Source organism: Arcanobacterium haemolyticum DSM 20595 (assembly GCF_000092365.1).
Lineage (GTDB): Bacteria > Actinomycetota > Actinomycetes > Actinomycetales > Actinomycetaceae > Arcanobacterium > Arcanobacterium haemolyticum.
The window spans coordinates 173,015-288,357 of the sequence record NC_014218.1 but is presented as its reverse complement, the minus strand read 5'-3'; the positions used below and the strand labels follow the sequence as shown (position 1 = coordinate 288,357).

105 protein-coding genes, 5 tRNA genes and 1 riboswitch (2 of these 111 running past the window's edge) are annotated in these 115,343 nt (G+C 53.8%); of the genes, 37 read left to right on the top strand and 73 right to left on the bottom strand.

The features are described from left to right. Nucleotides 1-2,460, bottom strand: partial view of a bifunctional metallophosphatase/5'-nucleotidase gene (locus ARCH_RS01230; protein WP_013169495.1) — the 5' portion only. It extends 288 nt beyond the left edge of the window; only the first 2,460 of its 2,748 coding nucleotides appear in the window; it begins with the start codon at nt 2,458-2,460; the stop codon falls past the left edge of the window. A 255-nt stretch (nt 2,461-2,715) separates the two neighbouring features. On the opposite strand from ARCH_RS01230, the gene ARCH_RS01225 reads away from it, so the two are divergent. After that, on the top strand, nt 2,716-4,047 hold the full coding sequence (locus ARCH_RS01225; RefSeq protein WP_013169494.1) for a Na+/H+ antiporter family protein: 1,332 nt from the start codon (nt 2,716-2,718) through the stop codon (nt 4,045-4,047). A 340-nt stretch (nt 4,048-4,387) separates the two neighbouring features. Here the strand turns inward: ARCH_RS01225 and ARCH_RS01220 are convergent, their stop codons facing one another. Beyond that, nucleotides 4,388-4,630, bottom strand: a complete 243-nt coding sequence (locus tag ARCH_RS01220; protein ID WP_041640293.1) for a hypothetical protein — start codon at nt 4,628-4,630, stop codon at nt 4,388-4,390. Nucleotides 4,631-4,671: 41 nt separating this feature from the next. Between ARCH_RS01220 and ARCH_RS10255 the strand changes: the two genes are divergently transcribed. Next, complete coding sequence (locus ARCH_RS10255) at nt 4,672-5,205, top strand: hypothetical protein (protein ID WP_389400905.1); 534 nt, start codon at nt 4,672-4,674, stop codon at nt 5,203-5,205. Between the two features lie 90 nt (nt 5,206-5,295). Here the strand turns inward: ARCH_RS10255 and ARCH_RS10050 are convergent, their stop codons facing one another. From ARCH_RS10050 to ARCH_RS09195, 12 genes are all read right to left on the bottom strand, one after another. After that, nucleotides 5,296-5,529: a hypothetical protein gene (locus tag ARCH_RS10050; protein ID WP_013169493.1), complete on the bottom strand. Its 234-nt coding sequence runs from the start codon at nt 5,527-5,529 to the stop codon at nt 5,296-5,298. Then, nucleotides 5,526-6,194 (bottom strand): hypothetical protein, encoded by a 669-nt coding sequence (locus ARCH_RS01205; protein WP_013169492.1) that lies wholly within the window; start codon nt 6,192-6,194, stop codon nt 5,526-5,528. Before ARCH_RS01205 ends, ARCH_RS10050 begins: the two co-directional genes overlap by 4 nt. Nucleotides 6,195-6,730: 536 nt before the next feature. Next, entirely contained in the window at nt 6,731-7,930 is a 1,200-nt protein-coding gene (locus tag ARCH_RS01200) for an IS110 family RNA-guided transposase (protein ID WP_013169491.1), read from the bottom strand. A gap of 341 nt (nt 7,931-8,271) precedes the next feature. Then, complete coding sequence (locus ARCH_RS01195) at nt 8,272-12,351, bottom strand: DUF6923 family protein (RefSeq protein ID WP_013169490.1); 4,080 nt, start codon at nt 12,349-12,351, stop codon at nt 8,272-8,274. Nucleotide 12,352: 1 nt separating this feature from the next. Beyond that, the gene (locus ARCH_RS01190; protein ID WP_013169489.1) at nt 12,353-13,072 is read right to left on the bottom strand and encodes an isopeptide-forming domain-containing protein; all 720 of its coding nucleotides are present in this window, start codon (nt 13,070-13,072) and stop codon (nt 12,353-12,355) included. Continuing rightward, nucleotides 13,069-14,046, bottom strand: a complete 978-nt coding sequence (locus ARCH_RS01185) for a class C sortase (RefSeq protein ID WP_197712421.1) — start codon at nt 14,044-14,046, stop codon at nt 13,069-13,071. The genes ARCH_RS01190 and ARCH_RS01185 overlap by 4 nt, the downstream gene beginning before the upstream one ends. A gap of 217 nt (nt 14,047-14,263) precedes the next feature. Next, complete coding sequence (locus tag ARCH_RS01180) at nt 14,264-15,913, bottom strand: SpaH/EbpB family LPXTG-anchored major pilin (RefSeq protein ID WP_138974965.1); 1,650 nt, start codon at nt 15,911-15,913, stop codon at nt 14,264-14,266. Between the two features lie 610 nt (nt 15,914-16,523). Then, nucleotides 16,524-19,145, bottom strand: a complete 2,622-nt coding sequence (locus tag ARCH_RS01175; RefSeq protein ID WP_013169486.1) for an ATP-dependent Clp protease ATP-binding subunit — start codon at nt 19,143-19,145, stop codon at nt 16,524-16,526. Between the two features lie 87 nt (nt 19,146-19,232). Further along, nucleotides 19,233-19,697 (bottom strand): D-aminoacyl-tRNA deacylase, encoded by a 465-nt coding sequence (gene dtd / locus ARCH_RS01170; protein ID WP_013169485.1) that lies wholly within the window; start codon nt 19,695-19,697, stop codon nt 19,233-19,235. Beyond that, on the bottom strand, nt 19,697-20,797 hold the full coding sequence (ygfZ, locus tag ARCH_RS01165; RefSeq protein WP_013169484.1) for a CAF17-like 4Fe-4S cluster assembly/insertion protein YgfZ: 1,101 nt from the start codon (nt 20,795-20,797) through the stop codon (nt 19,697-19,699). The genes dtd and ygfZ overlap by 1 nt, the downstream gene beginning before the upstream one ends. Further along, complete coding sequence (locus ARCH_RS01160; RefSeq protein ID WP_013169483.1) at nt 20,794-21,387, bottom strand: FABP family protein; 594 nt, start codon at nt 21,385-21,387, stop codon at nt 20,794-20,796. Before ARCH_RS01160 ends, ygfZ begins: the two co-directional genes overlap by 4 nt. Before the next feature lie 13 nt (nt 21,388-21,400). Then, a complete protein-coding gene (locus ARCH_RS09195; protein ID WP_145961623.1) occupies nt 21,401-22,189 on the bottom strand; it encodes a hypothetical protein in 789 nt (262 codons plus the stop codon). A 692-nt stretch (nt 22,190-22,881) separates the two neighbouring features. Between ARCH_RS09195 and ARCH_RS01150 the strand changes: the two genes are divergently transcribed. After that, on the top strand, nt 22,882-23,742 hold the full coding sequence (locus ARCH_RS01150; RefSeq protein ID WP_013169481.1) for an endonuclease domain-containing protein: 861 nt from the start codon (nt 22,882-22,884) through the stop codon (nt 23,740-23,742). Between the two features lie 99 nt (nt 23,743-23,841). Here ARCH_RS01150 and ARCH_RS01145 read toward each other — a convergent pair whose 3' ends face one another. Further along, nucleotides 23,842-25,284: an alanine/glycine:cation symporter family protein gene (locus ARCH_RS01145; protein WP_013169480.1), complete on the bottom strand. Its 1,443-nt coding sequence runs from the start codon at nt 25,282-25,284 to the stop codon at nt 23,842-23,844. Between the two features lie 292 nt (nt 25,285-25,576). On the opposite strand from ARCH_RS01145, the gene ARCH_RS01140 reads away from it, so the two are divergent. Beyond that, nucleotides 25,577-26,170: a DUF47 domain-containing protein gene (locus ARCH_RS01140; protein WP_113722442.1), complete on the top strand. Its 594-nt coding sequence runs from the start codon at nt 25,577-25,579 to the stop codon at nt 26,168-26,170. After that, a complete protein-coding gene (locus ARCH_RS01135; protein ID WP_013169478.1) occupies nt 26,170-27,183 on the top strand; it encodes an inorganic phosphate transporter in 1,014 nt (337 codons plus the stop codon). The genes ARCH_RS01140 and ARCH_RS01135 overlap by 1 nt, the downstream gene beginning before the upstream one ends. Before the next feature lie 101 nt (nt 27,184-27,284). Here ARCH_RS01135 and pstB read toward each other — a convergent pair whose 3' ends face one another. From pstB to ARCH_RS01110, 5 genes are all read right to left on the bottom strand, one after another. Beyond that, nucleotides 27,285-28,091 (bottom strand): phosphate ABC transporter ATP-binding protein PstB, encoded by an 807-nt coding sequence (pstB, locus tag ARCH_RS01130; protein ID WP_049765879.1) that lies wholly within the window; start codon nt 28,089-28,091, stop codon nt 27,285-27,287. Nucleotides 28,092-28,201: 110 nt separating this feature from the next. Continuing rightward, on the bottom strand, nt 28,202-29,119 hold the full coding sequence (pstA, locus tag ARCH_RS01125) for a phosphate ABC transporter permease PstA (protein WP_013169476.1): 918 nt from the start codon (nt 29,117-29,119) through the stop codon (nt 28,202-28,204). After that, nucleotides 29,116-30,015, bottom strand: coding sequence for a phosphate ABC transporter permease subunit PstC (gene pstC / locus ARCH_RS01120; protein WP_013169475.1), 900 nt, complete (start codon nt 30,013-30,015; stop codon nt 29,116-29,118). Before pstC ends, pstA begins: the two co-directional genes overlap by 4 nt. An 11-nt stretch (nt 30,016-30,026) precedes the next feature. Continuing rightward, entirely contained in the window at nt 30,027-31,118 is a 1,092-nt protein-coding gene (gene pstS / locus ARCH_RS01115; protein WP_013169474.1) for a phosphate ABC transporter substrate-binding protein PstS, read from the bottom strand. Between the two features lie 478 nt (nt 31,119-31,596). Continuing rightward, entirely contained in the window at nt 31,597-32,196 is a 600-nt protein-coding gene (locus ARCH_RS01110; protein WP_013169473.1) for an MDR/zinc-dependent alcohol dehydrogenase-like family protein, read from the bottom strand. Between the two features lie 280 nt (nt 32,197-32,476). Here ARCH_RS01110 and ARCH_RS01105 point away from each other — a divergent pair. Beyond that, nucleotides 32,477-32,550: transfer RNA gene (locus ARCH_RS01105), tRNA-Lys, on the top strand. Nucleotides 32,551-32,711: 161 nt separating this feature from the next. Here the strand turns inward: ARCH_RS01105 and ARCH_RS01100 are convergent. Genes ARCH_RS01100 through ARCH_RS09190 form a run of 4 tightly spaced genes read right to left on the bottom strand, consistent with a single transcriptional unit; the run spans nt 32,712 to nt 36,426 of the window. Continuing rightward, complete coding sequence (locus ARCH_RS01100; RefSeq protein ID WP_013169472.1) at nt 32,712-33,575, bottom strand: EamA family transporter; 864 nt, start codon at nt 33,573-33,575, stop codon at nt 32,712-32,714. An 11-nt stretch (nt 33,576-33,586) separates the two neighbouring features. After that, nucleotides 33,587-34,357 carry an endonuclease/exonuclease/phosphatase family protein gene (locus ARCH_RS01095; RefSeq protein WP_013169471.1) on the bottom strand — a complete coding sequence of 257 codons (771 nt, stop codon included), beginning with the start codon at nt 34,355-34,357 and terminating at the stop codon, nt 33,587-33,589. Next, on the bottom strand, nt 34,357-34,800 hold the full coding sequence (msrB, locus tag ARCH_RS01090; protein ID WP_013169470.1) for a peptide-methionine (R)-S-oxide reductase MsrB: 444 nt from the start codon (nt 34,798-34,800) through the stop codon (nt 34,357-34,359). Before msrB ends, ARCH_RS01095 begins: the two co-directional genes overlap by 1 nt. Further along, a complete protein-coding gene (locus tag ARCH_RS09190) occupies nt 34,801-36,426 on the bottom strand; it encodes a mechanosensitive ion channel family protein (RefSeq protein WP_013169469.1) in 1,626 nt (541 codons plus the stop codon). A gap of 171 nt (nt 36,427-36,597) precedes the next feature. Between ARCH_RS09190 and ARCH_RS01080 the strand changes: the two genes are divergently transcribed. The 7 genes from ARCH_RS01080 to ARCH_RS01050 all read left to right on the top strand — a co-directional run bounded on the left by ARCH_RS01080 (nt 36,598) and on the right by ARCH_RS01050 (nt 40,092). After that, a tRNA-Glu gene (locus tag ARCH_RS01080) sits at nt 36,598-36,670 on the top strand. Nucleotides 36,671-36,712: 42 nt separating this feature from the next. Further along, nucleotides 36,713-36,789 (top strand) — tRNA-Asp (locus ARCH_RS01075). A 34-nt stretch (nt 36,790-36,823) separates the two neighbouring features. Further along, a tRNA-Phe gene (locus ARCH_RS01070) sits at nt 36,824-36,899 on the top strand. A gap of 58 nt (nt 36,900-36,957) precedes the next feature. Beyond that, nucleotides 36,958-37,031: transfer RNA gene (locus tag ARCH_RS01065), tRNA-Asp, on the top strand. A 301-nt stretch (nt 37,032-37,332) separates the two neighbouring features. Next, a complete protein-coding gene (gene murJ, locus ARCH_RS01060; protein WP_013169468.1) occupies nt 37,333-39,186 on the top strand; it encodes a murein biosynthesis integral membrane protein MurJ in 1,854 nt (617 codons plus the stop codon). A 115-nt stretch (nt 39,187-39,301) separates the two neighbouring features. After that, nucleotides 39,302-39,745, top strand: a complete 444-nt coding sequence (locus ARCH_RS01055) for a phage holin family protein (protein ID WP_013169467.1) — start codon at nt 39,302-39,304, stop codon at nt 39,743-39,745. After that, nucleotides 39,742-40,092: a DUF3618 domain-containing protein gene (locus ARCH_RS01050; RefSeq protein ID WP_013169466.1), complete on the top strand. Its 351-nt coding sequence runs from the start codon at nt 39,742-39,744 to the stop codon at nt 40,090-40,092. Before ARCH_RS01055 ends, ARCH_RS01050 begins: the two co-directional genes overlap by 4 nt. Nucleotides 40,093-40,187: 95 nt before the next feature. On the opposite strand, the gene ARCH_RS01045 is transcribed toward ARCH_RS01050, so the two are convergent. After that, a complete protein-coding gene (locus tag ARCH_RS01045; protein WP_013169465.1) occupies nt 40,188-40,379 on the bottom strand; it encodes a BldC family transcriptional regulator in 192 nt (63 codons plus the stop codon). Nucleotides 40,380-40,736: 357 nt separating this feature from the next. On the opposite strand from ARCH_RS01045, the gene ARCH_RS01040 reads away from it, so the two are divergent. Further along, nucleotides 40,737-40,973 carry a DUF3073 domain-containing protein gene (locus ARCH_RS01040; protein ID WP_013169464.1) on the top strand — a complete coding sequence of 79 codons (237 nt, stop codon included), beginning with the start codon at nt 40,737-40,739 and terminating at the stop codon, nt 40,971-40,973. A 132-nt stretch (nt 40,974-41,105) separates the two neighbouring features. Here the strand turns inward: ARCH_RS01040 and ARCH_RS01035 are convergent, their stop codons facing one another. The 5 genes from ARCH_RS01035 to ARCH_RS01015 form a co-directional block, all read right to left on the bottom strand. Next, a complete protein-coding gene (locus ARCH_RS01035; protein ID WP_041640291.1) occupies nt 41,106-41,453 on the bottom strand; it encodes a sterol carrier family protein in 348 nt (115 codons plus the stop codon). A 126-nt stretch (nt 41,454-41,579) separates the two neighbouring features. Further along, the gene (locus tag ARCH_RS01030) at nt 41,580-43,850 is read right to left on the bottom strand and encodes a bifunctional metallophosphatase/5'-nucleotidase (RefSeq protein WP_013169462.1); all 2,271 of its coding nucleotides are present in this window, start codon (nt 43,848-43,850) and stop codon (nt 41,580-41,582) included. A gap of 169 nt (nt 43,851-44,019) precedes the next feature. Beyond that, nucleotides 44,020-45,357, bottom strand: coding sequence for an NADP-specific glutamate dehydrogenase (gene gdhA, locus ARCH_RS01025; protein ID WP_013169461.1), 1,338 nt, complete (start codon nt 45,355-45,357; stop codon nt 44,020-44,022). A 129-nt stretch (nt 45,358-45,486) separates the two neighbouring features. Further along, nucleotides 45,487-46,386 (bottom strand): phosphoribosylaminoimidazolesuccinocarboxamide synthase, encoded by a 900-nt coding sequence (locus tag ARCH_RS01020; RefSeq protein WP_013169460.1) that lies wholly within the window; start codon nt 46,384-46,386, stop codon nt 45,487-45,489. 208 nt (nt 46,387-46,594) lie between these two features. Beyond that, nucleotides 46,595-48,445, bottom strand: a complete 1,851-nt coding sequence (locus tag ARCH_RS01015; RefSeq protein WP_013169459.1) for a phosphoenolpyruvate carboxykinase (GTP) — start codon at nt 48,443-48,445, stop codon at nt 46,595-46,597. Nucleotides 48,446-48,758: 313 nt separating this feature from the next. On the opposite strand from ARCH_RS01015, the gene ARCH_RS01010 reads away from it, so the two are divergent. The 3 genes from ARCH_RS01010 to ARCH_RS01000 all read left to right on the top strand — a co-directional run bounded on the left by ARCH_RS01010 (nt 48,759) and on the right by ARCH_RS01000 (nt 51,209). After that, nucleotides 48,759-49,736 carry a hypothetical protein gene (locus ARCH_RS01010; RefSeq protein ID WP_041640287.1) on the top strand — a complete coding sequence of 326 codons (978 nt, stop codon included), beginning with the start codon at nt 48,759-48,761 and terminating at the stop codon, nt 49,734-49,736. A gap of 133 nt (nt 49,737-49,869) precedes the next feature. After that, nucleotides 49,870-50,670, top strand: a complete 801-nt coding sequence (locus ARCH_RS01005) for a hypothetical protein (protein WP_013169457.1) — start codon at nt 49,870-49,872, stop codon at nt 50,668-50,670. Continuing rightward, nucleotides 50,670-51,209 carry a hypothetical protein gene (locus ARCH_RS01000; RefSeq protein WP_013169456.1) on the top strand — a complete coding sequence of 180 codons (540 nt, stop codon included), beginning with the start codon at nt 50,670-50,672 and terminating at the stop codon, nt 51,207-51,209. Before ARCH_RS01005 ends, ARCH_RS01000 begins: the two co-directional genes overlap by 1 nt. A gap of 76 nt (nt 51,210-51,285) precedes the next feature. Here the strand turns inward: ARCH_RS01000 and ARCH_RS00995 are convergent, their stop codons facing one another. From ARCH_RS00995 to fbaA, 5 genes are all read right to left on the bottom strand, one after another. Further along, nucleotides 51,286-52,197, bottom strand: coding sequence for a carbohydrate ABC transporter permease (locus ARCH_RS00995; RefSeq protein ID WP_013169455.1), 912 nt, complete (start codon nt 52,195-52,197; stop codon nt 51,286-51,288). Then, nucleotides 52,197-53,165, bottom strand: coding sequence for a carbohydrate ABC transporter permease (locus tag ARCH_RS00990; protein ID WP_013169454.1), 969 nt, complete (start codon nt 53,163-53,165; stop codon nt 52,197-52,199). Before ARCH_RS00990 ends, ARCH_RS00995 begins: the two co-directional genes overlap by 1 nt. Before the next feature lie 57 nt (nt 53,166-53,222). Further along, nucleotides 53,223-54,542 carry an ABC transporter substrate-binding protein gene (locus ARCH_RS00985; RefSeq protein ID WP_013169453.1) on the bottom strand — a complete coding sequence of 440 codons (1,320 nt, stop codon included), beginning with the start codon at nt 54,540-54,542 and terminating at the stop codon, nt 53,223-53,225. Nucleotides 54,543-54,761: 219 nt separating this feature from the next. Further along, the gene (locus ARCH_RS00980) at nt 54,762-55,295 is read right to left on the bottom strand and encodes a glycoside hydrolase domain-containing protein (RefSeq protein ID WP_013169452.1); all 534 of its coding nucleotides are present in this window, start codon (nt 55,293-55,295) and stop codon (nt 54,762-54,764) included. A 226-nt stretch (nt 55,296-55,521) separates the two neighbouring features. Further along, nucleotides 55,522-56,544: a class II fructose-bisphosphate aldolase gene (gene fbaA, locus ARCH_RS00975; RefSeq protein ID WP_013169451.1), complete on the bottom strand. Its 1,023-nt coding sequence runs from the start codon at nt 56,542-56,544 to the stop codon at nt 55,522-55,524. Between the two features lie 328 nt (nt 56,545-56,872). Here fbaA and ARCH_RS00970 point away from each other — a divergent pair, with 328 nt between their 5' ends. Then, on the top strand, nt 56,873-57,664 hold the full coding sequence (locus ARCH_RS00970; RefSeq protein ID WP_013169450.1) for a type IV toxin-antitoxin system AbiEi family antitoxin domain-containing protein: 792 nt from the start codon (nt 56,873-56,875) through the stop codon (nt 57,662-57,664). Between the two features lie 118 nt (nt 57,665-57,782). On the opposite strand, the gene ARCH_RS00965 is transcribed toward ARCH_RS00970, so the two are convergent. From ARCH_RS00965 to ARCH_RS00935, 7 genes are all read right to left on the bottom strand, one after another. Then, on the bottom strand, nt 57,783-58,463 hold the full coding sequence (locus tag ARCH_RS00965) for a TrmH family RNA methyltransferase (RefSeq protein WP_013169449.1): 681 nt from the start codon (nt 58,461-58,463) through the stop codon (nt 57,783-57,785). Continuing rightward, complete coding sequence (locus tag ARCH_RS09185) at nt 58,456-58,905, bottom strand: hypothetical protein (RefSeq protein ID WP_013169448.1); 450 nt, start codon at nt 58,903-58,905, stop codon at nt 58,456-58,458. The genes ARCH_RS00965 and ARCH_RS09185 overlap by 8 nt, the downstream gene beginning before the upstream one ends. A gap of 38 nt (nt 58,906-58,943) precedes the next feature. Next, nucleotides 58,944-59,219 carry a DUF3427 domain-containing protein gene (locus tag ARCH_RS10425; RefSeq protein ID WP_389400891.1) on the bottom strand — a complete coding sequence of 92 codons (276 nt, stop codon included), beginning with the start codon at nt 59,217-59,219 and terminating at the stop codon, nt 58,944-58,946. 38 nt (nt 59,220-59,257) lie between these two features. Further along, on the bottom strand, nt 59,258-59,509 hold the full coding sequence (locus ARCH_RS00950; RefSeq protein WP_041640279.1) for a phospholipase D-like domain-containing protein: 252 nt from the start codon (nt 59,507-59,509) through the stop codon (nt 59,258-59,260). Between the two features lie 2 nt (nt 59,510-59,511). After that, entirely contained in the window at nt 59,512-59,916 is a 405-nt protein-coding gene (locus ARCH_RS00945) for a (deoxy)nucleoside triphosphate pyrophosphohydrolase (RefSeq protein ID WP_013169447.1), read from the bottom strand. Between the two features lie 31 nt (nt 59,917-59,947). Next, nucleotides 59,948-60,262, bottom strand: a complete 315-nt coding sequence (locus ARCH_RS00940) for an NYN domain-containing protein (RefSeq protein ID WP_231957968.1) — start codon at nt 60,260-60,262, stop codon at nt 59,948-59,950. A gap of 112 nt (nt 60,263-60,374) precedes the next feature. Next, complete coding sequence (locus ARCH_RS00935; protein ID WP_013169446.1) at nt 60,375-61,142, bottom strand: SDR family NAD(P)-dependent oxidoreductase; 768 nt, start codon at nt 61,140-61,142, stop codon at nt 60,375-60,377. Between the two features lie 36 nt (nt 61,143-61,178). On the opposite strand from ARCH_RS00935, the gene ARCH_RS00930 reads away from it, so the two are divergent. Beyond that, complete coding sequence (locus ARCH_RS00930) at nt 61,179-61,988, top strand: exodeoxyribonuclease III (protein ID WP_013169445.1); 810 nt, start codon at nt 61,179-61,181, stop codon at nt 61,986-61,988. 61 nt (nt 61,989-62,049) lie between these two features. Here the strand turns inward: ARCH_RS00930 and ARCH_RS00925 are convergent, their stop codons facing one another. After that, nucleotides 62,050-62,871: a serine hydrolase domain-containing protein gene (locus ARCH_RS00925; protein ID WP_013169444.1), complete on the bottom strand. Its 822-nt coding sequence runs from the start codon at nt 62,869-62,871 to the stop codon at nt 62,050-62,052. Nucleotides 62,872-63,213: 342 nt separating this feature from the next. Here ARCH_RS00925 and ARCH_RS00920 point away from each other — a divergent pair, with 342 nt between their 5' ends. Continuing rightward, complete coding sequence (locus ARCH_RS00920; protein ID WP_013169443.1) at nt 63,214-64,293, top strand: inositol-3-phosphate synthase; 1,080 nt, start codon at nt 63,214-63,216, stop codon at nt 64,291-64,293. 331 nt (nt 64,294-64,624) lie between these two features. Here the strand turns inward: ARCH_RS00920 and ARCH_RS00915 are convergent, their stop codons facing one another. Then, entirely contained in the window at nt 64,625-66,091 is a 1,467-nt protein-coding gene (locus ARCH_RS00915) for an amino acid permease (protein WP_231957969.1), read from the bottom strand. A 60-nt stretch (nt 66,092-66,151) separates the two neighbouring features. Continuing rightward, nucleotides 66,152-68,761 (bottom strand): ATP-dependent chaperone ClpB, encoded by a 2,610-nt coding sequence (clpB, locus tag ARCH_RS00910; RefSeq protein WP_013169441.1) that lies wholly within the window; start codon nt 68,759-68,761, stop codon nt 66,152-66,154. Nucleotides 68,762-69,519: 758 nt separating this feature from the next. On the opposite strand from clpB, the gene ARCH_RS00905 reads away from it, so the two are divergent. Continuing rightward, complete coding sequence (locus ARCH_RS00905) at nt 69,520-69,714, top strand: antitoxin (RefSeq protein ID WP_013169440.1); 195 nt, start codon at nt 69,520-69,522, stop codon at nt 69,712-69,714. Nucleotides 69,715-70,154: 440 nt separating this feature from the next. On the opposite strand, the gene gluQRS is transcribed toward ARCH_RS00905, so the two are convergent. Further along, a complete protein-coding gene (gluQRS, locus tag ARCH_RS00900) occupies nt 70,155-71,213 on the bottom strand; it encodes a tRNA glutamyl-Q(34) synthetase GluQRS (protein ID WP_013169439.1) in 1,059 nt (352 codons plus the stop codon). Between the two features lie 168 nt (nt 71,214-71,381). Here gluQRS and ARCH_RS00895 point away from each other — a divergent pair, with 168 nt between their 5' ends. Beyond that, nucleotides 71,382-71,897: a TspO/MBR family protein gene (locus tag ARCH_RS00895; protein ID WP_013169438.1), complete on the top strand. Its 516-nt coding sequence runs from the start codon at nt 71,382-71,384 to the stop codon at nt 71,895-71,897. Here ARCH_RS00895 and ARCH_RS00890 read toward each other — a convergent pair. Beyond that, nucleotides 71,894-72,349: a GNAT family N-acetyltransferase gene (locus ARCH_RS00890; RefSeq protein WP_013169437.1), complete on the bottom strand. Its 456-nt coding sequence runs from the start codon at nt 72,347-72,349 to the stop codon at nt 71,894-71,896. The two genes, ARCH_RS00895 and ARCH_RS00890, sit on opposite strands and share 4 nt — an antisense overlap. Nucleotides 72,350-72,363: 14 nt before the next feature. Between ARCH_RS00890 and ybaK the strand changes: the two genes are divergently transcribed. Then, entirely contained in the window at nt 72,364-72,861 is a 498-nt protein-coding gene (gene ybaK / locus ARCH_RS00885; RefSeq protein WP_013169436.1) for a Cys-tRNA(Pro) deacylase, read from the top strand. Nucleotides 72,862-72,929: 68 nt separating this feature from the next. On the opposite strand, the gene ARCH_RS00880 is transcribed toward ybaK, so the two are convergent. Then, complete coding sequence (locus ARCH_RS00880; protein ID WP_049765784.1) at nt 72,930-76,013, bottom strand: ExeM/NucH family extracellular endonuclease; 3,084 nt, start codon at nt 76,011-76,013, stop codon at nt 72,930-72,932. 177 nt (nt 76,014-76,190) lie between these two features. On the opposite strand from ARCH_RS00880, the gene ARCH_RS00875 reads away from it, so the two are divergent. After that, the gene (locus ARCH_RS00875) at nt 76,191-76,592 is read left to right on the top strand and encodes a DUF3806 domain-containing protein (protein ID WP_013169434.1); all 402 of its coding nucleotides are present in this window, start codon (nt 76,191-76,193) and stop codon (nt 76,590-76,592) included. Here the strand turns inward: ARCH_RS00875 and ARCH_RS00870 are convergent. The 5 genes from ARCH_RS00870 to dnaK form a co-directional block, all read right to left on the bottom strand. After that, complete coding sequence (locus ARCH_RS00870; protein WP_013169433.1) at nt 76,589-77,236, bottom strand: NUDIX hydrolase; 648 nt, start codon at nt 77,234-77,236, stop codon at nt 76,589-76,591. The two genes, ARCH_RS00875 and ARCH_RS00870, sit on opposite strands and share 4 nt — an antisense overlap. Beyond that, entirely contained in the window at nt 77,236-77,880 is a 645-nt protein-coding gene (locus ARCH_RS10420) for a heat shock protein transcriptional repressor HspR (RefSeq protein WP_013169432.1), read from the bottom strand. Before ARCH_RS10420 ends, ARCH_RS00870 begins: the two co-directional genes overlap by 1 nt. 74 nt (nt 77,881-77,954) lie before the next feature. After that, complete coding sequence (locus tag ARCH_RS00860) at nt 77,955-78,950, bottom strand: DnaJ C-terminal domain-containing protein (protein WP_013169431.1); 996 nt, start codon at nt 78,948-78,950, stop codon at nt 77,955-77,957. 46 nt (nt 78,951-78,996) lie between these two features. Beyond that, a complete protein-coding gene (grpE, locus tag ARCH_RS00855) occupies nt 78,997-79,566 on the bottom strand; it encodes a nucleotide exchange factor GrpE (RefSeq protein ID WP_013169430.1) in 570 nt (189 codons plus the stop codon). Between the two features lie 88 nt (nt 79,567-79,654). Then, nucleotides 79,655-81,511, bottom strand: a complete 1,857-nt coding sequence (gene dnaK / locus ARCH_RS00850; protein ID WP_013169429.1) for a molecular chaperone DnaK — start codon at nt 81,509-81,511, stop codon at nt 79,655-79,657. Between the two features lie 204 nt (nt 81,512-81,715). On the opposite strand from dnaK, the gene ARCH_RS00845 reads away from it, so the two are divergent. Next, entirely contained in the window at nt 81,716-83,785 is a 2,070-nt protein-coding gene (locus tag ARCH_RS00845; RefSeq protein ID WP_013169428.1) for a prolyl oligopeptidase family serine peptidase, read from the top strand. 154 nt (nt 83,786-83,939) lie between these two features. Here the strand turns inward: ARCH_RS00845 and ARCH_RS00840 are convergent, their stop codons facing one another. The 4 genes from ARCH_RS00840 to ARCH_RS00825 all read right to left on the bottom strand — a co-directional run bounded on the left by ARCH_RS00840 (nt 83,940) and on the right by ARCH_RS00825 (nt 88,071). Beyond that, a complete protein-coding gene (locus tag ARCH_RS00840; protein WP_013169427.1) occupies nt 83,940-84,371 on the bottom strand; it encodes a cupin domain-containing protein in 432 nt (143 codons plus the stop codon). A 164-nt stretch (nt 84,372-84,535) separates the two neighbouring features. Then, nucleotides 84,536-85,714 carry a carboxylate--amine ligase gene (locus tag ARCH_RS00835; RefSeq protein WP_013169426.1) on the bottom strand — a complete coding sequence of 393 codons (1,179 nt, stop codon included), beginning with the start codon at nt 85,712-85,714 and terminating at the stop codon, nt 84,536-84,538. Beyond that, complete coding sequence (locus tag ARCH_RS00830) at nt 85,714-86,715, bottom strand: lipid II:glycine glycyltransferase FemX (RefSeq protein ID WP_013169425.1); 1,002 nt, start codon at nt 86,713-86,715, stop codon at nt 85,714-85,716. The genes ARCH_RS00835 and ARCH_RS00830 overlap by 1 nt, the downstream gene beginning before the upstream one ends. Before the next feature lie 54 nt (nt 86,716-86,769). Continuing rightward, nucleotides 86,770-88,071: an MFS transporter gene (locus tag ARCH_RS00825; RefSeq protein ID WP_013169424.1), complete on the bottom strand. Its 1,302-nt coding sequence runs from the start codon at nt 88,069-88,071 to the stop codon at nt 86,770-86,772. Nucleotides 88,072-88,160: 89 nt separating this feature from the next. On the opposite strand from ARCH_RS00825, the gene ARCH_RS00820 reads away from it, so the two are divergent. The 5 genes from ARCH_RS00820 to ARCH_RS00800 all read left to right on the top strand — a co-directional run bounded on the left by ARCH_RS00820 (nt 88,161) and on the right by ARCH_RS00800 (nt 94,640). Next, the gene (locus tag ARCH_RS00820) at nt 88,161-89,492 is read left to right on the top strand and encodes a DUF4921 family protein (RefSeq protein ID WP_013169423.1); all 1,332 of its coding nucleotides are present in this window, start codon (nt 88,161-88,163) and stop codon (nt 89,490-89,492) included. A 523-nt stretch (nt 89,493-90,015) separates the two neighbouring features. Then, the gene (locus ARCH_RS00815) at nt 90,016-91,305 is read left to right on the top strand and encodes an ABC transporter substrate-binding protein (protein WP_013169422.1); all 1,290 of its coding nucleotides are present in this window, start codon (nt 90,016-90,018) and stop codon (nt 91,303-91,305) included. A 31-nt stretch (nt 91,306-91,336) separates the two neighbouring features. Continuing rightward, entirely contained in the window at nt 91,337-92,326 is a 990-nt protein-coding gene (locus tag ARCH_RS00810; protein ID WP_013169421.1) for a carbohydrate ABC transporter permease, read from the top strand. 8 nt (nt 92,327-92,334) lie between these two features. After that, nucleotides 92,335-93,234 carry a carbohydrate ABC transporter permease gene (locus tag ARCH_RS00805; RefSeq protein WP_231957970.1) on the top strand — a complete coding sequence of 300 codons (900 nt, stop codon included), beginning with the start codon at nt 92,335-92,337 and terminating at the stop codon, nt 93,232-93,234. Continuing rightward, a complete protein-coding gene (locus tag ARCH_RS00800) occupies nt 93,234-94,640 on the top strand; it encodes a family 20 glycosylhydrolase (RefSeq protein ID WP_013169419.1) in 1,407 nt (468 codons plus the stop codon). The genes ARCH_RS00805 and ARCH_RS00800 overlap by 1 nt, the downstream gene beginning before the upstream one ends. A 134-nt stretch (nt 94,641-94,774) precedes the next feature. Here the strand turns inward: ARCH_RS00800 and ARCH_RS00795 are convergent, their stop codons facing one another. The 11 genes from ARCH_RS00795 to dcd all read right to left on the bottom strand — a co-directional run bounded on the left by ARCH_RS00795 (nt 94,775) and on the right by dcd (nt 105,510). After that, nucleotides 94,775-95,422, bottom strand: coding sequence for an ABC transporter ATP-binding protein (locus ARCH_RS00795; protein WP_013169418.1), 648 nt, complete (start codon nt 95,420-95,422; stop codon nt 94,775-94,777). Continuing rightward, a complete protein-coding gene (locus ARCH_RS00790) occupies nt 95,419-97,230 on the bottom strand; it encodes an ABC transporter permease (RefSeq protein WP_013169417.1) in 1,812 nt (603 codons plus the stop codon). Before ARCH_RS00790 ends, ARCH_RS00795 begins: the two co-directional genes overlap by 4 nt. Further along, a complete protein-coding gene (locus tag ARCH_RS00785) occupies nt 97,227-98,297 on the bottom strand; it encodes a thiamine ABC transporter substrate-binding protein (protein WP_013169416.1) in 1,071 nt (356 codons plus the stop codon). The genes ARCH_RS00790 and ARCH_RS00785 overlap by 4 nt, the downstream gene beginning before the upstream one ends. Before the next feature lie 49 nt (nt 98,298-98,346). Next, nucleotides 98,347-98,452: riboswitch (TPP riboswitch) on the bottom strand. A 58-nt stretch (nt 98,453-98,510) separates the two neighbouring features. Next, nucleotides 98,511-98,762: a DUF4235 domain-containing protein gene (locus tag ARCH_RS00780; RefSeq protein ID WP_013169415.1), complete on the bottom strand. Its 252-nt coding sequence runs from the start codon at nt 98,760-98,762 to the stop codon at nt 98,511-98,513. Nucleotides 98,763-98,804: 42 nt separating this feature from the next. Then, a complete protein-coding gene (mnhG, locus tag ARCH_RS00775) occupies nt 98,805-99,164 on the bottom strand; it encodes a monovalent cation/H(+) antiporter subunit G (RefSeq protein ID WP_013169414.1) in 360 nt (119 codons plus the stop codon). After that, a complete protein-coding gene (locus tag ARCH_RS00770) occupies nt 99,161-99,421 on the bottom strand; it encodes a monovalent cation/H+ antiporter complex subunit F (RefSeq protein ID WP_013169413.1) in 261 nt (86 codons plus the stop codon). Before ARCH_RS00770 ends, mnhG begins: the two co-directional genes overlap by 4 nt. Continuing rightward, nucleotides 99,418-100,029 (bottom strand): Na+/H+ antiporter subunit E, encoded by a 612-nt coding sequence (locus ARCH_RS00765; RefSeq protein ID WP_013169412.1) that lies wholly within the window; start codon nt 100,027-100,029, stop codon nt 99,418-99,420. Before ARCH_RS00765 ends, ARCH_RS00770 begins: the two co-directional genes overlap by 4 nt. Beyond that, nucleotides 100,022-101,575: a Na+/H+ antiporter subunit D gene (locus ARCH_RS00760; protein ID WP_013169411.1), complete on the bottom strand. Its 1,554-nt coding sequence runs from the start codon at nt 101,573-101,575 to the stop codon at nt 100,022-100,024. The genes ARCH_RS00765 and ARCH_RS00760 overlap by 8 nt, the downstream gene beginning before the upstream one ends. Continuing rightward, the gene (locus ARCH_RS00755; RefSeq protein ID WP_013169410.1) at nt 101,572-102,030 is read right to left on the bottom strand and encodes a Na(+)/H(+) antiporter subunit C; all 459 of its coding nucleotides are present in this window, start codon (nt 102,028-102,030) and stop codon (nt 101,572-101,574) included. Before ARCH_RS00755 ends, ARCH_RS00760 begins: the two co-directional genes overlap by 4 nt. After that, nucleotides 102,030-104,876, bottom strand: coding sequence for a Na+/H+ antiporter subunit A (locus ARCH_RS00750; protein ID WP_013169409.1), 2,847 nt, complete (start codon nt 104,874-104,876; stop codon nt 102,030-102,032). Before ARCH_RS00750 ends, ARCH_RS00755 begins: the two co-directional genes overlap by 1 nt. A gap of 52 nt (nt 104,877-104,928) precedes the next feature. Beyond that, nucleotides 104,929-105,510 (bottom strand): dCTP deaminase, encoded by a 582-nt coding sequence (dcd, locus tag ARCH_RS00745; protein ID WP_013169408.1) that lies wholly within the window; start codon nt 105,508-105,510, stop codon nt 104,929-104,931. A 118-nt stretch (nt 105,511-105,628) separates the two neighbouring features. Here dcd and ARCH_RS00740 point away from each other — a divergent pair, with 118 nt between their 5' ends. After that, nucleotides 105,629-106,306 carry a metal-dependent transcriptional regulator gene (locus ARCH_RS00740; protein WP_013169407.1) on the top strand — a complete coding sequence of 226 codons (678 nt, stop codon included), beginning with the start codon at nt 105,629-105,631 and terminating at the stop codon, nt 106,304-106,306. Here ARCH_RS00740 and ARCH_RS00735 read toward each other — a convergent pair. The 4 genes from ARCH_RS00735 to ARCH_RS00720 are packed head-to-tail and all read right to left on the bottom strand — an operon-like array spanning nt 106,256 to nt 109,771. Beyond that, nucleotides 106,256-107,140, bottom strand: a complete 885-nt coding sequence (locus tag ARCH_RS00735; RefSeq protein ID WP_013169406.1) for a metal ABC transporter permease — start codon at nt 107,138-107,140, stop codon at nt 106,256-106,258. The genes ARCH_RS00740 and ARCH_RS00735 overlap by 51 nt on opposite strands. Further along, a complete protein-coding gene (locus tag ARCH_RS00730; protein WP_222831741.1) occupies nt 107,137-108,081 on the bottom strand; it encodes a metal ABC transporter permease in 945 nt (314 codons plus the stop codon). The genes ARCH_RS00735 and ARCH_RS00730 overlap by 4 nt, the downstream gene beginning before the upstream one ends. Then, a complete protein-coding gene (locus ARCH_RS00725; RefSeq protein ID WP_013169404.1) occupies nt 108,063-108,818 on the bottom strand; it encodes a metal ABC transporter ATP-binding protein in 756 nt (251 codons plus the stop codon). The genes ARCH_RS00730 and ARCH_RS00725 overlap by 19 nt, the downstream gene beginning before the upstream one ends. Before the next feature lie 14 nt (nt 108,819-108,832). Continuing rightward, nucleotides 108,833-109,771 carry a metal ABC transporter solute-binding protein, Zn/Mn family gene (locus ARCH_RS00720; RefSeq protein ID WP_013169403.1) on the bottom strand — a complete coding sequence of 313 codons (939 nt, stop codon included), beginning with the start codon at nt 109,769-109,771 and terminating at the stop codon, nt 108,833-108,835. A 337-nt stretch (nt 109,772-110,108) separates the two neighbouring features. Between ARCH_RS00720 and ARCH_RS00715 the strand changes: the two genes are divergently transcribed. Next, nucleotides 110,109-110,612: a phosphoribosyltransferase gene (locus tag ARCH_RS00715; RefSeq protein WP_013169402.1), complete on the top strand. Its 504-nt coding sequence runs from the start codon at nt 110,109-110,111 to the stop codon at nt 110,610-110,612. A gap of 416 nt (nt 110,613-111,028) precedes the next feature. Here ARCH_RS00715 and aroD read toward each other — a convergent pair whose 3' ends face one another. Continuing rightward, the gene (gene aroD, locus ARCH_RS00710) at nt 111,029-111,757 is read right to left on the bottom strand and encodes a type I 3-dehydroquinate dehydratase (RefSeq protein WP_013169401.1); all 729 of its coding nucleotides are present in this window, start codon (nt 111,755-111,757) and stop codon (nt 111,029-111,031) included. A 140-nt stretch (nt 111,758-111,897) separates the two neighbouring features. On the opposite strand from aroD, the gene ARCH_RS00705 reads away from it, so the two are divergent. From ARCH_RS00705 to ARCH_RS00685, 5 genes are all read left to right on the top strand, one after another. Continuing rightward, on the top strand, nt 111,898-112,830 hold the full coding sequence (locus ARCH_RS00705) for a hypothetical protein (RefSeq protein WP_013169400.1): 933 nt from the start codon (nt 111,898-111,900) through the stop codon (nt 112,828-112,830). Continuing rightward, complete coding sequence (locus tag ARCH_RS00700; RefSeq protein ID WP_013169399.1) at nt 112,830-113,594, top strand: YwiC-like family protein; 765 nt, start codon at nt 112,830-112,832, stop codon at nt 113,592-113,594. The genes ARCH_RS00705 and ARCH_RS00700 overlap by 1 nt, the downstream gene beginning before the upstream one ends. A gap of 45 nt (nt 113,595-113,639) precedes the next feature. Continuing rightward, nucleotides 113,640-114,041 carry a phage holin family protein gene (locus ARCH_RS00695; protein WP_041640270.1) on the top strand — a complete coding sequence of 134 codons (402 nt, stop codon included), beginning with the start codon at nt 113,640-113,642 and terminating at the stop codon, nt 114,039-114,041. Further along, on the top strand, nt 114,041-114,700 hold the full coding sequence (locus ARCH_RS00690) for a DedA family protein (protein WP_013169397.1): 660 nt from the start codon (nt 114,041-114,043) through the stop codon (nt 114,698-114,700). The genes ARCH_RS00695 and ARCH_RS00690 overlap by 1 nt, the downstream gene beginning before the upstream one ends. A gap of 63 nt (nt 114,701-114,763) precedes the next feature. Then, on the top strand, nt 114,764-115,343 hold the 5' portion of the coding sequence (locus ARCH_RS00685) for a hypothetical protein (protein ID WP_013169396.1). Its footprint extends 890 nt past the window's final position; the window shows 580 of its 1,470 coding nt (coding positions 1-580); it begins with the start codon at nt 114,764-114,766; its stop codon lies beyond the right edge, outside the window.

Below are 115,343 nucleotides of genomic sequence, written 5' to 3'. Positions count from 1 at the left end.
GGCGCAGTTGACGTTCACGCCAATGCCCTGCTTAGCCGACACGAGTTCGGTACCAGCTTCGTTCTTCACGATCAGCGGAACGTGAACGGTGGCTGCCTTATCCGCACACTGAGTGTCAGCGGAGATGGCGAACTTGCCGGTGTAACCAACGCCGTCTGCAGTAATGATTGCTTCGTAGTTAGTTGCGTTTGCATCAACAATGGTGTTGTTAACTTCGTGCTGTACGGCCTTGCCGCCAAATTCAACAGTCACGTTCTTAACCTTTGCTTCACCTTCTTGGCTGAAGGAGAGGCCGCGCAATTCAACCTGAGCAGAAACAGCGTTTCCGTTCTTCTTGAGATCGCTGAGCGAAACACCGATCGACGATTTGTGGTCACGTGGCTTAACGTCTTGGTGCTTCTTCAAGTATTCAGCCATGAAATCACGATCCAGACCCTTGGTGATAACACGGTAGCTAGCCTTCACAGCGTCATCCTTAAGAATGTCGAAGCTGTCACCACCAGTCATGAGGAAGCTTACCGACCCAACGATGTACTGCTTGTTCATATCAAGCGGTTCACTGTTAACCAAGATAGAGGTAACGCGGTTGCCAGCCCCCTTGGTCTTGTCTGCATAGTCAAAGGAGTACTTAACATTGCTGGACAAACCGAGCTTGAGCATCGGACGGGTAGACTTTTCACCCTTCTCATTTGGCTCAAGCGACTTCCACTGTTGTTCAAGTAAAGTCTTAACCTGCGCACCTGTAAGGGTTGCGTAGCTGACTTCGTTGGAGAATGGCATGAATGCGAACACATCACCAACGGTTACAACGCCGTCCTTTGGTTCCAAATCAGCACGGATGCCGCCAGCGTTAATGATGCCGATATCAACTGGCTTCCCATCAAGAGTGGTGAAAGTGTCCTTCATAGCATCTGCAATGAGTCCACCGATGGTGGATTCAGTTCCGCGGTTGGAACCAGCATCGAGGCTGTCATTTTCGGTGAGCTTGTGCACGCCACGGTAGAAGTTACCAGTCCCCTTAGAAATTACCTCCTTCTTCTTGGGTGCCGCAGCTTCAGCGGCTTTAGCGACGATATCCTTGACGGTCGGGTCTTCACCGCAGGCCATAACTTCGGTTGCAGTAATCTTCTGAGCATAGGATTCAATAACCTTCTTCTGCTTCGTGTCATACTTGACGACCACGTTGGAGAGGTTATCAGTGAAAGAACCGGATGCGGTTGCAGTGATTGGATGGCCATCCTTGGTTGTGATTGCCTTACCAACTGTTTCACCCTTGTCATTCTTTTGAGGATTTGCATCGTAGCCGAAGTAAGGCTTGTGGGTATCGCCACCCATGATCACGTCAACGTTGGCGCTCATGTTCGGGTAGGACTGCAGAACATCGTTGTCATACATTGCTACAACAATGTCAGCTTCGCCGTTCTCCGCGTTACCATCCTTCAACTTAGCAGCGATGTCATTGATAACCGGAGCCGCTTCCTTGAACTTCAAGGTATCGACTGTTCCGATTGGGAGCTTGGTAGCAACGTCGTTTTCGATCGCTCCAATAAATGCAACCTTCACGCCGTTGGTTTCCCAAATCTTGTAACCGTCTTTATCGAGTCCGTCAAGGCCTTCGACATTCGCACCGAGATACGGGAAAGCTACCTTTGTGTAATCCTTCGAACCATTAAAACGTTCCTGAAGTACCTTAATACCCTTATCGAATTCGTGGTTTCCGATCGTGGATGCGAAAACATCCATCGCGTTGAGCGCTTCGATGGTTGGGTTGTCATTAGCCGAACCAGAGGTGAATGGGGACGCGCCAATGTTGTCACCAAGAAGCGTGAACTGAGTATTCGGGTTCGACTTCTTCGCCTGGTCAATGTAGCACTTCACTGATGCAAGACCAGATTCGGTGTAACCTCCGAAAGTCTTGTCTTTATTGATCTTTGGCTGCGCTTCAATGTGACCGTGAATATCGGTCAAGTTGAAGAGGTTGAGGGTGACAATTCCCTCTGCCTTAGCCTTTTCTGCTTCTTCCTTAGCCTTCTTCAGTGCAGCTTCAGTCTTAGCCTTGGTTTCTTCGACAAGCTTCTTGCGCTGTTCTTCTTGTTTTGCCTTAAGCTCTGCTTTCTTCTGTTCTTCTGGAGTCAGCTCTTTCTTAGGCTCATCCTTCTTTGGATCTTCCTTAGCCTTGTCGTCAGCCTTCTTCTCAGCGTCAGCAACTGGCTTTTCTGCGCCTTCAGCCTTGTCTTCCTTGGCAGGCTCTCCAGCTTCGGCCTTGTCGCCAGTCTTTTCGTCAGCCTTTTCAACTCCGGCAGCTTCGCCGGCTCCTTCAGTAGCCTTTTCGACAGTTTCAGATGTAGCCGCATCAACAGTAGGTGTTCCTTCTTCAGCCGCCCACGCAGACATCGGGGCCATAATCAGCGACGCCGCAGCAACAGCTCCAATTGCAGCACGCTTCATCGGACTTTTCATTCGTTTCTCCTATTGTGTGAAAGTGAGAACAATAGAGTTCGGCTCCACCATACCACCTATCCCCCTTGCTTTTAGCCGAAAAATACATATTCGCGAACTTCATTCACCACCCATCTCACACTTTGAAACAAAGGGTCCCCTGAATCAATCACATCGCAACATAACGGTCATTTCCACATCCTAAAGTACCCTTTCTCTCTTTTCACAGATTGAGACGCGCTTCCCTTCTTTCACCCCACGAACTACAGTGGCACCATGAATGCCGTTTTAATTGCCGTTGTTTCCATGCTCCTTCTAGCTCTCACCCGAGTCCATGTGGTGATCGCGTTGTTCGTGGGAGCCTTGGTTGGCGGTTTCACGGCTGGTTTGGGTCTGGACGGCACGATGCTCGCATTCCAAGACGGCCTTGGTGCGGGCGCGAAGATCGCTCTGTCGTACGGCTTATTGGGCGCGTTTGCAATGGCGGTTGCGCAGTCTGGTCTGCCGGATTTGCTTGCATCGTGGCTGATTTCGCGCACAAACAAAGGTTCTACCACGGTTGTGAAGTACGGGTTGCTGGGTGGCATTTTGATGATGGCTGTGTTCAGCCAGAATTTGATCCCGGTTCATATTGCGTTTATTCCGATTCTGATTCCGCCGTTGATTCCTGTGTTTAACCGGTTGCGCCTGGATCGCCGCGTAGTTGCGTCGATTATGACGTTCGGCCTGGTCACCACTTATATGTTCCTTCCGTTGGGTTTCGGGTCCGTCTTCTTGAACGATATTCTGTTGGGCAACATTAAGTCTGCCGGCTTGGATACGTCCGGGATTAACGTGATGGCTGCGATGGCGATTCCCGCGCTGGGCATGCTGGCTGGTTTGCTGATCGCGGTTGGTTTTTCGTACCGCAAGCCTCGCGATTACGGGGAGGATGAGGTGGTGGTAGCGACGACCCTCCAGCCGCACGTCTCAACTCGCAACGGCATTGTGGCTCTGGTAGCTGTGCTGGTCACGTTCGGCACTCAGCTCATGTTGGGTTGGCTTGGTTATGACGCTGATGCTCTTTTGTTGGGTTCTCTTCTTGGGTTGAGCGTTTTTTTGATTACGGGTACTCTGAAGCTCCGCCAGGCAGATGTAGCATTCACGAACGGCATGAAAATGATGGCCGTGATTGGCTTTACGATGATTTCGGCCCAGGGTTTTGCATCGGTTATGAATGCTACTGGCGATGTGGAATCGTTGGTTGAGGCTGCGAGCGCATTGGTTGCCGGTAATAAAGCACTGGCCGCTGTTGCGATGCTGATTGTGGGCTTGGTGGTAACGCTCGGTATTGGATCTTCGTTCTCAACTCTTCCGATTATTACAACGATTTACGTACCGTTGTGCATGTCGCTTGGTTTCTCGCCGCTGGCTACGGTGGCGATTATTGGCACCGCAGGCGCTTTGGGTGATGCTGGCTCGCCGGCATCTGATTCTACGCTTGGCCCAACGTCTGGGTTGAATGTGGATGGGAAGCACGATCACATTAGGGATTCAGTGATTCCTACGTTCTTGCACTTTAATATTCCACTATTGGTTGCTGGCTGGATTGCCGCGATGGTGCTGTAATTGCTCTGGTTGGAGATCTGAAGCTAGCAACTTCGCCCTTCCCGCACCTGCATTTTGTTTGAGGATCTGACACGCCCTGCAATATACGCCAAACCCGTGCCATATCCTCTACATTTTTGCAGGCACAACAACAGCCACCCCTTCACGAGCGTTGGATTCGGCGGTCATGTGGGCAAGAACGTCAGCAACGCGCGGATCGGTCACGGGAGTTTACATCGGATCTTCGTACAGGAGATCGCCTAGGATGTTGTGAACGTATTCCACGTCCTTATCGCCGCGCCCGGAAAGGTTCACCAATAAGGCCAGTTCCCCACACGCTTCCAGCACATCAGCAAGTCCACTAAACTGCCCGTCCCGCAACGTCCCGCCCTTGGCAGACTCCGCGATCTTGAGCGCATAGGCCAACGCCTGGATAATCGAGCCCCGCCGAAATCGAATAGGATTCTTCAACATCGCCAGCTTCGCCCAGCAACACATACGATTTACTGCCGTGCAAGATCCCCACTTTTCCGCGTTCAAGTGGCGCCCCGTGCTTGCCCGAATCCAGCCCTTCACCTGCGGGCTCAACACCGATCAACCGCACACCGCTGACATTTACGTATGTGCGCCACCAGGAAAGGGTTCGTGTACACCGCGTTTGTCACCGACGTTTACTCCCGACAGATCGTTGGGTGGGCGTTATCAGATTCCATGCGCACCGAAGCTTTGCCGCTGCAAGCTCTCAACCAACTGATCGCCCGGCAGCCACGGCAAAGCCAGCTACCGCAGATTCTTGGCGACATGTTTGATACGAGCCGTATGGAAGAACAAGCCGCCGCGTGTCAAACAAAAATCGTGGAACTGACCGAGCAGATCGAGGCACTGATAGCGGAAAACCAGCAACACGCACTCGACCAAGACGCCTACCAAAACAAGTACACAGAGCTCGATACTGCCTACCGTAAGAAGCTCGCATGCAAAGCGAGCCTAGAGGCAGATATTGCAGCGAACACTGCCAAGCATGCCGCCGTCACCACAGCCCTAGGCGATCTGGCAGGCGAACCTGTGAACGAGTTTCACCCCACGCAGTGGAGCGCACTCATCGACCACGCCATCGTCACCAAGGACACGATCCGGTTCGTGTTCCGAGTTGGCGAGGAAGTGAGGGTTCAGCTGTAGGAGGTTAGAGGGGAAATTCTTGATCTGTTCGTACATGAACGTACGAACAGACTTTTCAGATATCTATAAGCGTAGTAGCGTGTGTATGCCTCAGTCTTTTCCCAGCCATCTCACCAAAGCAATGAATATAACTGTAAAAACACAGAAAGTCGGGATACCGTTAAGGATAAAAGATTCCATTCCTGCTCTGAAAGCAGCTTCAAAAGACACTTTCCCAACTATCGACCGCAAAAATGCGGACAAGAAGTAGCCTGCCGGCCAAGCGGCAGACATGGTCAGCCAGAGTCTGCAGATCCGTTTACGGCTGTTCTCCTTGTCTGTCATTTACAAGCTCTTTTGTTGATATTCATGGCGTCTTCAGCTCCTGCCCATGCAAGACCGCAAACTCCACCACCAATTACTGTAACAACTCCCGTTGCTCCACAGATCAACGTTCCTGCAACGCGCCAAGTCCATTTTGCTGTTGTTCCTTGCCAACAAGATTTCTCATAGAACACAAAGCTATGTGCGCTATCTGCATAAGTTACGAGAGAGCCGTTCTCGTAGAAAAATTCCCCAGGAACTTCCTTTCCTCCAACAGAAAGTGTTGGATCTTCAAAATGTCCTAGGACTTCCCCAGAAGCCGTGATTATCTCTGCTTGTTTTCCATCCTCAGAAATGGAGATTCTATCAGTCGGCAAAAGATTGAGAGAATTGCTTAATCCTACTCCGCCGCCAAAACCATTATCAGTTCTGTCAATAGTGCGAGCATAACCGTCCTTGCCAATTCCTAGAATTGACAAGGAATTTTTGTTTTTATCGGTTAGTCCGAGAATTGTCGGACTGGTAGTAATCTCCTGAGAGACGGAACGGCGAAACATCTCTGCGCCAACAACCTTGTTGCTATCAACTACCAATTGAGATGCATGAGCGGCAGGCATTGCACCAAAAATGCTTAACGATATTATTGCAGACAACCCTGCTACAGTGATTCTTTTTGTTTTTTGCATTTTAGCTTCTTTGCGTGTTTAACCTCGCCAGACGAGCTAATTGTATTCGTTCGCAAAATTTAGATCAAGCACATTGAGTGGTGTTATTTCAGGATGTAATTGGTGATTTCTTTCGGCATATTAGCTGGCGTGTTCGAGCAAGTCCAGAAAAAGCGTCAATTAAACCTACAGCAGATCCCCTAGCCAGTAGCATTTCCGCTGCTTAAGCGCTAACATGCTATACACTCGCTAACGCAACCAGTTTTCTTGCCCCCCCTTAGGCCATACACGCTAACGCAAACACCGACTTATCATTCTCGACGTGATAGTGGATACTTAGACGTCGAAAATGATAAAAGCCGCTTGAACCCTTGAACCCCTGTTGAGCAGGGCTTTAGTTGTTTCTGAGATTGCTCGCTACTTCGCTGGAGGTCCGGCGATCCGGCGATCATCGCTGTAACGCCCACTGGGGGTGGCATCCGTTTGAAGCCAAGGGAGTCTGCGGGTGGGCTTGCGTTAGCGGGTACCTGGTTAGGGGGGTGCCCCTATGTTGTGTGTCAAGCTGCCAGGGCGGTGTCGGGGACGTCGTAGAGGGTGCCGTCTCGGAGCATGGCGTACAGGACTGTGAGTCTGCGGTGGGCGAGGGCGATGATGGCTTGGTTGTGTCGTTTGCCTTGGGCTCGTTTGCGGTCGTAGTAGGCGCGGCTGACCGGGTCGGTGCGGATCACGGCGAAAGCTGACAGGAACAGGGCGCGTTTGAGGCGTTTGTTGCCTGAGTGGCTGACTCGTTCAGACTTGATCGATGACCCGGACTGACGGGTGGTCGGTGCCAGGCCAGCGTAGGAGGCCAGGGCTGCTGAGCTGGTGAAGGTCTTCCCTGCAAGTTCAGCGATGATCACGGCAGCGGTCCTGAGACCGATGCCGGGCATGGATCTCAGGACCAGGTAAAGAGGGTGGGGGGCCACGATCTTCTCTACCTCTGAAGCGACGTTGGCGCGTTGAGCGTGCAGGCTCACCAGTTGGCGGGCCAGGTGCGGGATGACTAGGCCCGCGGCTTCGGTGCCGGTGACTATCACCGACTGCTTCGCTAGCGCGGTAAGAATATCCTCGGTCCATGCAGCGTGGCGGCGAGCTCCGTGCTTTTTGAGTTTCGCATCCATTCTGGCTCGCCCGGCTTTGCGTAGAGCCTGCGGGGTTGGCCAGGTAGCGAGCACTTCGAGGATCGCGTCATGTTCCAGGCGTGGTCCGAGAACTCTTTCCAGTTCAGGGTGGATTTGGGTGAACAGCCCGCGGATCCGGTTGGAGACTTGATTGACCTGCCGTGAGAGGTCAAGGTCGAAACCGGTGAGCATCGCCAGTCCTGCCTCGTCCTGGTCGGTCTTGGTGAGCTGGCGCAGGGTGTGGGGAAGGCTGCGGGCTGCGTCAGCGATAATGAACGCATCCTTTTCATCAGTCTTCGCCTCGCCCGGGTATAGGTCAGCGATCCGGCGCATGGTCAGCCCCGGCAGGTAGGCGACCTCGATGCCCATATGTTGGGCGACCGCGATGGCGAGAGCGCCGATTGTTGCCGGCTGATCCACGACCACCAGCACAGAGCCTTTCGCTGACAGATTCGTGTAGATATCAGTGAGTTTTTGTTCGTTGTTGGGCAGGGTCTTATTCCATAACACCTGCCCGGAATCGGTTAGTGCGCAGGCCCAGTGGTCGGTCTTGCCGACGTCCAGTCCTAGAAAAATGTCTGGTCGGTCAGTTCTCATGGCAGTTGTCCTCTCGGTTTGCACCATAAGTCGGCCGAGCCTAGACAGCACGCCTCACATCCACGTTACGACAGGCATCCATCCTTGGTGCCGAGCCCCTAATCAGCGATCACATGCTGGCAACCGACCCTGGTGGCAACACCCCCCCCGGATCATTGGATAGACAGGGGCAAGACACCATGCCAGGGCGGCTGGCCGACAATCCCAATCAACACCCGCCAATCAGGACCTGTCAACAAGGTAACGGGTGGAGTGCTCTAGGGGTGAGTTGTGGTTTGGGGGACGCCCGCTGCGCGGGTGTCCCCCAATTTCTGGCGTTTTAGTTTAGCGAGTGGTTCACGCTAGGAGCGCTGTTTGCGTTGTGCCCAGGTGAGCCCTGCCAGCACGAGTAGTCCTCCGATGCCGCCGAGCCAGGCGACGCCGGCGCCACCGGTGCGCGGCAGGGTACCGGTATGAACATCCGCAACGGTCACATACATGGCAGCTTTCTGCGAATTGCCGTTCTCGTTCTTCCAGCTGGCTGTTGCCAGAAGATCGTTTTCCATCTGGATTGAGAACGGGCGTTTGTGCGTTGCGTCTTCGCCGTGTGCCGTAGTCACTGTGAAAGGAATAGGTGCAGGGCGCAAACTGTACGGTCGACCATCCTTATCAGTGGGTGCCTTAGTCTCAACGACAATGTATGACTTCCCGACTTTTACCGGAATTGGTGTGCGATAATCTTTGATCTCAACGGGTTTTTCCGTAGAGCCGTCGCCTGCCTTGACTATGTATTTTTGCCATTCTTCCCAAGATTTCGGGCGTGGCTTGGTAGAGACGCTTTCGCTGAGCTCGTATACAGCGAATTCGGCTCCGCCGAGATCGGGAAGGGTGCCGATTTTATCGGACTGTTGAGGGTCGTAGGCCTCTTTGCGGACAAAGATTTGGTGGTTGGCGATTTCGTTCTGAACTGTGCACTCAACGCGTTGCTCTGTCTTGACGTTCATCCCTCGGGGGAACATTGTTTGGTCACCAAAGGAGAATGCGAATCCGGGTGCGTCAGGATGATCTTCTACCTTAACCATCTCTGGTTGAGCGAGTTTCTTGCCGTCTTTGACAGTTACCTTACAGATAGCGTTTCGAGCGTTTCGAGCGTCACCACCGTTTTCCTGAGGTCGAATAGCGTACCCGGCAGCTGTCTGTTCATCGGTCATTTTTTCCGTGATCGTCAGTTTAAACTGACCATTTTCTTTCGGTCGCCAAATGACGGTACCTTTTTCAACACCTTCAGAGGCCGTGACTTTGGTGGATTCCTTTCCAAAGCCTTCTTGCCCTTCTAGATCAAGGTTATCCTTGTCGGACTGAGCGCTGAAGGCCCATCCCCCAGCAGCTTCATCAGTTATCTTTCCGTCCTCAACGATTTGCTTCTTGACAACAATCGTGGGGCGGCATTGCTGGTCGGATACAAGATCGCCAAAGATTCCGCCATTTAGTTTGAGCCAGTCACCGTATTTGTCGATCACACCTTCCATTGTCTTGCCAAACTCATTGGCATTCACGGTTGATGGATCACGATCAATTCCAATGACACCCGCAACATTTTCGATACACTCGATAGGCAGATTTTGGTCACTCCTTGGTTCTGCGATAATCGTGAGCTTTACTGTTTTTCCTGCCTGTAACGCACCATGGGATCCTTCGAGGACGTCATGGCCTTGATCCCCCTTCTTTAGATAAACAGACCATGGGCCGACAATCGACGTACTGCTGTTGGTATCAAATACTTTCTCTTCGGCTTGAACTCGTACCACCCTATAACTTGCAGGAATCGTGTCGAATACGGTGAAACCTGAGCTAGCTGCGCTTTCACTGACATTCTTCACTTCGAGGTCCCACTGGACTCGATTTACACCATTTGTGTCGACAAAATCCTTTCGGGATTTCTTAAGTTTGAGATCCACGATATTTTCTTCGAAATTCACGGCACTTGTGCCATTCGAGTTGTAGGAGGGCTGTGCATTTGCATTAACCGATATAAGTTCGAAAGAGGGGCTTTCACTCTCAGGATTAGTTACCTTTATCCTCACAACTTTATCGCTAGCTCTCGAGCTGGACGTTGCAAAGCCAAGCATGCCGTTGCCAAAACTCCACGCTCGACCCCATTGATTTCCTACAGGTAGACTCTGTCCAGCATAGGTACGCAAAGCTGTCACGTCCCACCGCTGCAAATTACCGTCGTCGGCACTAATTCTCTCGATGTATACGCGGCCCTGGGAATTCCACCCGTTAGAGATGCCCCACATATAATTACCTGCCTGGCGTTGCTTGCATGGGGTGCCCGTGTCAGGTTTGCATTCCGTTTTCTCGGGAACGAAGAGCGGCGTCCAGTCTTCTGACCATGCTCGACCAGATCGATCATGTACAAGGTTCCAATCATCTGTGTAACGTATTGCAGGTGTACGCAACCACTTATTAGCGTTCTTTGTTACCTCCGCAGTCACATTTTTTAGGTTGACCTTGTAAACAGCGCCACTACCTGAACGGGAGGCGTTGGCCACGTAGTAATTCCCTTCGGTATCAATGCCGCCAACATTGATACCACCCCATAGATCGTTCGGCCAGTATCTTTGTTTCTGCCCTTGGAATGCATAACCGGTCATGAAATTGTCAACTCCAGCAGTAACACGCCCCAGATTGAAGACTTCACCCGTCACCGGATGGATCTGTAACAGGTGTCCAGCCGGGAAGCAAGGGTCATCACCTGTAATAACTGGTCTGAACTCTGTCTCATCGCTTTGAATTGTTTGATTGGATCGACGTCCCCAATCTTCACCAAGACGCCCTTGGCTGATTCCATACAACCAGTTGTCCTGGGGATTAAATGCGAGTGCATTGACAATCCAACCGGTCTCGGCTTGTGGCCCACCTAAGCGTTCGAATTGGCCCGTACCGTTATTTTGCCGTGCGATATATGATTTCCATCGAATTTGACCATTCGGTTTCGATTCATTCACGTACACGTTAATACCATTACGGCGTTCTTCATCAGTAAGCTCTCGCTTGCCCTGCCGGGATACAACCTTTGCCCCATCAATCATCCGGCCTTGCGGATCACGATATGGCACATGCCTTAAAGCGTATTCTTTTAAGAACTTATCACTGTCTTTCGAATAGACGTCTAAATTCTTATACTCGTCACGCCAAGGAGCATAAAACACTCGCTTAGGGTCATTTTTTCCCTGCAGTTCAGCAATCTCTTTCAATGATTTTCCGCGATCAAACTTTTCAGTGGTCTTGTCTCGATTTACGAGATTGCCAGAAGCGTCTTGCATAATTGGTGTCAGATACGAGTACGCATGTAGCGGCCGGGCAGGAAATGTGTAACGGGCGCGATCTTCGCAGAAACCACCTTTCTGGGTCTGGCCGTGCATTTCTATACTGAGATTTTTTGCACCCGGAGACCCCGCAGAACAGAATGAGAAAATATTGGTGAGTTTGACATACTCACCCTTCTCAATCTTAATTCCGCCTTGAACTTGAACTTCAAGAGTTTTGTCGTCGATAGCCCGGACGGTTACGTCGGCACGTCTTATGTCGGCCCAAACTGGTCCGTACGCTTGATGATACATACGCTCGAACTCCGCCACTTTGATGTTGGGCGTATCAGCATTGAACTGGTAGGTTGGCGGAACATATAAGTTGTATTCCGTCGGGCGTTTTATAATTATCTTATCCGTATTAATATTAGCTGGCGCAAAAAAGTAAACGTCCCCCACCCATGACTTCGAGCATTTCCCGTTATTGAAATAGTCTTTAGAGGGCACCTGCACATCATTTGATTTTGTCGTGATCGATTCATTAAATCTCTGAGTTGGATCAGCCACCTCGACCGCGTTTGACACGTCGTCGCGGAGCGCGAACACCTGGGCGCCGTCGTTGATGGTCTTCCACTCGGCGCCGGCGTCAGGCCCGAAGGTCTTGTAGCCCAATTCGAGCTTGTCACTGGTAGCCCAGCCGTCAGGTAGCTTGACCGCGATGCGAACGCCACGCTTGTCCAGCACTGGCGCAGATGCCACCGCTTCCTCGGAAAGCTCACCACCATTGACGAGCGCCGAACCATGGCCAAGGAACTCCTTTCCCGGCTCCGTGCGCTCAATGGCTACGACGCCGTCAACAACTGTTGCCTTATTGAGCTCGAGCACAACCTTGTTGTGTGCAATTGTGGAATCGTTGGCCACATTGCCTTCGGTTTGGGTTGCCACAGTTGAGCTCGTGAAGTCGCTGTCCGCAGAGGCAGTCGAAGCGGTGGCTGGTGCCGTGGGTGAAATATTGGCTGCGGAAGCGTTCGGAAGAATAGACAGCGCCGGTAGCGCCCCCACAGCGAGGCAGGCAGCAAGAGTCGCCACAGCGACGGCGGACATCAGGCGATTAACGCGAGACAACATGTTATTTCACTTCCTTTTCGCGCCTTACGCGCACCAGCATCGTTCCTGTACCCAGCAGTGCCAGGCTCGCTCCACCAAGTGCCATCACCGCGGCACCCGTATGTGAAAGCGGTGGCCGTGGAGGCTGGGGCGGTTCGGGAGGAGTCGGCGTCGGCGGTGTCGGTACAGGTTTAGGCTCTGCCGAGTAGTGTGTCTTGGCCTGAATATTCACTGCGCAATCCCACGTGTCACCAGCCCCGAGCGGCACGCTGACGAGGAAGGGGTCAAGGTGGGAAAGCTTGTAGTGAGGATCTTCCGGGGCAACCCCCGAAACCATGTAAAGACCAATGGGAAGGCCCTTAAACGACACTGAGGCCTGGGCGTTCGTGAGGCCGACGTGCGGCTCGCCAACAAATCCGCGAGCCTTCGCCTCGTCGGTGGTCATCTTATCTATGCCGTCCCAACCCGCGAACGACGTCAAATCCACGCCCTTAACCTGTTGGACAGTGATTTTGAAACCGGCGCCGGTCGGTTCGGGCAGGTCACCCGGAGACGGCTGATCGAACGGGTTTGGCTTGGGCAGAGTGATTGTCAACGACGTTGACTCGCAACTCACCTGCGCCGGCACGTTTTCCGTATCTCCAATCACAGGCTGGGCGTAAGCGGCCTGCGTGCCCACCGTCAGCCCTAATGCTGAAACAAGCACGAGGCTTCCCGTAGCTAGGCCCTTCGAGGTTCTCATTCATGCTCTCCTTGGGTGCCGAAAATAATGTCGTTGAATTGGTCTGAGTCGCTGGCGGTGGTAGTACCAGCTGTGGTTGCGGGTTCGGGTGCGACGACGGCGTCGTCCACCTGCCGCCTGCTCTTGCGCACGTACCAAATTAGGGCAAGCATGGCGAGCACAGCGCCCGCGATAAACAACCACATCCACCACTGGAGAGTGAAACCGGAGGCTTCATCAAGCTCTTGGGCGGCTTGCTCGTCCATCGGGGCACGCTCGGCGTGGACGAGGAGGCGGTGGGAGTTAATGCCGTATGGTGTGCAGGTGATTAAGGTCAGGAGGTCCTTACCCTCGACCTTATATAGGTTTTGCGCGTCTTCAGGCAGGACTACTTCTGTGCCATAGACGACGTAGCGCAGCTTCTGCCCGTATACGTCGATGTAGATGGAGTCGCCTTCCTTGACATTCTTCAGGTTGTCGAACAGTGTGGCCGTCTGTAGGCCAGTGTGTCCGGTTAGTACCGAGTGTGTATTCTTCCCGCCAATTGGCAGGTCGGTGCCAAAGAGGTGGCCGACGCCCTGCTCAAGAGTGTCAGGGCGAGTTCCGTGGAAAACAGGCAGATCAACGTGGATCGACGGAATCACTATACGCGCCATCGTCCCCGACAGGTCGAGCTGGTGCAAGTACTCTTTGAATGGCTCGTTGTCATCGGACAGACGGGCCGTCCACGGATCAAGAATAGGACCCACCGTACGATTCTTGTTGTACTCGTGAGCACGCTCGAGGGAAGCCTCGAGCTCAGAGGTGTCAGCTTCCTTCACGAAACTCTTGTATTCGCTGGCAACTTCTTGTTGCTGAATGTTATTCCACTGCGTGGCGATAACTGGGTAGAGAAGCACGGTGATGCCGATGAGCACCACAAAAATCGGCATGAGCATGCCGTTCTTCTTGAGCCGGGCGGGCACCTCAGCTTGTCTTTCGAGCTTAGGTTCCACTGTGGCCTGGGTATTGTGCATTAAAAGCTTCTCCAGTAGTGACTCGTGCCGGGCGGCTGGCCCGGCTCATGTAGCGGGCCGCCTCGGGGTTCGGCCGATTGCTCGGATATCGAACCCCGAGGCACCCACACCTTTGCCTAAAGTTTAGGCTTCGTTGAATTCGTGTGCGTGCTACTGCCCGCTAACGGGCACGTAACCTGCGCTCGTCTTCGCGAACTTAGGCCTTCTTGGTGTTGCGCTTAGCTGCGTAAACACCGCCGCCGATGATGGCAAGACCAAGGAAGCCGAAGAGGGCAACACCGGCGCCACCGGTCATCGGCAGCTTCGGCTTGACCGGGATGTTGACGACGTCGGTGGCGACGTTGATCGTCGAGCCATCCATGGTGAACAGTTCGGTCAGCGGGCCAGAGTTCGAGTAGCTCGTGAGAACGCCATTCACGTCGTATTCAAACTTCTCAGTTGCCTTGGTGATGCCGCCCAGCGCGACATTCACCTTGATCGGATCGTGGCGAAGTTCGTACTTCGCGGGGGCCTTCTTCTCAACGATGCAGTATTCCGGCAGCTTAACGGTGCCATTATCTGCCACGTCGGTCACGTGGATACCATCAATCTCGATGATGCCATCCTTCTTGCCCTGGTCGGTGAACTCAGTCTTCTCGCCAACCTTGATCGGGTTGCCAGTCACCGTGGGCTTGCCATTCTTATCGGCGCCACACTGGTAGAGCTCGAACACGGCACCGTCAAGTGCGTTTCCAGCCTCGTCCTTCTTCTGGATCTTGATCTTGCCCCACGCGGAAACGGTGGTGTTGGTCTTCTCCCAAGGTTCCTTCGGAGTCTCGCCCGGCTTCACAGTACCTTCGCCCTTGCCGGTGTTCTTGTAGACCTGGGCCTGATTCGGAACCACAGCAGCCTTGAGGACCTTAGCCTTGAACGTCATGACGGCCTTAGCGCCAGCGTTCGTTGCCTTGGCATTGGTTGCCTCCTCGAGGCCAGCAGGGGTGAGAACCACCCAGAGCTCATCCTGAGTTCCGTCCTTAATCGTGACGGTGAAGTGCTGCCCCTTGGCCAGCGTCTTGTCGCCAACCTGAACGGTGACGTCATTGTCCTTGCCATTGATATCGAGGGCCGGATCAAGCTTGTCGTAGAACGCGAAATCGTTGATCTTCTCGTCCTTGTTCGGGCTCGGCATAGAGGCCTCCACCGAGAAGGTGACGTCGCCACCAGCGTGCACGTCCTTGTCAACAACCTTCTTGACGTTCTCATCAAGGGAGTTCTTGGGGTAGACGTAAACGGCATACTTATCGTTACCCTCTTCGTCCATGATCCAGCTGGTCTGATTCTTCGGATCCGTGGTCGGAATGAACACGATCGACGGAGCAGCAGCCTTGTAGGTCTTACCGTCCGCAGCCTTTGACTTCGTCTCCTGGAGCAGGTAAGCGCCAACCTTCAGACCTCGCCAGTGAATCTTGCCGCCTTCAGCGGTCACCTCCACGCTCGCCTGAGCCTTGTCCAGGTTAATGCCCTCAGGTAGCTCACCAGCGGCGAGCTTAGCCGCATCAAGCGCAGCAGCCTTCTTCAGGTCCTCGTTCTTCGAGAAGTCGATGCCGGTAATCGGCGTCAACGTGAACTCGATGCCGATGATAGGCGTAGCTGCGACATTCTGCTTCGTGCCGTCAGCATCCTTCTTGCCAGCCGCGTCGTCGTACTTCGTCAGGTAGATAGAACCCGTCGCATCAGCATCAACGATCGAATCCGGTACGGCATAGGCAGCACCAACGCCGCCCAGCATCAATGCGCCAGCAGTGACAGCAACAACAGCCATCTTGCGCAACTTATTAAACATTGTTTCTCCTGTTTCTTGAGCCACGAAGAACACCTGTGGCTTAAGTGAGTGCCATCCACTTTTCGGAAAGAATCAGATCGGCATAAAGATCCTGCTAAACCAAAAATAAGGATGAGTGAACAGCATTCTTGCACTTGAGACTTATGAGATCCTCGCCCTGCAAATTTTTGCAAAATTATGCAAGACCGGTCATAAGGCCCATTCTGAATACAGTAACTTTTTATCACACCGATGGCGTAAAGTCGCCATTTCAAATATGCGAAAGGACGTAGATAGAACAGAATTTGCTACTTGATATGGGATTTTAATTTTCAATGACATAAATCATATATAATGTTCTTTTACGCCCAAAATAGATAAATGTAACTTTTATTTCATTTTTACTAAAAGAGACAGCATCTAATTTTGCATAAAGTCCCAAAAAACTGAGAATTTTCCCAGATAAAATCAGAGATCTCTAAAATATAAGGGCATCCTCACCTGGGAAGTCGCGTTTGACTGTAATTTTATCCAGAAACCTAAGAGTATACGAAGCAGAAAAGGTACGCACGCTACGCAAGCCAAACTGTGCCGTCTATAACTAAAGGCAGGGCGGGGATTACCCCGCCCTGCCTAGGCCTAGCGGCCGAACGAATTAGGATTCAAGCGTAGACGTGCCAGGGTCCGGCCTGTGAACGTCAGAAGCACCCTCAGCATCTTCAGCCGCATCGCCTTCCGGCACGATCGTAGTTGGCTGAGCCAATCCGTTGATCTCTGCCGCTTCTGGAGCCGGCTGCACGCCCTCTGGCAGGCGATAATCCGAATCCTGGCCCGTGAATGTGAAGGACATTGGAATGTTGTCTTCATTCACGTCCACAACGATGGTCTGCCCACTACGGAACTCGCCAAAGAGCAGCTTCTCCGAGAGCTCATCTTCAATATCGCGCTGGATTGCACGGCGCAATGGTCGCGCGCCCAACACTGGATCGTAACCACGATCAGCAAGCAGGTTCTTTGCCTTATCAGTAAGCACAATGCCCATGCCCTGATCAGCCAAACGAGCACCCAATTTGGCAATCATCAGATCCACGATCTGCAAGATTTCTGGCTTCTGGAGCTGCGGGAACACGATGATGTCATCAACACGGTTCAAGAACTCTGGGCGGAAGTGGTTCTTCAACTCATCGTTCACACGCAATTTCATGCGTTCGTAAGAGCTAGTTTGATCCCCGTCAAACTGGAAACCAGTGGCCACGCCCTTGGCGATGTCCTTGGTACCCAAGTTGGTGGTCATGATAATCACCGTGTTCTTGAAGTCCACCACGCGGCCCTGAGAATCAGTCAAACGGCCTTCTTCCAAAATCTGCAACAACGAATTGAACAGATCCTGGTGAGCCTTTTCCACCTCATCGAACAAAACAACAGAGAACGGCTTACGGCGGACCTTCTCGGTCAACTGGCCACCTTCATCGTAGCCAACATATCCCGGAGGGGCACCGAACAAGCGCGAAACAGTGTGCTTTTCCTGGAACTCAGACATATCTAAGGTAATCAACGCATCTTCATCACCGAACAGAAATTCAGCCAATGCCTTAGCCAATTCGGTTTTACCAACACCAGTTGGGCCAGCAAAAATAAACGAACCACCTGGACGGTTTGGATCCTTCAAACCAGCGCGCGTACGGCGAATCGCCTGCGAAAGAGCAGTAACCGCTTCGCTCTGGCCAATAACACGCTTATGGAGCTCTTCTTCCATACGCAGCAACTTGGCAGATTCGGCTTCAGTCAACTTGAACACCGGGATACCAGTAGCCATAGAGAGGACTTCAGAAATCAGATCCTCATCGACCACGGCAACAACATCCAGATCACCTTCACGCCATGCCTTATCACGTTCGGCACGCTTTTCAGTCAACTGTTGCTCCTGATCGCGCAATGCAGCAGCCTTTTCGAAATCCTGCCCATCAATAGCAGCTTCCTTCTGGCGCTTCACATCAGCGATTTCTTCATCAAGCTCACGCAGTTCTGGTGGCGCAGTCATCTTCCGAATCGCCAACCGAGCACCGGCTTCATCAATCAAATCGATTGCCTTATCCGGCAAGAACCGATCATTAATGTACCGATCTGCCATGGTGGCAGCGGCTTCCAAAGCTTCGTCAGTGATGGTCACGCGATGGAACGCTTCATAGCGATCGCGCAAACCTTCCAGAATCGCGATCGTTTCCTTAACAGACGGCTGCTCCACCTGGATAGGCTGGAAACGGCGCTCCAACGCAGCATCTTTTTCAATATGCTTACGGTATTCATCAAGCGTGGTAGCACCAATCACCTGAAGTTCGCCACGGGCCATCATCGGCTTCAACAGCGACGCCGCATCCAGCGCGCCTTCCGCCGCACCCGCACCAACAAGCGTATGGATTTCATCAATAAACAGCACGATATCGCCGCGCGTATTGATCTCCTTCAAGATCTTCTTCATACGCTCTTCGAAATCGCCACGATACCGGGAACCCGCAACCAGCGAACCCATATCCAGCGAATACAACTGCTTATCCTTCAAGGTTTCAGGAACATCACCATGCGCAATCGCCTGAGCCAATCCTTCCACAACGGCAGTCTTACCAACCCCCGGTTCACCAATCAGAACAGGGTTGTTCTTGTTTCGGCGGGAGAGAACCTGCATCACACGCTGAGTTTCCATGTGGCGGCCAATCACCGGATCAAGCTTGTTTTCACGCGCAGACTGCGTAAGATTCCGGCCAAACTGATCCAAAATCGTAGAACCAGCCTTCACGCCTTCACGCGGGCCACCGCCACCAACGCCAACAGCTTCCTTGCCCTGGTAACCAGAAAGAAGCTGAGTAACCTGCTGGCGCACCTTCGGCAAATCAGCATCCAGCTTCACCAACACCTGTGCAGCAACGCCTTCCTGTTCGCGGCATAAGCCCAACAGCAAGTGTTCCGTACCAATGTAGGAATGGCCCAGTTGGAGGCCTTCACGCATCGCGTATTCCAACACCTTCTTGGCACGCGGAGTGAATGGAATATGTCCAGATGGCTGTTCCTGCCCCTCACCAATAATTTCCACAACCTGATCACGAACGGCATCAAACGAAACACCCAGTGCTTCCAGTGCCTTCGCGGCCACGCCTTCGCCTTCCTTAATCAGGCCAAGCAGAATGTGTTCAGTGCCAAGGTAGTTGTGCTTGAGGTTACGTGCCTCTTCCTGCGCAAGCACGATCACTCTACGTGCGCGGTCAGTGAACCTTTCAAACAATGTGCAGACTCCTTTAATAAATGTAACTGCCACCTACCTTAGCGAGTCCGAGCCACAGAAACGTAGCCCGTTCGCCACAGGCATGACTTAAATATCTAAAATAATCGTTAATGGGCCGTCATTGACCAGTTCCACAGCCATCATGGCGCCGAACTCTCCGGTATGAACTTCCAGGCCATAGCCCCGAACCGCGTCAACGAGTTGGTTGAAGAGTAGTTCCGCCACGTCTCCCGGCGCAGCATGCGACCACGACGGCTTCGTTCCCTTCCGGGCATCCGCATACAGCGTAAACTGCGATACCAGCAGAACTCCCGCCCCGGCTTCCAGCGCGCTCACCCGATCCTTCGGGCCATCGGCGCCCTCCGGGTTACGTAAAATTTTCAGTTGCGCAATCTTTCGCGCCAATTTTTCCACTTGAGCGGCCGTATCCGTGTGAGTCACGCCCACCAGCACGGCAAGTCCGGTATTAATTTTCCCGACGACGCTGGGGTTACCATCGTCATCCGTCACAGTCACACTGGCTCGTTCCACCCGCTGAATAACAGCACGCATCACTTACCACCCAGCGACTTAGACGACATCGCAGGAGCCGGACCACCCAAACGGCGCGAATTCAACCCAGTACCAGGCCGAACCTCCGGAGAAATAGATGATTTACCCTCACGCTTCACGATCTCAACCTGAGACGCAACAAAATCACCCACAGTCACCACAGCATCCGCCGGCACATTCCGCTTGAGCAAGGCAAGAGCGATAGGCCCGTCGTCGGCAGAACGTGCAACCGACGTCACCACACCCGCAACGCGAGAATCCAACGTCACCTCGCACCCAACAGGCGGCAACTCCTCTCCGCCCTCAAGATACAGAAACGCCAAACGCCGCGGAGGCTTACCCAAATTCACCAACTTAGCCACAGTCTCCTGGCCAGGGTAACAACCCTTCGCTGTATGAACCGCAGTACGAAGCCAATCCACCTCATGCGGAAGCACACCCTGTGCCCCCTCGTGACTAAACGACGGGCGCCAATCCGCGACCCGCGCAGCTTCCCACGCAATCTTCCCAGCCGGCGCAAAACCAGCTGCCTTAAAAGCCGAAACCACACTATCCTGGGCGTCACGCGGCGCAATCGCAACAAAACACGTCCGGCCAAATGCAGGATGATCCTCATCCGCAACACCATAATGCGCGCCTCCCGGAGCGGTCACCGGCCACGGATCCTGCCAAACAGCCAACGCCACATCACAAACAGACCCCGGAACATCAACCAACGCGCCCACGGCCACCGCGTCAACCACATCAGCCTCAACACGCATCATAAAACGCATCTTCACAATATGATCAACCAACGCCTGACCCAAGCCACGATCAGTCAACAGCCAGATCGCATCATCCGCAACCACGGCACCAGCCGCATGCGCAACATGACCATTCGCATCCAACACCAGCATCTCAGTAGACGTGCCAGGTGCCACACGCTCAAAATCACGCGACGAAATCACATGCAACAACCGTGCACAATCCGCGCCCGCCACCCGAACAACATCCCAATCCAGCAACGAAAACGCGCGTCCAGCACGCAAACCCTGCTCCTCAGCAAACGGATTGCCAAAATGAGAAGGAACCAGTTCGTCGTTATCAAAAATCGCACTCACGCAGGATCAACCGAACCATCAAACGTACGCGACAAACGGCCAGCCATATACGAACGCAACTCCGCACCAAACGCAGCCATATCAACCGCATAAAACAAATCAGACGCAACCGAACCAGCCATCACTTTAGCCGCATCAATCTGCGCACCAGAACCAGAACGCATCACAGAATCCGTCACCATCTGTAAACGCGGCCCATTAATCAAACCAACCCACGCATGTGAAACACCAACCGGCGAAGCCAACATAGCCTCCAGTTCCACCGAACCATCCTCACGCTTCGCCCCCTCAGGATTAACCCGAACAAAACCAGTATGCTGCATCCACAAATCAGCCTTAGACAACTGATCATACGTAACCTGGCCAGGCGCTTCCTTATCCACAATGCTAGCCGGCTCATTAGCCAACCACACCTTAGACGTAACCTTCAGATACGGGCCGCCATCAGACGCATCAAAACGCAACTCATGAACATAAGCCGCAGGATCAACATTCTCATACTCAAGAATGCCACCCCCAACCCACGAATCAATCATCCACGCGAGCGGAGTATTTTCAGGAACCAAATTTTCAGGAAGTCGAATAGCCATAACACAAGGCTAACTAAAGTTGCGCCGCCACCACAAAACCAACCACACCTACAGCTAACAGCGGAATCATCGCACGTGCAACACCATTCAACGCAGGCGACGGACGCGGCAAATTCTCCACCGCACGCGACGTCAACAAATACGCTCCCGCCGCAGCCAAACCAATCAGTGCCGCAGACTCATACGGCAAGCGGGTCACATAACCAAACCCCATCGCAAACGCCACACCATTCACAAACCCCGCAACACGCGCAGCCCGCGAATCAAACGCATGCATCAACGCAACAATCGCCAACGACACCGCCGCAACAATCACCACATTCTTGCCATGCGAACGCAACGCATGAATCCACAACGAACCCGACACCAATACAACCGCACCAGCAAAACCACCAGACAGTTGCTCAATCAACCGCGCCCGCCCGTGACCACGAAACATCTCCGCAACAAACGCGCCAATCACACCGACGGCAGCCACGATAGTCGAATGTGCAAGCGTGCCAAACAACGCTGTAACAATAAGAGCAAGCGCAAGCAGGGACAGGAAAACCTGCGGAATCACCTTATTCGGCAACCCCAACAAATACGGCCAACCCGCAATCAACAAACCACTCATAATCGCCACCGCCGCCGCAATAGCATACGGGCCAAACACAGCCCCCACCGCCAACGACGTAGCACCATAAATACCAAGCAACGCCCGAGCATACGCCGCCCGGCGCTCCATAATCTCTGTCAAAGGAGTGTTCACCGGCACCGGCACCAACGCCGTGCCCGTAACCTGTTGATCTTCAATACTCACATCGCTATTCTTCCACAGGAACGGCTCACGAGGGGACATTGGTGCCATGGAGGGTTGCTTCTTCCTACTTGTCCAGGAACAAAACCCGCGCGCACGAGTGTGCAACAGGCATGGAAACCGTGCACGGGTGAGGAGATGACAAACGCAGGTGGGAGCGTCTATAGTTCTAGACAAGACACCGGATCGTGAAAGCCCCGGGCTCCAAATATTTGCCGCTACGAGCGGCCTTCGCGCCGACAGGCGCTCTCGGGTTCGGTGTCCTAGACTTCGGCAGGGGTCGCGGCCGGTGGCTGCGGCCCCTGTTGCGTTGTATTGGGGCGATTTTGGGCATTTTCGCCCCGCTGCCGGCACTTCCCACCCAGCTACCGACCCTCCTCACCCCGCTGCTGGCTCTCCTCGCCCCGCTGCCGGCGCCCGATCGGCGCCCAGCAAGACAGCAGTGCCCTATACGGCACTCCTGTGCAGTCTCCCGCTGATTTGAGAACGGGTGAGAACAGAGACGGGAACAGATGCGAACAGCTGGAGAGCAGGAAGGCGCAACTGAGGTCGGCTGGGCATGAATCATGGCTAATTTTTGCGAAAATCGAGCAAAATGTGACGATCTATTTCTCCCCAATATCGCTAACTCAAAAGTTTTCCACCACTTTTATTTCTTACGGAAATGGCCCACGAAATTTTGCTTAGCTTAATACATGTATCAACATGTATTTCGAAAAGATAGCCCTACAGCGCAACACATTATCGGCAACTATTCATTAAAAAATGCCGAAAAACGTGGCCTGATTATTCCGGTCGGACACCGCTGGTATTCCACGGAGCCGCTAACCGGAGTTGAGAAAATTGCCTGCGAAAACGGGCTACTTATCGGATGTTTGTCTGCACTCAAGCTATATGGCCTCTGGGTTCCATTTGATCGCTCCACACATTTCATCACCGCACCAAACGGATCCAAGCCGAAAATCTCTCAGTGCTCCCTCCATCGCCCACGTGCCCGAACCCGCTTGGCAAACCACGAGATCCCCACCCGTGCACAATCACTTGTTGTTCCTCTGCAGGATGCGATAGAACAAGCCCTCTATTATCACGAAGATGAAACAGGTTTAATCATTCTTGATTCGGCACTCAACAAAGGCTTCATCAACCCTTATTTTGCAGACGTAGCAATCGCGAACGTTCAATCCCGCAAACGCCGAGTACTCAACCGGTACGTCACAGAATCACAATCCGGTAGCGAAACTCGAGTACGCAATTTCCTTCAATCCCACAACTATAAAGTACAGACACAAGTATTCATCGATGGAATAGGACGAGTAGATCTCCTAGTAGGCGATTCGCTCATCATCGAATGCGACAGCACCACATTTCACAGCCAACCATTAAATGTGACAACAGACCGCGAGCGCGACCTCCAAGCACACCTCCACGGATTCGCCAGAATCCGCCTCAGTTATCAACAAATCTGGCACCAATGGGAAGACACTAAAAAGAGACTCTCGATGTGCTTATCAACAGGACTCCACAGGAAGCCGCCGCGATCGCTTCTTGACCCTTGAGGCTGCTAAAAAGCGGGAGGGTGTTCAGCAGTGCCTCATAGAACACTGCTGAACACCCTCCCGCCAATCTGGCCCTGCGTCAGACGAGGCCAACGAATATCACCACACGTCAGACGGGATTTCACCCGGCAGATCCGCATTCTTTGCACGGAACACCGGCTTCAAACCCCGAATGGTCTGGTTTTCATAGTCACGAAGCAAAGCCGCCACCCACGGCGACAGCCCGTGCAACGCCACCAGGTTCAGCAAGGTCACAACAAACATTGCTGTATCCATGACAGTCCATACGAAAGTCAAGGCCAACACCGAGCCTACAAACGTGAACACCACCAGCACAGCCCGCGAGAACAACTCCAACGGCCGTGACTTCTTCAAGAACACCAGGTTCGCTTCCCCATACGCATACGCACCAAGGATAGAAGAGAACCCGAAGAAGAAAATCATGATAGACACCGGCCATGCCATCCATGATCCCAACGTGCCAGTAATAGCATCGGTGGTGATATGAGCGGCATCATCTGGAGTAACAGAGGCATAATCGATAGCCCCCGTCGTCGAAATAATGAAACCCGTAGCCGTACAAATCAGCACCGTATCCAAAAATACGCCAAACGCCTGGATCAAACCCTGCTGGACCGGGTGATCCACCGTTGCCGTAGCCGCTGCGTTCGGTGCCGTACCCATACCGGCCTCATTCGAAAATAGGCCACGGCGCGTACCGTTCAGCACCGCCGCCACAAACGCGGAACCAGTACCCACAAACGCCTGCTGAGCGCCAAAAGCGGAAGCGAAAACGTCAGAGAAAAACTGCGGAACCTGCGAAATATTCAACGCAATAATAATCACCGCAACGCACATATAAAACAGCGCCATCAGCGGCGAAATAACCTCAGTAGCCTGCGCAACCCGGCGCACGCCACCAAACAATACAAGCGAAGTTAACCCTGCGATGACCAAACCGATCACCCACGGCGCCACCCCATGCGCGCCCACAAAAACCTGCGCAATAGTGTTCGCCTGCACCATCGGCATCGCTACAAACATACAAAAAACCATCGCAGACGCGAACACAACCGCAAGCCCGCGCGACTTCATGCCATCCATAATGTACGACGCCGGACCACCACGGAACGTGCCGTCCCGGTGCCGAAACTTGAAAATCTGGGCCAACGTGGCTTCAGCAAAACCGGTAGCCATCCCCACGAGCGCCACAACCCACATCCAAAACAACGAACCCGGGCCGCCCAGAACCATCGCCAACGCAATACCCGTAATGTTGCCGATGCCGATACGCGTAGACATTCCCATAGCAAACGCTTGGAACGACGAAATGCCGCCGTTCGCACCTTGACGTGAATGGAGTAAATAGCGGGCCATCCCCGCGAAATGACGCAACTGCGCGAACCGCGTGCGCACTGTAAAGATAACGCCCGTACCTACAAGAGCGCCAATCATGATCCAGTAGTACAACCAATCATTAACTCCCCCGAGCCACTGCGTAGCGGCCTCCATAAACTGTTGCATATCAGTAAAAACAGCCACGATGTCCGCCTTTCTTAAGAGACTCGGTTGATAATTAATGTCATCTTACCTTGCACCTCCCACATACTTTCGTGGCGGCCCACGGCCACAAAACCCACTTTTCGCCCGAAAATTCTCCATTTTCCACCTTTATCCATGACGAAAGACCCTGTGAGTTTTGCGACTCGCGCCACGCGAATTTCGCTTTTAGGGAGCGCGTGCCCACTCTTAAGCCTTAAGGTGAAACCGACAAGTGTTCACTTAGTGTTCAGAGGGCATTGTGAGTCTAAGTAAATTTGCACCGGGTAAAGCCGTGCTGGAAATGTTCGCAAAGCAAGCCAACCACATCGTATCCGCCGCAGAAATTCTGGCGCGGATGGGTGGCGCAGATCGTTCAACCCGCAAGGAACTGAACAAAAAGCTTCATGAAGTTGAAAACCTCGCAGATGACGGCACGCATGACGTCCTGCAAAAAGTGGCCCACAGCTTCGTACTTCCCTACGATCGTGAGGACGTCTACGCGCTCGTCTCCACGGTCGACGACATCGTTGACTTAATCGACGAAGCCGGCGACAACATGGTCCTCTACCGTATTGGACACCTCCCGGAAAAGGCGCTCGAACTCATCGAGATCATCAACAAGTGCGCCGTGATCACCAACGAAGCAATGAAAGAAATTGCTTCCATGGGCGATCACACCAAGAAGTTCTGGATGGAAATTAACCAGCTAGAAAACCAGGGCGACATCGTTTACCGCAAGCTCATGCGTGAGATTTTTGCCGACGACGACGCAAACGCCATGGAAGTCTTGAAGATCAAGTTCGTTGTTGACGCGCTCGAAGCTGCGATCGATAGCTTCGAAACACTCGCCGTCTCAATCGAGGGCATCGCGATCAAGGAGTCCTGATGCTCGATCCAACATTCCTTATCGTGGTGTTGGTGATCCTGATCGCGTTCGCGTTCGATTTCACCAACGGATTCCACGACGCCGCGAACGCCATTGCAACCTCCGTTGCAACCCGTGCGCTCGCACCTCGCACCGCCCTGATCATGGCAGCAGTCATGAACTTTGTTGGTGCTCTCCTAGGCACAGGTGTTGCCGAAACAATCGGCTCCGGAATCGTAGATATCGAAGCAGTTCCCAACCAGTTGGTGGCACTATTCGTTGTTCTTTCCGGGCTTGTTGGCGCAGTTATCTGGAACCTGATCACGTGGTGGTTAGGCCTCCCGTCGTCATCATCCCACGCGCTCATCGGCGGTCTTGCCGGTGCAGGTGTGGCCGCATCCATCTCGGTGCAGTGGAGCGTGATCGGCGAAAAAGTTGTGCTCCCAATGTTCATCTCCCCATTCGTGGGCTTCATCCTCGCATACATCCTGATGTCCATTGTTATGCGCGTGTTCGCTAACTATGCTTACCGCCCAACAATGCGCAAATTCCGGTATGCACAAACCCTGTCCGCAGCCGCAACCGCGCTCGGCCACGGTTTGCAGGATGCACAGAAGACCATGGGCGTGGTTGTTCTTGCACTCGTTGCAGGTGGCTTCCACGAAGGACACGAAGTTCCACTCTGGGTAAAGATCGGCGCTGCTGCAGCGATTTCGATGGGCACCTACTCAGGCGGATGGCGCATCATGAAAACCCTCGGCTCCAAGATCATCGATCTGGATCCATCCCAGGGCTTCGTTGCCGAATCCGTGGCATCTTCGGTTCTGTACACCACTGCATTCGTGTACCACGCACCCATCTCCACCACCCACACGATCACATCAGCGATCATGGGGGCCGGTGCAACCAAGCGACTTTCAGCAGTTCGCTGGAACGTGACCAAGTCTATTGTTGGCGCCTGGTTCCTGACCATGCCAGCAGCAGCAATCGTTTCTGCACTGTTCTATGCAGTCTTCCACTTCATCTTTATCTGATAGATGAAGAAGGAGGGGGGAGAGAGCCGAAGCTCTCTCCCCCTCCTTGCTACCAGGAAGCGGTATGTAGCTGGCGGAAAGCGACTGCCGAATCAGCATTCTCAGCCGAATCGCCCGGAAACGTAGGCCTCCGTCTCTTCATGTGCAGGGTTAGAGAAGATCACCTCAGTGTCGTTGTATTCCACCAGCTGTCCTGGTTGCCCACTGCCACCAATGTTGAAGAACCCGGTTTTCTGGGAAACACGCGCAGCCTGCTGCATGTTGTGGGTGACGATCACGATTGTGTAATCGCTCTGCAACTCCTGCATCAAATCCTCAATGGCCAACGTAGAAATCGGATCCAGCGCGGAACACGGTTCATCCATCAGCAACACATCGGGCTTTACAGCGATTGCACGAGCAATACACAAGCGCTGTTGCTGCCCGCCAGACAGCGACGCTCCCGGCCTCCCCAACCGATCTTTCACTTCATTCCACAGATTTGCCCCGCGCAGAGAAGTCTCCACAATTTCTTCGGCCTCATTTGCCGAGATTTTGCGATTGTTTAGCCGTATGCCAGCCAACACATTGTCGGCAATACTCATGGTCGGGAATGGATTGGGGCGTTGGAACACCATGCCTACTCGGGAGCGGACGGCCACGGGGTCCACCCCGACGCCGTAAATATTTTCCCCGCCGATCACCACGGTGCCGTCCACGCGCGCGCCGGGCACCACTTCGTGCATGCGGTTGAGGGAGCGCAGGAAGGTGGATTTTCCGCAACCGGACGGGCCGATGAGCGCGGTGATGGATTGTGGCGCGATGTCCACGTTGACCCCGCGGACGGCCAGGAAATCGCCGTAGTAGATGTTGAGATCGCGTACGTGGATGCCGTCGTGTTCGGCGCTACTCCCTGCACTATCCAGCATATCTGGAATTTTGGGGGCGGCTGAGCGTGGGGTAAGGATGCAGGTTGTCATGAAGAGTCCTTTCGAGGTGGCTTGGCGGCGCGCCCTGATCGAGGCGCCGTATCTCCGGTTCAGACGTGCGCGAATCGGCGGGCTATCACGCGGGCGGCAAGGTTGAGGATGAGAACGATGAGGATGAGCAGGAGTGCGCCAGCCCAGGCGGTGGTTTGGTTGCCGCGGGTGTATTCGTTGTAGACGTACACTGGCAGCGTGAGCATTTGCCCGTGGAAGAGGTTGAGGTTGTAGACGTCTGTGGTTCCGGCGGTGATGAGGAGGGGCGCGGATTCGCCGATGACGCGGGCGATTGCGATGACGATTCCGGAAATGATTCCGGATAGAGAGGTTCGTAGGACGACTTTCACGATTGTGGCGGCTTTGGTGACGCCTAACGCATAGGAGGCTTCGCGGAGTTCGTTTGGTACGAGCCGGAGCATTTCTTCGGTGTTGCGGATGACGATTGGGGTCATGAGCACCACTAGTGCGATTGCACCCATGAATCCGTTTTTGAATTCGGTGTGGCCGAAGATTGCGTAGTTGATCATGGGGATGGCTGCGGCGGCGAAGAGGCCGGCAACGATTGATGGGATTCCTGTCATGACGTCCACGAGGAACGTGATGGTTTTGGCGAATTTTCCGCGCCCGTATTCCACAAGATATACGGCGCAAAGTACGCCTAGTGGGATGGCAATGAGTGCGGTGACGCCTGTGATCATGAGGGTTCCGAGCAGCGCGTGACCTGCTCCTACGGTAGCGTCGAGGTTTGAGGATCCGAAGGTTGTGTGGGTGAGGAATCCGCTTTGTGTTAGCCGTGCCCACCCTTCCGTGACCACTGTGTAGAGCAGTGATACGAGTGGGACGACTGCCGCCGCAAAAGTTGCATACATTCCGATCGTTGCGATTTTATCGGTGTAACGGCGACGTTTTAGCGTGCGTTCCTGGATCGTCCGCGCATTCTGCTTATTCGCAGGGGTTGATGCGATGGTGCTCATGCCTGTGCTCCTATGGTTTTGCGTGCAACGATGGCGCGGGCCATGAAGTTCACGGCGAATGTGATGATGAAGAGGATGAGGCCAAGTGCGATGAGGAAGTCTGATGAGAGGCCGGAGGCTTCTGGGAATCGGAGGGCGATTTGGGAGGCAATGGTTGAATGTTGGCCGGGGCTGGCGATGTTGAAGTTAATCAAAAGGCCAGGTGAAAGTACCATGAGGAGGGCCATGGTTTCGCCTAGAGCGCGGCCGAGCCCCAGCATGGATGCAGAAACGATTCCGGATCGGCCGTATGGGAGCACAACCATGCGGATCATTTCCCAGCGTGTGGCGCCTAGACCGAGTGCTGCTTCTTCATGGAGGCGCGGCGTTTGGAGGAACACCTCCCGGCAAAGCGAGGTGATGATCGGCAGGATCATAATAGCAAGGACGATGCCACCCATGAGAATGTTACGAGCCGGTGGAATGAATCCTGGGATAAGGAAGAAGATGGGGCGCAGGAATGGTTCCAGAGTCCACATCCCCCACAGGCCGAACACAACCGACGGAATCGCTGCCAGCAAATCAATCACATAACCGAAGATTGCAGCGAATTTTCGCGGTGCATAATGCGAGATAAACAAGGCAATGGCCACTGCGAACGGCACGGCGATTGCGAGTGCAATAACCGCAGCTAGAAGTGTTCCAAACACGGCCGCAGCCGCAAATTCCCAAAAGTTCATTCCGCGCGCGAAACTCACGCTTTCCCTGATTGTATCGCTGCTCGTCAGAAGAGCGTTCTGCGAAGAAATAATGAGGAAAATGGCAACTGCCCCCAGCAGTGCGAGGATCGCGAACGCCGCGGTCCTCGCACTGCCACTAAAGAGCCGGTCAGCGCGTTTCGTGTATGCATTGCTCATAATTAGGCCGTTTAGTTAGTGGAAATAAGGTTGATTGCAGTAGTGACTCGTTCTCGAAGCTGCTGAGAAATCGGCGCATTTCCGCCCTTTGCTGCTGCAGCTTTTTCTTGCCCTTCTGCAGATGCCACATAGGTCAGATAGCCTTTGACTGCCTCTGCTGTTCCCGGCTGACTGTAGTCAGTGCACGCCACCAGGTAAGAAATCATCACGATCGGATATGCATCCGCAACCGACCCATCACGTTTCAAGGCGAAGGTTATGCGCCGCTCGGTAGCGTCGTCATCCAACCCCGAACCATCCACAATCGCAGCCGCAGCTCCCGGCGAATACGGCAGGAATTTGCCGTTCACCTGCACCGCAACTGAACCGAGCCCCGCGATCTGCGCCGCATCCGCGTAGGTGATTGCACCTGGCGTAGACTTCACCAGATTCACAACGCCAGATGTCTTTTCCGCCGATTGTGTTCCAGAAATTGGCCACGTCTCCTCTGGTTTATGCGGCCACGCCTTTCCGGCTGCCTCAACCAGGTACTTTTGGAAATTCTTGGTGGTGCCAGAATCATCTGCGCGATTAACTGGAATGATCGGAATTTCTGGTAGTTTGACGCCCGGATTGATGGCCGCAATTTTTGGATCATTCCAGGTGGTGATGGTGCCGTTGAAAATGTGGGCGATGAGATCGGCGGTCAGGTTGAGGGACGTGATGCCGTCAAGGTTGAAAGCCAATGCGATAGGTGAGATATAGAGCGGAAGTTCCAGCGGCTCGGTGCCGTTGCAGCGCGAAGTGGCAGCGGCAACTTCTTCTGGGGTAAGCACCGAATCTGTGCCAGCAAACGCCGTTTTCCCTGCAATAAATTGTTCGCGTCCCGTGCCAGATCCTGTGGGATCGTAATTGATCGTAAAACCGCTTGAGGCAGAATAGTTGTCACGCCATGCTTGTTGGGCGTTGACCTGGGAAGATGCTCCCGAACCGTTGATGCTGCCTTTATTCGTTGACACGTCGGAATCTTTACCATCACGCTCTGGCATGCCAGAGCACGCAGTCAGTCCTAATGCAAGCGCGCTCATAGCAGCCAACGATGCATAACTACGTTTCTTTCTCATTTTCCATCCTTCTGGTGGCAGATCGGAGTGATCCAGGTATTTATACGTTAAAGAAGGAAGATGATCGTTTGTTTCACGTGAGGTGAACGGTAGGTAAACGGTTTACGCGGCTATTGTGACGGGGTATAAGAACGTAAACACCCGCATTTTGTTTGAGAATTTGGCACGATCCCGCCGCATATTGCAGATCGTGCCGAATTCTCAATATTTTTGCAGGAGTGCGATTTCTTCAGAGAAGATTGGTCTACTTACTTCCCCTATTTTCCCACTTCTACTCAATTGGAGCAGCTGCTGGAGAGACCTCCGGGAAAGAAACTTATGCATCACACCCCTGCAAACCGCGCTACGTGATCATGTCTTTAGCAAACGATGGCATAGCAGTCTGCCAGATCTTGATTCCCATATCTAAGTTTTGAACCGGCATGAGCCATTCTTGGAATTACACGAGAATTATCTGCCGACTCGCCCCCCACATCAGTTAAATCAGGCCAGAAGCCAGCTTTAGCTCTTTGCCTACTTCACGGAATTCGTCAGAAGTACGTTTCATGGCGGTTGAGCGCCGGGTTACTTCGGTTGCCAACGGGTGCTCGTCCGTTTCGATCCATAGCGGTTCCACCCGCGCCAAGAAGTCTGTGAGCCGCGCCGAATCGCGTAAAACATCAACGATTTTACGGGAAGAATCGATGGAAAATACGCTATCCCATTCGGCTTTGGCCTGCTCTAAGGTTGGGACGCCTTCGCTTTCCACGCCAGCAGCAAGCGCCGCAGCATAACGCATTTTCGCATCCTCAGGGAAGCGCCGAATCCATTCGCGTAACAAGAACCCGCGCCACAAAATTCCGGGAAGCGACGTGGCGGGTGCGTCCATCCACGATTCAGCAACGACGTCGATTCCTTCATTATCAATAAGATCATGGACGCGTTCTACCACGTCTGGATCTCCTGGTTGATCAAGCGAAACCAGTGCTCGAGCAGTGGTATATGCCAGTTCCAGCCGAGCCTCAATGTTCACATCCCCTTCAAGAACCTCCAGTTGTTCTGGACGCAACTGCGCTGGGCGCCGAAATGAAGAATTCACGATAGCCTCCTATTACTGACGTTATACACATTCATTGTCTCTCACATCACATAAAATTGATAGTGGGTAGAGCAAAAGTGTGGGAGATTGCGAACCGGCAATCCCCCACCCAAAACCTCAAACAACAATAAAGCTTGCAAATAGAAATCCCCTTAGAGCTAACATTCATTGACGGCGTGTAGACTTTGTTTTTCAATTTTTACTTTCTGGCCCAACACCGCTATACTGATAAAGGTTTCACTGCATATCGCGGTGGAAACACGCTTGGTTTTCCAAGCGTGGGCCTCTAGCTCAATTGGTCAGAGCTGCGGACTTTTAATCCGTAGGTTGTGGGTTCGAGTCCCACGGGGCCTACGATTTTCCCGCACCACTTCGGTGGTGCGGGAATTTTTATGCTCAACTGCCTCGGATAAACAAAGCAACCAGGGGCTAGATCGGCGCCCAGCTACACAGGAGCTTTATAGGGTGCCCTGTACCGTGTCCCACCAATTGGCCGCCGGCATGACAGACTCGGGTCACCGCCGCATGCCAACAAGTGCCACAGCCGCAGTGATGAGCCCTAACCCAATAAGTTCCCCCACGGTAGGAATCTGCCGCAGAATTACTAGCCCCACCAGGAGCGATGTGGCTGGTAGCAACGAATTCAACAGTGCAAATGTGGGCGCGCTAATCCGTTTCATAATCACGGTATCCATCGCGTATGGGGTAACCGATGAAAGCAACCCCACCAAAACCACCAGCCCCAGCACGTGCGGATCAGTAAAAATAGGGGCAACATACGGTGCCGCAACAGGGAACCACACTAAAGATCCCATAAACATCCCGATCGCCAACGAATCCAACCCGTTGCCAGTCACGGCAATCCGCCGCCCCACATACATATAGGTTGCCCAAGTCAGCCCGGCTAAAATTGCGATCGCCACGCCGGCAGCTACCCCCGGTTCGGCCATGTCCACGCCAACCCACGAAATCAAAAACACACCAGTGGCTGCCAACGCGATCCCCACGCGCACCTGCCATCCAGTGCCGATCACGGCTGCTAGAATCACAGGCCCCAAAAATTCGAGTGCCACGGTAGTCCCCAATGGGATCCGTGCCAGCGCCCAATAAAAAATCACGTTAGTCGATACGATCGACACCCCATACAGCGCCGATACCGCCAGATTTCGCCGCCCTTCCACGGTGCCCAACTGAAGCCGGGGCCGCCGCCACGCCAACAGCATGAGCGCACCGAAAAATCCACGGCCCCACGCCACGGCAGTCACAGCAACAGTAGAAAAGAGTCCAATTGCAATGGTTGCGCCCGTGTATTGAATAGCGGCAGTGGTCAGCAGAATAACGGGAGCCCACGCCCACGAATCAGTAGTTTCGCGTGGCATTTACGTGCCTTTCAGAAAGGTTGAATATCAGCAACCAATCCAGCGTGGTCCGAAATCGACGTGCTCAGTACCTCGCTGTAGATTGCGTTAATACGGTAACCGAGAACATGATCGATTTGCCAGCGCGGTTCATTATGCGGATACGTTAGCCCAGTTGCGAGCACGTTTCGAGGCGCAGCGATCCCCACGGGCACCTCCGCAAGCGCACTCTCCACCGCGTCTGGCCGCATATTCAGATCTCCAGTGAGAAGGAAGGACGACGACGAGCTATCGATCCCCCAATGATCCGCAACACGGGAAAAGCCGGTGGCGGTGATGCGTAGCTGGTGGGGTGCGGCTTGTTGATCGATGTCAAGATGGGTGGTTCCCACAATAAGTGGATGGGAGCCGGAATCGAGGAGCGCGTAAAGAGCTACTCGCGGCTCCGGCCACCTCACATGAATTTTCCCGTTTGGCTTGCGGTACACCGGGCGTACAACGGGTGGCAGCCGCAAATAGCGCGCTGCCACAATCGGGAATCGGCTCAGCACGCCAACCCCATATCCGAACGCGGACGGAGCATACACCCAGTTCATTCCCAAAAATGAGGCAATGTCATGCACATGCCCGCCACCGGAATGAGTCACCCAATCCCGCGCAGCTCCATCTGCTTCTTGAACCAACACCACACCAGCATCAACATCACGAAGCTGGGCCAACGCCCGGGAGAAATAATCGTCGATACCCTCCCTGGCTGGCCTACCATGCTCAAGATTAAAGGTGACGCACCGCACCGTCGCCATCACTTCCCCGGCTCGAAACGCAACGAAACTGAATTCATGCAGTAACGCAAGCCGGTAGGGGTCTGTGGCGAATCGTTGAAAACGTGACCCAAATGCGAACCGCAGGTAGCGCAACGAACCTCGTTGCGGATCCGCGGCGCCAACGTGCGATCCTCAATATACACAACCGCGCCCTTTTCATCCGGATCGTAAAACGACGGCCAACCACAATGAGAATCAAACTTCGTCTCAGACGAAAATAACTCAGCATCACACGCGCGGCAGTGGTACATGCCCGCACGGTTCTCATGCAGTAACTCGCCCGTGCCCGGACGCTCCGTACCTGCCTCACGCAACACGAAAAACTCCATGTCACTCAGCAAATTTCGCCACTCTTCCGGCGATTTATTAAGCTTGTACTCAATCTTCTCCGTGTACTTTGGGGTCTCATCCGCGAAAGCCATTTACTTCTCCTCTTTCTCCGGCTCAGCTTCGGCCTCAGTATCTTCAACTTTAGCCATATTAGCCGTCTGTTCGATTTTGCGGTTACGTTCCTCATAGACGTCGTCACCAGGTCCGGCGTACTGTTCAGCACGTTTCTTAGCTTCTTCGGATCCGTGGAAGATCGCGGATTGGTAGCCTGCTGGCTCTTCAGGCATAACCGCGGGGGTAACTATGCCGGGCTCAACCGTCCCAGGCGCAACTGTTCCGGGTGTTACCGTGAAATCTGGGAGCGGCCCCATTGTGAAATCCTTATCTCCCACACGTTCCGCAAGCGGCGTGCGCGCGAATTCTTCCAGCTCTTTGCGGGAAATCACGGTGGTGGAAGCAGTCTCAACCACTGACGGTTCCGGTTCGAATGCCGGCGGTGGCGTTTGAGAAACACGCTTATCTACCAGGGCCGCCGTGGTGTCCGTGGCCGCGCGGAAATCCGGAGCTTCATCCACGATTCGGCGGTAGTGCGGGATTGCTTGCGGCGCTTCGTCCTGAATCCATTGAACCATCGCTTCGCGCAGGTAGTTCTTCAGATCGATCAGGGTGCCGGAATTATGCGCCGACACAATTGCACGCATCAAAATCGTCCCATTGATCGCTTCGGCAACCTGGAGCACGCCGGTTCGGCCATCCCATAGATCCGTTGAATGTAACAGGTGGTCCAGCTGCTTGCGCGCCTGGCGCACCGGGATTGCCCAATCTACGTGCCATTCCACCGTTCCCATCATTTCGGGGGCACGGCGGGTCCAGTTTTCGAATGGCTCAGTAGTCATTTTCGACGACGGGACCATGATCCGGCGGCCGTCCCAAACTGCTAGTACCACGTATGTGAGCGTAATTTCTTCAACTGTTGTGGTGGAGCCGTTATAGAAAACGATGTCGCCCACACGCATCGAATCCGAAAAGGCCAACTGGAGTCCGGCGAACACGTTACCTAGGACGGATTGGGCGGCAAGACCAGCGACCACTGAAATCAGACCGGCGGAGGCAAGGAGCGACGTGCCGGCCGTGCGGGCTGCCGGGAACGTCAAGAGAATCGCGCCGAACGCGAGGACCCAGATCACGGCCGAAACCACACGGTGGATCACTTGGACCTGGGTTTCGACGCGGCTGGCGCGTTCTGTCGAGGAAACTTCCATCCGTAGATAAACCGCTTTAACCAGTCCGTTAACAAAGGCCACGATTGAGGCAGCTGACGCCACAATAAATAAGATGAGGAAACCGTGTTCCAACCAGGCCAGCCAATCAGGGGCATGGGCGGGATCTATATTATCGGAAGCAACGCCGAACCCTATCCAGGCGCCAAGCGTGGCGAGCATCAAGCCAACCGGTTTGCGAATGGCAGTGTGAATCGGGGCGTAATACTTGTAGCGGCGGGCAAAGATATGGCTGAGGGCCATGCCGATGATCGTGGCGATCACGCCGGCCACCATGCCGATCACGGTGCCAGCAAGGAAACTGAGGACGTCCACGGTCACCTCTACAACTGCTTCTGCCTTTTCAACGGCAGGTGTTGTGGGGGCGGATGGTTCCGCCGGATCAGTAGTTTGGGCCAATATTTGCGCCAGTACATGAGGAAGATTCGAAACTGCCATATATCTACCCTAGATTAAAACCGCGAAATATCAACGAAAAACTAGCCTCTAGCGAACAGTGATCGGAGACACAGTGAAATAATTTTGCTTCCCACGCAGAATCTGGCTAAGCTATAGGAGTTCCAGCGAGACGGAAACGAAGTCTTAACGGAGCGGGAAACCTTCGGGTTCGCCCCCATCGTCTAGTGGCCTAGGACGCCGGACTTTCACTCCGGTAACACGGGTTCGAATCCCGTTGGGGGTACTGCTTCTCTAGGGAAGTAAATATCGAAAGATATGGCCGTAAGGCCCTGTAGCGCAGTTGGTTAGCGCGCCGCCCTGTCACGGCGGAGGTCGCGGGTTCAAGTCCCGTCAGGGTCGCCAAGAAAATCCCGGGAGACCGGGTGTTTTCTTATCTGGCTCTGTAGCTCAGTTGGTAGAGCGTTCGACTGAAAATCGAAAGGTCACCGGATCGACGCCGGTCGGAGCCACCAGATAAGTCCCCTGCTTCGGCGGGGGATTTTGACTCCAAGAGTTCACTCTTGGGCATCTGGCCCTGTAGCGCAGTTGGTTAGCGCGCCGCCCTGTCACGGCGGAGGTCGCGGGTTCAAGTCCCGTCAGGGTCGCTTTTGAAAGATCCCCGGTACAGATTCGTCTGTGTCGGGGATTTTTGTTGGCTGGACATTACTTAAACAAGCGAAAGTCGCCAGGTTCAGCTTATTTCGGACCCCGCACTGGCCGATTCCCGCCTGTTCTCCGCCTGCGCCGCCCATTCTTTCCTGCTCCTGCCCGGTCTTACTATCTTCTCATCCAGCCGTCCTCCCCAGACATGCGTCCGGCCAACCAGCTACTGCGGTTCCCATATCCAGTTCCTCCCACCGCAAATGTTCACAGATTACCTAGGAAAAGATCGGTACACTTAGTGTCATGCATTTTCAACGTTTTAGACCCCGGCATGGCGAAGGCCGAACCCCTCATACAGCAACATGGTCTGTAAGTTCTGCTCGCGGTACTACCCCGGTTGATGCCCGCGCGGTTACAGACGCGATCGCTCCTGCGGGGGAAACGGATTCGGATTCCCAGGCGGGGGTTCCGGCGCCAGCTCCAGCGCCAGCCAAGATTTCTGCGGCGCGTTCATCGCTGATCATGTTCCTTGGTACGCTAACCTCGCGCGCGCTCGGAATGGTCCGCTCTCCTATTCTTTTGGGGGCAGTGGTAGGCGTATCCACTCCAGTGGCTAACTCGTTCGATATTGCAAACAACGTCCCAAACCTCTTGTATGGCATTATTGCAGGCGGCTTGGTGAATGCGGTGTTGGTGCCGGCGATTGTACGGGCTACGGCGAAATCGCGTGCGGAAGGCGCGATTTTCATTAATAAGCTGCTCACGTTCTCGTTCGTATCGCTCGGTCTCTTGACTATCGCTATAACTCTAGCGGCTCCGATTATCGTGAATTTTTATGCTTCTACGATGTCACCGGATTGGTATCGCCTCACGGTAATTTTCTCGTTCTGGTGCCTGCCACAGATTTTCTTCTATGGTCTTTACGCAGTGTTAGGCCAGATTTTGAATGCGTATGAGCGTTTTGGCCCGTACATGTGGTCGCCCGCCCTAAATAATGTGGTGGCGATTGGCGGTTTGTTGCTGATGCTGTGGCTGTTTGGGCCGGAGGATTCTACTGCACCGTCGTCGGTTGCTGATTGGGCTGGGGCTCCTACGATTATTTTGGCTGGTTTTTCTACGTTGGGCATCGTGACTCAGGCGTTGATTTTGTTCTGGCCGCTGCACCGGTTGGGTATTCGGTATCGTCCTGATTTTGGCTGGCGTAATTCGGGTTTGGGCGATGTGGGCCGAGCTGGTAGTTGGGTGTTGGCGCTGATGGTGACTGGCATGATCCCGATTATGATTTTGTTGAATGTGGCGGCGGGCGCTACGCAGCGGGCGCTTAATGCAGGGCAGGATACAACGGAAGTTGCCGGTAATTTCATGTATACGATTGCGTATGCGTTGTATTCGTTGCCGGCTTCGCTGGTTACAGTGTCGATTGTTACGGCAGTATTTCCTCGAATGTCACGGGCGGCGGCTACTGCCGATTTTGGTGCGGTGAAGGCTGATATTTCTACGGCGATTCGTACGGTGGGCGTGTTTAATGTGTTGGCGTCTGCGGTGATTTTTGTGCTGTCAGTGCCGGTGGCGAAGGTAGTTACTCCGACGTCGACCCCGAATGAAGCCTGGGTTCTTGCGTTGGTGTTGTGTTCACTGACCTTGGGGCTGGTTTTTTCTGCTGCGGATACGGTGCTGGTGAAGGTTTTTTATGCGCTTGAGGATACTCGTACAGCGTTTTTGACTATTTTGCCGTTCCAGATTGTGACTCCCCTGTTTTTCTACATGATGTCGTTTACGCGCCCTGAGTTTACGGTGGTGGGCATGTGTTTGGCGATGTCGTTGGAGAATGCGGCAATGTGTGCTGTGCATGCGTACGTGTTGCGGCGCCGGCTGGGCGGTATTGACGGGTTGCGGATTGTGGTGGCTCACGTGAAACTGGGTGTTTTTGGCTTGGTTGTTGCGGTGCTTGGGTTTGTGATCATGCTTGGGTTTGGTTTTGGGGCGACGGCGGAATCGGTGTCTTGGGCAATCACTGCGATTATTGTGACTGGTTCTGTGATGTCGTTAACCTATGTGGCATTGTTGTGGGCGTCGGGGATGCCTGAAGGTGAGATTTTGTTGCGGCCGGTGCGTGGAATTTTGAGGAAGGCTGTACGCACGTTGGTTCGCCGTTGATCGGATGTTTTCCCGGTTTTCTGTGCGGGCACTCGCACTTGTAGCCTTGTTCGTGAAAGAATAGGGTTATCATCCTAATCTATCCAAGGGCGTATGGCCCATGAAGGAGTGGTCCGTGGCTACTGAACAGACCGATCAGGTAAAGATGTTGAATGATCGTGGGATGGCGTCTAAGCCGTCTGGCGGTTCGATTGGTGAACTTGTTGCGAAGATTACTAGCCAGTTTTCTGCGTTGGTTCGTGATGAAATCAAGTACACGGGTATTCAGGCGAAAACTAAGGTTAAGCGGCTGGGTGTTGGCGGCGTTCTTTTGGCGGTTGCTGGTGTTCTTTCGTTGTATATGCTTGGCTTGCTGTTTGCTGGTGTTGCGTGGGCGTTCGCTGTGATTGTTCCTGTGTGGGCTGGCTATTTGATTACTGCTGGTATTTTGCTGGTGATTATCGCGTTGTTGGCGTTGTTCGGCAAGATGTCGTTGGATAAGGCTGCAGCGGCGAAGATTGATCCTAAGGGCGGGATTGAGAAGAACGTTGAGGCTATTATGAAGGGTTTTGAGAAGTGAGCAAGGTGAATGAATCGGCTCGTGTAGCGGCTAATTCTAAGATGGCTTCTGATTATGAGGCTCCGGTGGGTGTTGAGGATAATCGTTCGGCTGAAGAGGTTCAGCGGGATATTGAACGTGTCCGGGAAGAGCTTACTGCTACGGTGAATGAGTTGGCTGCGAAGTTGGATCCTCAGGTGTTGAAGGAGGATATGAAGGCGGCGGCTGCGGAGAAGATTGAAGCGGGTAAGGCTAAGGCTCAGGCGTTGGCTCATGATGCGGCTGCAGGTGATACGAAGGCGATTGGTATTATTGCTGGTGTCGCGCTTGGTGTTGCAGCGCTGGTTGTTCGCAAGTTCATGAAGTGATCTGATACTCGGGTATTGCGCCTATGTAGGGGTGCGGGGTTTCAACAAAAAGTTGAAACCCCGCACCTTTTTGAGTCGGTTATGCTCGGTAGTTATTAGTCCACTTCGGTGGTGTTGTTTTCGAGGATTGCTACGATGTCTGAGCGGCGGAAGCGTCGGTGGCCTCCGAGGGTGCGAATTGAAGGAATTTTGCCGGAATCGGACCAGCGAGCAACAGTCTTTGGATCAACACGGAAGAGGGCTGCGACTTCGGCTGGGGTCATGAGTTCTGTATCAAACTCCGTCATTGTATCTTTCCTTTCAATTAAAAATCTTAGATATATAACGTTTTGTTCGTTATTATCGAGAATGAGATTTTGTCCATTTCAATTATAAAGTGGATCACTGGGAGAGAATGTACTACCTGGAGTTGATTTATGCTCTCTCAACCGATACTCAGGGTGGACATATTGGGACGCAGAGGTCAAAACAGCGAACGATTCTTGCTTTTGAGTGAAAATCACAGTGGCGAGTTCGTGTTTCATCGACGTGCCACGTGGAGTTTAGGGGCCTGTTCGTTGTAAAGTAGGTGAACGAGAACAAATAAGTAGATGATGGGGCACTTTCGCGTCGCCCCAAGACTAGTTGAGGGGGGTCGGATCCCTATGGGACGCGGCCGTCAAAGAGCCAAACAGCGCAAAGTCGCACGTGATCTAAAGTATTTCAGCCCTGAAACGGATTACGCTGCTCTCGAAAGGGAGCTTATCGCGAAGTCCAGTGCTTCATCTGCTGATGATGCCGCCGATTCTTCGGATGGCGATTGGTCAGAGTACGATTCGTATGATGTACCCCCAGCAGAAGATGATTGGGATGAATCTGATTGGATTCCATCGCATAGGTGACGTGCTTGTAGATTTTTGATCCAGCCGGGCAAATGAGCCTGGCTGGATCATTTCTGCACCCTTGTTGCGTTATTGTTGGCACGCCGTTAGTCTGCTAGTTTCTTGGGCTCGTATTCTGGGTTTGCTAGTTTTTTAGTTGTGCTGGCCGAATAGGGGCAGGTATTGGGTGAGGTCTGATCGCGAGCCGTTGGCACGCACGATTCCGTTGGTTGGTTTTCCTACGGCCAGCGCAAGCCATGTGTCGGTATCCATTTCGACGACGTTCGGTGGGGTTCCGCGAGTGTGCACTGGTCCGGCTATAGCTTGAACGGCGCCGGCCCAAGGGATTCGAATTTCAACGGATCGGCCGGGGTGGCGTTCTGCGAATTCTTCTAATGCGAACCGGGCGGCGGTGCGTTGTTCGCTCACGCTGAGCTCTTCTTCGGCGGCATATTTTTTGATGATTGCGATGCCGGTTGCCGGGTCTATGCGTCGTTTCATATCTCCATCATACAAACGACAGTGACCGCCTGATGCCATTGGTAAAAGATCGATAAAAGGTGAAGCCGTATCGAACCCGATACGGCTTCACCTTTTGTTGTTTAGTGCCAGGTGCCTATCTGAGTGTCAGGCGCGCTTGCGGGAGGCCATTGTTGCGCCTACAAGAAGCAGGATCATAGCGCCTGCGAGGCCGGTGGTGATGCCGTCAGCACCGGTCTTAGCGAGCTGCTTGCCCTTGGCGTTCTTGTCAGCGTCAGTCTTGCCATCCTTGCCGGCGCCAGTCTTGCCGTCCTTGCCAGCGTCAGCCTTGCCGTCCTGACCGTCTGGGGTAGTTCCGGCTTCGTCTGCACCTGGCACGGTGATGGCATCGGTGTACACGATGGTGCTATCGGAGCCTTCGCCGCCCTTGGTAGCAATCTTCAGAGTATACTTCCCGGCCTTAGTGGTAGCGGGGAGGGTAATGGATACTTCTGCTTTGCCAGTTCCGTCGATTGGGGTGGCTTCTGGGGTGGTGTCCACTTTTGCGTTCCATTCGCCAAGGCCGTCAATGGAGATGGTTACGGTTTCTGGCTTTGGTTCATCACTGGTGTGGGAGAGGCCTGAGAGCTTCACGGTGAAGGTTTCTCCTGGCTTGACGTCCTTTGGCATAACAACGCCGAAGGAGCGCTGGGTGTAGTCAACTTTGAGCGGGTTGTCCTTCTGGAACTTCTCTACGTACTTGTTGAATGCAGCGTTGTCGATCACGCCGGTATCAATGAAGTTCTTGCCTTCTTTGAATACTGGGAAATCGTCGCCACCAACTAGGAGGAAGTTGTTTGATGCAATCGTGTAGGTGGTGGAAGCGTCGCGTGGCACGAGCTTATCGTCAACGTAAACAGCGAGGATACGCTTGCCTTGTTCGGCTTCTGGGTTGAAGACGTACTTGACGTTTGCGCTCAAACCGAGGTTGAGTACTGGGCGGCGGGATCCTTCGGCCTTCCATTGCTGTTCGAGCATGGTGTAGACCTGTTCGCCGGTAAGATCGATCATTGCGTAAGCGTTACCGAATGGTTGAACGGAGTTGGATTCGCCTACGGTGAGCAGGCCGTCTTCATCCTTCGGGTTATCGGTGGTGTTTGCTTTGTAGATGAAATCGGTACGAACACCGCCCGCATTCATGATGCCGAAGGCTGGCTTGGTGTTCATAGTTTGGCCGTATTGGTAGAATGCTTCAGCAATGAGGTTGTTTGCTGGGGATTCGGTTCCACGGTTTTCGTCTTTTCCGGTGGTTGCACGCTTGGCGTCGCCGCTCAGGTAGCCGACTGGTGCCGATCCGAGTTCTTTTGCCTTGGCGGCAGCTTCATCGTAGAGAGCCTTGATTACTTGATCCTGGTTTGGATGTTCCGTATCGAGTACGGTGTCCATCACCTTTGGATTCTTTTTATTTGGGACCTGCTTGGTTGGTTTAGGAACGTTGACGATATCGCACGATGAAGTGACCTTCTTGTCTGCACCGATCTTGATTTGAGCCTTCACAAAGCTGTAGTTTTCGATGCTCTTATCGCCGTCTTTGGTTTTGCTCTGGCCGTAGTTCCATGGTTCGCATACGGCAGCGCCGGAAGCAGTGGTGTCCTTTTGGCCGTTGTGGCTGTGCCCGCCGAAGCCAAGATCAACGTACTTGTTGAGTTTCTTGACGTAGGCAAGATCTTCATGCATGAGGGCGACGACGACGTCGGCTTCACCATTCTCAGCCTTGCCATCTTTCAGCTGCTCTGCAATACGGTTGGTGGTTTCTACTGGATCTTTGAACGTGATGCCTTCGATCGCGAGAGGCGATACGAGTGCTGGCATTCCTTGGGTGACGGTGCCGATGTAGGCTACCTTCACGCCGTTGTAATCCTTGATAACGTAGTCTTTCTTGAAGGCTTCGTTTCCGCCTTCAGCATTTGCGGCAAGGATTGGAATATCGCCGAAGTGAGGGACGATGCGTTCGGCAAGATCCTTCGCGCCTTGATCGAATTCGTGGTTACCAGCAGCAGACACTTCAAGTTTCATTGCCTTGAGGATCTCGATTGTTGGTTCATCCTTAGCAACAGCAGAAACGTATGCAGAACCACCAACGTTATCGCCTGCTGAGATGAAGTGAGTATCTGCGTTAGCTTCGCGCATCTTGTTAATTTCGAATGCGAGCGATGCGGCGTTTTCGATGTGTCCGTGAAGGTCTGAAATTACCGCGAAATCAATTACTTTATCGCCTTCAGCCGCTGGGGCTTCTTTGGCGGCCTCCGTTTCTTCGGTGGCGGCCTTTTCTGGGGTATCGACGCCGAACGCCGTCGTTACGGACGTCATGCCCAGTGTTCCTAATGCAAGTGCAGACAATGTACTGACTGTTGCACGCGCATAGAATCTGCGTTTCATAGTGCTCCCTTTATAAAAGTACAGATGACGTTATCGAGTTTACCGGCCTCCCGTTTCGATATATGGATAGAAAACGAGTTCGTTAGTACGTATTTTGTTCATTAAATGATATGAAGAATAAAATCGGGGACATCCCACACGGAATATCCCCAATTTCGAGCTTTACCAATCAGATGATGCCCTGATCGAGCATCGCGTCCGCCACCTTGCGGAAGCCCGCAATGTTCGCACCAACAAGATAATCCCCCGGCTTGCCGAATTCCGCCGCGGTTTCCAAGCATTCGCGGTGAATGTCCAACATAATCTGATCGAGCCGTGATTCCACCTTGTGGAATGGCCACCGGGTTAATCCTGCATTCTGTTGCATTTCGAGTGCCGACGTTGCCACGCCACCAGCATTAGACGCCTTACCTGGAGCGTATAGAATATGGGAGTTCTGGGCGGCAGCGATCGCTTCGGGAGTCAGTGGCATATTCGCACCTTCAGCAATGAGCTTCACACCATTGCCTGCCAAGGTTGCCACATCGGATTCACTCATTTCGTTTTGAGTAGCACACGGCAACGCAATATCACCCGCGATCCCCCACACGTTCTCTCCTGCCAAGAATTGTGCATTCGGCCGGCGTTCCGCATAATCGGACACGCGCCCGCGTTCCACCTGCTTCACGTGCTTGAGCAGAGCCACGTCGATCCCATCCGGATCATAGACCGCGCCAGACGAATCGGAGATCGAAATCGGCTTCGCACCCAACGCCTGTGCCTTCTCAATCGCATAGGTGGCCACGTTTCCCGAACCGGACACGATAACGCGCGCACCTTCCATATCTTCGCCACGCTCCCCAAGCATGGCCTGAGCGAAGGTCACTAAACCGTAGCCGGTTGCTTCAGTACGCGCCAAGGATCCGCCCCAATTCAGGCCTTTACCGGTGAGCACGCCAGCTTCGTTTCGGTTCGACAGCCGCTTGTACTGGCCAAACAAGTAGCCAATTTCGCGCGCACCTACGCCAATATCGCCAGCCGGCACATCGATATCGGCACCAATATGGCGCGAAAGTTCGGTCATAAACGCCTGGCAGAAACGCATCACTTCGTTGTCAGATTTGCCGTGCGGATCGAAATCAGAACCGCCCTTGCCGCCACCGATCCCCTGGCCGGTCAGCGCATTCTTGAAGATTTGTTCGAAACCCAAGAATTTCACAACGGAAAGCGTCACGGATTTATGGAAGCGCAAACCACCCTTATAAGGCCCGAGCGCCGAATTGAACTGGATACGATATCCACGGTTCACACAGACCTGGTTTTGATCGTTTTCCCAGGCCACACGGAACATAATCTGGCGCTCTGGTTCAACTACGCGGGCCAAGATTGCGGCGTCACGGTAGTCTTTACGTGCCACGAGCAACGGTTCAACAGTTTCGATAACCTCGCGTACAGCCTGCTGGAATTCAGGTTGGGTTGGGTTACGGCGTAACGATTCTTCGTACACTTCTTCGATGTGTCGATCCACGGAATACTCCTTCGCGTTGAGTTTCTCTGCACAGCGTAAACCCCGATAAGGGGTGAGAAAAAGTAGGTGTTCCGGTTTTTGAGGATTCGTCTCACTCTGCGTGCGTGGCGTATCCCACCATGAGGGACGTTAGTCTGACGAGGTGAGGAGATCGACGACGGTGCGGTAGCGTTCCCTTGTTGCATCCACGAGGTGTTGTGGTAGCGGTGGCGGCGGGGTGCCGGCATCTCGATCCCATCCACTATTCATCAGCCAGCGCCGAACGAACTGTTTGCCCATCGATGTTTGGCTACGGCCAGGTTCATAATCGGCCGCTAGCCACATGGTTGACGAATCGGGAGTGAGCGCTTCGTCCCCGAGCACGATCACATCATCTCCCGCGTCAGTCGACCTACCGAATTCGAGTTTGCAGGCCGCCAAAACAATGCCTGCGCGTTCGCAATATTCGTGGCCACGATTATAGATATCGATGGCAGTAGCACGGATGTGGCGCGCAACGTCCACACCCACAACATAAGCAAAATCGTCGAACGTGATATCGACGTCGTCGGCACCCACGGCGCCCTTGCGCGCCGGAAGGAAAATCGGGGACGGAAGCCTATCGCCTTCACGAAGCCCCGCCGGCAGATCGATCCCGTTAACTGAACCGTTCGCGGTGTAATCGGAAAACAACGAATCCGTCATGTATCCAGCAACCGTACATTCGATCGGGTACATGCGCAGGCGGCGAACGATCATCGCACGCCCTGCCACTTCGGCTGGAACGCGGGCATTCGTAACGTGCGTGTGAACGATATCTTCTAAACGTTCAAACCACCACAGCGCTAACGTGGTAAGAAGTTCGCCCTTATCTGGGATAATCGTGGGCACAACGCGATCTCGTACTGAAATACGATCTGAAGCCACCACGAGCATTGTTTCAACACCCGCATGCCATTGCTGATCGATCGGAATGTACATATCCCGAACCTTCCCAGCATAAATGCGCGACCATCCAGGGATCGATATTCCGCCTGCAAACGCTGCCATCGTGGTTCCTCCTTCATTGGACCGGATACCTGGATATAAGTTTATCGTCTCTAACATGGCGCTTTCCAGGGAAAATCTGTTTCTCTCGCATAGTGACACGGACCATCGCCGGTGTTGTCAGGGGCGGAGCAAAGGAGGCGCGGTCCGGATCAAATCCGGACCGCGCCTCTACTTAACCATGCTGATTAATCAGCACACGATAAGATGTTCAGTTCTTGGCTGCTGCGATACGTTCGCGGAGAGCCTTGAGTTCCTCAACAAGAGCTTCTGGAACCTTGTCACCGAACTTAGCGAAGTACTCTTCGGTGTCAACGGTTTCAGCTTCCCAAGCTTCTGGATCGAGGGTGTACATTGCGTTCCAATCTTCTTCGGAAACGCCAGCACCTTCAAGGTTGAAGTCTTCACGGTGTGGGTAGAGACCAGTCATACCTTCGATAGCTTCGACTTCACCGGCAACGCGGCGGACGATCCAGTCGAGGACGCGAGCGTTGTCGCCGTATCCTGGCCAGAGGAACTTGCCGTTTGCATCCTTGCGGAACCAGTTAACCTGGTAGACCTTCGGGAACTTTTCGCCAAGTTCTTCCTGCATGTCGAGCCAGTGACCCCAGTAGTCAGCCATGTTGTAGCCGCAGAATGGGAGCATTGCGAATGGATCGTGGCGGAGTGCGCCAGCCTTGACGTCAAGAGCAGCAGCAGTGACTTCGGAGGACACGTTTGCACCAATGAAGACGCCGTGTGCTGGAGTGTACTGTTCTGCAACCAATGGAACGTTGGTTGCGCGGCGGCCACCGAAGAGGATTGCGTCAATCGCAACACCTTCTGGAGCTTCCCAATCTGGGCAAATAATTGGGCACTGGGATGCAGGAGTGGTGAAACGCGAGTTCGGGTGAGCTGCGTTTTCGCCAGATTCTGGAGTCCAATCGTTACCGTGCCAATCGATGAGGTGCTCTGGGGTTTCGCCATCGATGCCTTCCCACCAAACGTCGCCGTCGTCGGTCAGTGCGACGTTGGTGAAGATGGTGTTGGCCTTCATGGTTTCCATAGCCATTGGGTTGGTCTTGTAAGACGTGCCTGGTGCAACACCGAAGAAGCCAGCTTCTGGGTTGATGGCGCGGAGGCGGCCATCTGCACCTGGGCGCATCCAAGCGATGTCATCGCCAACGGTCTCAACCTTGTAGCCTTCGATGGTTGGCTGGAGCATAGCAAGGTTGGTCTTACCACAAGCTGATGGGAATGCTGCGGTGACGTGGAACTGCTGGCCAGTCTTTTCGTTGGTGAGGCGGAGGATGAGCATGTGCTCAGCCATCCAGGTGTCACGGCGAGCCATGGTGGAAGCGATACGGAGAGCGAAGCACTTCTTACCAAGGAGTGCGTTGCCGCCGTAACCGGAACCGAAGGACCAAATTTCGTTGGTTTCTGGGAAGTGGGTGATGTACTTTTCATCGTTGCATGGCCACGAGGTATCTTCCTGGCCTTCTTCAAGAGGTGAACCAACAGAGTGAACTGCTGGAACCCATGGCTTGCCTTCGCCGATGAGCTCAAGAGCCTTGATACCCATGCGAGTCATGATACGCATGTTAACAACAACGTATGGGGAATCGGTAAGTTCGATACCGAGCTGGGAGATCGGGCCACCCAATGGGCCCATGGAGAATGGAATGACGTACATAGTACGGCCACGCATTGCGCCACGGAAAACGCCCTTTTCACCAAGGAGGGTTTCCTTCATTTCCTTTGGATCTGCCCAGTGGTTGGTTGGGCCAGCGTCTTCTTCCTTCTCCGAGCAGATGAAGGTACGGGATTCGACACGGGCAACATCCGATGGAAGCGAACGAGCCAAGAAGGAGTTCGGGCGCTTCTCTGGGTTCAAGCGAGTGAACATTCCGGATTCAACCATCATCGAGGTGAGGCGGTCCCATTCTTCTTGAGAACCATCAACCCATTCGATGTTCTTTGGCTGAGTGAGGTTAGCGACTTCGGTAACCCATTCGATCAAATCAGCCGGAGCAACCGATGGTGCACCTTCGCGAACAGCCTCAACAGTGTACATGTCAGTCATCCTTTTTCCTCCTAGAGTTGACGACGACGTCTGGTTTTTATGCCACTCATCATGTTACCTGTACAGAGCGGTTATTATTGGGACTATCGGACCCGAGACTTCGGTCCGTCAACGTCATTTTTCCTATGTTTACTGGCAGGTCACCGTAAATTTCTATCGAAATTCCCCTACTCGTGTTCGCTATCAGATGAGTTATTCGCCTTTAGGCGGGTTTTCGCCCTTTTATGCAACCCTCACAAGAACTTGTATTTACCCAACCGTAAGTGTCCAGATATGATCTGGAGCAAGAACCTTTTTACAGAAAGAAATGGTCATGACTTCACAAAAAAGAATTGCCCGCGTAAAGGCTGTGGCTATCGCAGCCGTAGCTTTGTGTGCTTTCAGCGCCTGCCACACCGACGTCGGAGTTGGAGTAAAATCTGATGGCTCCATTAAATCGGTTGTTACGCTCAATGATAGCGAAGGTAAGCTGAAGGCCATCGGGTTGGGATCTTCATGTGAAGAGTTAGCTTCGGGAGTCAAAACTCAAATTGGCATTACTGGCGGCACGTTTGACGTAAAAGATAAGAGCAAAGAAGGTAAACTTTCATGCGAGTTTACCGCCGAATCAGGCAAGAACATGGTTGATGGTAAAACACTTACTGAAACCGATAAAACCTTTATCCTCTCCACCCAAAAGGCTAGCACCGCGGTGCCCAAAGAACAGCTAAGCATGTTGAAAAACTTTGGAAAATTCACCTTAACAATCTCCATGCCTGGCGATATCGTCAAGGCTGAAGGGGCAAAGATTGACGGCAATCTTGCAATGTTTTCCGATCTTGAAAAGCTAGCCACTGGCTTTTCTGTTGAAGGCTACAAGGTTGGATCTGGATCTATCGACGATGCCAAGCTTGGCGCCGCACATTCTGGCATTCCAACCTGGGTCTGGATCGTTTCTGGCACCGCTATCATCGCACTAATTGTTGTACTTATTGTTATGTTCACTCGTAAGAAAAAGACTGCAACCCCAGCAGAATCTGAATCTCCGGCCACAACACCTCTTCCAGAAGAAGTAATGCCAGAAGCCCCAGCAGGCAATATGGCTAAAGCAGAGGAAACCCCTACCGCGGATGCGCCAGTTGCAGAGGAAACCCCTACCGCGGATGCGCCAACTATGGAAGAAACTCCAGCCGTAGAGGGCATGCCAGCGGAAGCAGAACCGCAACCATCTATGGAGGACATCATGGAAGACGGCTTAAATAAGCCAGGCGTACAGGCCGGCAATATTGATGATGAGCCACAGATGAAGTAACTCCCCCAATCGCTGACAGAGCGGGGCAGGCCGATGGCCTGCCCCGCTCTAGGTTTCCGTGTTTTTGCGGGTTACCGTAAATTGTCGCTTTCACCCTGTAGAATCGTAATCAAGATTGCCGAAAGGATCCGCCTTGTCTCTGTCTCGCAAAGTTGCTGTGATAGCTATGTGTGCCAGCGTGCTTGTTTTGTCCTCCTGCAAGGTAGATGCAGCGCTTGGAATTCATCCGGATAAGAGCACGCTTGCCGCCGTGGAGTTCCACGATTCTGATGGGCTGATGAAGAGTGCAGGTTTTGGAGATTGTTCGTCGCTTTTTGATGATATTTTGAGGCAGGTCAAGAGTTCTCCTGATATAAAGAATATTCCGTTGCCTTCTCAAGATGAGATCGATAAGGCACGGGATGCGATCGAGATTACTGACATTGCCAAGGGCGATGAGTTTGCCTGCCGGATTTCATGGGATGCTCCGCAGAATTCTGGCGAACGCAATCTGGTTACCGAAACCGATTCGACTTTTATTGTCAAGAGTGACGCGAAGCTCCCGCCTGAGGCAACGAGCTTCATTAAGATGGCAGAAACCTTCATCGATCTGCGCGTCATTATTGCGATGCCTGGCGATATTATTCGCGCAGACCGCGCCTTGATCGATGGGAACCGCGCGATTTTTACTAGCCTTGATTCGTTGACTTCTGGCCCGCTGTACGTGGAGGGCAAGAAAACTGGCGACGCCGATTTCTCACGTATTTTTGAACCTGCAGAAATTTCTGGCGGGATTCCGTGGTGGGGCTGGATTGCTATCGGTGTGGGCATTACGGGCTTGATTATTATTCTTACTCTTGTGTTCACTCGCAAGAAGCCGGTTGCGGATGAACCGCTTCCGTATGGGTTTACTCCGTTGGAGCAACCTGAATCTACAGAAAAGGACGTGCTTTGATGCTAGAAACAACATGTGAAACGAACGCGAAGCGTTCCGCGGTCACGCAGGCAGCCTTGTATGGCCTTGGTACGTTCGCGTATTACGCCTGCCCTGATGTTATTCGCTCACGTACGGCACGCGGAGTTACGAAAACGCTTGCAATCCTCGCGTCATCTGGCGTTGCTACATATCTTCACGTGCGCGATGATATGGCGGAGGAATCAGCAGATATAATCGATGCCGAAGACGTGTTCGCTACTGATCCTCGTACCAGTGATGCACCTGCAAATGCCTCTGCCGCTGATTCCTCCGAAACAGGTGTAGATGATCCTGCAGAGCTCGCACCGGATGCTTTGACTATGAAGCAGAACATCGCGTTAGCAGCAATCGCTCTTGGCGCAGTCCTTCCTGCATCGATCTGGCTATCGGTGAAGGCAGAGCGTGCGATTTTTAATCGCGGCGAACGCCGGCGCCAGAAAGGTAAGCGTTTTGCTCATTCGCGCTTTGCGATTGTGGCTGGGATAGCTTCGGGTGTTCTTACATACGTGAGTGACTGACAGTTGCTGCAATTCGTTGATAAGATGTGCCGATCATTAACGTGATCGGCACATCCGTGTAGGGGCACTATTGCGATCAGCCCTTCACAGAACCAGCGGCCAATCCGGATTGCCAGTACTTTTGGAGCGCGAGGAAGAGGACGATCAGTGGGAGCACACCGAGGAGCGCACCGAGCATAACCGCACCCTTTTCTGGAGCAAAGTAGCTCATCATACCGTAGAGGCCTAGGGTGACTGGTTTGATTTCATCGGCAGTAACCATCATCAACGGCAGGAGGAAGTTGTTCCAGGTGCCTACGAAAATGAAGAGGAAGATGGTCACCATGGCCGGGGCGAGCAGGCGGAGGACCATCGTGAAGAAGATGCGGGCTTCGCTTGCGCCATCGATACGGGCGGCTTCGATCAGTTCGGTTGGCACAGATGTTTGGGCATAAACACGGCCCAAGAACACGCCGAATGGGCTCACACAGGCCGGGATGATGATGGCCCACATGGTGTTTGTGATTCCAATGTGATGGAAGATGATGTAGAGCGGAATGGTGAGGAGCGCTGCTGGCATCAGCAAACCAGACATAATCACGCCCATCGTGACTCCCTTGCCTGGGAACTTGAATTTAGCAGTTGCGTAACCAGCCATCACCGAAATTAGTGTGCCAACAACGCCTGCTACTGTTGAGTAGAGAAGCGAGTTGAATACCCAGCGCCAGAACATTCCACGAGTCCACACCATCAGCGTTTCATGGTTCTTGAGCACGTTGATATCGTCAAACCAGAAGCCGTTAGTAGACACCAGCTGAGAGTTGGTTTTCGTGGAAGCCACGATCACCCAGTACACCGGGAAAAGGAAGTACACGAGTACGAGGAAGAGGACTGCGCCGGTCACCCATCGGGCAACCGATGATGGCGCGATAGAACGGGCTGGGATTCCTTCACGCGATGGAACATATTCGGTACCATCAGCAAGCTTTTGCTTCATGATCTTTGACATTAGTCATTCACCTTCTTCTCGATTAGCGCGTAGGCCACGGCAAGCACACCAGCAATCACTGCCATCACGATGGATGTTGCAGCAGCCGGACCATCACCTGATGGGGTGATTTGGCCGATCATGGTGTTGTAAGCCATCATCATTGGCGTGTAATCCGCACCCATCCATCGATTCACTGTGGAGAGCACAGCCGGTTCGTTGAAGAGCTGGATCGTTCCAACAATGGAGAGGAGCACGGAGAGAAGAACCGCACCGCGAACCATGGGAACCTTTACCTTGGTGACTACTTGGAATCCGGTAGCTCCATCAAGGCGGGCTGCTTCTTCAAGTTCGGCTGGGATCGCCTGCAAAGCGGCCAAGAAAATTAACATGTTGTAGCCCGTGTAGGTCCATGTTGTCATGTTGGCCATGGAGAAGAAGATGATGTTTTTACTCATGAAATCCACATCTAGTCCGAACCAATTGAGTACGGATACAAGAGGCGAAATTTCCGGAGTGTAGATGTAGAGCCAGATAATCGCTGCCACGATACCGGGAATGGCGAACGGAAGGAAGTAGCCGAGCCGGTAAATTCCCACGTGCCGTACCAGCATGGAATCGAGCACGAGAGCCAATGCCAAACCTACGAAGATCATCACAGGAACCTGGATGAGCGTGTAGAGGATAACCCGCAAGATCCCTAGCCAGAAACGATCGTTGGCAACGGTGTTGTAATAGTTTTCTAGGCCAACGAACTCTTTGACGAGTTCGCTACCGCCGTAGAGTCCGCCGCCGTCAGAGACTTCTTGGAAGAACGATGAGTAGACTGAAGCACCGATTGGCAGGAGGAATACCAGGGTGAACCCCAACACGAACGGCAACATGAAGATCCAGCCAGTTCGCGCTTCGTGGCGTTCCCGTGTACGCCTATGCCGTGGGATAGCAACGGCAGTTGTTTCACTGCTATCGGTTTTTACTGCAGTAGTCATATTTTACCTCAGTAGTAGTCTCAATAGTTCTTATCTCTTTCGGCGGCGGAGTAGCCGTTACTCTACAACTGGCAACTTGAGATTCTTCAGAGTCTTCACTGCTTCTTCTTGTGCAGCAGCGAAGATGTCAGCAATCTTGCCCTTCGAATCGATGATGTTAGCGGCGGTGTCAACCATCTTCTGGCCTACAGCAGAGAATCCTGGGATGTACTGGAAGTCAGCGTTGAGGCTTTCGTTTGCCTTGGCGAGTTCTGCGAACACGTCCTGGCCACCGAACTGACGCTTGATCTTTTCTGGGGTCACAACATCGCCCTTAGCGGCAACAACGAGGCCCTGGGTTGCGAGGTCAGCAGTCTGGGTATTGAACCAGTTATTGAACTCCATTGCTTCATCGATAAACTTGCATCCCTTCATAACGGCAACGCCAGAACCGCCATCTGGGCCGGACTTGACGCCTTCACCGAAGTTTGGCAGCAAAGCAACCTGCCAGGTGCCTTCCTTGCCTTCCGGAACAACTGGATCAAGCATGAAGCCTGCTTCCCAAGCTGCACCGATGTTACCGATGATCTTCTTGTCGGTGAGAGCCTTGGTGTAGGCGTCATCCCACCGGTTGATGGTGCCAACGGCATTCGCGTCAATAAGTTCTTGCCAGAAGTTGGCCACAACTTCCGAGCCCTTGTTTTGTGCGTTTACCTTCCACTTGCCACCTTCGGTGGAGAACCATGGATCGCCAACTGCTGCTGCCTGTGCGGAGAGCCAGTGTGCGGCTTCGTCTGGTTCGAAGTTGAGGATGAACTTGCCCTTTTCGGCAGCCTTCTTCGCGGTTTCCTTCAGTTCTTCAACGGTGGTTGGAACGCTCAAGCCCAAAGCATCGAATTCAGCCTTGTCATAGAAGTACACGAGCGGGCCGGTATCTTGTGGCAGACCAACAACCTTGCCGCCTGCAGCCATCTGACCGTATGCGCCGGAGAAGTTCTTCTTGTACTTTTCGGCTTGCTTGGTGACGTCCTCAACCATGCCCTTAACGAATGCTTCTGGGACTTCGGAGTAGCCGAGCTGTGCCAAGCATGGGGCGGTGTCAGTTGCAACGTCCTTCTGAAGCTTCTGGAAGAGATCCGAAGCCTTACCATCGAACTTGGTTGCTTTCACCGTCATGTCCGGGTGATCCTTGTTCCAGCGGTCAACGATTTCTTGAACCTTAACCATGCCTTCGCCGTCTGGCAGACGGTGGACGTATTCGATTTTGGCGTCCGACTTTCCTTTAGATGCGGAAGGTTCCTTGGCGTCAGAATCGGATGAGCATCCTGCTAGGCCTGCGACGGCGAGTGAAGCGGTCGCTAAAACAGCAGCAACTTTGCTGCGATGAGACAGTGTCATTGTTATTCTCCCCTTTGAGTTCAGAATGACTAATTCTGCTTGTTATTACACTATACCGTTCATCACCGATAAGTGAACCCGGTAACAAAACACCTAAGTAACAATCAGATAACACATTACCCTACGCCCATATTGGCAAAAGTACGCGATTTCAGACAATATGTTTATCTAAAAGCCCAGTTCATAGACTTATTATTTCTTATTCTGACGATTTTTTACTCAAACTTCCTTGTATTGGACAAAGGTTCCGGCATTAATTGTTAATATTTTTTCTTTCACGTTGAAGGCAACGATTTCTACGCCTTCCACACTGATATCGTCGATCGATTCTGCCCATGAAACTTGGATCTCTCGCGTCGCCACGTTCGGAACTAAACACCCAGTGGCACGGTAACGTGATGCCCAGTGGCACGGTAACGTGATCGTTTCCCATTCACGCGATTCGTCGATCTGGGCCGTGGGATGCAGACGGAATCGCCACTCCCCGTTCAGCGAAGTGTGGTGCCGGAGGCTTTCCCACACGTGCCCGCCTGGCGCCGGATAGACGATGAATGGATCCCCCGAAATGAACCCGCCACCTGCGTTATTTTCCCAAAATGGATCCACGAATCCGGTTGAGAGTTGCGCGATGAATTGGTTTGCCAGGTTGGTTTCTTGGCAGACGCAGTAGTACACCCATTCCGGTTCAATTCCGTTTACGTAAAATACCGGCCCCACCGCCGCACAAAGTTGGCAGTCCGAACCGAATCTCATATGTCGTCGAAGGAAGATTATCCAGAGGCGCACTCAATCTTCTAGGACGTTGAGGGTGAATAAGAACTTCTAGGACGTTGAGGGTGAATAAGAAATTCCCTTAGTTTCTCAAGAAATCTCCCCGCCAGAAGGCAGTTCAGGCGGGCACCGAAGGTACCCGCCTGAACTCTAATCGCGTAATGACGCTATATGTAACTAAACGCTATCACACAGCCACACGCTAAATTCAGCGCATCTTCTGGCCAACAGAACCGAGGCGCTCACATGCTTCAACAACACGAGCAGCCATGCCAGCTTCAGCAGCCTTACCCCATGCACGTGGATCATACTGCTTCTTGTTGCCGACTTCGCCGTCGATCTTCAAAACGCCATCGAAGTTACGCATCATCCACTCAGCAACTGGGCGGGTGAAGGCGTACTGGGTGTCGGTGTCAACGTTCATCTTGATAACGCCGTTGCGAACTGCGGTTGCGATTTCTTCTGCAGTGGAGCCGGAGCCACCGTGCATAACAAGATCGAATGGGGATTCCTTGCCAACCTTTGCGCCAACTTCATCCTGGATTTCGCCGAGGATTTCTGGGCGGAGCTTGACGTGGCCTGGCTTGTAAACGCCGTGGACGTTACCGAAGGTAAGAGCGGTCATGTAACGGCCCTTTTCGCCCAAGCCAAGAGCTTCAACAGTCTTCAAACCATCTTCAGCGGTGGTGTAAAGCTTTTCGTTGATTTCGCCAACAACGCCATCTTCTTCGCCACCAACAACACCGATCTCAACTTCGAGGATGGTGTTTGCCTTAACGGAAAGATCGAGAAGTTCCTGTGCGATCTCCAAGTTCTCAGCAAGTGGAACAGCGGAGCCATCCCACATGTGGGACTGGAAGAATGGGAGGCGGCCAGCCTTGACTTCCTCAGCTTCGAGCTCAAGAAGTGGGCGAACCCAAGAGTCAATGTTCTGCTTTGCGCAGTGATCGGTGTGGAGAGCGATGGTGACATCGTAGTTCTTAGCAATTTCGCGAGCGTAAGCAGCCATTGCCAAAGAGCCAGCGACGCGATCCTTCACGGTTGAACCTGACCAGTATTCAGCGCCACCAACGGAAACCTGAATGATACCGTCCGACTCTGCCTCAGCAAAGCCCTGGATAGCAGCAGTAAGAGTCTGCGAAGACGTAACGTTGATTGCTGGGTATGCAAACTTGCCCGACTTAGCGCGGTCAAGCATTTCGTTGTAAACCTCAGGGGTTGCGATTGCCACGGGAATACTCCTCTAGTAGTGGTATAGAACAACTCCATTATCTCACTTTCCGTGCTCACTTGTTAAGCCCTCAGTCCCGTTCGTGAAACTTTGTGCATTCCTGCCCCTTCCGCTATTACCAGCTATCAATACCGGCCCCAGCCCACCCCAGCCGCTACCAGCCCACTTGTGCACTGAGTTTGCACTTTCGGTATTTTTCACCCCAAAACAGCCCTCTAACCGCCAAAAATGCAAACTGAATGCACAGGTAGGCTCATAAGCAGGCAACAGTTATCCACCTGTGCATAACTAAAAACGCCAATTCGCTAAATACCCCAGAATTGACAGCATGAAAGGCATCTACAGCTACCAAGATTTGCGCACCATGGGATACTCCAGAAGAACGATAGACCGGTTCACCGAAACTGGGTTGCTCGAGCGTGTCACACGTGGGTGGTTTGCAACGCCAGATACTGATCCAACAATAAAAGCCGCATTCGGATCAGGAGGCAGGCTGACATGTATTTCAGCATGCCGGTTGTTAAACCTCTGGATTCCTCCGCAGGAAGATGTGGGCCTACATATTGCTTTTCACCCGCGAAGAGGAAACATCTCCCCTCCAAAAAACGCGATTATCCACCGCACCTTGTTCCCGAAACATCTACCCCACCTGCATATTTCTGATGTTTTGATTGACCTCATTCGATGCCGTTACCCAGAAACCGTGCTGATCATTTTAGAATCGGCGATCTGCAAGAAGTTGGTGAGTTTCGACGAAGCGTGGGAGCTGATCAAGCACGCTCGGAAAGAAAACCGCGGCACGCTCCGCAAACTCTCTGCCAAATCTGAATCAGGAAGCGAAACTCGCGTGCGGCTCTTCCTTATTCAGCATAAGTTCTCAGTGAAAGAGCAGGTTCAGATTGCAGGCGTAGGGCGGGTCGATTTGCTGGTTGGCAACACAATTATTGAATGCGACGGGCGCCGATACCACATCGCTGAAAGCACATTCGAACAAGATCATCGGCGTGATTTGGCTGCCCAACATGCAGGGTATCGGGTTATCCGCCTGTCATATCAACAAGTCTGGATGGATTGGGCTCGCACTCAGGAGATGTTGCTGGCCATTCTCCGCACTGATTAATCAGCCGATCGCCACCGATATCACCCTCCCGTGCACTGAGTTTGCATTTTTGGCAATTTCTGAACCAAATCAGCCCTCTAACCGCCAAAAATGCAAACTAAATGCACGCACACAATGCTTACAGCACCGGCCGACTCTCAGGCGCGGGCGCGTTCCGCGGCCCGTGCTGCATAATCCACATGTGCATGGAAATCGCAGCAGCGGCGGCCACGTTCATGGACCGCGTTGAACCGTATTGCGGAATATAAACCGCAGAATCGGCCGCAGCCAGCAGTTCTGCCGACAACCCGTTTGATTCCTGCCCAAAAATCAGCACGGCACGTTCAGGCAGCGCAGTTTCGGCGATCGGCGTGGAGCCTTCCATGTTATCCACGGCCACCAGCTGGTAGTCGTTTTCGCGCGCCCATTCCACCAGGCTGCTCACTTCGGCATGGTGATGCACATTGAGGTAGCGATCGGTCACAAGCGCCCCGCGCCTGTTCCATTTTTTCTTCCCCACGATGTGTACGCCGCTCACGTTGAATGCGTTTCCGGTGCGCACGATGGATCCGATGTTGAGGTCATGTTCAAGGTTTTCGATTGCGATGTGGAGTTTGGTGCTGGTTTTCGCCAGATCATCGCGAATTGCGTCCACGCTCCAGTACCGATATTTGTCTGCTACGTTGCGCCGGTCGCCGTTCGCGAGCAACTCAGGATCGTAGTGTGGTTCGGTTGGGAGTGGCCCTTCCCACGGCCCAACACCGTTGATTCCGCCCGGTTTTTCGCCATTTCCCCAGTATTCGAAGTCGGTATCATTCATGGTTTGGCTCCAAGTCGGTTGGCTGGTAGGCGGCGAAGTCGCGCCCAACGAGCGCCGAAGTTGCTTCCACAGCGAGTTTCGCGGGTACCGTTTCGTCGTCGAAAATTTTTATGACGACGACGCGGCGGCCGTCCAGGTCTGGGCCGATCAGGCTGGTGCCGGCGATGGTGAAGGCGTCGTATTGCATGCCACGTGAGGCGGCAGCGTGTTGGATGGCGAGGGCGAGTGGGAGGTCGGCGGGGGTGGCGCCGATGGCGTCGATGTCGAGGGGGCCGTAGCCGTTTTCTTCGAGCAGATCGAGCATGACGTGGCCGGCGAGTACTGCGGCATCGTGGCTGTGGAGCAGCGCGCGGATGGCGGCGAGTGTTTCGGGCGCGGTTTCGCGGGTGGCGGCGCGCAGGAGGCCGGCTAGGGCGGTCTTTTGTGGGTCGTTGCTAAACACGGTGGTTAGTATATCTTTCTCTCAGAAAACTCGACGAATCATGCCTGCACTAGGGCGCTAGTGTTCGATGAAACTCGTAAATAATCATATAGCTGGGCATCGCCACTCAAGATGTCCTGTGTCTCCTCGCTTGTCAATTTTACTTTAGAACGAGTGAACCAATGCAACGCTCGTTCTGACCGATCGCCATACTTTGTAGACGCTGAAATATCTTCGGCCTTCTTGTACGTAACGAAGATCGGACAAGTTTTTGTTGTTTTATCAACCTTATAGCCGTAGATTGTGCTCTCTTGATTTGAATCAAACCCAAGCATCTTGCACACATTTTTTCGGGAATACCGCAGGCCAACTTTCATTGAACGCCGCGGGCAGCTGCATCTATCAAATCTTGTTTCAGCATCGTCAACGCGTTTGAGGTAATGACCGCAATCGAAAAAATGAAACTCTCAGAACGCTGGAGTTCATGCCGAATCGCATTCAGCATCGATTTGCCGTCAGCCTCATTCCAGATCATTTCTGGATCGAAAAGATGCCCATGACTCTTGTGAGTTTTATCCAAAAACCCAAAAATCGTGGAATGAGTTAACTCCCCTGCAGGCCACATTGTTACTTACTTTCTAATTGATCCTTCAACGCTTTAATAATCGGTACATCAGCCGGGGCCCATTCCACGCTGAACAAATCCTCTGCGCCCAGCCAACGGATTTCCTGATGCTCAGTCAGCGTTGGTTCCTGGCCAACAATCGTACAGAAATACGCATCCAGCCGAACCGTACCGAAATCATAATCAAACTCGGACCTGGCAACGAAAGGGCCCACTTCGGCGTCGGTCAATAACTCTTCACGCAACTCACGCGCAAGCGTCTCTTCCGGGGCCTCACCAGGCTCAATCTTCCCACCCGGGAACTCCCAAAAGCCCTCCAACGCGCGGCCAGGACCGCGCTGAGCAGCCATAATCTTGCCCTCGCGCTCGAAAACCGCGCCAACTACGTGAATCAATTTCTTACTCATTCCCTACAATCCCATCCTGAAAACCACATACTCAAATTTCAATATCCTCAGAATCCTCGCCCAAATTAAAACTCGGATGACAAACATGCAAAGGATCATTAAGACTCAACGGAGGCCTAAGAACACACTGCCGAGTACCATCAATATGCTCACTCAACGAATCAGAAATCTGCTCGCTCCACATCGGATCCAACAAAAAATCAATACCCGCACGACGCGCCAACTTAGCCGCAGGAACAAAATCAGAATCTCCCGAAATCATCACAATCTGATTCACCACATCAGACTCAGCCAAGGACGCAATATCCAGACCGAGACGCAAGGCAACCTTTGAGTGTCTTATCACCAAAAACTTTCCTAGAACGGAGCCGGTAGAAACCTCCATCGACCATAATCGCAGTAACGGTCGGCCGGCGTGTTTCTGTTCCTATCGTTTTTGCCACTTTCTGGCGGGGAGTTTACTCCCGGCCAGAAAGTCCTGGCCCAGCAACCCGCCGGACCAACCAACGCGGCGCATGCCGCAAAGCAACACTCGCCGCCTTATAGATCACGGTAGGCGTCACCTCCACACGCCCACCCCGTGCAGCAGCCAACGCATCCCGCGCCACCCGCTCCGGAGAAGCAAAAACCACACTAGGCCACTGCGAAGAATCAACATGCGAACGCTCATGAAACTCAGTGCGAATCAGGCCCGGATTCACCACAGTCACGGTCACGCCACTACCAGCCAACTCCACAGCCAGCCCCTCAGAAAACGTTCGCACCCAGGCTTTATGTGCGGAATACGTGCCCTGAGCAGTCAACGACGTCATCGACGCAACGTTAATAATCGCGCCGCGGCCGCGGGCGCGCATCGCCCGCGCCGCCGCATGGCTCAACACCAGCACCGCCCGCACCATCACATCCAAACCAAAAAGCTCCCGATCCAACGAGCCGGCCACAAAATCCTGCCCCAGCCCAAAACCCGCATTATTCACCAGCAAAGTCACCGGCTCCACCTCATCGGCAAGGCGGCGAGAAACAAGAGCAACGTCGTCGTCCACACTCAAATCCGCAACCAGCACCTCCGCCCGGACCCCAAACCGGCCCCGCACCGCCGCTGCCAGCGCCTCCAGCCGCGCCCGATCCCGCGCAACCAACACCACATCATGCCCAGATCCGGCCAATTCCTCAACGAACGCGCGGCCAAGCCCGCTGCTCGCGCCAGTCACAAGTGCTCTACCCATACCCCAAGCCTACCCGCCACCGCGTAAACTAGCCCCATGAAGATCGCAACCTGGAACATCAACTCCGCGCGGGCCCGCGCCGACCGCATCCTCGACGTGCTCACGCGCCACGACCTCGATGCCCTCGCCCTCCAAGAAATCAAATGCAAACCCGAACAATTCCCCGCCGCCGATATCGAGGCCGCCGGCTACGAAGTAGCCGCGCACGGGCTCAACCAATGGAACGGCGTTGCAATCATTTCGCGCGTGGGACTAGAGGACGTGCGGCGGGAATTCCCTGGTCAGCCGGGGTTCGTGAAGGGCGAACCCGAAGGCGGGCGCAGCTTTATCCCCGGCCCGGCCGAAGCGCGCGCCATCGGGGCGCGCGTGGGCGGGATCGATTTGTGGTCGCTCTACGTCCCCAACGGCCGCGCCACCGGCGACCCGCACTACCACTACAAACTCGAGTTCCTGCGGCGGCTGCGCGATTTCGCGGAGGGGCAGATGCGGGACGACGACGCAGCACAGCTTGCGCTTGTGGGCGACTGGAACGTAATCCCCACCGACGCCGACGTGTGGGACCCGGCCGCTATGGAAGACGGCATCTATCTGACCGAGCCGGAGCGTGCGGCCTTCCACGCCTTCGCCGATGCCGGGATGGTTGAGCTCTCGCGCCAATACGCCACGAACTACACCTTCTGGGACTATCAAAAACTGCGTTTCCCTAAGAATGAGGGGATGAGGATTGACTATGTGTATGCGTCGCCGGCGTTGGCTGCGCGGTCGATCGACGGGACGATCGACCGCGACGAACGCAAAGGCAAGGGCGCATCTGACCACGTTCCCGTGATTATTGAATTTGAGTGACGGGGCCCGGTAAGGCTTTGCTGGCGGGTGTGTTATCGGGGATGCGGAGTGCTACTGGAGATTACGCGGCGCGCATTTGGTCAGTTAGTGCTGGCCAAATCGCCGCGTGTTCTTCTCCAAATGGCTTTGTGCCAAGGAAAACTCCTGCCTTATTCACCTGCGGATCGACCCAGACGAACGATCCCGACTGACCGAAATGGCCGAATGTGCGCGGGCTGAAATCAGCACCCGTCCAGTGCGGCGACTTCTCCCCACGGATCTCCAACCCGAGCCCCCACACGTTATTTTTCTGGCGGCCGAAGCCGGGAAGAACGCCAGATAGGCCGTCGAATTGAGGGGTGAACGCGGCCGCTGCCAGATCGTGCGAAATAAGGGATGGCGCCAGCAACTCTCCCGCGAAGCGTGCCAGCGAATCCAACGATGCTCGCCCACCGAACGCCACCGAACCGTGGATTTCCGCCGAATCCATGCCGAGTGGGACAAAAATCGATGTTGCCACCCATTCATGAATCGGCGTGGATGTGGCGCGCTCGACTGCTTCCCCCAGCAGGTCAAAGCCATAATTTGAATAAATCCTGCGGGTGGCTGGGGCTGCGATTGGGGCACCTTGCGCGGCTGGTACGCCCGAAGCGTGAGCCAGCAGGTGGCGGACTGTGGAACCTTCCGGCCCTGCTGGCACATCTAGATCCAATACTCCCTGCTCAACCGCTACAAGTGCAGACCAAGCCACGATCGGTTTAGTCACCGACGCCAACGGAAATACGTCATCCGGATCACCCGCAATTCCGTGAACCGTGAGGGCCTGGGTTTGAGTGTCACAGCTCAGCGTCATGTAAGCGCGATCGAACGTGAAAGCATCTGCAGGGAGGAAGTCTTCATACATACCTCCAGTCTCGCATATGCAGGCGGGCCTTACACCTTCTGCCACCCCGTCCCAAAAACTCGACTGAGGATGCAGATGTCACCGTTTTCAGGAACATCGGCACGGAGAATCAAGTTTTTGGGACGGGGGAAGCCGAGACATTGCGGGCGCGACCATCAGGTGTGAAAGAAACATGGGGAGAAAGCGGACAAGGAGAACAGTCGGGTTGCACGGTTATCGAAAACAGGCCAGACTCTTAATTGTCGTGACAAGATTGTCATGACAATTCGAGATGGGCATCAGCGTTCATAACATACCGACCGCTGATATTGCACGTCGAAGACTTAAAAAGAAGGAGCCATCATGGCAAAGATTCGCGTGGGCATCGTAGGTGTTGGCAATTGCGCCAGCTCGCTCGTGCAAGGTGTGGAATTCTATAAAGACGCAGATCCGAACGTGCCAATCCCTGGCCTTATGCACGTCAACTTTGGCGGATACCACGTAGGTGACGTCGAATTTGTTGCGGCGTTCGATGTTGATTCGAAGAAGGTGGGAATCGATCTTGCCGATGCCATCTTTGCTTCGGAAAATAACACGATGAAGTTTGCTGATGTTCCACAGACTGGCGTCACTGTGCTTCGTGGACGCACATTGGACGGACTCGGCGATTACTACCGCGACACTATCGAAGAATCGAGCGAACTAGAAGTCGATGTGGTGGCAGAGCTGAAGGCTGCACGCGTTGATGTTCTCATCTCGTATCTGCCAGTTGGCTCAGAAGAAGCCGATAAATTCTACGCACAGTGCGCTATCAACGCTGGTTGCGGCTTCGTTAACTGCCTACCAGTGTTTATCGCTTCCACTGAAGAATGGACGAAGAAGTTTGAAGATGCCGGCTTGCCTATCGTAGGCGACGATATTAAGTCCCAGTTCGGTGCCACTATTTCTCACCGCGACCTTGTTGCTCTCATGGAATCTCGCGGAGTTCGAATTGACCGCACGTACCAGTTGAACGTTGGCGGAAATATGGACTTCAAGAACATGTTGCAGCGCAATCGCCTCGAATCCAAGAAAATTTCAAAGACAAACGCGGTCACGTCCAACATGTCTGGAGCTGTGAACGATCACGATATTCACGTGGGTCCATCCGATTACGTGCCGTGGTTGGAAGATCGGAAATTTGCATTCGTACGGGTTGAAGGAACCACATTTGGCGAAGTGCCAATCCAGATTGAGTACAAGCTTGAAGTCTGGGATTCTCCTAACTCAGCAGGCATTGTGATTGATGCGCTTCGTGCATGCAAGATTGCACTCGATCGCGGAATTGCAGGAAACCTACTCTCCACCTCGTCATACCTGATGAAATCTCCGAAGGAACAACTTCGCGATTCTGAGGCACGCGAACGCCTTGAGGAATACATTCGCGGCGAACGCGAACGGTAAAACCTGCCACTCTGCACTCCAAAACCTACCGTCTTATACCTAACTTGCTACCTAATATCTAACCTACTGTCTTATACCCCAACCTGTTGTCCCAAAAACTCGATTCAGAGAGTAGATGTCCGCTCTCAGATATACGCCTGTACGCTCAGTCGAGTTTTTGGGACAGATGAGGAACAAGTGCGAACGGCAGAAACACGTAACAAAAGCAGACGGCAGAGATAGACCCCAAAGGTGAGCACCAGAAGCCAAAAAGCTTCGGCAGTCGATCCTTATAATTCCAACAAAAATGAGGGGAAGCAGTCCAACTGCTTCCCCTCATCATTTACGCTTCCTAACGCGCGAGTTCTTCTTCAAGTAAATCTCTGACATGCATCGGATGAACGGTTCGCACAATGAAAAACGATCCGATCAGCACGGCCAGGTATGGAACGCCCGCATACCACACCACCGGCAACAGCCAGTACAGCCCGATAAAAATAGCAACGGCAGACGCAACAACAACTGGAACCACAACTTTTGCGGCCCACAGCCGGCGCGGCGCCAATGGCAAGCCGCGCGCCGCCCGCTTCTTACGGAACTCCCAGTGGGTAATCATGGTCATTACCCAGGTTGTCAAAATGCCGATAGTTGCACAGCCGTACAGCCACATGAATGCGTGTGCCGGCGATGTAATGGCCAGCACCGCCGCAATCACCATGCCCACCATGGCGATTACCAGAGCGCGCCGCGGCGAACCGTTGTTAGCGGTCACAGCCGCCCAGCTTGGGGCCTGCCGATCCACGGCCAGCGAATGAATCATGCGGCTAGACGAGTACAAGCACCCATTTGCGGCCGAAAGCGCCGCAATAATCAGCACTGCGTTCATGATGTGTGCAGCACCGGCAACGCCGGTGAGTTCGAGTGCTCGCACGAAAGGCGATTCATTGATGGTTCCGTGCGACGCCGCCGTTTCAACCCATGGCTGCAGCATCAACACAACAAGAATTGCGAACACGTAGAAGATCAGCAAACGCCAGATCATAGCGTGCGCGGCCTTCGGCACGTTGATTTCAGGATCTTCAGATTCGGCAGCACCTACGGAAACGTTTTCGATGCCACCGAAGGAGAATACGGCCAAGCAGATCGCGGCCAACACGCCACCAAATCCGAGCGGCATGAACCCGCCGTGTTCGGTCAGATTAGAAGTGCCAACGGCTTCAACACCCGGCACAGCACCCACAATGAGTGCCACCCCGAGCAAAATGAAGACGACGATTGCCACAACTTTGATCATCGAGAACCAGTATTCACTGGACCCGTACAGGTGCACCGAAAACAGGTTCAGCCCGATGATGAACAGCGAGCATAGGACGGTTCCAGCCCACAGCGGCAGCTGCGGGAACCAGAATTGCAGATATGTTGCGGAGGCGGTCACTTCTGCACCAACCGCGATCAGCACGGTGACTGCGAAGTTCCAGCGAGTCACGTATCCGCCCAGCGGCCCAAGGTACGACGCGGCAACAGTTCCATGCCCGCCCGGTACCGGATGCACCGACACCATTTCAGCCAGCGCCCACACCACCGTGAGCGCGATCAATCCAGCGATCATATACGCAAAAACAGTTGCCGGGCCCGCAAAGCTAATAACGGAGCCCGAGCCCAAAAACAGACCCGTTCCGAGTGCCCCGGAGAGTCCGATCATGGAAACCTGCGCGGACGTCAGCCCACGCTTAAGTTGCGTATGTGCCTGTGGAGGAGTCTGGCCAGCAGGAATCGTGGTTCCTGCTGGCGCTCCTGCTGAATTTTCGTTATGTGCCATGGACACGAGTTTACCTGCGTTTTCCCGCATTTTTCGTGTCCGTTCACTCCTTGGGACGGCTCACGCCGCGTGCAACGTTAGCCGATGGTCACCTTCGAAGGTTTCGTTTTCTTTCGCATCGACGACGACGGTGGTGCCGTCTTCTACTTCTCCGGCTAGGATCATGCGTGCGAGCTGATCGCCGATTTCGCGCTGTATTAGGCGGCGAAGTGGGCGTGCACCGTATGCCGGATCATAGCCGTCGAGGGTGAGCATTGAGGTTGCTGCCCGCGTGACATCAAGGGAGATTCGGCGCGATGCTAGCCTGTTGGCCAGTTGAGCCACCTGCAAATCGACGATCTTTTCAATATCTTCAACGCTTAACGGATCGAAGATGATCAGATCATCGAGCCTGTTGATGAACTCTGGCTTAAAGTTGCCATGGACAGCATTCATCACAGCTGCACGCTTTTCTTCCGCGGTCAGATCACCGGATGTTAAGAATTGCGATCCCAGATTCGATGTCAAAATCAGAATCGTGTTCCGGAAATCAACTGTGCGGCCTTGGCCGTCGGTCAACCGGCCGTCGTCGAGAACCTGCAAGAGGATATCGAAAACTTCCGGATGTGCCTTCTCAACTTCATCCAGCAACACCACACCGTATGGGCGGCGGCGCACAGCCTCAGTGAGCTGGCCGCCTTCCTCATATCCCACGTATCCCGGAGGGGCACCTACGAGGCGAGCCACGGAATGCTTCTCCGAGTATTCGGACATGTCGATGCGGACCATGGCGCGTTCGTCGTCGAAAAGGAAATCAGCCAAGGACTTCGCGAGCTCAGTCTTACCAACGCCCGTGGGGCCAAGGAACAGGAATGAGCCCGTGGGGCGATTCGGATCTGCCACGCCTGCGCGCGAACGGCGCACCGCGTCAGACACCGAACGAACCGCCGCGCGCTGACCAATCAGACGCTGGCCGATATGCTCCTCCATGGTGAGCAGTTTCTCAGTTTCCCCCTGGATCAGGCGACCAACCGGGATCCCAGTCCAGGACGCGATCACTTCCGCAATCCCATCCGCATCCACCTTCTCAGCAATCATCGGAGGCGTATCAGACGGCTGCTGTTCATCCGCTTCACCCGCCGCGATCTGCGCTTCCACCTGCGGAATATCACCATTCTGCAAACGTCCCGCATCCTCATAACGGCCCTCACGAATCGCTTTCTCCAACTCCGTACGCAGTTCATCAAGCCGCACACGCAAATCGCCAACCTTGTTACGGCCAGCCTTTTCAGCTTCCCACCGCGCATTCAACGCAGCCAGCTCCTCAGACTTATCCGCCAACTCGGCAACAAGACGTTCAAGTCGATCCTGAGCGGCGAGATCCGACTGATCGTCAGTCTCCTCAAGATACGACTTTTCCATCTTCAAACGATCAACCTGCCGCTGAAGAACATCAATCTCCTCCGGAGAAGAATCCAACTCCATCCGAAGCCGAGACGCCGCCTCATCCACCAGATCAATCGCCTTATCTGGCAATTGACGGCCAGAAATATAGCGATCCGACAAGGTGGCCGCAGCCACCAACGCACCATCAGAAATAGTTACCTTATGGTGAGCCTCGTACTTCGGAGCGATACCACGCAAAATCGCCACAGTATCTTCAACCGACGGTTCGCCAACAAAAATCTGCTGGAAACGACGCTCCAACGCAGGATCCTTCTCAATATGCTCCCGATACTCATCCAAAGTCGTTGCACCAACAAGACGCAACTCCCCACGAGCCAACATCGGCTTCAACATATTCCCAGCATCCATCGCACCATCAGCACCACCACCGGCACCCACAACGGTATGCAACTCATCAATGAAGGTGACCACTTCGCCGTCGGAATCCTTGATCTCCTGAAGAACCGCCTTCAACCGTTCCTCAAACTCGCCACGATACTTCGCGCCCGCAACCATCGCAGAAATATCCAACGAAATCAGCCGCTTACCACGCAAAGACTCCGGCACATCACCATCAACAATACGCTGCGCGAGCCCCTCAACGACCGCAGTTTTACCCACACCAGGTTCACCAATCAACACCGGATTGTTCTTCGTGCGGCGGCTCAACACCTGAACCACGCGGCGAATCTCCGAATCGCGGCCAATCACCGGATCCAGCTTGCCATCCCGCGCCATCTGAGTCAGATCCGACCCATACTTCTCCAAAGCTTTGAACGTGCCCTCCGGATCCGGCGAAGTCACCCGCTGATTTCCTCGCACGTTCGGCAAAGCCGCATTCAGCTGATCGCGGTTCGCGCCCGCAGAACGCAAAATATCCCCGGCCGCGCTTTGACTATTCGCGAGCGCGAGCAACAGATGCTCGGTAGAAATATAGGCATCCCCCAGAGCCGTGGCTTCCTTGCCGGCATCCGACAAAACAAGACTCAGCTGCCGCGAGGCCTGCGGTTGCGCGGCAGACTGACCCTGCATGCCCGGCAAAGTGGCGACATGTGCTTTAGCGCGCTGCGAGATTTGGGCGGCGTCTGCGCCAACCGCGTCGAGAAGAGCGCGCGCGACTCCGCCGGTTTGTGTTACTAGTGACGTCAGCAAGTGGGCCGGTTCAACGTGCGGATTTCCGGCACGGGTGGCCATCTCGATAGCGTCTGCGAGCGCCTCTTGGGATTTTGTTGTGAACTTATCCATGACAACTCCTACTTTTACAAGTTTTCCTTCTGGTGTAGGCGCATAGCGCTAACACCTTTCAGTTTCAAAACGCTTCTAAGGTTGAGTCTATTCCACTCAATTTTATTTGACAATATTCAGATGCATTTTGGGGTGTACTTTCTGGAGGTGGGGTGCGGGTGGGGATTCTGAGTGCGCAGGGTACGCAGCCCCAGCGACATGTCCGCAAGGAATAAAACTGCAAACAAAATACCTACCACCCCAGCCCATCGGCACAAAATTCCGGGAGCACTCGTATCGTTGGATACAGCGCTTTTACACGTCGCAAAGTATGACTCTCACGAACCTTCATCGTTTTCGAGTCGGCGATCAACAAATGCCTTATTAGCCTTGACTCCGCACGAGAAATTATTAAGAAAATCCCCAGAAATCGTGCTGAAAAACTTCTTTCACGATTATGTGTAAGTAGCCAGTCCGGAAGCGAAACTCGTGTACGAAATTTTATCCAATCCCTAAGATTTCAATGTAAAATTTCTAGAATAGGCACCGTGGACTTAGGTTGCCACTCCGGGACGACTCGGCGCTGGCTGAAACAACAGCTTCAACGCCGTATCCATCTTTGGAAAAGACCTCACTCTTCAAAAACATGACGAAAACCCCAGATCTCGATATTGTAGAGATTAATCCAGTTACATCTATCTCCTTGCCGCAACTCCTGAAGAGTTAACGGTAGGATCGTATTAACTCAAAACCGGTATTCTCAGAGAAAGGAGCTGTTTATGTCGATTTTCGATAAGGCAAAAGAAGCCCTGAACAGCAACAAAGACATCCTCAAGAGTGACAAAGCTGAGGAAATTTCAGATATGGTCTTGGACAAGGCTGAAGATGCTGCCAAGAAAGTTGCTGGAGAAAAGCACTCCGATAAAATTTCTCAAGTTCGTGGCACGCTCGATTCCAAAATCGGAAATGAATAAAAGTTGCTACATACTTGCTATCTAACGTTCAAGATGTGCAAAACTAGCGTCTCTTTAGAAAAGCTAGTCAGGAAAGGAAGCCACGCTTCCTAATTCATCTTGTTAAAGTCGAGGGGGTGAGTCCGCTATTTTCGGACTCACCCCCTCGACTTTTTATTTAAGGCCCATTGCGGTCTTCGCTTATTCTCAACCAATGACGCAGTGTCAGCAATGACTATGATTGCCTTCTAAGCCTGTTTATATTTCTATCTCTGTCCGGAAACTCGGTTGATATAAGAGATAAAAGCTATTTCATTACATCTGCCCGCAAAACCGAGATCGCAGGACGGAGACAAGACAGACACAGAACAGGAACGCCAGAGTGCACATCACACTAGCGGAGGCTCTAACACTGGCAGAGCTCTAACACGTGCATTCCCCTAACGCATCCCGCGGCCCCCTTAACGTTCGTTGTAATAAGCGGCAGGTCCTTTTTCAAGTTTTTCTACGTCAAGATGCCACGGCGTTCTCGGCAACAAATCCGGATCGAAATGCTTCAAAAATTCATCCGCGCTACGTATCCCCGATCTAGGAATTATTCCCGGCTGGTCTACTAGCGGATCTGCTACCTGGTCTGCTACCCGATCTACTAGCGGATCCCCTTCCCGATCCGTTAAATCATGCCTGATCCCCAAAGATCCAGCCAATAATTCCACGATATCGCTAACATCCCATCCACATTCGCCGAGCTGACGCAATGTCACTGCCCCATCCCGTTTAGCCAAGCGCGCCCCTGCCGTATTAAGGACTAATGGAACATGAGCATATTCGGGAGTTTGATAGCCGAGCACATGTTGGAGATATACCTGACGTGGAGTTGACGGCAATAAGTCATCTCCACGCACGATTTGGTCAACCCCGTAGTCACCATCGTCTACAACTGACACGAAATTATAGGAGAATATCCCATCCCCGCGACGCACAACAAGATCATCGATGGCCCCTTGATAGGCTCCGCACTGCCGATCATGCACACTTCCGCTATTTTCTCGGGTTTTTAATCGGTATGCTGCGCCACGGTTTGTTCCATTAAAACGCGCGCGACGTTGTTCGCGTTCGTCTGCCGTAAGATTTCGACATGTTCCAGGATACGATCCGGGTGGCTGATGCGGCGCGGATACAACGTTAGCTAGTTCTTTGCGCGTACAAAAACATTCGTACAGCCAGTCTTGGCTAGCAAGCCCCGAGAATACTTCTTCGTATCGCTCCAGCCGCTTACTTTGAAACAGCTCAGGACCGTCCCACGTCACTCCGATTTTTGTCAGATCTTCAAGCTGCCGAGTCACATATTCCGGACGCGATCGTTCGTCAAGATCTTCTATTCGCATATGAAAAGTGCGTCCGTCATGACGCGCAAACGCCCAAGCCAAAAGCGCAGTCCGTAAATTACCAATGTGGAAATCTCCAGTTGGCGACGGCGCAAACCTCCCCTTTCCGGCAGATTTTTTCTCGCCAAGCATGATGTTCCCTTCTTCCTTTCGTGTTCCAAGACCTCGCCTGCACCAGCGGAGCCACCCAGCGCGCCCCAACCAACCACACCTAACCAGCACAGCAGCCAGCCTTCACACCATAATCCGCCGTAAGCTAAAGTTCGCGTGCCAGCATCTATAAAAGAGAATACTGACATTATGTCCTTTATAAAAAATTTTGCTAAAACATCCGCCGTTACCGGCCTGGCCGCCAGCCTCGCCTCTTATGCCACAAACACCGAGACGCTGTGGAATAAGACCCAGCAAAAGCCGTCGTGGCAGCCGCCGGAGATTGCTTTCCCGATCGCATGGTCGGCCCTGTATTCCGCTATTGCCGCAGCGTCTGCATACGTGTTGACCGAATTGGATAAACAGCGTATTGCCGCCGGAGACGATAGTGAAAAGATAGCTGCGATTGATCAGGAGCGACGCCGGTTCAAGCGCGCTCTCGCCGCGAATCTGGTACTTAACGCGACGTGGAGTGTGTTGTATTGGAATGTGCGCAATCAGTGGCTGGCTGCCGGTGAGGTGGCTTTGTTGGCCGCGTCGTCATCGTATTTGACTCATCGGGCCTGGAAAGTCTCCCGTCTTGCTGGGGTTGGGCTTGCCCCGTATGCCGCGTGGACGTTGTTTGCGACTGCGTTAAACACTGAGATTGCTCGTTTAAACAGTTAGCGAATATATCGGCCGGCTTGTTCGGTTAAGGTGAATCCGTGGGCGACGAAGAATTCTCGCTCTGCTTCTTTACCTGCAGTTTCCGCATCGGTACGTGTGCCTTGGGCGTAGGCTGGCATGTCCCCGATCGCGGCATACATCAGTTTGGTTCCGAGTCCGTGGCGACGCAGGTCGGCTCGTACCCCGATTTCGTTAAGTGCGATCATGCGTTCGTGTCCGGCTCCGAGAGCGTCGGCACGTGCGTATCCGGCTAGTTCGTCGTCAACGTCGGCCACCCAGATGCTTGTGGAGCCCGGATCGGTCAAAATTGCGATAAGTTCGTCGAGGTCAGCGGCGGTATCACGGACGTCATCGGGCGTGATTTCAGCGAAAAGTGCGGTGCGAAGACCATGGAGGGCGACGGCGTCGACACGCGCGGCCGGGCGAAGGTAGAAACGAATATCTTGACTCATGATTGTATTGTGTCATGGCCAGTAAGAAGAAATCAGGTCACGCGGGCACTCCGGCGTTAAATGTGCTGGAGAAGTCGGGCGTGGAGTTTAAAGTTTATGAGTATGAACATTCGACGCACATGGACAAAGGCTATGCGTTGGATACGGCGAGCGTGTTGGGGATTTCCCCGAACGCAGTGTTTAAAACCTTGATGGTTGAATCTGGGCGGGATTCGTTTGTGGGCGTGGTTCCGGCCAGTAGTCGGCTGAATCTGAAGGCGTTGGCGAAGCTAGCTGGGGTGAAGTCGGTGGCGATGATGGACCCGCAGCAGGCGGAAAAGCTGACGGGGTATGTGACGGGCGGTATTTCTCCGCTGGGCCAGAAGAAGCGCAGCCCGATTTTTCTCGATGCCTCGGCGTTGGAGCTAGATATGATTCTGGTGTCGGGCGGCAAACGAGATATCTCGGTGGGGATCGCGCCGGCGGATTTGGTTACGGTTTGCGATGCGGTTGTTGGTCCAATTGCTGAATGAGACGATAATTGGGAGAGGCTAGCAGATTTTTCTGCTAGCCTCTCCGGTTTTATCTGCTGTGTGTCAGATTATTTTTGGCGACGACGGGTCAGCACGGTTCCGCCTACGATGAGTAGGAGTGCAACACCGGTGATGACGAGGACGCTAGCGCCAGTCTTTGCGAGCCCGGTAACCTGTTGGGTTGGCTCGGTTTGTTTCTGGCTGTCTTGTGCCGCAGTACCAGTTTTCTTGGTTTCCGCTGGCTTTGTTGTGGCCGGGGTGAGCTCAGTTTGCGGGATTACGCATTTGAGTTCTTCGAGGCTTGGCGCGGTCCACGTCCAGGTGGTTTGTGCGCCTTCGGCTAACGTGTATCCGTCGGCCAGTTTTGCGGTGACGACGACGGTCTTGCCGTAGTCATATTCGAACGTGTTAGCGTCGGTGTCACGAGGCTGAATTTCCTTGCCGTCGACGGTGATGCTGTAGGTAACACCATCGACTGGGGTTACGGTAACGAATGGCTTGACCTTGCAGGCAGCTGGATCGTCAGCGTGCGGCATGACTGCGGTTGCTCCTGGGCTGACTGTCTTTGGTTCTTCAGCCTTCTTCTCACGGGTCTCGATTGCTACCTTGATTGGATCGTGATCGGAAGAGCGGAATGGGGAAGCAGCATCAAACAGGTTCTTGTAGTTGATGTTGTAGTTGTAGCGGGAGTACTCGAAGGCGAGTGGCTCCATAGCGTTGACATTCCACACGTCGGCTGCTTTAACCATTGCCATAGCTGCTGGGTTGCCCAGTGCGTGATCGAGAGATCCAACGAGTCCGCCGTACTGGTAGGAGTGGTTTTTGATACCTGTCTTTTGTGCGATAGACGTGTATCCAAACTCTTTTTCAAGTGTCATTAGTGGATCTTCGAATGTGTAGGAGTTGAGATCGCCCAGGATGAACACTGGTTCATCAGCAAACTTCTTCGCTACCCATTGAGCCATTTCAGTTACTTGAAGAACTCGTAAATGATTGTTGTTTCCTTGGAATCCGTCATCTGGATGACCTGGATCTTTGTCTGATCCTTTAGATTTGAGGTGGTTGACAACAATAACAAATGGTTTACCGGATTCTTTGCCGTTCTCTAGCGCAACAAATTTTTGTGCTAGTGGTTGGCGAGCGTAGGCCCATTGTTTTCCGTCAATAAGTACTTCTGATTCGCCAACAGTCTTTACTTTGTCTTTTTGATAAATGAAAGCTAAGCGAATGAAATCTTGCTTATCCAGTGCTGGGAGCTTATCGGCAGCAGGAGACTTGACGGCAACCCATTTCTCTCTTCCGGCGTCTTTATTGAGCGCAGCGACTAACGCGTTAAGTGCCGTGTCGCGATCCTTACCGAATTTAACCGAGTTTTCGATTTCTTCAAGCCCAACAATGCTTGAGTCGAGAGCGTTAATCGCTTTGACGATCTTCGATTGTTGCATCTCGAAAGCCTTTTGAGATGCGGCGCCACGTGCATTGCACGTGTTGTTCGACGTCAGTTGAATACCGTCATGTGAGGAGTATCCCTTGCACTTAAACTCTTCACCCAATGTGGTGAAGTAGTTGAGCACGTTAAACGAGGTGATCGATAGATTGCCTTCGGTAAATTGTGGTGCATCTTGGCGAGTAGAGGTGAACTGTACCCAGTTAGTCCATTCTTTATTCGCAAGATCTTTCTTATCCGACAATGGCTTGGTTGGTTGCAAGGACCAACACTTTTCGTATGTATCCTTGTTTGTCTGGTTGCTTCGATAGTCAAGAATCATTTCTTGTGGCAGGGTGACAACGGTTCCGACTCGCAATGGGTTGTTCACATCAAGGTAAGGAACTGGGGAATCGTAATGCGTCCACGCCTTTTTATCTTTCTTGGTGTAGTCAACCGATGAGCCGTCATCGAGAGCGATGCGTTCGCGTTCGTTCTTTTCTTTAATCATTGGCCACTGTGCTTTGTCAGCAGTGACATCTGATGGGTTACGGAACGGGCTTTCACCAGGAGCGAGATCCAAGGTGCCGTGACGGTTAGTGTTGTAGTTCGAAGAAACTGTGTATTTGCCAGTTACTTTCACCAGCATGCCTTCCAGCTTTTCGCGGGCCTCATCGCCATCTGGAATTTTGTTAAGAACAACTGGCTTTACTTTTTCTGGTGCATCTGGAAGCACGGTCAATGACTTGTGCTTAATCTGAGTTAAACCGTAATACTCATCGACTGTTCCGGTAACTTCTACCTGTTTTCCGACAGCGATGTCAGCAAATTTCACTGAGTTTTCTTTTGGAGAGTAGACAAAGATACCGTCAGAAGCGTCAGGGGTCTTATCATCTCCAGGCGTCTGCATGTAGAAACCATAGAAACCGTACTTGTAAACAGCAGTTACAACACCTGTGGTTGTTACTTCCTTGCCCTTATGTGGCGACTCGCTGCCAGTTCCCTGAATGTCTGCAATTGCAAGCTTTTGACCCGCCGGAGCCGGATCCGCCGGAGCCTCTGGAGCCGGAGTAGTTCTTTCGCCAGAATCCCCACCTGGCTGAGCTGGTTTATCGACTGGTGGAACTGGATTATCTGCTAACTTAGCATCTCCGCCAGTAAAAGTTGGCGTTGCTTCAGCTACCGTGAAATCTACACTGTTATCGTTTGTATCTTTATCAGGATTAGTGCGCTGATAAGAAGTGGCAGCGTCTGTTTTCTTATTAAGTGCAACTTTTTCAAAGAGCCTTGGCGCTCCCCAACCAAAAAGATCAACTTCTGTTGCGCCATCCTTGGTAAGCTTTACAGACCCAGAAGCAACTGCCATATTCAGTTTACCTTTGGCATCCTGCTGCAGTTTTTGATTTGGATTTTTTCCATTTCCAAGAATCAGGAAATGACCTTTCGGAGCAATATCTCCCAAAAGTTTAACGGCCCCTGTGCCTTTTCCTTTACTGGAAAAATATTCTACCGAGTAGTTTGTAAGAGAAATCTTTTTGTTCGTTGGGTTATACAACTCAACGAAGTCGTAATACTTGCCGTCTTTCGTATCACCCTTAACATACACCTCACTAATGACAACATCATCATTAGCAGTAGTCGCTTGCGCAGGAAGTGCCATCATTGGCAGTGCAACCATAGGCGCCACAATCATGGCCGCCCATCGTTTCGAATGCGAAAGTTTCAATGCCCTTTACCTTTCATTCGTTTATGATCTGACTCCGTGTCACAGAATCATTACGAGACTACCAATAAAACATCATACGAGTGACCGGTTTTACATTTTGATACATATGTTTAACATAATGAGACGTTTTCGTTAATGAAATTCTCACACCCTTCCTTTGTGGGATAAAATGCCCCTATGACTGAACTGCATATCCGCCAGCTCTCGCCAGAAGCTCAAGATCAGATCATTTCCGGCGTCACCTACGCCGAACAACACGGCCTCCTCGCCGACATTTCGTGCATTGACCAAGAATTTGCACGTCTACGCTCACTAGGTGAGATACCGACCCCGCAAATGCGTCTCAACCTTGGCGCGGCACTCGGATATATCATTCAGCAACATACCAATATGCAGTGGGCGAGCGTCACGGACGGCACCACGTCCGTCGTCGTCCTGGTAGGAAGCCTCGGCGAGCAACAAGTCATTATTTACCCGTTCGACGTCGTCGAACGCCGCTGGAACAATCCCGAACCAAACGTTTTCGCAAACTATTACGACGACGTTATCGCCACGCTACACACAACACGCGAAAACTAACCCGCGTCAACGTCAATCACCCGGCGCGAATCCCACGCAAGCGCCAGCCCGGCACGGTCCAGAAGCTGGTCACACAAGGTCGCGGTAAAGCCCCACACGAGCTTCCCGTCAACAAGAAAACCTGGCCCCGAATAGTGCGAACGCCGCCACGTCACTCGATGATGCGGATCAGCTAACGCCAATACATCCACCCAATGTACGCTGGCAACCTCATCCGAGTTAAGAACCAAAGACGGCGTCCCCGTGACGCGCGATACCACCGGCACCACCCAATGATTAGTTCGTGGCGCGTGCAACGCCGGTAACGCCCCGAGAATATCTAATTTTTCCGCCGGTATTCCTACCTCTTCCGCAGTCTCGCGCACCGCCGTTTGCGCAGGAGTCTCCGCGCCATCTTGGCCACCGCCCGGAAAACTTATCTGCCCTGGATGGTGGCGCATATGCGCAGCCCGGCGAGTGAGCAAAATTTCGATAGGACCAGCGCCAGATTGGGTACCGCGATCGTTCAATGCAATCATGACCGCCGCTAAGCGCCGATTCCCAACCGCGGATACTAGCGGCACGTAATCCCCAGAAACAAGATCGTATTCAGGCCACTGTTCCGCCGACGTCAATTGACCACGTAGGGCCGATATCATGCTCATCAGTCGCGAGTTTTCATGTACGTATCAAGCTCTTCAAGGTCAATATAGTCATCCGTTACTGGCTCATAGGCGTTCATTTCTTGACGCACATGCTGCTCGATCAGGGCAACAAGCCAGTCGGTTGACGATTGCGGGACCAGGGCCGCATGCGAAGAGCCGTGCTGATGGGCGGCATTACGCGAGGAACGCTGCCGTTCGTCTTCCCGAGCCGCATAGAGTTGACGTCGCAAAAGTTCTAACGACGCCGAAGCAGTAACTTCGCCCGAAGAGTCAACCGCAAAAACACGCTCTTGGCGTTCGCGCTGAGATTGGATATGTTTTTCCATCTCAGCATAGGCAAGACGTAACCGCATTAACTGTTTTTCCATCGCGTTTTTGGCGCGAACAATTTTTTCTAGTTCATCTCGCAATTCAAAAATTCGCGAAATACCAGCGAGGTTAATTCCCTCATCTTGGGATAGGCGCTGAATCTCGGTGAGCCGATCGACGTCGTTCAACGAATAACGCCGCCCGCCGCCGCGGGTACGTTTGGCTACCACAAGACCCAAACGGTCATATTGCCGCACTGTTTGCGCATGCATTCCGGCAAGTTCTGCAGCGACCGAAACAGTAAGGATCGGAGCAGTTTTCGACACTTTCGCCATCTTTTCCTCTCCTATGGGCTCAGGTGCATGAAATTCTCTGGCTACACGATGCGATTGTAGCCAGAGAACTTCTCTTAGATACGTGTCATTTTAATAAAATCGGCACGCGGATCGATATCTGTGGTTGCGTTTCGGTAGGCTTCAACTGCTCTGCGAGCTTCGTCAGAAACTTCCCCAGGCACATTAATAGTGAGTTTGACATACATGTCCCCCACTTTGCCGTTGGCACCGTCGAGGCCTTTGCCGCGCACGCGCATTGTTTTGCCAGTGGTTGATCCTTGTGGAATTTTTACTTTCACGCAGTCACCGTTGAGCATAGGAACGTCAATAATCGCGCCTAGCAATGCTTCGTCGAAAGAAATAGGAACGTTGACGTAAAGATCATGTCCGCGAAGTTCATATACTGGATGGTTTTCCACTGAGACTGTCACGAGCAGATCGCCGTTAGCTCCACCGTTTGTTCCGGGGTGGCCTTTGCCTTTCAGACGTATTTTTTGACCGTCAGTCACGCCCTTTGGAATACGCGCAGTAATCGGCTTACCGTTGATATTCAGTGTAATTGTGGCGCCATCGACGGCTTGCCGGAACGTGAGTTGAGCTTTAGCTTTAATGTCACCGCCACGCTCTGGGCCGCGTTTACCAAATCCACCGAAACCGCCGAATCCGCCGGCGCCGTTCGGTTGCGGAGCTCCCTGGCCGAACATATTTTTGAGAATATCTTCGAAGCCAGGTGCGTCTCCCATTGTTGAATATCCGCTTTGTGACCTGCCTTGATTGAACATTCCCGAGAAGATGTCTTCAAAGCCACCACTTCCTGGCGTGAATCGCGCACCACCAGACATCGAGCGGATAGCATCGTATTGTTTGCGCTCTTGATCGTCTTTCAGGACTCCGTATGCTTCCGAAATTTCTTTGAATTTCGCTTCTGCAGCGGTATCCCCAGGGTTACGATCCGGGTGATATTTGCGGGCAAGTTTGCGATAGGCGCTTTTAATTTCTTCTGCTGACGCAGTTTTCGATACGCCTAAGGCCTGATAAAAATCTTTGTTCATCCAGTCTTGACTAGCCATAATATGTTCACCTCCTTCTTCTATGTTTTACCCGCGCGTTAACGTCTTATTCTGGCTTAAAGACGCCGACGCGCGCGGGACGGATCACGCGCCCGTCAACCATATATCCGGGCTGGATAAGTTGTCCTACTTGTTCTTCGGTAACGTCAGCCGATGGGGTTGCCATGAGCGCTTCGTGCAGATTCGGATCGAAAACATCACCTTCGGCGCCGAAACGTTCCATCTTGAAGTTCGTTGATAACGTTGCTTCGAGCTTTTCCAGGATGGTTCCGGTTGGTCCGGTGAGGTCATCGTGTTGCCGAGCCAGCATGATGTCATCCAAAACCGGAAGTAAGGTGTCGAGGACCTTGGCGATACCGGCATCGTATTGGACGAGGCCATCTGCTTTCGAACGCTTCACATACCCGTTGTATTCTTGGCGCAAGTTGTACAGATCTGCGTTACGACGAGCCAGTTGTTCTTCGAGCTCGGCAACTTTCAGTAGTGCTTGATCGGCTTCGGAAATTGTTGGTTCGCCGTCTTCTTGTGCGGTTTTGCCAACCTCTTGATCTGCGGCGTCAGTTTCTGGCGTGACAGGTTCTTCGGGCTGAAGCGGGGTATTTTCTTCGTCCATCATGAGTCAGGATCGTCCTTTCCGGTTTTATCGTCACAATAGGTAAGGAAAATCCGGGACCACGGGTACATCGTGGTCCCGGATTATTCACTCACTTAGAGTCGTTCTTTTCGTCAACGATCTCTGCGTCAATCACGTCATCATCAGCCTGTGGGGCAGAACCTTCTGGTGCAGCGCCTGCGGCCTGTTCTGCTTGAGCCTGAGCGTAGAGGGCTTCGCCAATCTTCTGAGCCTTCGTGTTTAGCTCTTCCGTAGCGGTCTTGATAGCCGCAACGTCTTCACCCTTGAGAGCTTCCTTCAGTGCATCAACTGCAGTGCGGACTTCAGTGGTGACGGCATCATCGAGCTTATCTGCGTTGTCTTTGAGCACCGATTCGATGCTGTAAACAAGCTGTTCGCCGGAGTTGCGCACATCGGCTTCTTCCTTGCGCTTTTCGTCTTCGACAGCGTGTTCTTCTGCTTCCTTGACCATGCGTTCGATATCTTCCTTGGACAGTGCCGAACCGCCGGTGATGGTAACGGACTGTTCCTTACCGGTGCCCAGATCCTTTGCGGACACGTGGACGATACCGTTGGCGTCAATATCGAAGGTCACATCGATCTGTGGGCGGCCACGTGGAGCCGGAGCAATGCCGCCAAGTTCGAATGTGCCGAGCAACTTGTTATCGCGAGCGAATGGGCGTTCACCTTGGTAAACCTGGATGAGAACCGATGGCTGGTTATCTTCCGCGGTGGAGAATACCTGGGAGCTCTTGGTTGGGATAGCAGTGTTGCGTTCAATGAGGGTTGTCATGCGCCCACCCAAGGTTTCGATACCCAAGGAGAGTGGGGTGACGTCAATCAGCAAAACATCGGTACGATCACCGGAAAGAACGCCTGCCTGGAGCGCTGCACCAACGGCAACGACTTCGTCTGGATTCACGCCCTTGTTTGGTTCCTTACCGCCGGTAAGCTGCTTGACAACCTCGGTTACTGCTGGCATACGGGTGGAACCGCCAACCAACACGATGTGATCGATTTCAGAGATGGTAACATCTGCATCTTCGATAACCTTCTTGAATGGAGCCTTGGTGCGTTCGAGCAGATCCTTGGTCATTTCTTCGAAAGCCGCACGGGTGAGCTTTTCATCCAAGTGCAGTGGGCCGTTCTCCGACATGGAGAGGTACTGCAACGTAATGTTGGTGGAGGTTGCGGAGGAGAGTTCCTTCTTGGCCTGCTCAGCCGCTTCCTTCAGGCGCTGCAACGCAACCTTATCCTTGGACAGATCAACACCGTGGTTGTTCTTCACCTGGGTAACCAGCCAATCGATGATGCGCTGATCCCAATCATCGCCACCGAGCTTGTTATCACCGGAGGTTGCGCGAACCTGGATGGTGGAGAATCCATCTTCATCCTTGCCCACTTCAAGCAACGACACATCGAATGTACCGCCACCAAGATCGAAGACGAGGATAAGTTCATCTTCATTGCCCTTTTCCAAACCGTAGGCGAGTGCCGCCGCGGTTGGTTCATTCACAATACGCTGAACATTCAAGCCAGCAATCTGGCCGGCATCCTTTGTTGCCTGGCGCTGAGCATCGTTGAAGTATGCAGGAACGGTGATAACCGCATCGGTAACGGTATCGCCCAAGTATGCTTCCGCATCCTTCTTCAGCTTCTGCAAAATGAACGCAGAAATCTGCTGTGGGGTGTACTTCTTGTCGTCAATTTCAACGGTCCAATCATCACCCATGTGACGCTTCACTGAGGAGATTGTGCGTTCGACGTTGTTAACAGCCTGACGCTTAGCAATTTCACCAACAAGAACTTCGCCGGTCTTAGAAAAGCCGACGACGGACGGCGTAGTACGCTGACCTTCCGCATTTGCGATAACGGTTGGTTCGCCACCTTCGAGCACGGTAACAACCGAGTTCGTGGTTCCCAAATCAATACCTACTGCACGTGCCATTGAAATGACTCCTTTTCATCCCGGCGCCTCGCGCCGATCAAAACTTCTACCTCTCAAGTGTGCCTCAGTGGGGAACTTATGTCCAGTCCACTAATTCATTCTTGAGTCCATATCACTCAACTTGTTCACGTTCCATTTTATTCCCACCCTCCCACACATTTTCGTGACACTTCGACTTTTCGTTGAAAAAGGTAGGATATCTTCATGACTATGAACGATCCATACCTCCACTTAGAAGAACTAAACGACGCCAACATGGCCTGGGCCAGCGGCCTGTCAGACGCCACGATCGCCCGCTTCGGCGGCCCCGAGTTTTCCCAGCGCCAGCAGGAATTGGACACGATTCTTTCCGCGAAAGACAAGCTGATCGTGGCCGCGAAGCGCGGCGATTACGCATACAATTTTTACGTCGACGGCGAACACCCACGTGGCTTGTGGCGCCGCACCTTATTTACTGATTACCTTGCGTACGTTTCCCCGGAAACAGAACCAGAATGGGACGTTCTTGTAGACGTTGACGCTCTTGGCGAACAGGAAGCCTGGGTTTTCGGTGGAGCTCAACTCCTCTACCCCACTTACGATCGCGCACTCATCTCGCTTCACCCAGGCGGTTCGGACACGAACGTCGTGCGAGAATTCGACCTCGCCACCCGCACGTTCGTCGATCCATCCGATGCCTTCATCAAGCCCGAATCCAAAGGCAACATGACCTGGATCGATCGCGATACCGTACTCATCGCAGCAGACTTCGGCCCCGATTCACTCACCGCATCCGGCTATCCCATCTCCGCTCGGGTCTGGAAACGCGGCGAAGATTTAGCTCACGCGTGTGAAATCATTCGCGGAGAATATGATGATGTTATTGTCAGCGCCGCCTACGATCACACCCCAGGCTACGAAAAAATCCTCGCCTACCGCGCAACCGATTTCCGTACCGAAGAACTGTGGGATGTTGATCTACAGTCTGTTGTCAACAATGCCGAAGTTATCGCCACGCCAATTAAGCTCCCCGGATCGGCTATGGTCAGCACCATCCGTGATTGGGCGGTTCTAGAATTGCGCTACCCGTGGAGCGTTGATGATCAAACTTACTCGGCTGGCTCGCTTTTGACACTTCCTTATGCAGCCGCTCTTGCCGGCCCGTCCGCTAGCGATATTCACGTTCTTTACCAACCGTCTGAAACTTCGTCACTACTGTCTATGTCTCCAGTAGCAGACGGAATTGTTTTCACCACCCTTGACAATGTTCAGCAACGGTTCTGGTTCGCGTATGATAGTGATTCTTCGTGGGAGACATGCGAACTCCATCCCGATATTCCACAGTTCTCTACTGTGAGCATTGCCGCGGTTGATGCGGAAACATCAAATAACGTCTGGGTGACTGCCTCCGGCTTCTTGCAACCAACAACCCTGTTTTACGCAACCGTCTCCCCCGGTGAACTCCCTCTCACACAACTGCGCCAAGCACCGCAACGATTCAACACGGACGGACTCGACGTTCGGCAACGATGGGCAACCTCCGACGACGGCACGCAAATCCCATACTTCGTTGTTGGGCCAACTGTGGCACTCGATGGCAAGCAGCCAACCCGAACCCTGCTAGATGGATACGGCGGATTCGAGGTCTCCCGGCTGCCGTCCTACAACGTCACCTATGGAAAACTGTGGCTCGAACGCGGATACGTGTACGCACTCTCCAACATTCGCGGCGGCGGCGAATTCGGGCCGCGCTGGCATCAAGCCGCCCTGCGCGAAAACCGCCACAAAGCCTACGAAGACCACGCCGCAGTAGCCCGTGACCTGGTGGAATCCGGCATCACCACCGTGCCGCAGTTGGCCGCCACCGGCGGATCCAACGGCGGCATGCTCATGGGGAACATGTACACCACCTACCCGGATCACTTCGGCGCGATCGTGTGCCGCGTTCCGTTGCTGGACATGAAGCGGTTCTCGCACTTGCTGGCCGGCGCATCGTGGATGGAAGAATATGGCAACCCGGATACTGACGATTGGGAATATTTAAAGGCCTACTCGCCGTATCACAACGTTGGCACGGGGCCATATCCGCCGATCCTCATCACCACGTCCACCCGCGACGATCGCGTTCACCCAGGCCATGCACGCAAATTCTTCCAAAAGATTCACGATGCTGGATTTACCGCCTACTATCACGAAAACACGGAAGGCGGGCACGCCGGGGCGGCCGACATCAAGCAAACGGCCCAGGTGATGGCTCTGATTATCTCATTCTTGGATCAGACGCTGGCCAAATAAACGCACTCCTGTGCATTCAGTTTGCATTTTTGGCGTTTGGACCGGCGTTCCGCCGACTTTTGCCCCGAAAATGCAAACTGAATGCACACGGCCGGGCTTATCACACATGTGGCCGGGTGCATCGCACCCGGCCACAGCTTGTAGAACTTAAGAATCAGTCCTCATTCGGATCGGCTTCAGCATCCGCCTTGGTTGGGTGCACGGTGCCAGCCACATGATCTGGCCCAGCATAAATCGTGTACAGTTTCAGGGCTTCATCGCCAGTATTGGTAACGTTGTGCCACATGCCGGCTGGCACAAAAATGGCGTCATCATCAGCGACTTTGCGTTCGAAGTTCAGATCGTCTTCCGCCGGCCCCATCTGGCACAACCCTTCGCCTGCTTCGATGCGCAGGAACTGATCGATGCCGTGGTGGACTTCCAGGCCGATGCATTCGCCAACCGGGATTTCCATAACGGTGAGCTGGAGCTTTTCGCCAGTCCACATGGTTGTGCGGAACGTGGTGTTATCCAGTGTTGCTTTTTCGATATCGACGACGTACGGCTTCGTCCCCTGATCGTCAAACTGGCCTGCATATTCTGCCATGATGAACTCCTCTTGTTAGATGTCAGGTTCTTTCACGTGATATTCCGATGCGCCCACACGATCAACACAGCCCGGTGAGACACATCACACACATTCACTCTACCTTATTCGCCGGCTAGATAGCAGTGCAACGGCCGGATGCTCAAACATCCGGCGCCAGCCCCTTACCAGCCGAGGTTCCGGCCGATATCGTCGCGCAACCGCGTGATGCGGGCAACGCGCGCGGGATCGTCATCAACGGCATAGTCCAGGGCGTTCCCAGTGTTGGCATACCGTTCAGGTTCCATGAAATATTCGAGTGCAGCCCCAGACAGCTGGTTTACCACTTGGGCGCGGTGCGCGGTGATCCAAGAGAATGGGCGCCGTTCGAAGTCCGGCATGCCCCGCCCTTCGGAGTCCTCGATCGCGCATTGTACGAAGTTCACGCCGTTGAGCACGCCGTAGTAGGAGCTGCGCCCTAAGCGTGTGTTCATTTCGAGCATATATGGCACGTCGGTTGCGGCATCCACTTTGAAATCAATATTGAAAAATCCGCGATACTCTAAGTGTTCTACGGCGGTCCGGCACGCACCTTGCAGATCGCCACGATCAGTATCGGTGAGCAATAAATGATTTCCCACCCACATTGGCCGCATGTCGGTCAACACGCTGCGCGATTGCACAAAAACGATATCCCCATTAGTTCCCCGGTACCCGTTCACGGAGAATTCTTGCGTGTTGTCGCCTGAAATGTAGGTTTGCACAAGCATGTTTCCGGTGAACCCGGAGGCAAAAACGGCGCGCAGGTAGCCGCGCGCTTCGTCCGTGTTTCGCGCGTGGAAACCTTTGTGTTTTTCGGGAAAATCGAAGGAGTTGAAGGTTTCGTAATCGTCGGCTTTGATGAATTGTTCGCCGTCCAACACGGCATCATCCACGTTGTCTGGTGTGGCGATGTTGGTTTTTGGCACGGTGATTCCGCATTCTTCCATGCGCGCATAGAAGTAGCTTTTGTCCATGAGCCGTACGCCAAGGTCACGTTCCGGGTAGGGGAGGATTGGCGTGAACGTGAGGAGTTCTAGCGATTCGTAGAGTAGGTGAAGGTATTCTTCGGTGGGCGCTACGATCATGAACGCATCCACGCCAGCTTCGCGCTGTTCCCATCGTTCGTTGAGGAGTTGAGCGAACACGTTGCGATCGGAGGAGAATCCGGAAACGGTGTGAACGTCCGCGATCTTCGTGCGGTAGAACGGCGCCAGCACCCCTGTTCCGCAGACGATCGCTTTGCGCCCGAACGCTTCGTGATAGCTGCGGGCGTGAGTGTAGGAGTTTTCGTCTGTTCCGAGTACAACGAGTGCGGTGGTCACTAGTTTTCCTTCCGCCCGGTGAGTTCGTGGAATTTATCGTATTTTTCTTGGTCCACCACGCGATCGATGTTTCCGATCCAGTTGATCACGTTGTCTTCGGTAAATTTGCGTTTGAAGTGGTAGAGGCCGTTTTCTTCATCGGTGTGGAAGATGCCGCCCATGTCGTAGAAATCGCATCCTTGTTCGGCTGCGTATGAGATTTCTTCGTAGTTGATTTGGTATGACTGGCCGATCTGGAATTCGTGGCTGTCTGCCCCATAGAGTGCGTTTGCGGTTCGGCCGAAGGTAACAAGGAACGACGTGGTAATTGCTCGCCCTTCGTACATGGAGAAGCTGAGGCGCACGTGGTCTTCGAATGCGTCGTAGAGCCGTTCGAAGTATTCGTATGGCCGGTACGAGATTCCGTGGTGCTTGTTCATCATTTCGAAGAGTCGGTAGAATTCGGGGAGGTCTTCGCGCCCGCCTACCCGGTTGGTGACGCCCAAACGGTATGATTTGCGTACGTTTTTGCGCGTGTTTTTGGAGAGGTCTGCGAGGAGTTGTTCCGGGGTGCGCCCGTTGATTTCTAGCACGAGGCTCATGAGTGGCTGGGTTGTGTTGCCTGGATCGCGTGCGATAGGGAATCCTGCGGTTGCGTAGGTTTCGCGGAGTGCTTCGTCGTCTGGCACTCCTGGATCGACGCGGAGCAGGAACCCTTCGTGTTCTCTCGCGTATTCTTCTGCTTCAGTGATGAGTTGGGTGACGGCGTCGATGCGGTTCAGATCGCAGACCGGGCCGCGCGGTGCATAGTACAACCGCCCGCCAAAACGGGAGTCCATGACGGAGAGCACGGAAAGTGTGGCGTCAATTTCTCCGTCTGTTTCGTGGTAGAAGTAGTGGCTGTCCCAGCCGGCTTTGACCTGTGCCCAGGCGCGGGTTTGGAGCAGGTTGCCGTATGGGCTGGTGGCAATAAAGGAATCGAAACGTTCGGTGAGGACTGGATCGTTAATATCAAGAAGCATGACTACAAGAATAGTCGAGATCTGCCTAGGGTACGAACAGGCTACGTTCCAGGCTTATTTTTGTGCCGCTTGTAGCGCGTCAGTTTCTTTCGAATCGAAGAAAATCCACGCGAATGCGGCCAGAATGAGCACACTTCCGCCCACAATATATGCGGTAAGGTAGCCGGAATAATCGATAATCAGACCGGCGATGATCGGCCCTAAGATTGTGCCAAAATCGTTGAATTGCTGGAAGAATGAGACCACGCGGCCGCCTTGCCGATCGCCCACAATATCGGCCATCGCACCTTGCTGAGCCGGTTGGATGAACCCACCACCAAGCCCACCGAAAAAGCACATGAGCAGGAACGATACGCTGGTAACAGAAAAGCCCAGCGCGATCGTGAACACGCCTGATACAAGCAGGCCCCACAACACCACAACGCGCCGCCCATAAACATCAGTCCAGCGCCCGGCGCGTAGAAGCGACACCACGTTGCCCATTGCAAACGCCGTCATTGCTCCACCCGCAAGCCACGGCCCGGCCGGCAGCCACGATGGGCCAGCCACGATCGTTCCCGCCAACAGCGGCACCACCGCCACACGCATACCCATGTTCGCCCAGCCCTGCACAAACGCGGTGAGCAAAACCAGTGGAAAACGTGGGTTTTGGAATGCCTCAGACACGCTCATAACCGAGCGGCCATCGGGTGCTCCCACAGCCGCCGCTGCCGCCACCTCAGGGAACGAATCCGCAGGTGGTTGTGTTTTATGTGCGTTTTTCTTAAACCAGACTTCACGCAATTTACGCCTGCGGTGCCCATCTGCCGGAATCTCATACGCCACGATCGCCATAGAAATAAGAAGCATCACGGCATAAATCAAAAATGGCCACCGGTAACCGAGTGGAGCAATAAGCGCACCCAATGCAGGGCCGGCAATATTGCCAACAAGATACCCGCCACCAAACGCGGCAGATGCCCGCCCACGGGCATCTGCCGGCGCCAACTGAATCACCAGTGACATGGCGGCAACTGAAAACATCACCGAACCAAAACCACCCATGCCGCGCAACACCAACAAATGCCAGTATTCCTGCGATACCGAACTGGCCGCCGACGATATTGCCACAATAAAAATGCCCAACAGGTACATTCGGCGTTCGCCCAACCTACCCGATAGCCGGCCTGCGGCAGGAGCAAAAGCCAGACGAGTAAACGCGAAAGCAGACACAACCAGAGTCGCCGCCGTCGTCGTCACCCCAAACTGAATCGCAAAACGCGGAAGAACCGGCGCCACAATCCCATAACCCAACGAAATCGCAACCGACGCCGCAACAATCACCCAAATTTCGCGCGGAAGCCGCACTTTCTCCACATCTCTCCCCACAAAATAAGGTCTATCAGGCGTGCGCACGAAAATAAAGCTGTAGCCACGTGCCCTCACACACGTATAAACTGAGTCACATGGTTGACACGTACTCTTTCCCACCACCCATCACCAAAATGGCAGATGGCACCATTAAACAAATCAACCCCTTCTCCGGAACAGAAGTCTGGACGATACCAGGGCGAGCAAACCGGCCAATCGAAATAACGCACACAGACGTGCGGCCAATCGATCCCAACCGGCTCGGGCACTCATGCGCATTCTGTACCCAACGCATCCTCGAAACGCCACCAGAAAAAGCGCGAATCGTGCGCAAACGCGACGATGCGGTGGTCTACCGCGGAACCAACGTGGATATGCTCACGCGCGAATGGGAATTCCGCCGAATCCCCAACCTGTTTGAAATCCTCTCCTTCGATTACTGGGCCAAAAACTACGACTACCGGTTGCCAGCGAGCGCGCGCGGGCGGCTCGAAGCGTACATGGCAGACCCGGCCGGGCGCTCCCACGTGATGAAAGTGCTTCGCATGAAACTGCGAAACACCTACACAGATGACGAATTCGGGGCGCTCACCGATCAAGACATCGTTGAACTCGCCTACCCGCTCTTCGGCGGCGGGCACGATCTGATCGTGGCCCGGCGGCACTTCGTGGACGGCGCAACCGACACCTCCCAACTTGCCTCCGCCGGAACCCTCACCCCGCAAGAACACGAATGGTACATCCGCCTCACCGTGGACGCCATGCACGATCTCTACCAACAAAATCGGTACGCACGCTACGTGCAAGTATTCCAAAACTGGCTCAAACCCGCCGGCGCATCCTTCGATCACCTGCACAAACAGCTCGTGGCGATCGATCAGCGATCCGTGAATGGGAAACTCGAAGTCGAGCGCGTGCGGCAAAACCCCAACCTCTACAACGAAGCCGCCGTGGACTACGCCGGCTATCACAATTTGGTACTTGCAGAAAACCGGCATGCCGTGGCCATCGCCGGATTCGGGCACCGGTACCCAACGCTGGAAGTCTGGTCTAAATCCCCGGTATGCCAACCGTGGGAACACTCCGACGACGAGCGGCGCGGCATGAGCGATCTGATCCACGCCATGCACGCCGCCACCGGCGCCGACGTGCCAACCAACGAAGAATGGCATTGCAAACCAATCGATGCCGACGTGAGCATGCCGTGGAAAGTCCTCATCAAATGGCGCGTGTCCACCTTGGCCGGCTTCGAAGGCGGCACCAAGATCTACGTGAACACTATCGATCCGTGGGCCTTGCGGGACCGGGTTGTGCCGCGATTGCTGGAATTGCGAGCCGAAGGCGCCATCGCGCACAACATCTCCATCGCCTCCGAATGCAGTAACGAACCCAATTCGCTGAAGTACAACCCGAACTTGGCGTTTTAGGCGGGCGCCCCACGAGATCGCGGGGTTCGTGGGGCGCTCGTGGGGCTCGTTTCCCGGCCTGCACGTCTTGTCTCCGCACACTGGCCTACCCCACCTCCCCGCACACTGACCTCCCCGCACACTGACCTCCCCACACGTCCTTGCACCCTCACCTCCCCACACCCAAAAACCGGACATATCGGAACAATTCTAGGCTACAGACCCTACCAAGCGAACCAAACCTTCACCGACTCTGATTTTCGTGCGCCCAGCCCCGCATTTCTGCACACTTTCGCGCACCCCCATGAAACTCGGCGCTTACTAGGCGCTAGGCGCACATTCACCCACATTCCGCCGATACGCGTGCACCTATATCAATTTTGCGCTTTTCAGGAATGAATGGGAGTGATACACTAATCTTACTTTACCGGTTTAGTTGTGACTGGCGATACACATGGGAATCCCAAATATTCGCACAATAACCAAAACGGTAACAGGCATTTCAATGAAGAATCGCCAGACAACACAAACAAGGAGAACATCGATGAAGATCCGTTCCGCATCTATCGGCCTCTTGGCCGCAACTGCACTCCTCCTCAGCGCATGCACCGGTGGTAGCGCCACCGATACCGCTAAGGAATCCTCCAAAGATGGCAAGCTCAGCGGTGAAATCAGCTTCCAAACCTGGTCACTGAAGAACGATAAGTTCACGCCATACTTTGAAAAGCTCATTGCTGACTTCGAAAAAGCCAACCCAGGCACCAAGATCAAGTGGATCGATCAGCCAGGCGATGGATACGAAGATAAGGTTCTCCAGCAGGCAGAATCTGGTGAGCTTCCAGACGTCGTCAACCTCCCACCAGAATACGCATATGCGCTCGCATCCGTCGATAAGCTCGTGGACCTCAAGAAGGAATCCAAGGCAATCTCCGAATACGTCCCAGGCGGCGTTGACGCATACGCCTTCGACGGCATCGAAGGCGCATACGGCTTCCCATGGTACCTCGGCACCGAACTGAACTACTGGAACACCGAACTTCTCCAGAAGGCCGGCCTCCAGGAACCACCAGCCACCTACAAGGATCTGTGGGACGTTGCAGGTAAGCTCGGCGAAAGCGGAATCCAGACCATCTCGGATCTTCCAAGCCCGAAGGGCCTCCAGATCATGGTCTCGGATGCAGGCGGCCACCTAGACATCATCAAGGACGGCAAGTTCGTATTCAACACCCCAGAAGCTGAAGCGATCATCAACACCTACGTCGAACTGTACAAGAAGGGCGCTATCTCCCCAGAAGCACTCCAGAACGCCGGTACAGCAAACGCTAACGTCAACAACTTCAACAAGGGCACCGCAGCATGGACAACCGCTGGCCCGAACTACATCGATAAGGATGTTGCCGTTAACGCCCCAACTCTCCTTCCAAAGATCAAGGTCACCGCTGGTTTCGGAAACCCACCACTCTTCGTCCAAGGCATTTCTGTCTCCAAGGATTCCAAGAACCCAGAACTTGCTATGAAGTTCGCGGAGTTCGTCACCAACACCAAAAACCAGATCGAGTTCGTCAAGCTCGCAGTCGGCTTCTTCCCAGGCACAATCGCAGCGAACGCTGATCCGTCGTCGTTCGCAATCAAGGCAGAACACGAACAGCAGAAGGTCGCAACCGATCTTGCCGCAAAGCAGATGGACAAAGCCAAGATGACCGGCGATTCCAAGTTCACCACCGAAATGGAAACGTTCGCCAAGCAGCAAATCGCGCTCGCAGTCAAGGGTGAGATCACTGCTAAGGAAGCACTCGACAAGGCTGTTGAGCACGCTCAGCAGAACCTCAAGTGATAACTAATTTCTAAACGGAGGGGACAAGCGAATGAGACGACAGAAATGGTACACCCCGTACCTGCTGACACTACCAGGAGTGATTTGGGTACTTGTTTTTGCCCTATGGCCATTCCTCAATACCGTGGCGCTCGCCTTCACAGACGCTCGTCCCCTCCGTCCAGCCAACTTTGTTGGGCTCCAAAACTTTGAGAACCTTTTCAGTGACGAACGGTTTATCTATGCGTTGACGACGTCGCTTGTGTACGTCGTGGTGTGCGTCCCACTCCTCACGTTCCTCCCACTGTTGCTCGCGTTGCTGGTTCACAACAAAATCCCGGGCATCGGCTTCTTCCGCACCACGTTCTACTTCCCGGTGATCGCTTCGGCGGTTGTTGTGGCAATCGTGTGGGAGTTCCTCTTTTCTGGAAACGGCACGATCAACGAAGCCTTGAAGTTCTTCGGCATGATCGATCGTCCGGTTGAATTCTTATCGGATCGTTGGCTGCTGATTGGCGCCGCGATCGGCTTGACCGTGTGGAAGGGCCTCGGCTACTACATGGTTGTTTACTTGGCAGCGTTGGGCAATGTGGGCCGTGATCTCCACGAAGCGGCCGCACTCGATGGCGCTGGCCGGTGGCGCCGCTTCTGGTCCGTTACGGTTCCTGGCGTGCGTGGCCCGATGATGCTCGTGTCGGTTCTGATCTGTGTTGCCGCAATGCGAGTCTTCACCGAACTTTACGTCTTGTCTAACGGTTCGGGAGGCCCGGGCGGGCGGGCGATGAGCGTCGTGATGTTGATCCAATCCGCAGGCAAGGGCTTGAACGGCCACGTGGGTTACGCATCCGCGATTTCCCTGGTTCTGTTCGCTCTCACGCTGATCCCACTCTTGATCGTTGGTATCTCTAACAATGGCGACATGATCCGCGACATGCTGGCCGCCCGCCGCATGCGCAAAGCGCATAAGGCGGCACTCCGCCACGCGAAAGAAACGGCCTTAGTAACAACGGGCACGATTACCGAGGAGGGCATGTCCGCATGAGCATGAGCATGAGCACGAACACCTCACCAGATTTCGTCCGCCACGATCGCGCCTACCGAAGCCGCGGTTCTTCAGACATCATGAAGCCGTCCCTAGCTGGGCTTATTGGCAAGTATGTGATGCTGTTCGCGGTTCTGGCCGTGATGGTGTTCCCGTTCTTGTGGCAGCTGTCCACGTCGTTCAAGGGCGCCACGGAGAACATTTACGATTTTCCTCCAACGATCTTCCCGGAAGCTCCCACACTGGATAATTATGCGGAAGTGTTCCGCACGATACCAGTGTTGAACTACGCATGGCATTCGTTGCTGGTTGGCGTGGGCACTGTGGTGTCGAACGTTATTTTTGCGACGCTTGGCGGTTACGCTCTTGGCTGTTTGAAGTTCAAGGGCAAGGGCCTGATTATGGCGATCTTCTTCTCTACGTTGCTTCTGCCAGGCGAAGTTACTCTGACCAGCCAGTACCTCACGGTGAAGGCTCTTGGTATGGCGAACACGCTGTGGGGCGTGTTCTTGCCGGGCGCGATTTCTGCGATTAACGTGTTGCTGATTGCGGCGGCGTGCCGCATGATTCCGCCGGACGTCTTGGATGCCGCCACGATCGATGGCGCTACCACGTGGCAGCGTTTGCGCCATATTGTGTGGCCGAATATTCGCGGTATGGTCTCGGTTATTGCACTGTTTGCGTTCATTGGCGCGTGGGATGATTTCTTGTGGCCGTTGGTTGTGTTGTCTGATCCTGCGAAGTACACGCTCACGGTTGGTATGCAGTATTTGAATTCGAACTTTGCGGCGAATCCGCGTGTGATTGCGGCGGGTACGATGATTGCTTTGGTCCCGATTATTATCCTGTTCGCCACGTTGCAGAAGCAGTTCTTCAAGGGCGTTGAGGAAGGCGGCGTGAAGCAGTAATGGGCGTGTGGGTTCCGACGACGACGGTGGCGGTCGTTTCCGATTTGGCTTTCCGTCACGAAGGTGAGCGGCTTGCGTCTGAGCTGGGCGATCGTGGTGTGGCGGCACAGGTTGATGAGGCTCCGGGGGTGGCGCTTCGGGTAATTTTGCAGGTTGCTGCGGAAGATCTTGCTACGCCTGAGACGGCAACTGTTGTAGTTGATGAGTCCACGATTGTTGTGACGGCATCGGCCCCTGTTGGGATTTTCCGTGCTACGCGCCGTATTTTGGCGGCGTTTGATGAAACCGGTTCGGTGCCATGCGGGGAGTTTGAGGTTTCCCCGCTGGTGGCTGAACGTGGCTTACATATTGATGCTGCTCGTAAGTATGTTGATGCGGAATGGATGAAGGATCGGATCCGTGAGGCTGCTGCGATCGGTTTGAATGTTATTCAGTGGCATTTTTCTGAGAATGAAGGGTTCCGGTTGGAATCGGAGGCATTCCCTCAGATCGTGTCGGAGCATCGGATTACGCGTGATGAGGCTCGTGAGATTTTGGCGTTGGCGCGCGATCTGTATGTGGAGATCATTCCGTCGTTGGATATGCCTGGCCATTTGCGCAAGGCGCTCGCATCCTTCCCTCACTTGCAACTTCCACCTGCTGATCTTGCGCCTGATGCGGAACCGTTGGCGATTCCTGATACCGGCCATGCGTTGAATATTGCGTTGCCGGAGGCGCTTGATTTTGCGCGTGAGCTGATTGATGATTTTGCAGATTTGTTCGCGGGATGCCGTTCGTGGCATCTTGGTGGCGATGAATTTGTTGATTTCGCTCGGATTTCTGAGTACCCAATGTTGGCAGAGGCTGCCCGCGAAAAGTTTGGGGCGGACGCGAATGGATTCGATCTGCTCACGGATTTTGTGAACCAGATCGGTGCCTATGTGAAGAGTCTGGGCTTTACTCCGCGCGTCTGGAATGATGGGATGTTGCGCGGCAACGTGGTGGGCCTCGATCCGGATATCGTGCTGACCTGGTGGACTAACTGGCATCCTGATATGCGGCCGGTGGCTGACGCCTTGGAGGCCAACTACCGGATCGTCAATTTTAACGATTCGCTCTTCTACTATGTGTTGGGAGAGAACGCCGGTTACCGCTACCCCACTGCCGAACGTATTATCAACGCGAACTGGCATCCGGGATTTTTTCCGCAGTTGCCACCGCGGGTATCGACGTCGTCGAACGCCATGCGAACCGTGGATCAAACAATTCAAGAAATCCCAACTATTGGCGGCGCGTATCCAGAGCAGCTGGTGGGCGCGTTCTTCTCGATTTGGGCGGATAGGGCGGATGCGCAGACTCAAGAGGAAGTGGCGGCCGGAATCCGCGAACCGTTGCGCGAATTCGCGGCGCGGTGCTGGGCTTCCTAGGCCTGTTTCCGCTGATTTTTACTTCAAACGCGTTCTAGGCGCGTTGGCCATGTGCTAAATAAGCGGCAGGGAGGGCAGGAGTGCTCTATATGAGCCTCCTGCCCTCCCTGCCGCTTTTTCTGGCCATGTACTAGCTAGGAAACGAATGCCCCCTCTGCCATGCGGAGCACGCGATCGGCAACGATGGTGGCTTCGTCGGGATCGTGAGTGACGAAAATGGCTGTCATCTGGGAGTTTCGCAGGATCTGGCGCACATCTACTGCCAGCCGTTCGCGCAGCTCTTTGTCTAGTGCCGATAGGGGTTCGTCCAGAAGAAGTACCTGTGGCCGTGGGGCGAGCGATCGGGCCAAGGCAACTCGTTGCGCTTGGCCCCCGGACAGAGTCCCTACGGGACGCTGCCCGAATCCCGCCAGGCCCACAAGTTCGAGCATGTCAGCAACGCGAGCTTCGCGTTCAGAACGTTTCATGCCAGCCATTTCTAACCCGTAGGAGATGTTGCGTTCTACGTTGCGGTGTGGGAAGAGTTGGCCGTCTTGGAACACCATGCCAACGTGCCGGCGATGGGTGGGAACGCCAGCCATATTGGTGCCGCCGATGGAGATTGTGCCGCTGCTGATCGGCTCTAGTCCGGCGATTGCGCGGAGCAGAGTGGATTTCCCGGACCCGGATGCGCCGAGCAGCGCCACGGTTTGCCCGTGTTCTACGTCGATGCTGAGGTCACGCAGGGCATGGTAGCCGTTCGGGTAGGTGAGGTTAACGTGGGAGACACTGATTGCGCTCATCGCGGTTCCTTTGTAGTGGCTGGTTGCTTTGTAGTGAGTGGTAGGGAGAGTGTGGTGGCGCCAGCATCGGCATGCGTGCTGTGATTCGCACCGGTAGTTGCACCCGCGCCAGCACCGACAGCCGCACCCGCACCGACACCCGCACCAACCGCACTCAACTTCTCCACGATCAGCATAACGATCGCGGTGATGGCGCAAAGGAACACGGTTCCGGCGTAGGCCATGCCTTGATCGGTAGCGCCGGCGCGCCCGATGAGGTGGTAGATCATGACGGGCAGGGTGGGTTCGCGTTGGAGCACTAGGAATGAGGTGGCGGAGAATTCGCCGATGCTGATGGCGAAGGCGAATCCGGCGGCTACTCCGAGGGCGCGCATGAGAGTGGGCCCTTCAACGGTGAAGAATGCGCGTAGTGGGCTGGCTCCGAGTGTGAGTGCGGGGCCGTAGAGTTTCCGGTTGGTGCGCATCAGCATGGGCACGATTGTGCGGATGAGGATGGGGAGGGCTACGAGTGCTTGTGCGAGTGGGAGGAGGAGTGGCGATTCTGAGATGAAGGCGAGTGAGCCGCCGAGCGCTACGAGCATTCCGAAGCCGAGCGTAACGGAGGAGATTCCTACGGGGAAGATGAAGAGCGCATCGTAGATTCCGGTGATTTTTTGCCAGGTTTCGTGGTGGATTCGGAGTTTTCGGGTGACGAGGAGCGATACGGTTGCACCGACGACGACGGCGATCACGGTTGCATAGACTGCCGCTTCGAGTGATTGCCCGATGGTTGTGGCGATGGGGAAATCGACGGAGCGGGCGGCTCCGGACCGGAAGAGGTCTGTGTAATTTTGAAGGGTGAATTCTCCGTTGCGGCGGAGGGATCGGATGAGGACTTGGACGATCGGGAGGATAATCAGGGCGGTGACGATCCCGAGCACTCCGGCAACTAGTGGAATCTGCCGGGTGGTGATGCGTGGTGGAGCGGCGATGAATCGTGAATAGGAATCGGCAACTGTTGCTTTTTTACTGACGTAGTGGGAGATGATCAGGGCGATCACCACGACGATGACTTGGACGAGGGACAGAAGAGCGGCGGTTCCGAGGTTTAAGAATTGGGATGTTTGCCGATAGATTTCGGTTTCTAGGGTGTGGGTGCGGGTTGAGCCAAGTATCATGACTAGGCTGTATGAGGTGGAACAGTAGAGGAATACTAGGGTGGATGCCGAGTAGACGGCTGGAGCAAGGCGGGGCCAGGTAACGGTAAGGAACGCACGGGCGGGTGATGCGCCGAGTGTGCGGGCGGCCGCTTCATGGTTGGGGTTGAGCGTGGACCAGGATGCTCCCACGGTTCGCACGATCACGGAGATGTTGAAGAACATCATGGCGAGCACGATGAGCACAGGTGATCCGGCAAGCCCAAGCCCGCCAAACAGGCCGGCGGAATCGTAGAGTGCGCGAAATGCGGTGGCCACGGCGATGGTTGGCAGCACGAACGGGAACACGATCAGAAATCGCACGATTGTCTGCCCGCGGAATCGTATCCGATACACCACGTAGGCTGCTGGAATACCAACGGCAATGGAGAGGATCGTGCCGGCGAAGGCCAGCCCAAGAGTGGTCAGCAAGGCCTCAAACGCCCGTGCCCTGCTCAACTGATCGATTAGCCCGGAAACCCCGGATTCAGCCCAGCTCCCAGCGAGTTCGTCAACGCCAAGGCTCAACAGGTCAGCAACCGGAGCGAAAAAGAATAGTGCGAGGAAAAGTGCTGGCCCAAGCGCGCACAGCGCCCACAAAATCAGTGGGCGCTGTGCGGGGTGCTTCATCATGAGAAGAGTTCAGTGACGGACGTGATCCACTTTTCTTTGGATTCGACGATCATCTTTGGTTCGAGTGGTTTGACTGCATCTGGACGTGGCGCGAATTCGGCCATTCCTTTTGGTAGCTGTGCAGATTCATCGATTGGGTAGGTGACGTTTTCTTTAGCAATGACAGTCTGCATTTCCGGGCTGGAGATCCATTCGAGGAACTTCTTTGCGCCTTCGGTGTTCTTAGCACCCTTGAGCACGCCTGCGTATTCCACTACTGGGTAGCAGCCGCCAGCAACGTTTGCGGTGGTGGAGGAATCGCCAGCTTTAGTGATGGTCCAGAATGGGGAGGACGCGTAGGACATGACGATTGGGTATGCACCCTTGCCTTCACCAGCGGTGAAATCTACCTGGTAGGCGTCCTTCCAGCTTGCGTCAACCTTGGTTCCGTTGGCCAAGAGTTTCTTCCAGTAGTCCACGTATCCTTCTTCACCGAATGTGGAAATGGTGGAGGCGAGGAGCGCGAAACCGGTATCAGACTTGGATGGGTCCTGGATAACGGTGAGGTTCTTGTATTCCGGCTTCACCAAATCTTCCAATCCGGCTGGCGGAGTGAGGCCCTTATCCTTGAAGTAGGCGATATCGTAGTTGAAGCAGGCATCGGAACGATCAACGGCGATCGCGCCTTCAGCGCCTTTAACGGTGTACTTATCTGCGCCTGCTGGCCCAGCAACCTTGACTGTGGAATCGAAGACGCCAGCTTCAGCAACTTGAGCAACATTATTCGCAGTCAAACCAATAACCACATCGCCAACTGGCTTGTTCTTGGTCAAAATAATTTTGGATTCGAGCGTGCCGGATTCTTCACCGTTAAGCAGTTCCACTTTGAAACCGGATTTCTTGGTGAACTCAGCCAGCACATCATCTGGCAGGGTGAAGGAACCGTTGGTAACAACCTTGACTACCTCAGCCTTCTTTTCTTCCTTGGCTGGTTCTTCAGCTTTCTTGGCTGGAACGCTGGATGTGCAGGCGCTCAATGCCAGAGCGGCTGCGGTAACAAGTGCAAGCCCAAACTTACGGGTTTTCATGATGTCCTCCGTGGTTAATGGAGGGCATGCCGCCACCGATAGATGGCAACAAGGAGAGGTACTCATCTTCCTACGCCGGCATGATCCGGATCAGGTGTGAGGGTCTGCGGGTTTCCGCACTCTCAGCGCGTTTTCGCGCTCCCCTGTGACGTATAAACTCTATCACCACGCCTCCCGCACATCTTGTGTGCAGGAGGACGTTTGACCTAAATCTCACTGATGTGGAGTTTCTCCATACCATTGGGCGGTTTTGCGTTGCATTGCTTCGTTTACATAGGCGGTAACACCAGCGGTTACGGCAGCGAACGTTGCGATTTGTGCGAGCGGGAGATCGACGTCGGTTTCGTCGCCACTAGGCGCAGTCTGCCCGAAACCCTTTTCCCAAATAACGGTCACAACCTGGCGTGCAACCATTCCTGCTACGGCACCGGTAGCGAGGCTCAAGAGGCGATATCCGAGGTTCATTGTGGTCCTTTCCGTCAGCGCCAGTAGGTGGCGCACCTTGTTTTAGTCTACCGTGAGATCCCATCCGGAACGCAGGTCTTGATCCAAATCGTCAACATCGAACCGCGAGTTATCGACCTTATGGGTACGGTATGCCGCTCGTGAAATGACGTGAGCAGAAATCGGCGAGGTGACGAGTTGAAAGGCGATCACTGCCAGCAGAGTCCAGGTAACCGTGCTGTCCCGCACCACCAGCATCACTCCGATCATGAACAACATAAGCGACATGACCTGGGGTTTAGTTGCGATGTGTTGCAGGGAGAGGACGTCAGGCAGACGCACCGCTCCGATCGCGGCGATGAGCGTGAGAAGGCTTCCGATGAAGATGAGGCTGACTCCCAGCCAATCCATGAATGCGATCATTGCCGTTCCTCCGTTGCGTTTCGAGCAGCCACGGTTGAGCCCACGAACCCTACGAGCGATAACACCACGAACACGGGCAGAAGATCGGTTCGCCGCGTGAACGCGAAGAGGATCGCGATTCCGCCCACCACCGCGGACGTGATCATATCCAGCGTTACCACACGATCGAGCGTGGTTGGGCCGCGCCCGAGCCGCCACAGTAACAGTGCGATGGCGATTAGTTCGACGACGGCGCTTGCGCCAATAACCCACATCATGCTTGGTCCTCCAATCGTCCGTATGTTCGTGACGGGCCGGGTATGTAGCCTGCCGATACGAGTTCATCATGGGATGCGAATGCCCGCAGGATTCGTTCTTCCACGATCAGGATTGATTCGCGGGCGGCATCGGTTCCACCTGCAAGGCGACAATCGAAGATATGCACGTAAATCGTTGATTCTTCACGGTTTGTATCAATAACAACGGTTCCAGGAATGAGGCCTGTCACGCCTGCAACGGTGGCGATGTAAATATCTGATTTTGATTTTAAGTGCACTTTGATCACAGCGGGATGTGGGCGTGATCCGCATATAACAAACCATGCGATTTGCCATGTTGCCTGCATCATTTCCCACGCCACAAAGAGAACAAGAAGAATAACTCCCCAGGGGCGGAATCGGCCGTCGAAAGGTGCTGATGGGAATGGCGCCACCGTGGTGACGAACAGCGCGAGCAAGAACCCGGCAACTACATTCCCTACCGTGAATTCGCCCCAGAGCATCACCCATACGAATATGAGCCCGATCAGGAGCCCCATTGATGCGTGAGGGAAACGTTCAGACTGTAAGACCGCGTGACGTACGGATCGTGAACTGCGTTTATTCATGTGGCACTTCCTTTTGTTCGGTCACATGCGGACTCTGCCCTGTTCCGCGTTCAGCATCTGGGAGTACTGCCGAGATATATGGCATTCGAGCATTGAGTTCCGCGGCAGCATCGTGGGTGTACGCAGTGATCGGGCCAGCCCCGATCGAGATCCCGATGGTGAGGCCAACAAGCACGGTGGCAGATAGCATCATTCCGCGCGGGATCGGTTTACTTTCTAACGGTTGTGGGGCTTCCTGCCAGAAGGTCATGTTCCAGGCGCGAGTCACGGCATACAACGTGAGTAACGACGTGATGATCCCTGCCCCGATCAGCCACCAGTCGATTCCCCATGCTCGATCAACAGATGCCTGCATCAGCCCGATCTTTCCGAAGAAACCAGAAAGTGGCGGAATGCCAGCTAAATTGAGCGCGGGGATGAAGTAGATAACCGCGAGCGCCGGCGCCAGTTTTGCTAGGGATCCGAGTTTGACAAGCGACGTGGTTCCACCGCGGCGTTCAATGAGCCCTACCACAAGGAAGAGTGCTGTCTGAACGGTGATGTGGTGAACGGCGTAGTAGATGCCGGCACCGAGTCCATCATCGGTTGACGTGGAGATTCCCCAGAGCATATAGCCGATGTGAGACACCAGGGTGAAGGACAGCAGGCGTTTGATGTCTTGCTGCGCCACTGCACCGAAAATACCTGCCAGCATGGTGACGATTGCAAATACGCCTAGCATCACGTCAAGTCGATTCGATGGGAAGAGCAACGTTTGTGTGCGGATCATCGTGTAAATACCCACTTTTGTGAGTAGGCCAGCAAACACGGCTGTCACGGGTGCAGGCGCCGTTGGGTATGAATCTGGAAGCCACGCGGATAGCGGAAACACGGCAGCCTTGATGCCGAAACCGATCAAAAGCAGAGTTTGGATTCCCAGGCGCACTCCCGGATCGACGTCAGGAAGCCGCAATGCCAACTGGGCCAAATTCACTGTACCCGCCGATGCATACACCAGTGCAATCGCAATCAGGAGCACAACGGAAGACATCAGGGAGACCACAATATAGACCGTGCCTGAACGGATGCGATCGCGGGTTCCACCCAATGTAATCAGGACGAATGACGCCATCAACAAGAGTTCAAACCCCACGTAAATATTGAACAGATCTCCAGATAGGAATGCGTTCGATACGCCAGCAGAGAGAAGCAAGAAAGCAGGATGATACACAGCGATAGGGGCTGCGTCATCTCCATCTGCCACGCCTTGTGCAACTGAATATATGAGCACACTCAAGGTCACGGCAACCGAGGTCAGAAGCATGATTGCCGATAACCTATCCGCAACTAAACTGATTCCTACAGGAGAAGCCCATCCACCAATATCGAGAACAAGGGGGCCAGAACCAGCCAGCACAACCAGCATTCCATCCACAACTAGCACGATGCTCAAAATCGACACCGAAATCCACCCCTGCAAACGCCGAAAAGACGCGGATGCCAGCGATAATCCTGCGCCTAAAATCGGCACCACAACCGGCAAGGCAACCAACACGTTCGGGTTCATACGCGCTCTCCTTCAAACGATTCGGTTTCGTCACGTGCCGCTTCCGCGTCCACTTCAATACGCTCTGGCTTATCGGCACGTTCGGCGATCTTGGCCGCTTCACTCCGGCGTGCCAAGCGTTGATCTTCTAGATCGTCTTGTACTTCATCGTTCCCGTGTAACTGCCACGAACGGTAGCCCACAGAGAGCAAGAAAGCCGTTAATCCAAGCGAAAGCACAATCGCGGTGAGCATCATTGCTTGAACCAGCGGATCTGCCATCTTCTCCGGTGCCGCACCTCCAACGAGCGGAGGTTCTCCAGACGCCCCACCCGCGATCAGAAACACGATATTGACTGAGTTAGTAATCGCAGAAAGCCCAATAATCACGCGAGCCAATGAACGTTCCAGCACTAGGTAGACGCCCACGGCCATCAACACGCCTGCAAGAATAATCAATGCCAATGATGATTCCATCAGTGTGCCTCCTTTGCCATCGTATCCTCCGCATGCCGATCAATTTCTGCACCCAACGAACGCACGATATCCAGCACCAAACCAACCACTGCAATATAGACGCCAATATCGAAGAACAAGGCCGTGGCTAACTTGACGTGCCCGAATGCCGGCAACACGAATTCGAAGGCTGCCGTTTGCAACACTGTTCCGCCACATGCAATAGGCACCAGCGCATCTACCGCAGCGATCACCATGCCTGATCCCATCAAGTGGCCCGGATGCAACGGTACTGCCGCACCCAATTCATAGCGGCCACCGGCCACATATCGTAAAACAAGCGCGATCCCAGCCAGCAAACCTCCTGCGAATCCACCGCCAGGCAAGTTATGCCCGGAGAACAAGAAGAACAGCGACGCAATCAGAATCGCATGGAAAATCAGCCGCGTTCCTAGTTCTACAATCACCGAATGGTAGCGTGAATCTTGTAAGCGGGAGGCTGCCAGCCATACCCGATTTCCGGCATGTGCGTGCTTAGATCCGTCCGGGAAAATAATGTTACGGAACCGATCCACGCGCCCTTCGCGATCCCTAATAAACAGCAGCGACGATATCCCGATACCACACGCCACTAACACCGACATTTCGCCAAGAGTATCCCATGCGCGAATATCTACTAAGGTCACGTTCACAATATTCTTGCCATACCCGTAGGCGTAGGCCTCATCGTGGAACAGGCGCGAAATCGGTTGAGTAGTACGCGCACCCGCTACAAGCCAGGCGAACACAGACATAAGAATTCCGAACAAAACCGCCAGCGTAATTCGCACCCACCGCATTGTTCGTACCGGACGCGACGAAAAATAGACGGGTAGCTTGCGCAACACCAAGATAAACACCACCAGAGACATGGTTTCTACCAACACTTGGGTGAGCGCCAAATCTGGAGCACCATACAGTTCGTAGATCAGCGCTACGCCATATCCGGAAACGCCCATGAGCATCACTGCTTTGAGCCGCCGCCGCGCCCGCGCGGCCGCCACTGCTGCCACAATCGTGATGAGCACAACGCCCGCCTGGGCCCATGTATCCCACCAGCGCACGCCACGAATCACGCCTACGCCTCCCCACCAGAAAGCTAACGGCACAGTAACCAGTATGAACATGACGATCATCGAAATGTAGGCCGGCAGTGATCCGCGTTGTGTGAGCGCCGTGGCCCAACCGGAGAGCACTTCAAGTTTCCCGATCATCCAGCGATACACGGCATCGGCACTCAGCGGCACATCATACCGATGCATCGCCGCCGCATGGCGCTTCGTAAGAACGAACAGCCCAATTCCCCCTGCCACGATCGCACACGTAATCGCGAAAGCCGCGTGGAATCCTGCAAAAACAGCCAGATGGCCGGGGTTTCCGGGGATCAACGTAGCATGCTGGATCAGCACACGTTCTACTACGCTTGCTCCGATTCCGGCGATGATGCCCAGTGTTGCAAGGATCAAAATAGGAAGAGTCATCAGCCACGAAGCATCCTTAGTTCCGGTTGGGTCCACACCCTTCTTTGTAGCGAACGCGCCCCACCAGAAACGAAGCGTGTAAGCCACGGTAAACGCTGAGCCGATTGCAATCATCACCCACGTGAATGTATCCACACTCGAACCGTGAAGTAGCCCTTCCAGCGCGGCTTCTTTAGCAACAAATCCCGCGGTAAGAGGCAATCCCATCATTGATCCCCCAGCCAACGCAGCCCCAACGGCCACCTTCGGGCACTTCCGCCCCACTCCAGAAAGTTCCCGCAGATCACGTGTTCCCGTAGACCAATCCACAGATCCAACTGAGAGAAAAAGAGCTGATTTGAACAGCGAATGAGCAACCAGCAAAGCCAATCCGGCCAACAGCGCTGCCGAGGTTCCATACCCCACCAGCACAATAATCAGCCCCAGTTGAGACACAGTTCCAAACGCCAACACCAGTTTCAGATCAAACTGCTTCATTGCCCGGAAACCGCCAACTATCAGTGTGGTCAAACCGGCACTCACCACCAAGTACCGCCACGAATCAAGATGCGAAAAACCAGGAGCCAACCGTGCAATCAGATAGACGCCCGCTTTCACCATCGCCGCCGCGTGCAAATATGCAGATACCGGAGTAGGAGCAGCCATCGCCGCTGGCAACCAGAAATGGAACGGCACCAGCGCAGATTTCGATAAAGCGCCCACCAGCACCAACACAACAGCAGAAGACACAAGTACCCCGTGCGTGGCACTCAATTCGCCACCCGCCGCAACCAGGTGCGAAAGCCGATACGATCCGCCCGGCACCTGCCCCAACATCACGATTCCTGCAAGCATCGCCAACCCACCAGCAGTAGTCACAATAATCGCCTGCCCGGCCGCACGCCGCGAACCCGATGCCGAAAAGTTGTGCCCAATCAACAGGTACGAAAAAACGGTTGTCAATTCCCAAAACATGTACAAGACCAACGTGTTATCGGTTGTAACCAGGCCCAACATCGCACCCGAAAACGCCACAAATACACCCGCAAAACGGCCCAAGCCCTGCGCGTTCGGAGAAAAATACCGGGCGCAATACACCAGCACCAAACTGCCAACGCCCGTAACAATCAGCCCTAACACCCACGAAAGAGCATCAATCCGCACATCCACACTCACATGCATCTGCGGCACCCACGGCACCGATTCCGTTACCACACTGCCCGCAACAATCCGCGGCCCCTGAACCACAAGCCACGCGAAAGCACCCGCCGGAATCACAGCCAGCACCAAAAAACCCAGCCGGCCAGCCCGCATCAATCGAGGCGCACCCAACGCGCCCACAACGAAAAATGCAAGCACCCACAGCATAAGAAACCTCCCGTCACACCTTTCTATAAGTCTATGGGAGGCCTCCCACACATTACCGTGTCACATCCACCCGATGAAAATTCAGGTGTGAACGGGACGCGGTTGGCCCACGTTGCCCCTGGTAACGCGAACCATTCGCACCCGCCCCATACGGTTCGCGCGCAGGCGATGAAAGCTGGAAGAAACACAACTGCCCAACCTTCATCCCCGGATACAACTTAATCGGCATCGTGGCCGTATTCGACAATTCCAACGTCACATGCCCCGAAAACCCCGGATCAATAAAGCCAGCCGTGGAATGGGTAAGCAACCCCAAACGCCCCAGCGACGATTTCCCTTCAAGCCGCGCCGCGACGTCGTCCCCTAACGTGACCTCCTCAAACGTGGAACCCAACACGAATTCCCCCGGATGCAACACAAAAGCGCCGTCAGAATCCACCTCCACCAGGCGCGTCATCTCAGCCTGCTCCGCAGCGGGATCAATCACGTTATACTTGTGGTTATCAAACAAACGAAAGAACCGATCCAGGTGAACATCCACACTGGACGGCTGAATCATGGCCGGATCCCACGGATCTAACGCGATGCGTCCGGACTCAACATACTGGGCAATATCACGATCAGAAAGAAGCATGGTCCCATTCTGCCACTCGCCGCTCACAAGATTTCTCACATACGCACGCAAGTCCGAAACGTCCACGAAAATCGGAACTGCCCCCAGTGTTCCCTCGTCCGCGTGTTACCATGCAGACATGGTAGTTTCTGCATTATCTGAAAGTACACAAAACTATATCAAGGCGATCTGGTCATTGGGCGAATGGTCCGATGAACCCGTTACCGCCTCCCGTTTGGCTGCACGCGCCGGAGTCAAACTTTCCACAGCTTCGGACGCAATCCGCAAGTTGAAGGACCAAGGCTTGGTTAACCACGCACCATACGGCGCAGTTCATTTGACTGAACAAGGCCAGGCGCTTGCCGTTGCGATGGTTCGCCGCCACCGGTTGATTGAAACTTTCCTGGTGGAAGTTTTGGGGTACAGCTGGGATGAGGTCCATTCGGAGGCGGAAGTGTTGGAACACGCCGTGTCCGACGTACTAGTTGAACGGATATCTGCTCAGCTTGGGAATCCGGATCGCGATCCGCATGGGGATCCTATCCCTGCCGCAGATGGCACGGTGGTTCGCCCGCAGGCTGTGTTGTTGAGTTCGATTGAGACGGGCGGAATTTTCCGCGTGGAGCGGATTTCTGACGCGGATCCCGAACTCTTACGTTTCGTTGAAGCCCAAGGGATCGCCTACGGTTCCCGGTTGGAAGTAAAACCACCGGCACCGTATTCAGAATCGATTGAAGTGAGTGTCGACGCCGGGGCGCCAGTTCTCTTAGGCATCGGCGCGTTGCGTGCGATCTGGGTTTGTCCTACGGAGGGCTGATCTTTTCTTTGTCGTCACCAAAATGACGATAAAGGTCAGGCCATAACATACGGCCATCGCAGCCGACGTTGGCGCATGCACAACGTACGCAATCCAAAATCCTATGATCGCTCCGGCAACAGCAACGCCCATGGTCCAGATCATCATGTGTGACATGGAGTTACTGACCAACCGGGCGGTGGCCGCCGGGGCGATCATGAGCGCGACGATGAGAATTGCTCCCGCCGCGTTGAATGCTGCGGTTACCGTGACGGCCACAAGGAACATGAACGCCGTGTCAACAACGCGTGCCCGAATCCCGATCGTGCTGGAAAACGTGGGATCGAAGCTAGTGATTTTAAGGCGCGGGTACATGAACCACATGGCGATGGCGTTGAGCGCCAGCACAATCAACAGCACATACATATAGATCGGTCCGTAGGACACTCCGCCGATCATGAGCTGATGCCATGCGGCGAAGTTCAGATCGCCGGCTAACACCATATGCGTGTCTAGGTGGATGTTTCCGAAGTTGAGCGAAATCAGGATCACTCCGATCGAAAACAGCATCGGGAACACGAGCCCTTGCGGCGCATCGCCCGACACGAATCCTGACCGCATCAGCCAATCATTTCCGAGCACCACAATCAAGCCCGCAACCGCAGCACCGATAATCAGTAACGGCGAATCGAAATCGTGAGTTACATAGTAGCCCACCACGATTCCGGGCAAAATCGCATGGCTCATTGCGTCCACAAGCATGGAACTTTGCCGCAGAACAATGAACGTTCCGGGGAGCGCACACACCAGTGCCGTGACGATTGCGAGAAGACTTGTTCCGACGACGAAGCTCATGCGTTGCGTCCTAACAGCTGGTTTTTGAGTTCCATACGTGCCTTTTTGCGGGCCAGCGCTCGCATGATAATCGAGCGGCGAGGCGAGAAAATAAGTGACACGATGAAGATGGCGGACAAGACGATCACGATCATAGGGCCGGTTGGCACCTTGCCGAGGGAGACGGCCAGGTATGCTCCAATTCCTGATCCCAGTGCGCCGATCGTTCCAGAAAGAATCACCATAGACCCCAAGCGGGACGTCCACTGCCGTGCCGCAGCTGGCGGAGTAATCACGAACGCGATCATCACTACCAGGCCAACCGCACGAACACCAATTACGGATGCGATCACGATCGAACCAAACATCAGAGTGTCAATCAACGGTCCACGCACACCCATCATGTGTGCGTGGACCGGATCGAACGTACGAACCGCGAATTCTTTCCAGAACACAGCCACAATTGCCAAAGCCATACCGCCAACAGCCAGCGAAGTGTAGAGATCTTCCTTCGTAATCGTTGAAGCGTTGCCAAACAGGTAGTCCTGAATGCCACCCTTACCCGGGAAAGTACCATCGGCAACAATACGCATCAAAAGCATCCCCACCCCGAAAAACAAGGACAGGGTTACTGCCATCGCAGAATCTACATGCACCTTTGAATTGTTCACAATCCACTGCGTGAACACCACGGCCAACGTTCCCACAATCACGGCGCCAACAATCAGGGCCAACATATTACGGCCGTCAGACCCCACAATCACCACGGAAAACAAGAACGCCACCAACGTTCCAGGCAGAGCCGAATGCGAAATAACATCCGAAATCATCGACTGCTTACGCAGATATGCGAACGACCCCAACGCACCGGCAACGAACCCGATCGTCATCGTGCCAAAAAACACCATCCGGAACGTGTGGTCTGAAAAGAATTCGGTGAGGCTCACGCGAGACTCTCCCATTCGTCGTCGTCAGAAACCTTGTAAGCAGTACGAATGTTCGCGTCAGTCAACGTAGTCTCACACGGGCCAGCCGCCACAATGTGCCGATTCAACAACGTCACGTGGTCACAATAATCCGCAACCGTAGCCAAATCGTGATGCACAATCACAACAGTCTTCCCCTGCGAACGCAACCGATGCAGCACCTCAACGATCGCACGCTGACTCTTCGCATCCACACCCTGGAACGGCTCATCCATAAAATACAAATCCGGCTGCTGAACCAACGCACGCGCCAAAAACACACGCTGACGCTGGCCGCCCGACAGCTCGCCAATCTGGCGCGACGCCAAGTCAGCAATCCCCGTCGCCTCCAGAGCCTCCAACGCCTGAGCACGCTCCGCACGCCCCGGACGGCGCAACCACCCAAGCTTTCCGTACGTACCCATGGTAACGACGTCGATAACCGTGGTTGGGAAATCCCAATCCACACTCACGCTCTGCGGCATATACCCAACTCGGTCTCGCACACGCGCCAGCGGCTGGCCAAAGAAACTCGCCGAACCAGTCAACGGCTTCACCAAACCCAGCATGGCCTTAATCAACGTCGATTTTCCGGCGCCATTCGGGCCAACAATACCCATCACAACACCCTGCGGAACCTCAAAATCAACTCCGTACAAAACCGGATCAATGCGGTAGCACACCGACATGTTCGACGTAGAACATGCCAGTGTGCCAGCAGAATCTTTTTTCATAGACTCAAAAATTCTCACTTACTCAAAGCTTCAGAAATAGTCCTAGCGTTGTGCATCAACGTACCCAAGTAAGTATCAACACCCTTTTCAGCACCCAACGAATCAGCAAAAAGTTCCTTATCAGAAATCTTCACATCCCAACCATTCGCGTGAACAGCTTCCTGAAGAGCCTTAATCGCCTGCGGGTTCGCCAAGTTATCAAGGAAAATAACCGGAACCTTCTTATCTGCAATCAACTTTGCCAGTTCCGAAATTTCCTGGGTGGACAGCTTAGCTTCGGAGGAAACGAAATCGGTAGCGTGAACCTCCAAGTTGAAAGTCTTACCGAAGTAGTTGAACGCATCGTGGCCCGAGATAAGGATGCGCGGTTCTGCAACCTTATCCAGAAGCTTCTTGGCTTCTGCTACGGTCTTGGTGATTTCTTCACGGTACTTAGCCACATTCTTCTGGTAGGTGGCCTTGTTAGCTGGATCGATTTCCGAAATCTTATCTGCTGCTGCCTGAACTGCGAGTGACCACGCTTCAGGGTTGTTCCAGATGTGCGGATCGTGGAGTTCGTGGCCGTTTTCATCAGTTTCCGGCCAAGGGAGAAGGTACTTTTCATCTAGCGTATCCGCCACTGCGATCTGCTTATCACCAAGCGAACCGAGCTTATCGAGCATCTGCGCTTCCAAGTGGAGGCCGGACCAAATTACGACGTCCGCGTTTTGGAGGGCTTCGATGTCTTTAGTGGTTGGCTGGTAGGTGTGCGGATCGCCACCCGGGCCGACCATCGTTGTCACGTGAGCATCAGGGGCGATGTTCGCGACAGCATCGGCAATGTAACCCGTGGTTGCGAAAATATCTAGGTGCTTATCAGCCTTTCCTGCCGGAGCAGATGAGCATCCAGCCAAGAGGAAAGCGCTGGCAACAAGTGCTGTGAAACCAGCCTTTAGGGCAGATCGGACCTTCATAGAAAACTCTTTCAGTAGAATGAAACAACATGTTCACTATTGGGAACATTTAAGCGACATACGCTCGTAATATAGATACGGTACTGCTTAGGCTCACCTAAAAACAAGGACATTCGTCCGGCTGTTCCCTACGCCACACACTCCACACAAACACCCCAACAGGGATAAATGCCCCAGGAGCTTATCCGCCATAAGCGAAGGCTAACCTACACAAGCACCCCCAAGGAGAGAAGAATTGGGAATGGTTCTTTGTTCGGCAGCATCCACATTTCGGGAAAATTCTCTCACTATTTGAGTCCTCCACAACCATGCGGGCAAAAGGCTGTAATATCGTGCCATGGCATACCATGCAGACACCACAGATTTGACCGGTAAAGAAGTACTCCTCTGGGATCAATTCGGCATAGCTATGCGCGAACTCGCTCAGACCATCGCGGATTCCGGATTCCAACCAGAAGTCATCATCGCGATCGCCCGCGGAGGCCTCCTCCCAGCTGGCGCATTGACTTACGCCCTTGGCACCAAGCTTTCAGACGCCATGAACATCGAGTTCTACACGGACATTGAACAGACTCTGCCAGATCCGATCCTCCTTGAACCACTCCTCGACATGGAGTCCATCAAGGGCAAGAAGCTCCTTGTTGTTGATGACGTTGCCGATTCGGGCCGCACACTCAAGATGGCCGTTGACATGCTGGCCGATCTTAAAGCGGACGTCCGTTCCGCAGTTATTTACAATAAGCCACGTTCCGTGATTGCACCAGACTACTCCTGGAAGGCAACCGACAAGTGGATCGTATTCCCATGGTCCTCCGAACCACCAGTGACCCCCAACAAGTAAGCGGTTAGTTTTCAGTGGTGCCAGGATTTTTCTGGCACCACTTTTTTATGCTGGCGGTCTGCCGAGCTGGCACCTGGCACCTGGCACCTGGCACCTGGCACCTGGCACCTGGCACCTGGCACCTGGCAAACCATACCCCACATGCGCATATGTTCAGGCATATGCGCATGTGTTTGGCGCCAAAAAAGCGCCACATTGCACAGCATTGTCCTATAGAGCACTCCTGTTCCGCCAGGCGCTTTTTTTGACGCAAGGAACAACCAGAAACCGGACATGAACAACCAGAAACCGGACAGAGGGGAGCCAGAAACAGGCGGAGGGGCCGGAAACAGGCACGGCACAGCCAGAAGCAGGCAAAGCACAGCCCAAAAACAGGATAAACCAGACAGGAACGGCCGGGAGCCCAGGCCGCCAGCCTACCGCAGTTCGGAAATGTGTGGCTGCCCCGGAGCGGAGGGCCGCGAAACCGCCGCGAATGTGGCAACTGACCCGTAAGTCCAGCCGGCTAGCCGTGCGCGCTGCCCCCGTTCACCCATAGCTACTGAGATCACCATGCGCCCGGTTTCGCTAGTCACGTCTTTGGTCACGGCAAGCAGCCGATCAACGTCCTCATCTGACTGCGGAGTCACGACGAGCTTAGCAACGGCACCATCGATTGCTAGCATGTCATCAAACATGATCCGCAAAATGTCGGAATCAGGTGTGGAGAGCCAGTTGTGATCGGACACCACCACAGTAAACCCGAGCTCTTGAGCACGTTTGGCCAGGTCAGGGGCGGCCCGGTGCCAATATTCGATGTCCACACCAATTCGTTCGCTGGGCACGTGCAACTGCAAAAGCGTATCGAGCATTTCTGCCAGCAACAGCCGGTAGCGGCCTTCGCTCACGCGAATTTCTCCACCTTGGTTAGCGGTGCGAATGGTCAGCAATATCGGCAGGTCCGTGGCTTCAAGTAATTGCGGGATGATCTCCGAACCGAGCGTAGAGAAAGAAAAGTTCGGATGGTCCCCGAAGAGCATGTCAATGCGCCATTCGATCACGTCTGCCCCGGCGGCCTGTGTTTCGCGTACTTCGTCTACGAGCATAGCGGGGGTTGTCCCTAACACGGGAACGATGATTGTTTGAGCATCTCGTGAAAAAATCATGGCGGCTCCTTTGGCTCACACGTTGGGATCACACGTTGGCGCTTAAATCAACGATACCGTAGCAGGCTCCCTATCAGGTAGAGTGTCTCACATATAGAGAGCTGGAAGCTTAAAAATGGAAGCTGAAAAAGAGGGACTAAATGACGATTAATTTCGACCAGTTCACCCCAGCCGATTCCGCCACGCCTCCTCCGTCGTCGCAGAATCAGGGGCAGCCGCAACCGTCGCGTGCTCCATTCTATTTTTTGGTGGCCAGCGCGAGCATCCTTGCCTTGGTGGCGATTATCGTCTTGTTTATGTTCACGATCGGCCAGGGCCGCTATATTGCACAAGCCCCAACGGCCCAGGAAAAATCGCATGCGAATTCGCAGGATAAAGCGCATTCCCCTCAGGCTCCGGCAGATCCTCATGCCCCGCACGATCCGGGCTCGGATTCCAGCAAGGCTGTGAACCCGGCGCCGCTCCAGGATGCCGTCTCCACATCGTCATGCGATCAGCCAAACAAGGACACGGCTCCTTTCTTCGATTATGTTGTGGCCGCCACGTCAGCACATGAATGGTTCGCGCCACAACAAAAGGTCGTCACTGATGCGCTTGCTACGTTGAATCAGCGTTGCCGCCATAATGTGCCGCATCTTTTGGCGCTTCAGCAGGCGTTTGTGGATCCGCAGGCGCCGCCGCAGATGAATGCGTTGGTGAAGGATGCTGCGTGGATTACCCGCGAGCGCCCGGCGCCGGCTACGGCGCAGGCGCCTACGGGTCGGTTTACTACGGGTTTGCAGAATATTCATTGTTCTATTGGGGCGGATGGTGCGGCGTGCACGATTCATTCGCATCATTGGGATGCGGGTGGTTGTGGTGCGAAGCCTACAACGTTCACGATTTCTTCGATTTCTCAAGGGCCTCGTATTTCGTGTGGTTCTCCGATTGTGGCTGAGACTAGTTACGATTACGGCACGGCGTTGGCGAATCATGGGTATGTGTGTTCGCTTGAGTCGGTGGGGGTGTCGTGTTGGTCTGAGTTTACTGGGCATGGTTTTGAGTTAAGTCGCGAAAATTTCCGGGAGTTTTGATGGTTAAGCGCCGTGGGGCTCAGTGGGTTCCGAATTATCATGGTGCGTGGGCGATGGTGGCGATTCCGCCGTTGTTGGGCGTGTTTGAGTCTGGTTTTGTGTGGCCGCACGTGGTGTTATTGGCACTGTGGTGGCTGGGTTATTTTGATTTTTTCGCGATTGGTTTGTGGTTGCGGAGTGGCAGGAAGGCGCGTTTTTGGCCGCCGGTGGTTGCGTATACGGTTCCGTGTGTGGCGCTGGGCGTGGTTTTGGCGTTGTGGGTTCCGTTTTTGTTGGTGTGGGTTGCGATTTTTGCGCCGCTTGTGGGGATCACGTTTTGGCAGTCTGCGGTGCGTGCGGATCGTTCGATGTTGAATGATACGGTGACGGTTGCGGCTGCTTCGTTGATGCTTCCGGTTGCGGCGCATGTGGGTCACGTTTCTGGTTGGAGCCGGGTTTGGATTGTGACGGTCCTTGTTTTTGCGTATTTTTTGGGCACTGTTTTTTATGTGAAAACGAATATTCGTAAGCGTTCTAGTTCTGTGTGGCTAGGGTTGTCGGTTGCGTGGCATGTGTGCGGTTTGATTTTTGCGTGCGTGTGTTGTGGGTTCGACGCCGGTGCTTCCGTTTCTTTCTGGCATTGCGTTGTGTGGGGGTTGCTTGTGGTGCGTGCTGTGGCTGTTCCGTTATGGGGCGCGCGGCATGGCTGGATGTCTGCGAAAGCTCTGGGCGTAGGTGAGATTGTTGCGAGCTTGCTGGTGACGTTGACTCTGGTTATTCGCTAAAAGCGGATAGGTTTCGTAGTGGTGGCACCTGTTAGACTTGGGTTTATGAAGTTTTTGATTCGAATTGTTTTTAACGCGGCGGCTTTGTGGGTTGCCACGTTGTTATTTACTGGCATTACGTTGCGTGAACCTACGATTGAACAGTTGTCGTCGTTGGATCCGCAGATGCGTACGGGCGTTGCCTTGTTGGTGGCTGGCGCGATTTTGGCGATCGTAAATTCGTTTGTTCGCCCAATTCTTAAGCTGTTGGCGTTGCCGATGTACATTCTTACTTTGGGCTTGTTCTTCGTTGTGGTCAATGGTGCGATGTTGATGTTGACTGGCTGGATTTCTGGCCAGGTTGGCGTGGGTATAGCGGTTGATGGGTTCGTGTGGGCTCTTGTTGGCGGTATTGTGATTTCGGTTGTGAATACTGTTCTTGAAGTTTTGGTGCCTGGAAAGCATTGATGTCGGGTTTCTTGACGTTTCTTGCCCAGGGTGCTGATTCGCAGAATCTTTCGGGTTTTGCTGGCTGGGCAGTTGATCTGATGGAAAAATTGGGTGGTATCGGCGTTGCTTTGATCATCGCGGTTGAGAATGTGTTCCCGCCGATTCCGTCTGAAGTGGTGTTGCCGTTGGCTGGTTTTACTGCGTCTAAGGGCGGTTCGTTAACGTTTGTGGGTGCAGTGTTTTGGGCAACAGTGGGTTCATTGGTGGGTGCGTTGATTCTTTACGGGATCGCCTTTCTTTTTGGCCGGGAACGTACGCGTGCGTTTCTGAATTGGTTGCCGTTAACGAAAGAGTCCGACGTCGATAAAACCGAAGTGTTTTTTGAAAAACATGAACGTCCGGCTGTGTTCTTTGGGCGAATGTTGCCTATTTTTAGGTCGCTGATTTCGTTTCCTGCGGGCGTAGTAAATATGCCCCTCACACTGTTTATTGTGCTGACCACGATCGGTTCTTTGATCTGGAATATGGCTCTGATCAGCGCCGGGTTCTTCTTGGGAGAAAACTGGGCGATTGTGGAAGATTATGTTGGAACGGCGTCGAAGGTGATGGCAGGTATCGTGCTCATCGGACTTGTGGCGTGGGTGATCGTGCGCGTGCGTTCGCGGAAAAAGATGTAACGAGTTACCGATTTTCTCTTTCGCCCGGTATCGTTGGTGAAGGAATCCAACGAAGGAGTAAACGTGACCACCACATATCTTGTGGCTGTTTCTGATAGCCAGGCTCAATCTTTTCTTAGCAACGGGTACGATCTGGTTGCTGGTTTTGCGGTGGATGCCGCCGATGTTGCCGACGTTACCGATGTGAGTGCGCTACTTGATCTCCTTCAACTGCGTTTTCCTGGTTCTCCGTTCCGTGACGATCTTCCGCTGGACATTCTTCATATTCCAGCCGATGCGTTCACTCACGCGCGCCACGCAGTTGGCCCGCTTCACCCGCAAGCGTTCCGCGGCGGCGTGATTGATTACGCTCCATACGATGGGTCCGGTATTGCAGAAGGCGGCGGCGTTCGCACCGATCTTCTCCTCCTTGATCCAAGCCGTCTCACGGCCGGAACTCGCCTCTGGCGTTTCTTCCCTGGCCAGGCAGAACCTGAACTTCGCGGCGTCTACCACGGCATCGCATTCGGCTGGGAGAATGTGGAAACTGGCGAATTTGTTGCTTGCGTTCCGTCGCCGTTCGCGGGTGCTGTTGTGCAGCGCGAATGGGGCGATGTTCCATGTGATGTGGAAATCGATGGCGATACGCCTGTTGCTGTTACAC

Excerpts from the sequence above, each read along its gene's own strand:
- ARCH_RS01225 (WP_013169494.1), top strand. The coding sequence starts at position 2,716 with ATGAATGCCGTTTTAATTGCCGTTGTTTCCATGCTCCTTCTAGCTCTC.
- ARCH_RS10050 (WP_013169493.1), bottom strand. The coding sequence starts at position 5,529 with ATGACAGACAAGGAGAACAGCCGTAAACGGATCTGCAGACTCTGGCTG.
- ARCH_RS01205 (WP_013169492.1), bottom strand. The coding sequence starts at position 6,194 with ATGCAAAAAACAAAAAGAATCACTGTAGCAGGGTTGTCTGCAATAATA.
- ARCH_RS01200 (WP_013169491.1), bottom strand. The coding sequence starts at position 7,930 with ATGAGAACTGACCGACCAGACATTTTTCTAGGACTGGACGTCGGCAAG.
- ARCH_RS01195 (WP_013169490.1), bottom strand. The coding sequence starts at position 12,351 with ATGTTGTCTCGCGTTAATCGCCTGATGTCCGCCGTCGCTGTGGCGACT.
- ARCH_RS01190 (WP_013169489.1), bottom strand. The coding sequence starts at position 13,072 with ATGAGAACCTCGAAGGGCCTAGCTACGGGAAGCCTCGTGCTTGTTTCA.
- dtd (WP_013169485.1), bottom strand. The coding sequence starts at position 19,697 with ATGCGTGCTGTTATTCAGCGGGTGGAACGAGCCAGTGTGACTGTGACG.
- ARCH_RS01160 (WP_013169483.1), bottom strand. The coding sequence starts at position 21,387 with ATGGCTATTCGACTTCCTGAAAATTTGGTTCCTGAAAATACTCCGCTC.
- ARCH_RS01150 (WP_013169481.1), top strand. The coding sequence starts at position 22,882 with ATGTATCAACATGTATTTCGAAAAGATAGCCCTACAGCGCAACACATT.
- ARCH_RS01135 (WP_013169478.1), top strand. The coding sequence starts at position 26,170 with ATGCTCGATCCAACATTCCTTATCGTGGTGTTGGTGATCCTGATCGCG.
- pstB (WP_049765879.1), bottom strand. The coding sequence starts at position 28,091 with ATGCTGGATAGTGCAGGGAGTAGCGCCGAACACGACGGCATCCACGTA.
- pstA (WP_013169476.1), bottom strand. The coding sequence starts at position 29,119 with ATGAGCACCATCGCATCAACCCCTGCGAATAAGCAGAATGCGCGGACG.
- pstC (WP_013169475.1), bottom strand. The coding sequence starts at position 30,015 with ATGAGCAATGCATACACGAAACGCGCTGACCGGCTCTTTAGTGGCAGT.
- pstS (WP_013169474.1), bottom strand. The coding sequence starts at position 31,118 with ATGAGAAAGAAACGTAGTTATGCATCGTTGGCTGCTATGAGCGCGCTT.
- ARCH_RS01100 (WP_013169472.1), bottom strand. The coding sequence starts at position 33,575 with ATGCCACGCGAAACTACTGATTCGTGGGCGTGGGCTCCCGTTATTCTG.
- ARCH_RS01095 (WP_013169471.1), bottom strand. The coding sequence starts at position 34,357 with ATGGCGACGGTGCGGTGCGTCACCTTTAATCTTGAGCATGGTAGGCCA.
- msrB (WP_013169470.1), bottom strand. The coding sequence starts at position 34,800 with ATGGCTTTCGCGGATGAGACCCCAAAGTACACGGAGAAGATTGAGTAC.
- ARCH_RS09190 (WP_013169469.1), bottom strand. The coding sequence starts at position 36,426 with ATGGCAGTTTCGAATCTTCCTCATGTACTGGCGCAAATATTGGCCCAA.
- murJ (WP_013169468.1), top strand. The coding sequence starts at position 37,333 with ATGCATTTTCAACGTTTTAGACCCCGGCATGGCGAAGGCCGAACCCCT.
- ARCH_RS01045 (WP_013169465.1), bottom strand. The coding sequence starts at position 40,379 with ATGACGGAGTTTGATACAGAACTCATGACCCCAGCCGAAGTCGCAGCC.
- ARCH_RS01040 (WP_013169464.1), top strand. The coding sequence starts at position 40,737 with ATGGGACGCGGCCGTCAAAGAGCCAAACAGCGCAAAGTCGCACGTGAT.
- ARCH_RS01035 (WP_041640291.1), bottom strand. The coding sequence starts at position 41,453 with ATGAAACGACGCATAGACCCGGCAACCGGCATCGCAATCATCAAAAAA.
- ARCH_RS01030 (WP_013169462.1), bottom strand. The coding sequence starts at position 43,850 with ATGAAACGCAGATTCTATGCGCGTGCAACAGTCAGTACATTGTCTGCA.
- ARCH_RS01020 (WP_013169460.1), bottom strand. The coding sequence starts at position 46,386 with ATGGCAGCGTTTGCAGGCGGAATATCGATCCCTGGATGGTCGCGCATT.
- ARCH_RS01015 (WP_013169459.1), bottom strand. The coding sequence starts at position 48,445 with ATGACTGACATGTACACTGTTGAGGCTGTTCGCGAAGGTGCACCATCG.
- ARCH_RS01010 (WP_041640287.1), top strand. The coding sequence starts at position 48,759 with ATGACTTCACAAAAAAGAATTGCCCGCGTAAAGGCTGTGGCTATCGCA.
- ARCH_RS01000 (WP_013169456.1), top strand. The coding sequence starts at position 50,670 with ATGCTAGAAACAACATGTGAAACGAACGCGAAGCGTTCCGCGGTCACG.
- ARCH_RS00995 (WP_013169455.1), bottom strand. The coding sequence starts at position 52,197 with ATGTCAAAGATCATGAAGCAAAAGCTTGCTGATGGTACCGAATATGTT.
- ARCH_RS00990 (WP_013169454.1), bottom strand. The coding sequence starts at position 53,165 with ATGACTACTGCAGTAAAAACCGATAGCAGTGAAACAACTGCCGTTGCT.
- ARCH_RS00985 (WP_013169453.1), bottom strand. The coding sequence starts at position 54,542 with ATGACACTGTCTCATCGCAGCAAAGTTGCTGCTGTTTTAGCGACCGCT.
- ARCH_RS00980 (WP_013169452.1), bottom strand. The coding sequence starts at position 55,295 with ATGAGATTCGGTTCGGACTGCCAACTTTGTGCGGCGGTGGGGCCGGTA.
- ARCH_RS00970 (WP_013169450.1), top strand. The coding sequence starts at position 56,873 with ATGAAAGGCATCTACAGCTACCAAGATTTGCGCACCATGGGATACTCC.
- ARCH_RS00965 (WP_013169449.1), bottom strand. The coding sequence starts at position 58,463 with ATGAATGATACCGACTTCGAATACTGGGGAAATGGCGAAAAACCGGGC.
- ARCH_RS10425 (WP_389400891.1), bottom strand. The coding sequence starts at position 59,219 with ATGCTTGGGTTTGATTCAAATCAAGAGAGCACAATCTACGGCTATAAG.
- ARCH_RS00950 (WP_041640279.1), bottom strand. The coding sequence starts at position 59,509 with ATGTGGCCTGCAGGGGAGTTAACTCATTCCACGATTTTTGGGTTTTTG.
- ARCH_RS00945 (WP_013169447.1), bottom strand. The coding sequence starts at position 59,916 with ATGAGTAAGAAATTGATTCACGTAGTTGGCGCGGTTTTCGAGCGCGAG.
- ARCH_RS00935 (WP_013169446.1), bottom strand. The coding sequence starts at position 61,142 with ATGGGTAGAGCACTTGTGACTGGCGCGAGCAGCGGGCTTGGCCGCGCG.
- ARCH_RS00930 (WP_013169445.1), top strand. The coding sequence starts at position 61,179 with ATGAAGATCGCAACCTGGAACATCAACTCCGCGCGGGCCCGCGCCGAC.
- ARCH_RS00925 (WP_013169444.1), bottom strand. The coding sequence starts at position 62,871 with ATGTATGAAGACTTCCTCCCTGCAGATGCTTTCACGTTCGATCGCGCT.
- ARCH_RS00920 (WP_013169443.1), top strand. The coding sequence starts at position 63,214 with ATGGCAAAGATTCGCGTGGGCATCGTAGGTGTTGGCAATTGCGCCAGC.
- ARCH_RS00915 (WP_231957969.1), bottom strand. The coding sequence starts at position 66,091 with ATGGCACATAACGAAAATTCAGCAGGAGCGCCAGCAGGAACCACGATT.
- clpB (WP_013169441.1), bottom strand. The coding sequence starts at position 68,761 with ATGGATAAGTTCACAACAAAATCCCAAGAGGCGCTCGCAGACGCTATC.
- ARCH_RS00905 (WP_013169440.1), top strand. The coding sequence starts at position 69,520 with ATGTCGATTTTCGATAAGGCAAAAGAAGCCCTGAACAGCAACAAAGAC.
- gluQRS (WP_013169439.1), bottom strand. The coding sequence starts at position 71,213 with ATGCTTGGCGAGAAAAAATCTGCCGGAAAGGGGAGGTTTGCGCCGTCG.
- ARCH_RS00895 (WP_013169438.1), top strand. The coding sequence starts at position 71,382 with ATGTCCTTTATAAAAAATTTTGCTAAAACATCCGCCGTTACCGGCCTG.
- ARCH_RS00890 (WP_013169437.1), bottom strand. The coding sequence starts at position 72,349 with ATGAGTCAAGATATTCGTTTCTACCTTCGCCCGGCCGCGCGTGTCGAC.
- ybaK (WP_013169436.1), top strand. The coding sequence starts at position 72,364 with ATGGCCAGTAAGAAGAAATCAGGTCACGCGGGCACTCCGGCGTTAAAT.
- ARCH_RS00875 (WP_013169434.1), top strand. The coding sequence starts at position 76,191 with ATGACTGAACTGCATATCCGCCAGCTCTCGCCAGAAGCTCAAGATCAG.
- ARCH_RS00870 (WP_013169433.1), bottom strand. The coding sequence starts at position 77,236 with ATGAGCATGATATCGGCCCTACGTGGTCAATTGACGTCGGCGGAACAG.
- ARCH_RS10420 (WP_013169432.1), bottom strand. The coding sequence starts at position 77,880 with ATGGCGAAAGTGTCGAAAACTGCTCCGATCCTTACTGTTTCGGTCGCT.
- ARCH_RS00860 (WP_013169431.1), bottom strand. The coding sequence starts at position 78,950 with ATGGCTAGTCAAGACTGGATGAACAAAGATTTTTATCAGGCCTTAGGC.
- grpE (WP_013169430.1), bottom strand. The coding sequence starts at position 79,566 with ATGATGGACGAAGAAAATACCCCGCTTCAGCCCGAAGAACCTGTCACG.
- dnaK (WP_013169429.1), bottom strand. The coding sequence starts at position 81,511 with ATGGCACGTGCAGTAGGTATTGATTTGGGAACCACGAACTCGGTTGTT.
- ARCH_RS00845 (WP_013169428.1), top strand. The coding sequence starts at position 81,716 with ATGACTATGAACGATCCATACCTCCACTTAGAAGAACTAAACGACGCC.
- ARCH_RS00840 (WP_013169427.1), bottom strand. The coding sequence starts at position 84,371 with ATGGCAGAATATGCAGGCCAGTTTGACGATCAGGGGACGAAGCCGTAC.
- ARCH_RS00830 (WP_013169425.1), bottom strand. The coding sequence starts at position 86,715 with ATGCTTCTTGATATTAACGATCCAGTCCTCACCGAACGTTTCGATTCC.
- ARCH_RS00820 (WP_013169423.1), top strand. The coding sequence starts at position 88,161 with ATGGTTGACACGTACTCTTTCCCACCACCCATCACCAAAATGGCAGAT.
- ARCH_RS00815 (WP_013169422.1), top strand. The coding sequence starts at position 90,016 with ATGAAGATCCGTTCCGCATCTATCGGCCTCTTGGCCGCAACTGCACTC.
- ARCH_RS00810 (WP_013169421.1), top strand. The coding sequence starts at position 91,337 with ATGAGACGACAGAAATGGTACACCCCGTACCTGCTGACACTACCAGGA.
- ARCH_RS00805 (WP_231957970.1), top strand. The coding sequence starts at position 92,335 with ATGAGCACGAACACCTCACCAGATTTCGTCCGCCACGATCGCGCCTAC.
- ARCH_RS00800 (WP_013169419.1), top strand. The coding sequence starts at position 93,234 with ATGGGCGTGTGGGTTCCGACGACGACGGTGGCGGTCGTTTCCGATTTG.
- ARCH_RS00795 (WP_013169418.1), bottom strand. The coding sequence starts at position 95,422 with ATGAGCGCAATCAGTGTCTCCCACGTTAACCTCACCTACCCGAACGGC.
- ARCH_RS00790 (WP_013169417.1), bottom strand. The coding sequence starts at position 97,230 with ATGATGAAGCACCCCGCACAGCGCCCACTGATTTTGTGGGCGCTGTGC.
- ARCH_RS00785 (WP_013169416.1), bottom strand. The coding sequence starts at position 98,297 with ATGAAAACCCGTAAGTTTGGGCTTGCACTTGTTACCGCAGCCGCTCTG.
- ARCH_RS00780 (WP_013169415.1), bottom strand. The coding sequence starts at position 98,762 with ATGAACCTCGGATATCGCCTCTTGAGCCTCGCTACCGGTGCCGTAGCA.
- mnhG (WP_013169414.1), bottom strand. The coding sequence starts at position 99,164 with ATGATCGCATTCATGGATTGGCTGGGAGTCAGCCTCATCTTCATCGGA.
- ARCH_RS00770 (WP_013169413.1), bottom strand. The coding sequence starts at position 99,421 with ATGATGTGGGTTATTGGCGCAAGCGCCGTCGTCGAACTAATCGCCATC.
- ARCH_RS00765 (WP_013169412.1), bottom strand. The coding sequence starts at position 100,029 with ATGAATAAACGCAGTTCACGATCCGTACGTCACGCGGTCTTACAGTCT.
- ARCH_RS00760 (WP_013169411.1), bottom strand. The coding sequence starts at position 101,575 with ATGAACCCGAACGTGTTGGTTGCCTTGCCGGTTGTGGTGCCGATTTTA.
- ARCH_RS00755 (WP_013169410.1), bottom strand. The coding sequence starts at position 102,030 with ATGGAATCATCATTGGCATTGATTATTCTTGCAGGCGTGTTGATGGCC.
- ARCH_RS00750 (WP_013169409.1), bottom strand. The coding sequence starts at position 104,876 with ATGCTGTGGGTGCTTGCATTTTTCGTTGTGGGCGCGTTGGGTGCGCCT.
- dcd (WP_013169408.1), bottom strand. The coding sequence starts at position 105,510 with ATGCTTCTTTCTGATCGTGATATTGCCCAGTATGTTGAGTCCGGACGC.
- ARCH_RS00740 (WP_013169407.1), top strand. The coding sequence starts at position 105,629 with ATGGTAGTTTCTGCATTATCTGAAAGTACACAAAACTATATCAAGGCG.
- ARCH_RS00735 (WP_013169406.1), bottom strand. The coding sequence starts at position 107,140 with ATGAGCTTCGTCGTCGGAACAAGTCTTCTCGCAATCGTCACGGCACTG.
- ARCH_RS00730 (WP_222831741.1), bottom strand. The coding sequence starts at position 108,081 with ATGGGAGAGTCTCGCGTGAGCCTCACCGAATTCTTTTCAGACCACACG.
- ARCH_RS00725 (WP_013169404.1), bottom strand. The coding sequence starts at position 108,818 with ATGAAAAAAGATTCTGCTGGCACACTGGCATGTTCTACGTCGAACATG.
- ARCH_RS00720 (WP_013169403.1), bottom strand. The coding sequence starts at position 109,771 with ATGAAGGTCCGATCTGCCCTAAAGGCTGGTTTCACAGCACTTGTTGCC.
- ARCH_RS00715 (WP_013169402.1), top strand. The coding sequence starts at position 110,109 with ATGGCATACCATGCAGACACCACAGATTTGACCGGTAAAGAAGTACTC.
- aroD (WP_013169401.1), bottom strand. The coding sequence starts at position 111,757 with ATGATTTTTTCACGAGATGCTCAAACAATCATCGTTCCCGTGTTAGGG.
- ARCH_RS00705 (WP_013169400.1), top strand. The coding sequence starts at position 111,898 with ATGACGATTAATTTCGACCAGTTCACCCCAGCCGATTCCGCCACGCCT.
- ARCH_RS00700 (WP_013169399.1), top strand. The coding sequence starts at position 112,830 with ATGGTTAAGCGCCGTGGGGCTCAGTGGGTTCCGAATTATCATGGTGCG.
- ARCH_RS00695 (WP_041640270.1), top strand. The coding sequence starts at position 113,640 with ATGAAGTTTTTGATTCGAATTGTTTTTAACGCGGCGGCTTTGTGGGTT.
- ARCH_RS00690 (WP_013169397.1), top strand. The coding sequence starts at position 114,041 with ATGTCGGGTTTCTTGACGTTTCTTGCCCAGGGTGCTGATTCGCAGAAT.